This is a genomic window from Rhodococcus sp. NPDC077669, assembly GCF_040686915.1.
GTDB lineage: Bacteria > Actinomycetota > Actinomycetes > Mycobacteriales > Mycobacteriaceae > Rhodococcoides > Rhodococcoides fascians.
Window position 1 is genome coordinate 115,343 of the sequence record NZ_JBFBMD010000004.1, and the last position, 113,459, is coordinate 228,801.

At 65.4% G+C, this 113,459-nt stretch carries 77 protein-coding genes, 1 pseudogene and 2 riboswitches (1 of these 80 cut by a window edge); of the genes and pseudogenes, 36 read left to right on the top strand and 42 right to left on the bottom strand.

What is annotated here, in order from left to right:
- The 6 genes and pseudogenes from AB0P23_RS06855 to AB0P23_RS06880 form a co-directional block, all read left to right on the top strand.
- A pseudogene (locus tag AB0P23_RS06855) lies at positions 1-997 on the top strand (hypothetical protein) (it extends 101 nt beyond the left edge of the window).
- 223 nt (positions 998-1,220) lie between these two features.
- A riboswitch (ZMP/ZTP riboswitch) is annotated at positions 1,221-1,308 on the top strand.
- A gap of 15 nt (positions 1,309-1,323) precedes the next feature.
- On the top strand, positions 1,324-2,541 hold the full coding sequence (locus tag AB0P23_RS06860) for a benzoate/H(+) symporter BenE family transporter (protein ID WP_052061588.1): 1,218 nt from the start codon (positions 1,324-1,326) through the stop codon (positions 2,539-2,541).
- A 113-nt stretch (positions 2,542-2,654) separates the two neighbouring features.
- Positions 2,655-2,999, top strand: coding sequence for a nuclear transport factor 2 family protein (locus AB0P23_RS06865; RefSeq protein WP_032370559.1), 345 nt, complete (start codon positions 2,655-2,657; stop codon positions 2,997-2,999).
- A complete protein-coding gene (locus tag AB0P23_RS06870; protein ID WP_206497554.1) occupies positions 2,996-3,835 on the top strand; it encodes an SDR family NAD(P)-dependent oxidoreductase in 840 nt (279 codons plus the stop codon). The genes AB0P23_RS06865 and AB0P23_RS06870 overlap by 4 nt, the downstream gene beginning before the upstream one ends.
- A 139-nt stretch (positions 3,836-3,974) precedes the next feature.
- Positions 3,975-4,421 carry a VOC family protein gene (locus AB0P23_RS06875; RefSeq protein ID WP_032370557.1) on the top strand — a complete coding sequence of 149 codons (447 nt, stop codon included), beginning with the start codon at positions 3,975-3,977 and terminating at the stop codon, positions 4,419-4,421.
- A gap of 444 nt (positions 4,422-4,865) precedes the next feature.
- Positions 4,866-6,464: a TPM domain-containing protein gene (locus tag AB0P23_RS06880; protein ID WP_363797112.1), complete on the top strand. Its 1,599-nt coding sequence runs from the start codon at positions 4,866-4,868 to the stop codon at positions 6,462-6,464.
- A gap of 51 nt (positions 6,465-6,515) precedes the next feature.
- On the opposite strand, the gene AB0P23_RS06885 is transcribed toward AB0P23_RS06880, so the two are convergent.
- The 4 genes from AB0P23_RS06885 to AB0P23_RS06900 all read right to left on the bottom strand — a co-directional run bounded on the left by AB0P23_RS06885 (position 6,516) and on the right by AB0P23_RS06900 (position 9,434).
- Entirely contained in the window at positions 6,516-8,153 is a 1,638-nt protein-coding gene (locus AB0P23_RS06885; RefSeq protein ID WP_363797114.1) for a cation:proton antiporter family protein, read from the bottom strand.
- 203 nt (positions 8,154-8,356) lie between these two features.
- The gene (locus AB0P23_RS06890; RefSeq protein ID WP_027497122.1) at positions 8,357-8,812 is read right to left on the bottom strand and encodes a TerB family tellurite resistance protein; all 456 of its coding nucleotides are present in this window, start codon (positions 8,810-8,812) and stop codon (positions 8,357-8,359) included.
- Positions 8,813-8,954: 142 nt separating this feature from the next.
- On the bottom strand, positions 8,955-9,287 hold the full coding sequence (locus tag AB0P23_RS06895; protein ID WP_027497121.1) for a hypothetical protein: 333 nt from the start codon (positions 9,285-9,287) through the stop codon (positions 8,955-8,957).
- Between the two features lie 6 nt (positions 9,288-9,293).
- Positions 9,294-9,434: a hypothetical protein gene (locus AB0P23_RS06900; protein ID WP_155288453.1), complete on the bottom strand. Its 141-nt coding sequence runs from the start codon at positions 9,432-9,434 to the stop codon at positions 9,294-9,296.
- 30 nt (positions 9,435-9,464) lie between these two features.
- Between AB0P23_RS06900 and AB0P23_RS06905 the strand changes: the two genes are divergently transcribed.
- The 3 genes from AB0P23_RS06905 (at position 9,465) to pabB (ending at position 12,560) form a co-directional block, all read left to right on the top strand.
- Positions 9,465-9,803: an RNA polymerase-binding protein RbpA gene (locus AB0P23_RS06905; protein ID WP_027497120.1), complete on the top strand. Its 339-nt coding sequence runs from the start codon at positions 9,465-9,467 to the stop codon at positions 9,801-9,803.
- A 275-nt stretch (positions 9,804-10,078) separates the two neighbouring features.
- A complete protein-coding gene (locus AB0P23_RS06910) occupies positions 10,079-10,474 on the top strand; it encodes a chorismate mutase family protein (RefSeq protein ID WP_027497119.1) in 396 nt (131 codons plus the stop codon).
- Between the two features lie 10 nt (positions 10,475-10,484).
- Positions 10,485-12,560: an aminodeoxychorismate synthase component I gene (gene pabB / locus AB0P23_RS06915; RefSeq protein ID WP_032372412.1), complete on the top strand. Its 2,076-nt coding sequence runs from the start codon at positions 10,485-10,487 to the stop codon at positions 12,558-12,560.
- 54 nt (positions 12,561-12,614) lie between these two features.
- Here the strand turns inward: pabB and AB0P23_RS06920 are convergent, their stop codons facing one another.
- From AB0P23_RS06920 to AB0P23_RS06950, 7 genes are all read right to left on the bottom strand, one after another.
- Positions 12,615-13,211, bottom strand: a complete 597-nt coding sequence (locus tag AB0P23_RS06920; protein ID WP_032365824.1) for a hypothetical protein — start codon at positions 13,209-13,211, stop codon at positions 12,615-12,617.
- A 99-nt stretch (positions 13,212-13,310) separates the two neighbouring features.
- The gene (locus AB0P23_RS06925) at positions 13,311-40,064 is read right to left on the bottom strand and encodes a non-ribosomal peptide synthase/polyketide synthase (RefSeq protein WP_363797117.1); all 26,754 of its coding nucleotides are present in this window, start codon (positions 40,062-40,064) and stop codon (positions 13,311-13,313) included.
- A 636-nt stretch (positions 40,065-40,700) separates the two neighbouring features.
- Positions 40,701-42,278 carry an apolipoprotein N-acyltransferase gene (gene lnt, locus AB0P23_RS06930; RefSeq protein WP_206497549.1) on the bottom strand — a complete coding sequence of 526 codons (1,578 nt, stop codon included), beginning with the start codon at positions 42,276-42,278 and terminating at the stop codon, positions 40,701-40,703.
- The gene (locus AB0P23_RS06935; protein ID WP_032400741.1) at positions 42,268-43,863 is read right to left on the bottom strand and encodes an amidohydrolase; all 1,596 of its coding nucleotides are present in this window, start codon (positions 43,861-43,863) and stop codon (positions 42,268-42,270) included. The genes lnt and AB0P23_RS06935 overlap by 11 nt, the downstream gene beginning before the upstream one ends.
- 17 nt (positions 43,864-43,880) lie before the next feature.
- Positions 43,881-44,417: an FxsA family protein gene (locus AB0P23_RS06940; protein WP_032400742.1), complete on the bottom strand. Its 537-nt coding sequence runs from the start codon at positions 44,415-44,417 to the stop codon at positions 43,881-43,883.
- Positions 44,418-44,498: 81 nt separating this feature from the next.
- Positions 44,499-45,155, bottom strand: coding sequence for a response regulator transcription factor (locus AB0P23_RS06945; RefSeq protein ID WP_027497113.1), 657 nt, complete (start codon positions 45,153-45,155; stop codon positions 44,499-44,501).
- A gap of 16 nt (positions 45,156-45,171) precedes the next feature.
- Positions 45,172-46,332, bottom strand: a complete 1,161-nt coding sequence (locus AB0P23_RS06950) for a sensor histidine kinase (RefSeq protein WP_032400743.1) — start codon at positions 46,330-46,332, stop codon at positions 45,172-45,174.
- A gap of 17 nt (positions 46,333-46,349) precedes the next feature.
- On the opposite strand from AB0P23_RS06950, the gene AB0P23_RS06955 reads away from it, so the two are divergent.
- From AB0P23_RS06955 to AB0P23_RS06965, 3 genes are read left to right on the top strand one after another with little or no spacing between them, the layout of a single operon-like run.
- Positions 46,350-47,117 (top strand): TSUP family transporter, encoded by a 768-nt coding sequence (locus tag AB0P23_RS06955; RefSeq protein WP_032370548.1) that lies wholly within the window; start codon positions 46,350-46,352, stop codon positions 47,115-47,117.
- A gap of 10 nt (positions 47,118-47,127) precedes the next feature.
- Positions 47,128-48,654, top strand: a complete 1,527-nt coding sequence (locus tag AB0P23_RS06960; RefSeq protein ID WP_032382028.1) for a TldD/PmbA family protein — start codon at positions 47,128-47,130, stop codon at positions 48,652-48,654.
- Positions 48,651-50,012, top strand: coding sequence for a metallopeptidase TldD-related protein (locus tag AB0P23_RS06965; protein ID WP_032372417.1), 1,362 nt, complete (start codon positions 48,651-48,653; stop codon positions 50,010-50,012). Before AB0P23_RS06960 ends, AB0P23_RS06965 begins: the two co-directional genes overlap by 4 nt.
- Before the next feature lie 39 nt (positions 50,013-50,051).
- Here the strand turns inward: AB0P23_RS06965 and AB0P23_RS06970 are convergent, their stop codons facing one another.
- The 3 genes from AB0P23_RS06970 to cobN all read right to left on the bottom strand — a co-directional run bounded on the left by AB0P23_RS06970 (position 50,052) and on the right by cobN (position 54,570).
- Complete coding sequence (locus AB0P23_RS06970; protein ID WP_027497108.1) at positions 50,052-50,477, bottom strand: VOC family protein; 426 nt, start codon at positions 50,475-50,477, stop codon at positions 50,052-50,054.
- An 88-nt stretch (positions 50,478-50,565) separates the two neighbouring features.
- Entirely contained in the window at positions 50,566-50,946 is a 381-nt protein-coding gene (locus tag AB0P23_RS06975; RefSeq protein ID WP_027497107.1) for a PPOX class F420-dependent oxidoreductase, read from the bottom strand.
- Between the two features lie 18 nt (positions 50,947-50,964).
- Complete coding sequence (gene cobN / locus AB0P23_RS06980; RefSeq protein ID WP_032372418.1) at positions 50,965-54,570, bottom strand: cobaltochelatase subunit CobN; 3,606 nt, start codon at positions 54,568-54,570, stop codon at positions 50,965-50,967.
- A gap of 67 nt (positions 54,571-54,637) precedes the next feature.
- Positions 54,638-54,769, bottom strand: a riboswitch (cobalamin riboswitch).
- Between the two features lie 82 nt (positions 54,770-54,851).
- On the opposite strand from cobN, the gene cobG reads away from it, so the two are divergent.
- The 3 genes from cobG to AB0P23_RS06995 are packed head-to-tail and all read left to right on the top strand — an operon-like array spanning position 54,852 to position 58,153.
- Complete coding sequence (gene cobG / locus AB0P23_RS06985) at positions 54,852-55,982, top strand: precorrin-3B synthase (RefSeq protein WP_045841901.1); 1,131 nt, start codon at positions 54,852-54,854, stop codon at positions 55,980-55,982.
- Positions 55,983-56,036: 54 nt separating this feature from the next.
- Positions 56,037-56,663, top strand: coding sequence for a precorrin-8X methylmutase (locus tag AB0P23_RS06990; RefSeq protein WP_363797122.1), 627 nt, complete (start codon positions 56,037-56,039; stop codon positions 56,661-56,663).
- Positions 56,660-58,153, top strand: a complete 1,494-nt coding sequence (locus AB0P23_RS06995) for a precorrin-2 C(20)-methyltransferase (RefSeq protein ID WP_032372420.1) — start codon at positions 56,660-56,662, stop codon at positions 58,151-58,153. Before AB0P23_RS06990 ends, AB0P23_RS06995 begins: the two co-directional genes overlap by 4 nt.
- Here AB0P23_RS06995 and AB0P23_RS07000 read toward each other — a convergent pair.
- From AB0P23_RS07000 to AB0P23_RS07010, 3 genes are read right to left on the bottom strand one after another with little or no spacing between them, the layout of a single operon-like run.
- A complete protein-coding gene (locus tag AB0P23_RS07000; protein ID WP_206497548.1) occupies positions 58,136-58,882 on the bottom strand; it encodes a cobalt-precorrin-6A reductase in 747 nt (248 codons plus the stop codon). The two genes, AB0P23_RS06995 and AB0P23_RS07000, sit on opposite strands and share 18 nt — an antisense overlap.
- Positions 58,879-60,171: a precorrin-6y C5,15-methyltransferase (decarboxylating) subunit CbiE gene (gene cbiE, locus AB0P23_RS07005; RefSeq protein ID WP_241257591.1), complete on the bottom strand. Its 1,293-nt coding sequence runs from the start codon at positions 60,169-60,171 to the stop codon at positions 58,879-58,881. The genes AB0P23_RS07000 and cbiE overlap by 4 nt, the downstream gene beginning before the upstream one ends.
- Positions 60,144-60,902 (bottom strand): SDR family NAD(P)-dependent oxidoreductase, encoded by a 759-nt coding sequence (locus tag AB0P23_RS07010; RefSeq protein WP_206497547.1) that lies wholly within the window; start codon positions 60,900-60,902, stop codon positions 60,144-60,146. The genes cbiE and AB0P23_RS07010 overlap by 28 nt, the downstream gene beginning before the upstream one ends.
- Before the next feature lie 64 nt (positions 60,903-60,966).
- Here AB0P23_RS07010 and AB0P23_RS07015 point away from each other — a divergent pair, with 64 nt between their 5' ends.
- Entirely contained in the window at positions 60,967-61,380 is a 414-nt protein-coding gene (locus AB0P23_RS07015; RefSeq protein WP_032365855.1) for a TIGR03618 family F420-dependent PPOX class oxidoreductase, read from the top strand.
- Here AB0P23_RS07015 and AB0P23_RS07020 read toward each other — a convergent pair.
- Both AB0P23_RS07020 and AB0P23_RS07025 read right to left on the bottom strand, forming a co-directional pair.
- Positions 61,377-61,910 carry a nucleotidyltransferase family protein gene (locus tag AB0P23_RS07020; protein ID WP_230595113.1) on the bottom strand — a complete coding sequence of 178 codons (534 nt, stop codon included), beginning with the start codon at positions 61,908-61,910 and terminating at the stop codon, positions 61,377-61,379. The genes AB0P23_RS07015 and AB0P23_RS07020 overlap by 4 nt on opposite strands.
- A 50-nt stretch (positions 61,911-61,960) precedes the next feature.
- Positions 61,961-63,091: a Xaa-Pro peptidase family protein gene (locus tag AB0P23_RS07025; RefSeq protein WP_032372424.1), complete on the bottom strand. Its 1,131-nt coding sequence runs from the start codon at positions 63,089-63,091 to the stop codon at positions 61,961-61,963.
- Positions 63,092-63,118: 27 nt separating this feature from the next.
- Here AB0P23_RS07025 and AB0P23_RS07030 point away from each other — a divergent pair, with 27 nt between their 5' ends.
- Positions 63,119-64,096, top strand: a complete 978-nt coding sequence (locus AB0P23_RS07030) for a 5'-3' exonuclease (protein ID WP_032400843.1) — start codon at positions 63,119-63,121, stop codon at positions 64,094-64,096.
- Positions 64,097-64,102: 6 nt separating this feature from the next.
- On the opposite strand, the gene AB0P23_RS07035 is transcribed toward AB0P23_RS07030, so the two are convergent.
- The 7 genes from AB0P23_RS07035 to pafA all read right to left on the bottom strand — a co-directional run bounded on the left by AB0P23_RS07035 (position 64,103) and on the right by pafA (position 72,889).
- The gene (locus AB0P23_RS07035; RefSeq protein ID WP_363797126.1) at positions 64,103-65,095 is read right to left on the bottom strand and encodes a DUF4333 domain-containing protein; all 993 of its coding nucleotides are present in this window, start codon (positions 65,093-65,095) and stop codon (positions 64,103-64,105) included.
- Positions 65,096-65,217: 122 nt separating this feature from the next.
- The gene (locus AB0P23_RS07040) at positions 65,218-67,992 is read right to left on the bottom strand and encodes a DEAD/DEAH box helicase (protein WP_051365148.1); all 2,775 of its coding nucleotides are present in this window, start codon (positions 67,990-67,992) and stop codon (positions 65,218-65,220) included.
- Between the two features lie 27 nt (positions 67,993-68,019).
- Positions 68,020-68,991, bottom strand: coding sequence for a twin-arginine translocase subunit TatC (tatC, locus tag AB0P23_RS07045; RefSeq protein WP_027497094.1), 972 nt, complete (start codon positions 68,989-68,991; stop codon positions 68,020-68,022).
- A 109-nt stretch (positions 68,992-69,100) separates the two neighbouring features.
- The gene (gene tatA / locus AB0P23_RS07050; protein ID WP_027497093.1) at positions 69,101-69,367 is read right to left on the bottom strand and encodes a Sec-independent protein translocase subunit TatA; all 267 of its coding nucleotides are present in this window, start codon (positions 69,365-69,367) and stop codon (positions 69,101-69,103) included.
- An 85-nt stretch (positions 69,368-69,452) separates the two neighbouring features.
- Complete coding sequence (locus AB0P23_RS07055; RefSeq protein WP_032372425.1) at positions 69,453-70,448, bottom strand: YafY family protein; 996 nt, start codon at positions 70,446-70,448, stop codon at positions 69,453-69,455.
- Complete coding sequence (locus tag AB0P23_RS07060; RefSeq protein WP_032372426.1) at positions 70,445-71,437, bottom strand: YafY family protein; 993 nt, start codon at positions 71,435-71,437, stop codon at positions 70,445-70,447. Before AB0P23_RS07060 ends, AB0P23_RS07055 begins: the two co-directional genes overlap by 4 nt.
- A 93-nt stretch (positions 71,438-71,530) precedes the next feature.
- Positions 71,531-72,889: a Pup--protein ligase gene (pafA, locus tag AB0P23_RS07065; protein ID WP_174557245.1), complete on the bottom strand. Its 1,359-nt coding sequence runs from the start codon at positions 72,887-72,889 to the stop codon at positions 71,531-71,533.
- Positions 72,890-72,965: 76 nt separating this feature from the next.
- On the opposite strand from pafA, the gene AB0P23_RS07070 reads away from it, so the two are divergent.
- Complete coding sequence (locus tag AB0P23_RS07070; RefSeq protein ID WP_032391417.1) at positions 72,966-74,435, top strand: bifunctional phosphatase PAP2/diacylglycerol kinase family protein; 1,470 nt, start codon at positions 72,966-72,968, stop codon at positions 74,433-74,435.
- A gap of 37 nt (positions 74,436-74,472) precedes the next feature.
- On the opposite strand, the gene prcA is transcribed toward AB0P23_RS07070, so the two are convergent.
- From prcA to arc, 5 genes are all read right to left on the bottom strand, one after another.
- Positions 74,473-75,246 carry a proteasome subunit alpha gene (prcA, locus tag AB0P23_RS07075; RefSeq protein ID WP_027497088.1) on the bottom strand — a complete coding sequence of 258 codons (774 nt, stop codon included), beginning with the start codon at positions 75,244-75,246 and terminating at the stop codon, positions 74,473-74,475.
- Positions 75,243-76,184: a proteasome subunit beta gene (gene prcB, locus AB0P23_RS07080; protein WP_027497087.1), complete on the bottom strand. Its 942-nt coding sequence runs from the start codon at positions 76,182-76,184 to the stop codon at positions 75,243-75,245. The genes prcA and prcB overlap by 4 nt, the downstream gene beginning before the upstream one ends.
- Positions 76,181-76,375 (bottom strand): ubiquitin-like protein Pup, encoded by a 195-nt coding sequence (locus AB0P23_RS07085; protein WP_027497086.1) that lies wholly within the window; start codon positions 76,373-76,375, stop codon positions 76,181-76,183. The genes prcB and AB0P23_RS07085 overlap by 4 nt, the downstream gene beginning before the upstream one ends.
- Positions 76,376-76,570: 195 nt before the next feature.
- Positions 76,571-78,070: a depupylase/deamidase Dop gene (gene dop, locus AB0P23_RS07090; protein ID WP_027497085.1), complete on the bottom strand. Its 1,500-nt coding sequence runs from the start codon at positions 78,068-78,070 to the stop codon at positions 76,571-76,573.
- 81 nt (positions 78,071-78,151) lie between these two features.
- Entirely contained in the window at positions 78,152-79,915 is a 1,764-nt protein-coding gene (gene arc / locus AB0P23_RS07095) for a proteasome ATPase (protein WP_032365854.1), read from the bottom strand.
- 184 nt (positions 79,916-80,099) lie between these two features.
- Here arc and AB0P23_RS07100 point away from each other — a divergent pair, with 184 nt between their 5' ends.
- Positions 80,100-80,585 (top strand): hypothetical protein, encoded by a 486-nt coding sequence (locus AB0P23_RS07100; protein WP_032365805.1) that lies wholly within the window; start codon positions 80,100-80,102, stop codon positions 80,583-80,585.
- A gap of 22 nt (positions 80,586-80,607) precedes the next feature.
- Here AB0P23_RS07100 and AB0P23_RS07105 read toward each other — a convergent pair whose 3' ends face one another.
- A complete protein-coding gene (locus AB0P23_RS07105; RefSeq protein WP_268987767.1) occupies positions 80,608-81,657 on the bottom strand; it encodes a tRNA (adenine-N1)-methyltransferase in 1,050 nt (349 codons plus the stop codon).
- A gap of 225 nt (positions 81,658-81,882) precedes the next feature.
- On the opposite strand from AB0P23_RS07105, the gene AB0P23_RS07110 reads away from it, so the two are divergent.
- Together AB0P23_RS07110 and AB0P23_RS07115 are read left to right on the top strand one after the other, a co-directional pair.
- Complete coding sequence (locus AB0P23_RS07110; RefSeq protein ID WP_045841904.1) at positions 81,883-82,689, top strand: RecB family exonuclease; 807 nt, start codon at positions 81,883-81,885, stop codon at positions 82,687-82,689.
- A 53-nt stretch (positions 82,690-82,742) separates the two neighbouring features.
- On the top strand, positions 82,743-83,498 hold the full coding sequence (locus AB0P23_RS07115) for a thioesterase family protein (protein WP_230591947.1): 756 nt from the start codon (positions 82,743-82,745) through the stop codon (positions 83,496-83,498).
- Positions 83,499-83,531: 33 nt separating this feature from the next.
- Here the strand turns inward: AB0P23_RS07115 and hisG are convergent, their stop codons facing one another.
- From hisG to metH, 4 genes are read right to left on the bottom strand one after another with little or no spacing between them, the layout of a single operon-like run.
- A complete protein-coding gene (gene hisG / locus AB0P23_RS07120) occupies positions 83,532-84,383 on the bottom strand; it encodes an ATP phosphoribosyltransferase (RefSeq protein WP_032372777.1) in 852 nt (283 codons plus the stop codon).
- A gap of 48 nt (positions 84,384-84,431) precedes the next feature.
- Positions 84,432-84,713: a phosphoribosyl-ATP diphosphatase gene (locus tag AB0P23_RS07125; protein WP_197077479.1), complete on the bottom strand. Its 282-nt coding sequence runs from the start codon at positions 84,711-84,713 to the stop codon at positions 84,432-84,434.
- Between the two features lie 41 nt (positions 84,714-84,754).
- On the bottom strand, positions 84,755-85,423 hold the full coding sequence (locus AB0P23_RS07130; protein ID WP_032365803.1) for an HAD family phosphatase: 669 nt from the start codon (positions 85,421-85,423) through the stop codon (positions 84,755-84,757).
- Entirely contained in the window at positions 85,416-88,985 is a 3,570-nt protein-coding gene (gene metH, locus AB0P23_RS07135; RefSeq protein WP_032365802.1) for a methionine synthase, read from the bottom strand. Before metH ends, AB0P23_RS07130 begins: the two co-directional genes overlap by 8 nt.
- A 104-nt stretch (positions 88,986-89,089) precedes the next feature.
- Here metH and AB0P23_RS07140 point away from each other — a divergent pair, with 104 nt between their 5' ends.
- The 8 genes from AB0P23_RS07140 (at position 89,090) to AB0P23_RS07175 (ending at position 101,831) form a co-directional block, all read left to right on the top strand.
- Positions 89,090-90,070: a PAC2 family protein gene (locus tag AB0P23_RS07140; protein ID WP_230073645.1), complete on the top strand. Its 981-nt coding sequence runs from the start codon at positions 89,090-89,092 to the stop codon at positions 90,068-90,070.
- A gap of 101 nt (positions 90,071-90,171) precedes the next feature.
- Positions 90,172-90,519, top strand: a complete 348-nt coding sequence (locus AB0P23_RS07145) for a hypothetical protein (RefSeq protein WP_032365800.1) — start codon at positions 90,172-90,174, stop codon at positions 90,517-90,519.
- Complete coding sequence (nirB, locus tag AB0P23_RS07150) at positions 90,519-93,008, top strand: nitrite reductase large subunit NirB (RefSeq protein ID WP_032365799.1); 2,490 nt, start codon at positions 90,519-90,521, stop codon at positions 93,006-93,008. The genes AB0P23_RS07145 and nirB overlap by 1 nt, the downstream gene beginning before the upstream one ends.
- Positions 93,005-93,304 carry a Rieske 2Fe-2S domain-containing protein gene (locus AB0P23_RS07155; protein ID WP_032400754.1) on the top strand — a complete coding sequence of 100 codons (300 nt, stop codon included), beginning with the start codon at positions 93,005-93,007 and terminating at the stop codon, positions 93,302-93,304. Before nirB ends, AB0P23_RS07155 begins: the two co-directional genes overlap by 4 nt.
- Before the next feature lie 222 nt (positions 93,305-93,526).
- Positions 93,527-95,002, top strand: coding sequence for a TIGR02677 family protein (locus AB0P23_RS07160; RefSeq protein WP_308051208.1), 1,476 nt, complete (start codon positions 93,527-93,529; stop codon positions 95,000-95,002).
- Positions 94,999-96,414 carry a DUF2398 family protein gene (locus tag AB0P23_RS07165; RefSeq protein WP_032370531.1) on the top strand — a complete coding sequence of 472 codons (1,416 nt, stop codon included), beginning with the start codon at positions 94,999-95,001 and terminating at the stop codon, positions 96,412-96,414. The genes AB0P23_RS07160 and AB0P23_RS07165 overlap by 4 nt, the downstream gene beginning before the upstream one ends.
- A 4-nt stretch (positions 96,415-96,418) precedes the next feature.
- A complete protein-coding gene (locus AB0P23_RS07170; RefSeq protein ID WP_032400756.1) occupies positions 96,419-100,603 on the top strand; it encodes a TIGR02680 family protein in 4,185 nt (1,394 codons plus the stop codon).
- Positions 100,593-101,831, top strand: coding sequence for a DUF2399 domain-containing protein (locus tag AB0P23_RS07175; RefSeq protein WP_363797134.1), 1,239 nt, complete (start codon positions 100,593-100,595; stop codon positions 101,829-101,831). Before AB0P23_RS07170 ends, AB0P23_RS07175 begins: the two co-directional genes overlap by 11 nt.
- Here the strand turns inward: AB0P23_RS07175 and mshC are convergent.
- From mshC to AB0P23_RS07200, 5 genes are all read right to left on the bottom strand, one after another.
- Positions 101,828-103,069: a cysteine--1-D-myo-inosityl 2-amino-2-deoxy-alpha-D-glucopyranoside ligase gene (mshC, locus tag AB0P23_RS07180; protein WP_206497544.1), complete on the bottom strand. Its 1,242-nt coding sequence runs from the start codon at positions 103,067-103,069 to the stop codon at positions 101,828-101,830. The two genes, AB0P23_RS07175 and mshC, sit on opposite strands and share 4 nt — an antisense overlap.
- 24 nt (positions 103,070-103,093) lie before the next feature.
- Positions 103,094-103,867 (bottom strand): SCO1664 family protein, encoded by a 774-nt coding sequence (locus AB0P23_RS07185; RefSeq protein WP_169879440.1) that lies wholly within the window; start codon positions 103,865-103,867, stop codon positions 103,094-103,096.
- A gap of 35 nt (positions 103,868-103,902) precedes the next feature.
- Positions 103,903-104,493 carry a DUF3090 domain-containing protein gene (locus tag AB0P23_RS07190; RefSeq protein WP_027497067.1) on the bottom strand — a complete coding sequence of 197 codons (591 nt, stop codon included), beginning with the start codon at positions 104,491-104,493 and terminating at the stop codon, positions 103,903-103,905.
- Between the two features lie 135 nt (positions 104,494-104,628).
- Positions 104,629-105,348, bottom strand: coding sequence for a histidine phosphatase family protein (locus AB0P23_RS07195; RefSeq protein WP_027497066.1), 720 nt, complete (start codon positions 105,346-105,348; stop codon positions 104,629-104,631).
- A 25-nt stretch (positions 105,349-105,373) separates the two neighbouring features.
- Complete coding sequence (locus AB0P23_RS07200) at positions 105,374-106,213, bottom strand: undecaprenyl-diphosphate phosphatase (RefSeq protein ID WP_206497543.1); 840 nt, start codon at positions 106,211-106,213, stop codon at positions 105,374-105,376.
- Between the two features lie 202 nt (positions 106,214-106,415).
- On the opposite strand from AB0P23_RS07200, the gene AB0P23_RS07205 reads away from it, so the two are divergent.
- The 4 genes from AB0P23_RS07205 to AB0P23_RS07220 are packed head-to-tail and all read left to right on the top strand — an operon-like array spanning position 106,416 to position 110,360.
- On the top strand, positions 106,416-107,348 hold the full coding sequence (locus tag AB0P23_RS07205; protein ID WP_032365792.1) for an aldo/keto reductase: 933 nt from the start codon (positions 106,416-106,418) through the stop codon (positions 107,346-107,348).
- Positions 107,349-107,404: 56 nt separating this feature from the next.
- Positions 107,405-108,418: an ABC transporter substrate-binding protein gene (locus tag AB0P23_RS07210; protein WP_206497542.1), complete on the top strand. Its 1,014-nt coding sequence runs from the start codon at positions 107,405-107,407 to the stop codon at positions 108,416-108,418.
- Complete coding sequence (locus tag AB0P23_RS07215; RefSeq protein ID WP_205024473.1) at positions 108,415-109,482, top strand: iron ABC transporter permease; 1,068 nt, start codon at positions 108,415-108,417, stop codon at positions 109,480-109,482. Before AB0P23_RS07210 ends, AB0P23_RS07215 begins: the two co-directional genes overlap by 4 nt.
- A complete protein-coding gene (locus AB0P23_RS07220) occupies positions 109,479-110,360 on the top strand; it encodes a heme ABC transporter ATP-binding protein (protein ID WP_206497541.1) in 882 nt (293 codons plus the stop codon). The genes AB0P23_RS07215 and AB0P23_RS07220 overlap by 4 nt, the downstream gene beginning before the upstream one ends.
- Here the strand turns inward: AB0P23_RS07220 and AB0P23_RS07225 are convergent.
- Positions 110,335-110,868, bottom strand: a complete 534-nt coding sequence (locus AB0P23_RS07225; protein ID WP_241257590.1) for a hypothetical protein — start codon at positions 110,866-110,868, stop codon at positions 110,335-110,337. The two genes, AB0P23_RS07220 and AB0P23_RS07225, sit on opposite strands and share 26 nt — an antisense overlap.
- Here AB0P23_RS07225 and AB0P23_RS07230 point away from each other — a divergent pair.
- The 3 genes from AB0P23_RS07230 (at position 110,867) to AB0P23_RS07240 (ending at position 113,362) form a co-directional block, all read left to right on the top strand.
- Positions 110,867-111,892 carry a hypothetical protein gene (locus tag AB0P23_RS07230; protein ID WP_206497540.1) on the top strand — a complete coding sequence of 342 codons (1,026 nt, stop codon included), beginning with the start codon at positions 110,867-110,869 and terminating at the stop codon, positions 111,890-111,892. The genes AB0P23_RS07225 and AB0P23_RS07230 overlap by 2 nt on opposite strands.
- 81 nt (positions 111,893-111,973) lie before the next feature.
- Positions 111,974-112,213 (top strand): DUF5703 family protein, encoded by a 240-nt coding sequence (locus tag AB0P23_RS07235; protein WP_027497059.1) that lies wholly within the window; start codon positions 111,974-111,976, stop codon positions 112,211-112,213.
- Between the two features lie 78 nt (positions 112,214-112,291).
- Entirely contained in the window at positions 112,292-113,362 is a 1,071-nt protein-coding gene (locus AB0P23_RS07240; protein ID WP_206497597.1) for a quinone-dependent dihydroorotate dehydrogenase, read from the top strand.
- Positions 113,363-113,459 lie beyond the last annotated feature (97 nt).

Sequence of the window (113,459 nt, forward strand, 5' to 3'; positions counted from 1 at the left end):
ACACCGGGTGGCTGCGCACCTACCGCAACACTTTTGAAGCAGAGACCACCGCGAGCGCAGATGGACGTCGCGAGTACGCAGTAAGCCGTACCTCTCTGGAGAGCAAGCGGACTTGGCGGACGTTATCGACGCTGTCGATCCGTCTTTGGAAGACGCAGAAATCGTCGTGTACCTCACCGATCTGCCACGGCGAGAAGACACCATGCCGGTGGTGGCCGACGTCAGCGCCGAACGATTATTCGCACTCATCTCCGTTGCAGCGGTGGGTGGTGTGCGTATCGAGGACCGCGTCCGCACGGTGACCGAACTGGCAATCGCCTGTGCCGTGGGTGAACCGGAACTAGCCCCACCCGGCGCACAATCGCGGTTTCCCAGCGAGAACATCGAGGGCGGAACACGCTTCTTCGCACCGTCGGGACTTCGACGGTTGCGGCTGTTGTCGGGGATGGTGCGGGCGAACCGGCCGTGGCGGCTCGTGACAGGGCTGTCGAAAGTGCTGGTCGGAGGGTTTGCCACCGGAGCGTTCGCGCTGGCTACCAGCACGATTTGGTTGTTCGCCGACACAATGGGCCCATGGCGAATGTGCGCGGCGACGATTCTCTCCATTGCGGCGATGGTTCTGTGGCTGATTCTCGATCACGAATTGTGGGAGCGGCCGAAATCAGCCGAAGAGCGAGACAGATCTGTGCTGTACAACGCAGCGACAGCCGTGACGTTGGTGATCGGCGTTGTCGTCCTCCACATAGCCCTGTTCTGCATGCTGCTGGGGACCGCGTGTCTCACACTTCCTCCGGGACTGCTGTCCAGCACCCTCGGACACGCGGTCGGCTTTTCCGATTACCTCAGTCTCGCTTGGCTACTCGCGTCCATTGCGACCATCGGTGGGGCGCTCGGTTCGGGCCTCGAAGACGATCGCGTAGTCACCGAAGCCGCATACGGTGTGCGGCAGAGGCAACGGATCGAAGAGACGCAGGCACGCTCGAACGACCCGGAATGACACTGCGACCGATAGAACCGTGGCCCTCTTCGGCGGCGGCACGGATTTCGTCGGCCGACCATCGAGGACTGCCCGGGTTCGCAACGCGCACAGTCTTTTCGATACCGGGTGAAAGCATCAATGGCACCCAAGATGGTTCGGGTGGTGCGCGTCGGGTTGCTCCATGGGATGAAGCGGTCACGGTTGTTCCGGTACCGATGGTCCGTAGTTTCGGTCTACCCTGTGGTCGGGCCGTGACTGGCGCTGTGGATGGATCACCATCGGGAAGCGGCCTCGTCTGTTGACGTCTGCCGCGCGCCTGGGCTCCCACCGAGCCGAGGAGAACCATGAGCCACACCCCACCGCGTGATACCGCCGATTCTGATGCACGTAAGACGGGTGGACTGGCGCCACCGATCACGGCAGGCGTGGTCTCGGCCTTGGTCGGGTTCACCAGTTCGTTCGTGATAGTCCTGAGCGGCCTGACAGCGGTAGGAGCGAACCACGAGCAGGCCGCCAGCGGCCTGCTCGCTGTCAGCGTCGTCATGGGTCTGGCCTGCATCGTCCTTTCCTGGCAGACTCGGCTGCCGATCACCGCCGCCTGGTCCACCCCCGGCGCGGCCCTGCTCGCGACCACCGGCACCGTCGATGGCGGTTGGCCCGCCGCGGTGGGGGCGTTCCTTGTCACGGGGGTGCTGATCGTCCTCACCGGTTTGGTACCCCAGCTCGCGGCGCTGGTCACCCGCATCCCCACCTCGCTTGCCCAAGCAATGCTCGCCGGGGTCCTCCTGCAGCTCTGTCTCGGCCCGGTCACCGGGTTGGCTGTGAACCCGATCGCTGTCGCCCCGGTTGTCCTGACTTGGCTTGTTGCACTTCGGTTCTCGCCCCGTTGGGCCGCGCCCCTCGCCTTGCTTGCCGCCGCAGTCGTCATCGGGATCACGGTGGCGGCCGGCGAAACCACGGTGGGCCCGGCGGACCTCGTACCTCGGGTCCATTTGACTTCGCCGACGTTCACTGTCGCGGGTGTCGTCGGGATCGCACTTCCGCTGTACCTCGTGACCATGGCTTCACAGAACGTCCCGGGTGTAGCGGTCATGGCCGGTCTCGGCTACCAGGTTCCGTGGCGGCGATCGATGCTCGTGACCGGCGCAGGCACCCTGCTCGGCGCGACCGCCGGCGGGCATGCGATCAACCTGGCTGCAATCAGCGCCGCCCTGGCTGCCGGGCCGGACGCGGGTGTGGACCGCACTCGCCGATGGATTGCAAGTCTGACTGCGGGAATCGTCCTGATGTTGCTCGGCGTGGCGTCGGCGTCGTTCGGCACACTCGTTGCACTTGCCCCCGTCGGTGTCATTGCCGCGGTCGCCGGACTAGCCCTACTCGGGACACTCGCCGCGTCGTTGACCGCCGCGTTCGCTGATCCGGTAGAGCGAATCCCCGTCGTCATCACTTTTGTGACCGCCGCGTCCGGCACAGTCATCGTCGGTGTCAGCGCTGCCTTCTGGGCGCTCCTGGCCGGGCTGGCTGCACGCTTGCTGCTGGGCAAGCCACGGTCCGCCGCTTGACGTCCTCGGTAACAGCGTGAGTCGACGGGGAGCCGGGGCGAGTGCCGGGCACAGATACCGGTGTGCCGATTCGGTATTGACCTTCCCCCTAGGGGAGGCATCACCGTGGTGTCATGATCACAGAATGGGATGGACTCCCGGACAACGTGAAGAAGTTCATGACCGCACTCGATGTCCGACAGGGCGCTCGCGCGATCACCGTGTTCACCGCAGATGCCGTCGTGACCGACGAGGGCCACGACCACTCGGGCCGAGACGAGATCGAGGCCTGGCTGACCGCCTCGGTCAATGAGAGTGAGTACACCTACACATCGGAGTTCACGGGAGCGACCGCGACCGGCACGACCGTCGACGTCACGCAGCACCTGGAAGGCAATTTTCCCGGGGGAGTCGCCGACCTGCACTACCGTTTCACTCTGGACGGCGCGCTGATCAACCGGTTGGTGATCGAGCCATGAGCAAGCGATGGTTCATCACCGGTGGCACCCCAGGCGGCTTCGGCATGGCGTACGCCGAGGTGGCGCTGGAGGCGGGGGAGCGCGTGGTACTCACGGCGCGGCGTCCAGGGGAACTGGCGTCGTGGGCCGATCAGTACGGTGACCGCGTTCTCGTCGTGCCTGTGGATGTCACGGACGCGGCACAGGTACTGCAGGCGGTACGAACGGCCGAAGAGCATTTCGGCGGTATCGACGTGCTGGTCAACAACGCCGGTCGCGGCTGGTACGGATCGATCGAGGGAATGGACGAAGCCTCGATCCGGGCAATGTTCGAGCTGAATTTCTTTGCAGTACTGTCCGTTACGCGAGCCGTGCTACCAGGAATGCGCACCCGCAGAAGTGGGTGGATCGTCAACGTATCCTCAGTGGCCGGACTTCTGGCGGCGGTCGGATTCGGCTACTACAGCGCTACGAAATACGCGATCGAAGCCGTCACAGACGCTCTGCGCCAGGAGGTTGCCGAGCACGGCATCTCCGTGTTGGCGGTCGAACCAGGGGCTTTCCGCACCAACGCCTACGCTGGATTCGCCGACGAGCCTGTCGCGGAAGCGATTCCGGATTACCACGACATGCTGGAACAGGTTCGTGCCGATTTCGTCGACATGAACGGGGTGCAGCCGGGCGATCCGTATCGTGGTGCCCGTGCGGTGATCCAAGCGATGGCTCAGGACCCGCCGCCACGCCGACTGATCCTCGGCAACAGCGGGTACGACGCCGTGATCGGTGCGCTGGAACAAAACTTGGGCGACATCCGGTCGAACGAAAGGCTGTCTCGGAGCGCGGATTTTCCGGAGTAACCGAGTTGGTGGAGCTCGCTGATTCTGCCGCGGCTGCACGAGGGGACCGGTGAGATCCAGCGGTTGATCGTCGGAGGCGGACTGATGAGAGCCGAACAGAAGCGCAATTCGTGAAACATGCCAGGCGTAGGCTCCTGGCATGTCGTTCAGAATCCTTCGCTCCGACCACGTCGGCTTCGCCGTCGGTTCCCTCGATGACGCCCTTCGGTTCTGGATCGATGGTCTCGGCGCGGTCCTCGAACGTACCGGTGAGATGGGTGGAGAGTTTCTGGGAGAGGTCACCGGAGCGCACGGGGCTACAGTCCGGATGGCGGTGGTATCCGTTGCGGGTCAGACGATCGAACTGCTGGAATATCGCAACGTCCAGGGAGAGCAGGGATCCTCTCGACCACACGATCCTGGTTTCGCGCATCTTGCCTTCGAGGTCGACAACATCGACGCGGTCCTGACGCGAATCGCGAACTTCGGGTGGACGGCGCAGGGAACTCCTCAACCTATTGCCGGCGGGGCAAAGGTGGGCACCCGCGTGATGTACGCGGTGGGTCCACACGGAGAGACGATCGAATTCATGGAGCCGCCGCAGTGACAACCGATTACCCAGGTCGATCGAACGTTCAGGACAGTACCTGACATAATGTTGATTATCGGCAAACTGTCGACCTGCAGTTCGCTGGGATCAACTCGTAGTTCGCTGCATTCCAACAACTTTCCTCGACGCAGTCGATTCGGCTGAAGCTCTTCGTTGTCCGAAGTCTGCGTCGACGCGACGCGTCCCGGTGGTATCGAAATGCCTGCGGGGAAATGTGGCGGGTTTTCCGGTCAACAGCTGTCGCAGCCGGCCCGCTGACTGCCCGCTGTCATGGGATCGGCGCACTGCGGACCGGACGGCACCCTCTCCCTCTCTGCTCCTTCCTCCCCGTTGTTTCGTCACTGTGACGAAACAACGGGGAGGAAGGCAGTCTGGATATCCACTGCCGCGTCGGTCGAATGTGCTGGCTACAGCATACGAACTCTGGTTAGAGTTCGTTCGATGGACGCCTTTCTCGAGACATCCCGTCGCCGGAACTTCCACCGCCGAGTTGCTGCAGCCGTACTGATGGCCCTCATTGCATCGTTCGGCCTCGTTGGCTGCTCCGACGATCCGTCCGGCGGAGACGCCGGCTTCGAGGGTTTGACCTCGGGTCAGCGTGTCTACGACCGAACGGGTTTTTCCCTGAATCCGGCGCAGACCGCGGACATCCAACGTCAGTTGGAGAACTTGAAGTCCGACACCGGTGCGGACGTGATCGCGTACGTGCGTGAGCTCGACGCGGACCCCGACGACACGTTGGATCAAGTAGAAGACCTGCAGCAGAGATGGGTGTCCCTGACGGGCGTCGACCAGGACACTGCAGGCGCAATACTGATCAACCGGGAGCCTGGAAAGATCGACGAGGCTCGCGCGGGCATCTTCGTCGGCTCCACGTACGACGACGGTAACGTTCCGCGGGACGAACAAGAGGCCATCATCGAGGACACACTGATTCCGCCGCTGCGAGATGGAGATGTCGCAGGAAGCCTGACCGCGGGCATAGATCGCCTGGCGTCCGACATTCGCACCGGTCCGCCGGTGACTGCCTTGGACAGATTCGCCGACGGTCCGGGCTCGACCTGGCTGCCGTGGGCCGGTTCGGTGATCGCGCTTCTCGGGCTGCTTCTGGTGGGAACGGTGTTTCGGGCCCGAGCGAAACCGACTGTCTCCCAACAATATCCGACGACCGTTCGACCGGACCAGGCCACCGATGCAGCGTACGCGACCGCCCTGGTGCACCGCAGCGCGCAGCCCAGCGGCGTACCGGGGACCGTACTGGCGCTTGCCACCGCCGATGCGCTCACCTTCGAGCAGGACAAGAAACCGGGAAAGGTCGACAAAGGGACAGTCAAGATCAGGCTTGTCGACCGAACCCGTGCCCGCGGCGAGGTTCAACAGGCGGTCTGGTCGATGCTCGCCGAACGAGCCGAGGACGATGTCGTACCCGGCGACGAGTTGAAGAAGATCGCTCGAGGCCCCGGTGCAACCAAAGAACTCGTGGAGAAAACACTGCGGGACAGCGGATTCGTCGCCGACGGCTCAGGTCGACGCCGGACAGCGTTGGCCGGTCTGGGCGTACTCGGCGGCGCTCTCGCGATCGGAGGAATTGCCGTGGCGACGTCGGGTGCACCGACGATGTGGCTCGCGGTGGTGTTGTCGGGCCTTCTCTTCGTTGCAGGACTGTGGACGGCGATCGCCTACTCACGCTTCTCGGTCGCGGGCCTGGACGCCTCTCGCCCCTGGGAGGCGTACCGCGACGGACTGAAGCAGGCCGCCAAGGACAACGACGAGTCGGTCGATCTGAACGTAGCCCTGCCGGACATCGTTGCGTTCGGTTTGGCCCCGTTCTTTCGGAAACGACTCGAGGCCGCAACCGACCCCGGGAGTGACACGCCGCTACGAGCCTTCACATCACCCGCGGATGCCGACTATGCGGCGGGTGTCCCGGTGGTCCTCCCCTGGTCTGCGTTCTCCGGTGTGTTCGTCTCCAGCAGTAGCGGATCCGTTGCGTCCGGTGGAGGTGCAGGTGGAGGAGGCGGAGCGGCAGGCAGTACCTGACGACTCCCCCATACGTTTCCGGCGACCGCCTCCATCACTCGCACCGCCGGCCTATCCGGTGTTGTCCGGTGTACGCGGCTCGTCGGGCTCGGAGTCGGTGCGATCGTCGATGTATTCCGGGGTCGAATGCCCCACTTGGTCGGCCAGTTCCAATCCCGCGCCGGCGTAGACGTTGAAGGCGATATCGACGCCCTGGTCTTTTGCCCACTGCACCTCGTCGTCGTACCGTGCGACCGCCGCCACTGTTCCGCCGAAGCCGGACTCTCGCAGACACGCCAGTGCAGTGACGTTCGCACCGTGCCGCGGCATGGCGAGCACCGCGATCCGGACGGAATCCGATCTGCGTAGTCGGTGCCAGAAGTCGAGGTCGGTGGCATCGCCCTCGATGACACGCAGTCCCTGCTCGGCCAGTCGACGGATGCGCGGGCCGTCGTAGTCGACTCCGACGACGTGCAATCGGTAGTGCTCGTTCAGTCGCTGGTAGGCCGCGAACCCCACACGCCCCATGCCGATGACGACGACTTCGGCGTCGCCGGCATCACCGGGCCGTTCCTCGGGGTGGAGGCTCTGCTCGTCCTGGACGGGCAGCCGGCTCGCCATCTTCTCGACCATCAGGTGGCCGCGGCCATTGACCAGCGCGGACACGACGAAACTCAGAGCCACCGCGATCGACATCTCGACCAGCCACGTGGGTTCCAGCAGCCCGGTCGTCACTCCGACGGAGACGACGATCAGACCGAACTCCGAGTAGTTCATCAGACTCAGTCCTGCGAGCAGGGCCGTTCGATACCGAAGTTTCATCGCGGCGAACAGCGCTACGTAGAGCACGGATTTGAGCGGCAGAACGAGCATCATCAGCAGAGCGACAACGAGACTGGGCACATCGGGTAATCCGGACAGACCTATCGAGACGAAGAAGCCCACCAACAGAAGTTCCTTGAGGTGGAACAGAGACCGTGCCAGTTCCGACGACGCGGAATGCGAAGCCAACAGGACACCGATGATCAAGGCACCGAGGTCACCTTTGAGGCCCAGCGTCGAGAACAGTGCGTACCCCGGAACCAGCGCCATCACGATGCCGAACAACGACTGCATCTCGCCGTGCCCCAGCCCGCTCCAGATTCTCCGAAGAATTCGCGTGAGCGGCCACAGCAGGACGAGGGTGAAGGCCCATGGGCTGGGCAGAGTGCCGCTCGTGACCGTCAGGAAGACGACGGCAACGATGTCCTGCATGACGAGGACGCCGATGGCGACCCGGCCGTAGAGCGCATGCGACTCCCCCCGCTCCTCGAGTACCTTGACGACGAACACGGTGCTGGAGAACGACATGGCGAAGGCCAGGAGTGCGATGGTCGTCAGGCTTTGCCCGGACAGCATGGCGAGGCCGGCCACGGCGGCCAACCACAACACCGTGGTTCCGAGCGCGACACTGATCGCAAGATGGACCGACGTGGTGAGCCAGACCTCGCGGCGCAACAGAATGCGGAGGTCGAGCTTGAGGCCGATGGCGAACAACAGCAGCGTGACCCCCAAGTCGGCGAGCAGGTCCAGCTGCGGCACCTCACCGACATCGAGAGCGTTGATGACGAACCCAGCCGCCAGAAAGCCGACCAACGGAGGAAGTCGCACCGCCATCGCGAGTCCGCCGAGCCCGAATGCGATGACGAGATAAATCGCGGCAACAGTCATGCTCGGTCTCCTCGGTCACGGATCGATCGGTCCGCTGCCGCGTCGACGACGTCTTTGCACCCAGCCGGAACGAGCAAAGTAACCCGCGGAGTAGGAAATTGCAGGACAGATGGAATCCAGGGACGACAACGGCGACCGACGACGTCGAAGCGTCGTCGGTCGCCGCAGACCTCACACGGTCTCGATGCCCACGTCGGAGCGGGTCAGAGCTCGAACTCGGCCGGGTCGATTCCCACTGCGAAGCATGCGTTGCGAACGGCGGCCTTTTCGTGGTCGTCGAAATGCCCGTCGGCACCGCCGATGATGATGCCGATCTGGATCACGGCACGGGCCTGGTCCGGCTTGGACTTCAACTTGCCGATCGTCGCGGTGGCCTCGACCTTTCCGAAGTCGAAGTCACCCTGCAGCTTGTCGCAGTACCAGTCGAACTTCTGGCGGAGCTCATCGGACTCGAAGACGCGGAGGGCTTCGTTTCCGGCGATCAGCGCTGCCGTCTTCTGCCGCTCGGCCGGATCGATCGTGCCGTCCGCGGCGGCGATGAGAGCGCACATCGCCATGCTGCCGTTGGCGAACTCCTTGTTCTTGAACTGGCTGGTCTTGGTTTGCAGCTGCCCGTTCAATTCCTGTGCTTTGGACTTGAGTTGATCCCAGAACGCCATGGAGCTCCTCTGTGTGTCTTTGCGTCCGCGCAAGACGCGCGTGCGTCGCCCATTGTCCACGGAGTCGGTGAACAACGACGGGAGCGATGTCGTCGACCGTCGCGCCGCACGAAGGACGACCAGCGAGGAGCCCCGGAAATACTCAGCGCAGCCGCTCGGCATCGTGTGCTTTCGCCACGAGCTCGATGCACAGGCGCTGCAGTTCGTCGGCGGCGGCACCTTCTGCCACTGCGGTGCTGACGTCCTCGGCCGCGCAGCGCAGTTCGAATGCGCGATCCGCAACGGCCGATGCTTCTTCGGCGGTCAGCACGACGGCGTCGACGGGAATGGACGTCCCCTTGACCGCACTGCGCTGCTCGTACGCGCGTTGTCTGCACGATTGTCGGCAGTACCGTCGTTTGCGGCCGGTGCCGACATCGTCGATGGGACGTCCGCACCACTCGCACGTCTGGTTGCGACGGGTTTTCACGGACATGGTCGCTCAGCCTACTTTGCCGGCGAGGTAAGATGCCTTGATCTGCGCGGGCGAGCCGGGAACGAACGGACGCTCGACGACGTTGTAGATCAGTGGGTGGACGACGAAGCTCGGCCGCGCCGAAACCGGCCGGTGGAATCGGCGCACATACCTACTATCGATGGAGAGGACTTCACTATGGCAGATCGTGTACTTCGAGGTAGTCGACTGGGAGCCGTCAGCTACGAGACCGATCGTGATCACGATTTGGCACCCCGCCGCGTGGCTCGCTATCGCTGCGACAACGGTGAGGAATTCGACGTCCCGTTCGCCGACGACGCCGAGATTCCCGGTACGTGGGCGTGCCGTAACGGACTCGAGGGTTCTCTGATCGAGGGCACCGCGCCCGAGGCGAAGAAGGTCAAGCCTCCCCGTACCCACTGGGACATGCTCCTCGAGCGCCGTTCGGTGGATGAACTGGAAGAGTTGCTGAAGGAGCGCCTCGATCTGCTGAAGGTCAAGCGACGCGGAGCCTGATCCCCTGAGCGATGCACCGCCCGATTGGAAACAATCCGGCGGTGCATTTTTTCGATGGGTTGGAAACTCGGAGATTTTTTTCGGGTGACTTGTGTGATTATTGTCGTTCAGCGTCCGTTTTTTTCGAGTTTGAGTGGCGCGAAAACGGCTCGGGATGACACCATTGAACATCGCATGTAGTCGGTTACCGAGTTTGTGATGATCGCGGTAACAAATGTCGGCTGCGACCGATAATCATCAGCACCGTAGTCGTCGAAAACAGGGGGCATCAACTCGTGAGCCAGGGTTCCGATCAGTGTCTGCACGACGATCCGCGGACGGCGGCGTCCGACTCGGAATCGGACGGACGCGTTGCGGTCGGCGAACAGAAGTTGGCGGAACTGCGCCGCGAATTGGACGGTATCGACGAGGTCTTGCGCGCAGCCGTACGCGACCGAATCGATGTGTGTGTACGGGTGGCCCACGTCAAACGCGAATTCGGTATTCCCATGATGCAGCCGGGCCGGGTGGGCGTGGTGACCGAACGGGCTCGTGAGTTCGCGTCCGCGAACGGATTGTCGCCCGACTTTCTCGAAGAGTTGTACAAGTCGATGATTGCCGAGGCGTGTCGCGTCGAGGATCTCATCATCGATTCTCCGGGGCCAGAATCTGGCTTCGAGGGCGAACGATAGAGGTACGTCGATGACGATCAGAACCCTCCTTGTGGACAATTACGACTCGTTCACCTACAACCTGTACAGCCTCCTCGCCGAGGTCAACGGCCGACCACCGACCGTGGTCAAGAACGACGTCGCGTGGTCTTCCCTCGACTTCGCCGCGTTCGACAACGTCGTGATCTCGCCCGGTCCCGGCCGCCCGGACGTCGAGCAGGACTTCGGTATCAGTGGTCGAGTGATAAGCGAATCCGGTCTCCCGATTCTGGGTGTCTGCCTCGGCCATCAGGGGATGTGCCACCTCTTCGGGGGCGAGGTCGATCTGGCCCCCGCACCGATGCACGGCCGCATCACCGACATCACGCACACCGGGGTGGATCTGTTCGAGGGGATTCCCTCGCCGTATTCCGTGGTGCGCTACCACTCTCTGGTCGTCACCCGGACTCCCGCCGACTTCGAGGAAGTCGCCTGGACCCCGGACGGTCTGGTGATGGCGGTTCGTCATCACAGCAAGCCGTTGTGGGGAGTGCAGTTCCACCCCGAGTCGATCAGCACCGAATACGGGCGTGAGCTGCTGGCGAATTTCCGCGATCTGACGCTAGCGCGGTCGAGCGCAGCGAACGCAGCGGGGACCCACGATTCGATGTTCACCATCGAAACCCGCACTATCGACAGCGATTTCGACTCCGAGCGCGTGTTCCAGACGCTGTTCGCGCACGACACCAAGAGTTTCTGGCTGGACGGAAGCGCCGCACTCGAGCCCGAGTGCCGATTCACCGTCATGGGCGATTGCTCCGGGCCGCACGCCGAATACGTGACGTACTCGGTAGCCGAGACGATGGTGACCGTCGAGGGCTCCGACGGCACGAAAGAACACATCCACTCGACGTTCTTCGACTACATCGACGCCCAACTACGTCGCCGAGCTACTCCCCCGCGGCACGATCTTCCCTTTGCATTCGGACTGGGCTACGTCGGCTACCTCGGGTACGAACTCAAGGCCGATACGGGCGGGCAGCTGGTGCACACCTCGGCGACCCCCGACGCCTCGATGGTGTTCTCCGATCGGGCATTGGTGTTCGACCACGAGGCCGGCACCCTGTACTTGATGGGGTTGGCCGATACCCCCGGGGATCCGGTCCTCGCGCAGTGGTTCGACTCGGTCACCGCAACGCTGAGTGGACTGTCCGAGAAGGCGCAGACCGTGAGCGCGCCCAGCGGGATACCTGCATCCGGTGCTCCGTTGCTCGGCGCAGAGCTGTCCCTCGAGCCACGGCTGAGGCACGATCGCACGCATTACCTCGACCTCATCTCTCAGTGCCTCGCCGAAATCCGTTCCGGTGAAACCTACGAGGTCTGCCTGACGAACACTGCCACCGTGGCCGGTTCCATCGACCCCGCGGCGACGTACTCCTACATGCGGGAAATCAATCCCACCCCGTACAGTGCCTTCTTGAATTTTCCCGACGTCTCGGTCCTGAGCGCCTCCCCCGAGCGATTCCTGCGTATCGACGCCGACCGCATCGTGGAGTCCAAGCCCATCAAGGGAACTCGGCCGCGCGGGGCCACCCCCGAAGAGGACAACGCACTCAAGGCCGACCTCGTCGCGAACGAGAAGGACAAGGCCGAGAATCTGATGATCGTCGATTTGGTGCGCAACGACCTGGCTCAGGTGTGCGTTCCTGGTTCGGTACACGTGCCGAAGCTGTTCGACGTCGAAACCTATGCTCCCGTGCACCAATTGGTCTCCACGGTTCGTGGCCGGCTGCGTGACGACGCGTCGGCTGCCGACTGCATCAGAGCGGCGTTCCCCGGCGGCTCGATGACCGGCGCTCCGAAGATTCGCACGATGGCAATCATCGACAAGCTCGAAGATGGGCCGCGCGGAGTGTATTCCGGTGCCATCGGCTACTTCTCGATCACGGGTACGGCAGATTTCTCGATCGTCATTCGCACGATCGTGGCGACCGAGCACGAGGTCACGTACGGCGTTGGAGGCGCGATCGTCGCGCTCTCGGACCCCGACGAGGAGTTCGAGGAGACGATGGTCAAAGCGGTGTCGATGCGTCGAGCCCTCACTGGCCGGACAGCGAACAGCGGGTAGAGCGCACGCGCTCTACCCGCTGTTCCACATCCCTCGGCCAGTGGCCGTCGTGCTCTACGCAGTGGTGAAGTACTCGAACACCGCAGGCTGAGCTTCGGGGTTGGCGTTGTTGATTCCGATGACCGTGCCGGCGACCGTACCGATCACGGTTCCGATGATGCAGCCCGAGATGAAGTTCGGGAAGATCGAGACGCAGCCGATGGCGAAGCCGAGGCCTGCACCGATGGCCGTGCCGACGCCGCCGCCGTTGTTCCAACCGATGGCGAGCTGGTTGACCATGTTGTCGAAGGCCTGCTGCTTGGTCTTCGCGCCGGCGACCTCAGCGACAGGAACGGTCTGCGGGGTGAGAGTGAGTTCCCGACCTTCGGCACCGATCAGGGGCGCAATGGAGTAGACGGTTCCATTGATGGAGTACTCCAGTGGGATCGACGCCACCGTGGAGCCGGCCTGGTCGACGATCGACACCGTCTCGCTCGTCGCATCGACGCGGAAGAGACCGGCGTCGAGGATGGTCTTGACGGTTCCATCCGGGTTGACCGACGTCTGGTAGTTCATCGACTCCGACGTCGGATCCGCTACGGCCTGGCCTGCGCCGGTGGCTACGGCTGCGGTCAACGCCACCGCGACCGTTGCTGTTCTGATCAGTTTCACTGTGTCCCCTGGTAGTAGTGATTCGCATTCGACCACTCGAGTATCGAAAGCCGATGGTATTCGAGCGAGTGCTCTTTCACGGAAGAACACTCGCAAACGTTATGGATATGTATTGCCCAGATGTGCGTCGACAACCGGACCGATCACCGAGACAGCATCGGGATTGGTCATTTCGTTGTGGAAAACGTCCACACCGTGGATGACGATATCTCCTGACACGTACGGTCGCCATTCCTGTGGTGACCGAACAATTCCGTCACGCGCGCCTTTCGTTGCAGAAAAGAACAAAACATTTCCGTCGAACACGTCCGGGATGAACTCGGCCATGATTCGTGTCGAGTTCTCGAATCCTGCATTGATTCTGCGCAAATGATCCGCCGTGACACCGGTGGTCTGCCCCAGGGATTCGTCGAGCAGTTCGACACCACGTTCGTAGGTCAACGGCTCGGACGACGCCTGAGCAGTCAGATCCAGCCCCAGACCCGCGAGCAGGTTCTCGACGCTCAGCTCACCGTCGGCCGTCTCGTCATGGCCGTCGACGTAGCTGTCCAGCAACGCGAGAGTCTGCACTTCGCTGCCGGTGCTGCGTAGTTCCACGGCGATCGCATGGGCGAGCGAACCACCGAGCGACCACCCGAGCAGGTGGTACGGACCGACCGGCTGGACAGCCCGAATCTCGTCGGCGTACCGGTGCGCGAGGTCTCGAATCGAGCCGAACGGCGTGCCTTCCACGATGCTGGGCAACTGCAGGCCGTACACGGGACGGTCGTCACCGATCTGGGACACCAGGCCCGCATATCCCCACGACAACCCGATTCCGGGATGGACGCAGAACAGCGGTTCCTTGGAACCTGTGCTGCGCAGTGGGATGACAACTCCGAACACCGAATCCAGTTGTGCACCGGACGAATCGACGTCCGACGCGACCCGAGCCGCGAGCCCTGCCGGGGTCGGATCGACGAACAACGCCTGCAGCGGGACGCGAACTCCGACCGCGTTCTCGATGGCCGGGCCGATCTTGGTTGCCACCAGCGACGTGCCACCGAGCTCGAAGAAGTTGTCGTCCATACCGACTCGTTCGACACCCAACACCTCGGCGAACGCGTCGGCGATGGCTGCTTCGAGATCGGTACTCGGTGCCCGATACGGCGTCGTCGACACCGTCAGTTCCGGCACCGGGAGCGCGCGTCGATCCAGCTTGCCCACCGGAGTGAGTGGGATGTCGGCGAGTTCGATGATCGTCGACGGGACCATGTGGCGCGGAAGAACGGTCGCGACACTGTCGCGCAATGCCTCGACGTCCACCGATGCACCCTCTGCCGGCAGGACGTAGGACACGAGAACCGTGTCTCCCGACGCCGCATTGTGACCGATGGTCGCCGCGAAGCCGACCTCGTCGTGATCGGTGAGCGCGGAGTCGATCTCGCCGAGCTCGATACGGAATCCGCGGACCTTGACCTGGAAGTCGCTGCGTCCGACGAACTCGAGCACACCGGTACTCCCCCAGCGCACGACGTCACCGGTTCGGTACATCCGCTCACCGGCGGTACCGAACGGGTCTGCGACGAAGCGTTCGGACGTGAGCCCGAACCGTCGCAGGTATCCGCGTGCCGTACCGGGGCCTGCGATGTACAGCTCGCCCGACACCCCGGCCGGGACCGGCCGCAGACGTGCGTCGAGCACGAGGAACCGGAATCCGGTACCCGGCCGGCCGACGTCCACCGTGCCGCCTGGCATCAACGGACCGCCGACACTCGCTTGAATGGTCGTCTCGGTCGGACCGTAGCCGTTGAACATCTTGCGGCCCGGTGCCCACTTCGCCACCAGCTCCGGAGTGCAGGCCTCGCCGCCGACGGCGAGGACGCGGACCGTGCCCAAACGCGTCTCGTCGATCGAGGACAACGCCGCCGGAGTCAGGAACGCGTGTGTGACATGTTCCGATTCGAGCAGGTCGGCCAGTTCGCTGCCACCGAACGTTCCCGGCGGCACGATCACGACGGTGGCACCGACGCCGAACGCCATCGTGAGCTCGTACACGGAGGCGTCGAAACTAGGCGAGGCGATGTGCGACACCCGCGAATCTCGGGTGGGACGGAATCGATCGATCACCTCGGCCTGCAGGTTGGCCAGGCCCCGGTGCCGCACTGCGACGCCCTTCGGGCGACCGGTCGAACCCGAGGTGTAGATCAGGTACGCCGGGTGGTCGAGGTGCAGCGTCGCGGTGCGCTCGGCATCGGTGACTGCGGCCACGGGATAGCGAGAGAGCTCCGATGACGTCTCGGGATCGTCCAGGACGAGCCACGGCACGGTGTCGGGCAGTGACTGCCGACTGTCGACGTCGGTCAATCCCATTGCCGCACGCGAATCTTCGAGCATGTGCGCAATGCGGTCGGCCGGGTAGTTCGGGTCGACCGGCAGGAATGCCGCACCGGTCTTGGCGACCGCCCACACCGACAGAACCGACTCGATGGACCGAGGCAGTGCCAAGGCGACGAACGTTTCCGGTCCGACGCCGTAGTCGATGAGCATTCGCGCGATTCGGTTCGACCAACTGTCGAGGTCGGCGTAGGACAGGCTCACGCCCCGATACGTGACGGCGACCGCGTACGGGTCGAGCGCCACCGAGGCGGCGAGCATTTCCGGCCACGTTCGCAACGCGACGTCGGCGGACCCGCGAGCCGGTGCCAGAGCCTGCTTCTCGTCGGCACCGAGAATGTCGATATCCCCCACCGCGGTGAGTCGATCGGTACCGACGGCGTCGAGTACGCGAACCAGTCGCGCCGCGATCGCATCGACGGTGGACGCGTCGAACAGCGAGGTGGCGTAATCGAACGCTGCCTCGAATCCGGTCGGTCGCCCGTCGTCGTCGAAGGTCTCGGACACCAGGAGTTGCAGATCCTGCTTGGCCACGGGAACGTCGAAGTCGAAGCCCTCCACGCGCAGATCCGGTAGCTCGAGGGACGCCTTCTCGTTGTTCTGGAACGACAACGCCACCTGCGACAGCGGTGCATACGCCGTCGATCGCGTGGGATTGAGCACCTCGACAATGCGCTCGAACGGCATCTCGGTGTGATCGAAGGCGTCGAGGTCGTGTGCTTTCACCTGCGCGAGCAGATCCACGAACGAGGTGGAGTCGTCGATCCGGCTGCGCAACACCAAGGTGTTGACGAACATGCCGACGAGATCATCCAGTGCCGCGTCGCCGCGCCCTGCCACCGGAGTGGTGATCGCGATGTCGTCGGTACCGCTCAGGCGCGCCAGCACCACCGCGAACGCGGCGTGCAACACCATGAACATACTGACGTTCTGCTCGCGGGTGATCTCGACGAGTGCCCGATGGATCTCGGCGTCGACGGTGAAGCGAACCCGGCCACCCCGGAAATCCTGCGTGGTGGGCCGCGGGCGATCGGTGGGCAACGGCAGCAGATCGGGTAGACCTGCGAGCGCCGTTGACCAGTACTCGAGCTGGGCCGCGGCCACGCTCGACTCGTCCTTCTCGTCGCCGAGCAACGAACGCTGCCACAGCGTGTAGTCGGCGTACTGCACCGGCAAGGGCTCCCAGCCCGGCGCTGCTCCCGTGGTGCGCGCCGAGTACGCGAGCACCACGTCTCGTGCCAGCGGTGCCATCGAGGCTCCGTCGGCCGCGATGTGATGCACCACCATCGCCAGCACGAAGACGGGCTCGGCATCGGTATTGGCACCCACGACGTGGAACAGCTCGACGTGCACCGGAATCTCGGTGGTCACGTCGAATCCACGACCTGCCAGGTGCGCCACCCGGTCGGTCAGCACACCGGCATCGATCGATTCCGGCTCGACCACCGGAGCCACCTCGACGGCCGGATGTACGAGCTGGACCGGGAAGTCCGGTCCGTCCGGGAACGTCGTCCGCAGCGATTCGTGCCGCTCGAGGACGTCGACGACTGCCGCGGCGAGGGCCGCAGTATCGAGCTGCCCGGTCAACTTGACGACCAGTGGCACGTTGTACGCCGCCGAGGTGGTGTCGAACTGGTTGATGAACCACATGCGTTGCTGTGCGAGAGACAGCGGGATGTGATCAGGACGTTGTGTCGCAACGAGATTCGGACGCTGCGTCCGTGTGGACGTTGCGCCGACCGCGCTCGCCAATCCGGCGACGGTCGGCATCTCGAAGATCGTGCGCACGCCGATCGTGGTGCCGAGTTCGGCGTTGACGCGGGCGATGACGCGCGTGGCGCTGAGCGAGTCTCCACCGAGCTCGAAGAAGCTGTCGTCGGCACCGACCCGATCGACGTCGAGAATCTCGGCGAACACGGCGGCCACGGTGAGCTCGGCCGGCGTGCTCGGCTCGCGGTACGACGTCGCCGACCCGAACTCGGGCACCGGCAACGCGGACCGATCGAGTTTTCCGACCGGTGTGAGCGGAATGGCGTCGAGCACGACGATGGCTGCGGGAACCATGTGCGACGGCAACATGGCGGCCAGGTGGTCACGCAGGACACCGGTATCGAACGCGTCCGCCGCGCCCTCGGTGGTTCGTACGTACGACACCAGGACGGTCGCTCCCGACGGGCCCGGAGTGCCGAAGGTCGCGGCGAAGTCCACGGACGGATGCGATGCGAGTGCCGCGTCGATCTCGCCGAGTTCGATGCGGAAGCCGCGAACCTTGACCTGCGAATCACTTCGACCGACGTATTCGATCGTCAGATCGGGCGACCACCGCACCACGTCTCCGGTGCGGTACATCCGCGCGCCGGGTGCGCCGAACGGGTCGGCGACGAATCGCTCCGCCGTCAGGCCCAATCGATCGTGGTAACCGCGGGCGAGTCCGACACCCGCGAGATAGAGCTCACCTGCGACGCCGACAGGAACGGGCTGCAGCCGTGAATCGAGCACCACCTCGTACACGCCGCGAACAGGACCACCGATCGAGACGGTGTCACCTGCAGTCATCGGCGTGCTGATGTTGGACATGATCGTGGCCTCGGTCGGACCGTAACCGTTGTAGAGATTCCGGCCCGGTGCCCACTTCGCGACCAACTCGGCCGGTACGGCCTCTCCGCCGACGACGACGTCGGCGAACGTGCCGAGCCCGCTCGGGTCGACCGACGCCAGAGCCGACGGGGTGATGAAGCCGTGGGTGACCGACTCCGCTGCCAACAGTGCCGCGAGTTCGTCGCCGCCGTACACGGTGGGCGGCACGATGATCATCGTCGCGCCGACGCCGAAGGCGAGTAGGTACTCGAGCACGGATGCATCGAAGCTCGGGGACGAGACGTGCAGTGTGCGTGAGTCTTTGGTGATTCGGTATCGCTCGCGCTGCTCGGTTGCGAAGTTGTCGAGACCGGAGTGCGTGACGACGACACCCTTGGGCACACCCGTCGAACCCGAGGTGTAGATGGTGTACGCCGCGCTTTCGAAGGCGATGCGTCCGTTCCGCTCGGTGGCGCCGATCGGCTCGTCGCTGACTGCGTTCGGGCCGTCCGTCGCCAGATCGTCGAGGACGATCCAGGGGACGGTCGACGGCAGGTCGTCGAGATGGGCGCGGGTGGTGACGCCGAACGTTGCTCCGGAGTCGGCCAACATGTGCTCGATGCGATCGGCCGGGTAGTTGGGATCCACCGGTACGAATGCCGCGCCGGATTTTGCGACGGCCCAGACCGTCAGCACCGATTCGATCGATCGTGCGATGCCGAGTGCCACGAAGGTCTCGGTGCGCACGCCGTGGCCCAGCAGAATTCGAGCGAGTCGGTTGGACCGACGGTCCAACTCCCGGTACGTCATTTCGCCGTCGGTGCTGCGCAGTGCGATAGCGTCCGGGTTCACCGCGGCAGCGTCGGAGAAGATCTCCGGCAGCAGCCGGGCCGAGCGTCCATCGGGTCCGAACACCGGTGCCAGCGAGGCGAACTCGGCGTCACCGAGGAGTCGCAGCCGTCCCAGTGGCTGCTGTTCGTCCTCGAGCACGGCGTCGAGGACACGCTCGACGCGATCGACGATGGCGTGCACGGCATCGACGTCGAACAGTTCCGGCAGGTACTTAGCCTTCAGGTTCAGGCGTTCGTCGACCGACGAGACCAGAGTCAGCGGGTAGTGCGCTGCATCGGTTCCGAGAATGTCGGTGACCTGCATACCGGCGAAATCGGTTGCCGCAGAAGCGCCGGCCCGGTCGACGGGGTACGACTCGAACACCGTCAAGGTGTCGAAAGCCACGCCTGCACCCGCTGCGCGTTGGATATCGGTCAGGCCGAGGTAGTGGTGATCCAACAGCGATGCCTGCTCGGCCTGAACCCGATCGACCAGTGCACCCAGCGTTTCGCTCCGGTCGAGCGTGACACGGACGGGCAGGGTGTTGATGAACAGCCCGATCATGCCCTCGATACCCGGAACCTCCGGCGGACGACCCGACACCGTCGCACCGAACACGACGTCCTCGCGTCCGGTGAGGGTGGCCAGCACTACGCCCCATGCGGTCTGGACGAGGGTGTTGAGGGTCGATCCACGGCGAGCAGCGAAGTCACGCAGTGCCGCGGTGGTCTCGACCGACAACGACCGCTCGGTCTCCTGCGACACGGTGGACAGTTGCCGGCCACGATCGTCGGTGACCAACAGCGTGGGTTCTTCCACGCCGGCCATGGCACTGACCCATTGCGCGGTGGAGATCGCCACGTCGCGTTGGCGCATCCAGGCCAGGTAGTCCCGGTAGGCAGGAATGCGCGGCAGCATCGAGTCGTCGGACTCGGTGACGTAGAGCGTGATGAGTTCCTTGACGACCAGCGGCGTCGACCATCCGTCCAACAGGATGTGGTGGTTGGTCAGCAGCAGACGCCAGTGATCGTCGGCCAGGGTGATGAGCGTGAACCGCAGCAGCGGTGCCCGGTCCATCTCGAAGCGCACCGCACGGTCGGCCTCGAGAACTGCCTCGAGGGCCACCTCGACATCGGGCTCCCCCCGAAGGTCGATCTCGGACCACGGAACAGTGACCGAACTCTGCACGATCTGCAGTGACTCGCCGTTGCTGTTGTGTACGAACGCTGCTCGCAGGTTGGGATGGCGAGAGACCAGTTTGTCGACGGCAGCATGCATCCGCGTCGCATCGACAGTCCCCCGGAGCTCGAGCCCCAGCTGAACCATGTACGCGTCGACACCCGAACCGGCACTGCCGATCTCGCCGGCCAGGCGAGCGTGGAACAGCAAGCCGGCCTGCAGAGGCGACAACGACCACACGTCGTCGAGATTCGGGAACTGCTCTTCCAGAGCATCGATGGATGTCTGATCGATGTCGACCAGCTCGAGATCCGACGGCGTGAAGCCGCCCGCACCGTCGGCCGAGGCGTGCTCGGTGATCGAGGTGAGGGCCTGCGTCCACAGTTCGATCAACCTGCCGACCTCGTCGGCGTCGAGAACGCCCGCGGGGAAGGCGAACGTCGCGTCGAGCTGCGGGCCGTCGGGGGTCGAGGTGGTGACAGCGTTGATGTCCAGCGCCGCAGGCACCGGCATGTCCGGATTCTGCGCGTCGCCGAGCTCTGCGTCGGCCACCGGGATCCAACCCACGTCGTCCATGCCTTCGGTGGATCCGGTGGAGAACCGGCCGAGGTAGTTGAAGCTGACCTGTGGTGCGGCGAAGCCGGACAGAGCCTCGGCTGTAGCGGAATCGAGGTACCGCAGCATGCCGTAGCCGATGCCGTGATCGGGGATCTCGAGCAGCTGTTCCTTGATGGTCTTGACCAGGGCACCGGCCGACGCGCCGCCCGCCAGAGCGTCGGCGACGTCGAGCGACCCGAGATCGAGACGCACGGGGAAGATGGTGGTGAACCAGCCGACGGTCCGACCGAGATCGGCACCGGGCACCACCGCGTCCTCGCGGCCGTGGCCCTCGAGAGTCACGAGAGCGTCCCGCACCGCATCGCCGCGTTCGCGACGCCACGCCGTCAGGGCCAGAGCCAAACCGGCCAGCAGGCCGTCGTTGACGCTGCCGCGGAACACGTCCGGGACAGTGGTCAACAGGCGCTCGGTCACCTCGACCGGCAGGGACGTGCGGACACGCTGCACGGTGGCGTCGACGTCGATTCTCTTGTCGAGCGGGCGAGAACCGATTGTCGGGTCGGCTCCGTCGAGGATCCGACGCCACAGTCCGAGCTCGTCGGTTCGGGCGGCCGTGACCTCGGTGAGTCCGGTGGACCACCGACGCATCGAGGTACCGATCGGAGCCAGTTCAGGCTCCTGGCCGGCGACGATCCGACTCCATGCCGTGGCGAGGTCGGGAACCAGAATGCGCCAGGACACGCCGTCGATCACGAGGTGGTGGGCGACCACGAGCAGTCGACCCGAGCCATTGGGGCTCTGGAACCACACCATCTGCACCATGACGCCGTCGGCCGGAACCAGACGATCGGCAGCGGCGTCGAGCTCGGCCGCGGCAACGACGGAGAATTCGGGGCCGTCGACGGATTCGACCGAGACCGCGTGAAGGACGCTCGCAGCCGAGACTGTTCCGACCGGAGACACTTCCTCGTGCCACTCCCCGTCCGCGTCCTGGTAGAGGCGCGCACGCAGCATGTCGTGACGATCGAGCACCGCTGCCACCGTGCGTTCGAGCGTCTCGCGCTCGATGCCGACCGGAAGCTGAAGCAGCGCTGTTTGTGTGTAACGGCCGAATTCGGTGCTGCGGTCCAACATCCACCGCACGACCGGGGTGAGCGGCATCGGGCCGACTCCCCCACCGTCGAGTTCTTCGAGCACCACGGCGTCGCCGCCGAGAACAGCGACCTCCGCGAGAGCGGCCACGGTCTTGCGCTCGAAGATGTCGCGGGGAGCCAGCACCAGCCCGGCGGCCTTGGCGCGCGAGACCAACTGGATCGACATGATGCTGTCGCCGCCGAGTGCGAAGAACGAATCGTCGACGCCGACGGTATCGAGCCCGAGAACGTCCGCGAACAGACCGGCCAGGATTGATTCGACTTCGGTTGCGGGCAAACGACTTTCGGTGACGTTTGCCGAGAAGTCCGGTGCCGGGAGTGCACGGCGATCGAGTTTGCCGTTGGCGGTCAGCGGCAGCTCGTCCAGGACGATCAACGCTGCGGGCACCATGTACGAGGTCAACGAGTTGCCCACGAAGTCGAGAACGGCCGCATGGTCGAGTGCGCGACCGGCCTCGGTCACGACGTAGCCGATCAGGCGATCACCGAAACCGTCGTCGCGGACGGCGACCACGGAAGCCGCTACCCCGTCGAATGCCAGTAGCGCGCTTTCGATTTCGCCCAGTTCGATACGGAAGCCGTGCAACTGGACCTGCATGTCGCTTCGACCCAGGTATTCGAGAGCCCCATCGCGATTCCACCTGGCGGTGTCACCGGTGCGATACATACGCGCACCAGCATCGCCGGAGGGGTCGGCAACGAAACGTGTTGCGGACAGCCCTGCTCGGCCGAGGTATCCGCGAGAGAGCTGTGCCCCGGACACGTACATCTCCCCGACGACGCCGGGCGGAACAGGATTGAGGCGGGTGTCGAGAACGGCGACACGCAGTGCCGGGATCGCCTGGCCGATGACGCTGGCCGAAGCGGACGCCGCGAACTGCTCGGTCAGAGCTAGGTGGCTCACGTGGACCGTCGTCTCGGTGATGCCGTACATGTTGACCAGGGTCGGCGAGGTCTCCTCGTGCCGTGCGTACCAGCGACCGAGCTGCCCGAGATCGAGTGCTTCTCCACCGAAGATGACGTACCGCAGCGACAGTGCGTCCGATCCGTCGGCGGATCCACCGGCCGCGGTTGCCACACGATCGGCTTCGGCGAACTGGTAGAACGCCGTCGGCGTCTGGTTGAGAACCGTGACCTTCTCGCGAATCAGCAACTCACGGAACAGTTCCGGCGAGCGTGCGGTGTAGTAGTCGACGACCACGAGAGTGCCGCCGTGCAGCAGTGGTCCCCACAGTTCCCACACCGAGAAGTCGAACGCGTAGGAGTGGAACATGGTCCACACGTCGCGGTCGTCGAAGTGGAACAGATCCGTGGTGTTCGCGAACAGCGTCGCCACGTTACGGTGCGCGATCTGCACACCCTTGGGACGTCCGGTACTACCCGAGGTGTAGATGACGTAGGCGATCGAATCGGCATCGGTGGTGCAGATGCGGTCGGCGTCGGTCAGCGGGGCTCCGGACACGCTTGCCAGCTCGGCGACCGCTTCGGGTGCATCGAGCAGCAGCATCTCGACATCGGAAGCAGGCACCGATGCACTGTCGGCGACGGTGGAGATCACACAGACCGGTGACGCGTCGTCGAGCATGAAGGCGAGCCGGTCGGCCGGATAGCCGACGTCGATCGGGAGGTAGCCGCCGCCGGATTTGACGACCGCCAGCAGAGCAATGATCAGCTCCTCGGTGCGCGGCATCGCAACCGCCACCAGGGACTCCGACGTCACACCCCGAGCCACGAGGATTCGCGCAAGTCGGTTCGAGCGGTCGTCCAGCTCGGCGTAGGTCAGCGAGCGATCGCCGAACACGACTGCCTGTGCTTCGGGGAACTGCGCAGCGGCAGCGGCGAAGCGGTCGGCCAGTGTCGCATCGGTCGCCGTGTGGCCGTCGTGGTTCCACTGCCGGGCCATGGCGTCGAATTCACCCGGCAACAGGATGTCGATGTCGCCGACAGCACGATCGGGATCGGTGGTCACGCCGGCGAGGACGGCACCGAATCGAGTCGAGAACTCGTCCACGGAGATCTCGTCGAACAGGTCGACCGCATAGGTGATCGCAGCGGTCATACCCGCCGGAGCACCGGAGTCGTCGAACCGTTCCGCGACGGTCAGCTGGAGGTCGAACTTCGCGACGTGGGCGTCGATGTCGACGGCCTCGACGGTGAGTTCGGGTAGCTCCAGTGCCGCCGAGGTGTTGTTCTGGAATTCGAGCAGTACCTGGAACAACGGCGAGTGATCGGTGGAACGGGCCGGATCGAGGACGTCGACGAGACGCTCGAACGGCACGTCGGTGTTGTCGAACGCCGCCAGGTCCGCGGCACGGGTCCGGCGGAGCAGCTCGGTGAACGAGAGATCGGGCGCTACCTCGGTGCGCAGAACCAAAGTCCCGACGAACATGCCGACCAAATCGTCGAGCGCCGCGTCGCCACGCCCGGCGATGGGCGTGCCGACTGCGATGTCCTCGGTCCCGCTGAGGCGAGCCATGAGGATCGACCATGCTGCATGCATGGCCATGAACACGGTCGCGTCGTTCGCGCGGGCGAGGTCCACCAGGCCGGCGTGGACGTCTGGCTCGATCTCGAACCGAACACTGTTGCCGCGCATCGACTGCCGTGCCGGGCGAGGATGGTCGAGCGGAAGCGGCAGCAGCTCGGGTAGATCCGCGAGAGTGGACTTCCAGAACTCGAGCTGCTGTGCTGCTACCGAGCTCGGGTCGGACTCGTCGCCGAGAACCGAGCGTTGCCACATCGCGAAATCGGCGTACTGAACGTCGAGTGGTGCCCACATCGGAGCTACTCCCGACACGCGAGATCCGTATGCCACCATGACGTCTCGGGCCAGCGGTGCCATGGACGCGCCGTCGGCGGCAATGTGATGCACGATGATCGACAGCACGAAATCCTCGGGTGCCGTTCGGTACAGAACGGCCCGGAAGGGCAGGTCCTTCGACACGTCGAATCCGCGGGCGGCAGCGGACGAGATCGCGGTGACGATCTCGGTGGCATCGACGTCGACGACGTGCAGATGGGTCGTCGCCGCGTCGGTGCCGAGAATGTGCTGCTCGGGCCGATCGCCGTGCGAGGGGAACACGGTGCGCAGCGACTCGTGCCGCGCCAGCACGTCACCGATCGCAGCGTTCATTGCCTCGATGTCGAGACGGCCTGTCAATCGAACCGCGAGCGGGATGTTGTAGGCGGCCGAGTCGACGTCGAACTGGTTGATGAACCACATTCTCTGCTGAGCCATCGACAACGGAATCGAGCTCGGGCGAGGCTTCGCAGCGAGCGCCGGACGGCGCGCGGCACCGGCCGGGTTGCTGTGCACTCGCACCGCCAACGACTCGACCGTCGGTGCCTCGAACAACGCACGAACGCTGACAGCGGTGTCGAGGGCTGCATTCACCCGAGCGGTGAGGCGGGTGGCGCTCAGCGAGTCTCCACCGAGATCGAAGAAGCTCGAGTCGATGCCGACGCTGCCCACGCCGAGAACCTCGCCGAAGATGTCGGCGATGATTCGCTCGGTCTCGTTGCGAGGAGCGCGCGAGTCGCTGCCGAGGTGCAGATCCGGGGCGGGCAGCGCCTGTCGATCGAGCTTGCCCGCGGGCGTGAGCGGGATCGACTCCAGGGCAACGAACGCCGTCGGAATCATGTGTGTCGGAAGCGAACTCGACGCCCGAGTGCGCAGCGTCGTCACATCGATTTCGTGGCCGGGCCGCGGAAGAACGTAGGCGACCAGGATCGTGTTTCCGGCAGGTCCGTCGACACCGATCGTCGTAGCGAATTCGACTGTCGGATCATCGGTCAGCACCGCGTCGATCTCGCCGAGCTCGATACGGAAACCGCGCACCTTGACCTGGAAGTCACTGCGTCCGACGTACTCGAGGGTGCCCGACTCGGTCCACCGCACGACGTCGCCGGTTCGGTACATACGCTCGCCGGGCTCGCCGAACGGGTTCGCGACGAACCGCTCTGCCGTCAGACCGAATCGCGAATGGTAGCCACGCGCCAGGGCGGGGCCGGCGAGGTAGAGCTCTCCTGCGACACCGACCGGTACCGGATGCAGACGCGAATCCAGCACTACTTCGCCGAAACCGATTGTCGGCGAGCCGATATCGATGGGCGAGCCCACGTGCAGCTGGTCACTGACGGAGGAGAAGATGGTGGCCTCCGTGGGGCCGTACGCATTGAACATGCGCCGGCCCGGTGCCCACCGTGCGACGAGCTCGGGCGGACACACGTCGCCACCGGTTGCAACGACGCTCAGTTCGGTCAGACCGTCGGGGTCCACCGAGGCGAGGGCCGCGGGAGTCACGAACGCATGCGTGACGTGCTGCTGCGCCAGGAGCTCGCCGAGCTCCACGCCGCCGTACACGGAGGTGGGTGCGATCACCATCGTGGCGGCACCCGAGATCACCATGGCCAGCTCGAGAATGGATGCATCGAAGCTCGGTGACGCGAACGCGAGAACCCGAGCGTTCGGAGTCACCTCGAAGCGAGACCGTTCTTCCTCGGCCAGGTTGGCCAGGCCGCGATGAGTGACGGTGACGCCTTTGGGAACTCCGGTGGAGCCGGAGGTGTAGATCAAGTACGCGACCTGGTCGATGTGTACCGGTCGAGTGCGGTCGGAGTCGAGAACCGGTGCGGTCGAACGGTTCGCGAGATCGCGGCGAGTGTCGTCGCGGTCGAGGACGGACCACGTAGCCGAGCCCAGACCCTCGACGGCACCGACGTGTTCGGTCGACGTGACGCCGATGGACGCGCCGGAGTCGACCAGCATGTGCTCGACTCGATCACGGGGGTAACTCGGATCGATCGGCAGGAAGGCCGCACCGGTCTTGGCCACGGCCCAGATTGCGAGAACCGATTCGATGGAGCGCGGCAAAGCAAGTGCCACAACGGTTTCCGGACCTGCTCCGCGGGCGATCAACGCACGTGACAGCGCACACGACCGAGTGTCCAATTCGGTGTAGGTCAGTGTCCGACCTGCGCTCCACACTGCCGTACCACCGGGGTTGCGGGCAGCAGCATCGGTGAGGATGTCCGGCAGGAGGCGCTCGGTCGTGGAAGCGGGACCACGTACCGGGGCCAGCCTGTTCGATTCCTCCGAGGACAGCAGCGACAGCGATGCGACCCGTTGGTCGGTGTCGGTCGCGATCGCCTCGAGAACACGCACGATTCGATCGACGGTGGCGACGACGACACTGTGCTCGAACAGCTCGGGCAGGTACTTGGCTTCGATGTGCAATCGGTCGTCGACCATCGCGACCAGGGTCAGCGGATACTGGGCGGTGTCGCTGCCGTCGTGCACGTCGTGCACCCGCATGCCGGCGAGATCGGTCTCGGCCGACAGACCCGCGCGGTCCATCGGATACGACTCGAACACGGTGAGCGTGTCGAACGCGACCGCGGGACCGACGGCACGCTGGATATCGGTCAGGCCCAGGTAGTGGTGATCGAGCAGCGAAGCCTGTTCGGCCTGCACCCGATCGAGGTACTGGCCGAGTGTCTCGGCTGGATCCAGCACGATGCGCACCGGCAGCGTGTTGATGAACAGACCGACCATGGACTCGATATCCGAGACCTCCGGCGGACGTCCCGAGACGGTGGCACCGAACACTACGTCCGTGCGACCGGTCAACGTGCCCAGCACCATCGCCCACGAAGCCTGCACCATCGAGTTCATCGTGATGCCGCGTGCCCGGGCGAGACTGCGCAGTCGTTCGGTCTGCTCGATGTCCAGGGAAACCAACGCGCGGCCGGCCAATGTCGACTCCTGGCGACGGCTCTCGACCGGCGTCAGCAGGGTGGGTTCGGCGAGACCCGCGAGGGCTTCCGTCCATGCCGCACGAGCTGCCGAGTGATCACGCCGCGACAACCACGACAGGTAGTCGCGGTACGCAGGTACGCGCGGAAGAACGGCGTCGTCGCCGTCCACGACGTAGAGCGTGAGCAGGTCCTTGAGGAGCAGCGGCGTCGACCATCCGTCGAGCAGGATGTGGTGGTTGGTCATCACCAGACGCCACTCGCCCGGGGCCAGCGTCACGAGCATGAAGCGCAGCAACGGCGCCTGTGCCATGTTGAATCGCGTTGCGCGGTCGTCGTGTTCGATTCGCTCGAGCTCGGCTGCGCGATCGTCGACGCTCAGCGACGACAGGTCGACCGAGGTCCACGGCACATCGACGTCGTGATGCACGATCTGGATGGATTCGCCGTCGTTGTTGTGCACGAACGCCGTGCGCAGGTTCGCGTGGCGCCGCAGTAGGGCCTGGGCAGCGCGGCGGAAGCGAGCCTCGTCGACGTCCCCGCGGAGGTCCAGCACCAGCTGGACGATGTAGGCATCGACGGACTGATCCGACAGTTCGGCATGGAAGAGCAAACCGGCCTGCAGAGGCGTCATCGACCAGATGTCGTCGAGAGTCGGGTACACCCGCTCGAGATCGTCGATGGACTTCTGGTCGAGGCTCACCAGATCGAGATCGGACGGGGTGAACCCGCCGGTCCCCGGCCGCTGAGCGAGCTGCGTCAGCGCGGTGAGAGCCTGCTTCCACAACTGGGCGAGTTCGGTGACCTCGTCGGCATCGAGCACGCCCGTCGGGAATGCGAAGGTCGCCTCCAACCGAGGTCCGGTCGGTGTCGCCGTGGTGACCGCGTTGATGTCGAGCGCAGCGGCGACCGGCAGGTCCTCGTCCTGAGAATCGCCGACGCCGGAGTCGTCGACCGGCAGCCACCCGTGTCCGCGGAGCTCGTCCGGAACGTCGGTGCTGTATCGACCGAGGTAGTTGAAACTGACCTGGGGTGCCGGGAAGTCACGCAGTGTCGCACCGGCCTCCTCGTCCAGGTAGCGGAGCATGCCGTACCCGATGCCGTGATCGGCAACGGCGAGCAGCTGCTCCTTGACGGACTTGACCAGCGCTGCGGCCGCGTCCCCTCCGGCGAGAGCGTCGTCGAGGTCGATCCCGTCGAGGGTCAGTCGAAGTGGGTAGATGGTGGTGAACCAACCGATGGTGCGGCTGAGATCGGCTCCCGGAACCACATGGTCCTCACGGCCGTGGCCCTCGAGAGAGATCAGTGCGTCGGACACGACGACACCGCGGTTTCGTCGCCACACGGCTGTCGCCAGAGCCAGAGCGGCCAGCAGACCGTCGTTGACGCTGCCGTGGAACGCCTCGGGCAGAGCCGTCAACAGGCCCTCGGTGACATCGGTCGACAGAGTGACCTCGACCTTGTCCACCGTTCCATAGACGTCGATCTCGCGGTCGAGTGCGCGTGAACCGATGAGCGGATCGGGATCGGCGAGCGCGTCCCGCCATACTGCGAGCTCGTCCGAACGCGTTGCGGTGACCTCACGCAGGCCGTGCGCCCAACGACGCATCGAGGTACCGACCGGGGCCAGTTCCGGTGTGCTGCCGCCGATGATCTGAGCCCACGCCGACGCGAGGTCGGGCACGAGAATTCGCCACGAGACGCCGTCGATCACGAGGTGGTGCGCGACGACGAGCAGTCGGCTGCCTTCGGAGCCGGCGTCGAACCAGACCATCTGAATCATGACACCGGCATCGGGTGCCAGACGATCCACTGCTGCAGCGGCTTCCGACCTGGCCTGATCCGAGAACTCCGGTCCCCGAACACTGTTCGACTCCACCCGGCGGACGACGGACTGCGCCGTCACGGAACCGATCGGGAGCACCTCCATCGACGGCTCTCCGGTACGGTGCAGAACTGCACGGAGCATGTCGTGGTGATCGAGGACGGTCTGAACGGTTGCTTCGAGAACGTCGAGCTCGATATCGGACGGCAGTGTCAGCACGGCAGTCTGTGTGTGCTTGTCGAGTACCGACGTGCGGTCGAGCATCCAGTGCACGATCGGGGTGAGCGGGACGTCTCCGACGCCGCCGCCGGGCAGCTCGTCCAGCACGAGCGGAACGGTCCCGTCGCCGGCCGCGACGACCTCGGCCAGTGCGGCAACGGTCTTGTGCTCGAACACATCTCGCGGGGACAGAGCCAGCCCTGCCGCTTTCGCGCGGGAGACGAGCTGAATCGACATGATGCTGTCTCCGCCGAGCGCGAAGAAGGAGTCGTCGACTCCGACGCGATCGAGGCGAAGCACCTCGGCGAACAAACCGGCAAGCGTCTTCTCGACGGCATTGTCGGCGTCGCGTCCCGAGGTGACCTGAGCGGACCAGTCGGGTTCGGGGAGGGCTTTGCGGTCGAGTTTGCCGGCCGGAGTCAACGGGATCGACTCCAACATCACGAACGCCGAGGGCACCATGTGCGCAGGCAGCACCGACGCCGCATGATCACGCAGCACACCGGCATCGAACGACGCACCGGCCACCGGCAACACATACGACACCAACACCGTCGACCCCGCCGCGGACTCACGCCCGACAGTGACCACGAAATCGACACCCGACACCGACGCCAACACCGAATCGATCTCACCCAACTCGATGCGAAAACCACGCACCTTCACCTGAAAATCGCTGCGCCCCACATACTCCAACGCACCCGAGGCATTCCACCGCACCACATCACCGGTGCGATACATCCGCGAACCCGCACCACCGAACGGATTGGCCACGAACCGCTCCGCCGACAACCCCGACCGCGCGTGATACCCACGAGCCAACGCCGGACCCGCCAGATACAACTCACCCACCACACCCACGGGCACCGGATTCAACCGCGCATCCAACACCACCTCCGCGAAACCGATCGTCGGCGAACCGATATCGACCGACTCCCCCACCACCAACGCCGACGAAATCGACGAGAAGATCGTCGCCTCCGTCGGACCGTACGCATTGAACATCCGCCGACCCGGCGCCCACCGCGCCACCAACTCCGGAGCACACACATCACCACCGGTGACCACGACCTCCACCGAATCCAACCCCACCGGATCCACCGACGCCAACGCCGCCGGAGTCACGAACGCATGCGTGACCCGCTCCTCAGCGAGCAACGACGCCAACTCCACCCCACCGAACACCATCGCCGGCGCAATCACCATCGTCGCCCCACCCGAGAACGCCAACACGAACTCGAGAATCGACGCATCGAAACTCGGCGACGCGAACGCCAACACCCGAGACGACGGCCCCACACCGAACCGAACCCGCTCCTCGGCAGCCAAGTTCCCCACACCACGATGAGTGACCACCACACCCTTGGGCACACCCGTGGACCCCGAGGTATAGATCAGATACGCCGCATCATCGAGACGCAACACACCCGAACGCTCGGCATCCAACACCGGAGCAGGCGAAGCGAACGCCAGATCCGCCACCACATCGGCATCGTCGAGCACCACCCACGACACCCCACCCACACCCGCAACCGCATCCAGATGCGCACCCAACGTCACACCCACCACAGCACCGGAATCGACCAACATGTGCTCGATCCGATCCACCGGATAATTCGGATCCACCGGCAAGAACGCACCACCGGCCTTCGCCACCGCCCACACCGCCACCACGGACTCCACCGACCGCGACAACGCCAACGCCACGAACGACCCCGGACCCACACCACACGACATCAACACCCGCGCCACACGCGACGACGCCGCATCCAACTCCCCATACGAAAGCACCCGCGAACCCGACACCACCGCAACACCACCGACACCAGCAACACCGACCGCACCAGCCAACAACTCCGGCAACACCACACCCGCAACAGAACGCGGACCACGAACCGGAGCCAACGCTGAGTACTCGTCGCTCGAGAGGATGTCGATGTCGCCGACGCGAACGGACGGCGTGGCCGTCACAGCGTCGAGGATCCGCACCAGACGATCGGACATGACACGCACGGTGTCGGCATCGAAAAGTTCTGTGGCGTAACGGAAGCTGGCTTCGATGCCGACCGGGTTCCCGGAAGCGTCGAACTCCTCGGAGACCGTGAGCTGCAGGTCGAAGTTGGAGATGTCGTTGGGCAGTTCGATGCCCTCGATCGACAGCCCGGGCAAGGTCACCGTCGGTCGATCGGTGTGCTGGAACTCGAGCATCACCTGGAACAACGGGGCGTGAGCGGTGGACCTGGCGGGGTCGACTGCGTCGACGACCCGCTCGAACGGCACGTCCGCGTGGGTGAAGGCCGCCAGGTCGACGGTGCGCACATCGGCCAACAGATCCTCGAACGGAGTCGACCCGGGCACCTGGGTGCGGAGGACGAGCGTGTTGACGAACATGCCGACGAGCTCGTCGAGTGCGGCATCGCCTCGACCGGAGATCGGTGTGCCGACCGAAATGTCCTCGGTACCGGACAGCCGTGCCAGCAGCACGGCCAGAGCGGCGTGCACGATCATGAACGAGCTCGAATTGTGCTGCGCAGCAACGGCGACGAGCCGAGCATGCACTGCGGGGTCGATCGCGAACGAGACGGTGTCGCCGCGCAAGGACGCCACTGCCGGACGCGGACGATCGGTCGGCAACGGCAGCACTTCCGGGCTACCCGCCAACGCGTCGACCCAGTACGTCACCTGCTTCGCCATCAGGGAGTCGGGATCGGATTCCTCGCCGAGGAAACGGCGCTGCCACAGCGCGTAGTCGGCGTACTGCACCGGCAATGGTTCCTGGCTCGGCGCATGACCTGCAGCGCGGGCGCTGTACGCCACCATCAGGTCGCGGGCGAGCGGCGCGCTGGAGAAGCCGTCGGACGAGATGTGATGGACCACCATGACGAGTACGTGTTCGTTCTCGTCCTGACGGATCAGGCGGACGCGCAACGGAACATCGGCCACGACGTCGAAGCCGGCACCGGCGACGGCGCCGATGAGCTCGGCGACCTGCCGGTCGTCCTCTGCGGGAACCGGAGTCAGGTCCGGAACGGCCGATGCCACGTCGAGGACGGACTGCACGGGGCCGTCGTCGGTGAGCGGGAACATCGTTCGAAGAGACTCGTGGCGTGTGAGCACGTCCGCTATGGCCGAGCGCATCGCGTCGACGTCGAGGATGCCGCTCAGGCGCATCGCGAACGCGACGTTGTAGGCAGCCGACTCGGTGTCGTACTGATTGATGAACCACATCCGCTGCTGTGCCAGCGACAGCGGCACCACTGCGGGTCGTTCCTGTGGCACCAACCGAGGCGTCGGTGCGGAGTCCTGTGTGCTGACGTCGATGCCCGCGGACAGCGATCGAACAGTCGGTGAATCGAACAGATCTCGGATGCCGATGTCGGTTCCGAGGGCGGCATTGACGCGTGCGACGAGGCGCATCGCGATCAGCGAGTTGCCGCCGATCTCGAAGAAGCTCGAGGTCGCGCTGACCTGTGCGACGCCGAGCAGATCCGCGAAGACGCCCGCGACGATCTCTTCGACCGGATTCTCCGGTCCGACGAATTCGGACGCAGCAACGGTGAACTCGGGGGCCGGCAGTGCCTTTCGGTCGAGCTTGCCGCTGGCATTGAGAGGAAGTGAGTCGAGTACGACCACATGCGAGGGCACCATGTACCCCGGCAGCCGGCGTCCGGCTTCGGCGATCACCTCGGCCGAGTCGACCGCGTGACCGGACGCGGAGACCACGTAGGCCACCAACGTCTCGCCGGTGTTCGGATCCTTGTGCACCAGAGCGATTGCCTGGGCGACGGACTCCGAGCGCAACAGTACCGCTTCGATCTCGGGAAGCTCGATACGCAGACCACGCAGCTTCACCTGGAAGTCGGTACGGCCGATGTACTCGAGTTCGCCGTCGGCGCGCCAACGAACCAGGTCGCCGGTGCGGTAGAGACGTTCACCCGGCTCGCCGAACGGATCGGCGACGAAGCGATCGGCGGTGAGATCGCCGCGGCCGACATAGCCGCGAGCGAGCTGAACTCCGGCCAGGTACAGCTCCCCGGGAGCACCGATGGGGGCCGGTCGAAGCGACGCGTCGAGCACGTACAGACGGGTGTTCCAGACCGGCGAACCGATGGGAATGGACACGCCGTCGTGGCCGGTGACGTGGTAGTAGCTGACGTCGACGGCGGCCTCGGTAGGACCGTAGAGGTTGTGCAGCTCGGCCTGGGAGAACTGCGCGAACTGCGCGGCGGTGGCGGGCGGAAGTGCTTCGCCACTGCAGAAGACGAGCCGTAGTGACACACAGTCCGCAGCCCGAGCTCCGGCTGCGAACACCGCGAGCATCGACGGCACGAAGTGCGCGGTGGTGATGTGTTCGGCCGCGATGATCTTCGACAGGTACACCGGGTCGCGATGGCCGTCGGGCTCCGCCACGACGAGCTTGGCACCGACCTGTAGGGGCCAGAAGAACTCCCACACCGATACGTCGAACGTGGCCGGGGTCTTCTGCAACACCGTGTCGGCGGGCGCGAGGTGGTACTCGTCCTGCATCCACAGCAGTCGGTTCACGATGGCCGAGTGCGTGACGGCGACGCCCTTGGGTCGGCCGGTGGAGCCGGAGGTGTAGATCACGTAGGCGGTGTTGGCTCCGTGCAGGCTTCCGAGGCGGTCCTGGTCGGTGATCGAGGAGCGGTCGCGATCGGAGACGTCGAGAAGATCCACCGCGAGAACGGGAGTGGCGACCGCGATGTCGATCCAATCGCGGCTCGTGGTGAGAATGCACACCGGCTGAGCGCTCGACAGCACGTAGGACGATCGCTCGACCGGGTGATCGGGGTCGATCGGTACATAGGCACCGCCGGCCTTGACGATCGCGTACATGCCCACTAGCAGATCGATCGAACGTCGGATCGCGAGCCCGACGTGGGACTCGGGCCCCACGCCCAGTGAAATGAGATGCCGTGCAAGCTGATTGGCGCGCTCGTCCAGCTCCAGGTAGGTGATGTGCTCGTCCTCGAAGACGAGGGCGGTCGAGTACGGACTGCGCAGCACCTGACGGTCGAACAGACTGCTCAGAGTCATGTCGACGGCCCCGGTGTGGAGCTGCCGGTGGACCGGATCCTCGATGAGACGTGCGGTGTCGTTCCACTCGAACAGTACGAGTTCTCGTTCGGCCGGGGACAGAATGTCGATGTCGCCGGTACGAATGTCCGTCGAGCTGCCGATGGTCGCGACGATCCTCAGGAACCGGTCGACGAAACGGTCGATGGTCTCGGGATCGAACAGATCCGTTGCGTACGTGAACGACGCCGACAGGGCGCCGGACTCGTCGACCGGTTCCTGGTCGACGCGAAGCTGCAGGTCGAATTTCGCAGTGTCGGTACCGATTTCCTCGAACTCGACGACGAGTTCGGGTAGCTCGAGCACTGCGGTGGCGTTGTTCTGGAATTCGAGGAGCACCTGGAACAGGGGTGAATGATCGGTCGACCTGGCGGGATCGAGTACGTCCACGAGCCGCTCGAACGGAATGTCGGTGTTGTCGAAGGCCGCGAGGTCGGAGCTACGAGCGCCGGCGAGCAGTTCGGCGAAGCTGGCCTGTGGCTCGACCTGCGTGCGAAGAACGAGGGTTCCGACGAACATTCCGACGAGATCGTCGAGTGCTGCGTCCCCTCGGCCGGCGATCGGGGTGCCGATGGCGATGTCCTGGGTGCCGCTCAGGCGCGCGAGGAGCACGGCCAGAGCGGAGTGCACCACCATGAACAGAGTCGACTCGTGTTCGGCAGCAACCGAAGACAGGCGAGCTGCGACATCGGCCGGAATGGTGAACGGTGTGACGCTGCCGCGCATCGACTGACGGGTGGGGCGTGGTCGGTCGAGCGGCATCGGTAGTACGTCGGGAAGGTCGGTCAGCGCGGACTTCCAGAATTCGATCTGGCGTGCTGCCACGGACGTGGGGTCGTTCTCGTCGCCGAGCACGTCGTGCTGCCACAGCGCGAAGTCTGCGTACTGCACCGGCAGTGGCGCCCACGTCGGCTGCGAACCCGCGGATCGAGCACTGTAGGCGACCATGACGTCGCGGGCGAGCGGTGCCATCGAGGCACCGTCGGCAGCGATGTGATGGACCACGATCGAGAGCACGAAGCTCTCCGGGCCGGTGCGGTACAGAACCGCCCGGAAAGGGAGATCGACGGTGACGTCGAATCCCGTTGTGGCGGAGATACGTACGAGCGCGTCGACGGCATCGGCAGCCACGTCGACGACGCGGAGCGGAAGGTTCGGTCCGGTGACGTTCTCGGGCGGAAGTATCACCTGATTCGGCAGGTCGCCCACTGTGGGGAACACCGTGCGCAGCGACTCGTGTCGAGTCAGCACGTCGCCGACGGCAGCGGACATCGCATCGACGTCCAGCCGGCCCGACAGGCGAACGAGAAGAGGAATGTTGTACGCAGGCGAGGATGCATCGAACTGATTGATGAACCACATACGTTGCTGCGCCAGCGACAGCGGAACGGACTCCGGCCGATCGGCGGGAACCAGTGCCGGGCGACGGTGCAGCGATGCGCCCGTCGACTCCGCACGGTCGGCGAGGGTGCGAACCGTCGATGCCTCGAACAGATCGAGGACCCGCAGATCCGTACCCAGAGCTGCGTTGACGCGGGCGATCAAACGTGTTGCGACAAGGGAGTTTCCGCCGAGATCGAAGAAGCTGTCGGTGACGCCGACACGATCGAGCTCCAGTACGTCGCAGAACACGGCAGCCACAGCCGCCTCGTACTCGGTTTCCGGCGACTCCGTGGTGCTCTGCGAACCCAGCTCGGGTTCGGGGAGGGCTTTGCGGTCGAGTTTGCCGGCCGGAGTCAACGGGATCGACTCCAACATCACGAACGCCGAGGGCACCATGTGCGCAGGCAGCACCGACGCCGCATGATCACGCAGCACACCGGCATCGAACGACGCACCGGCCACCGGCAACACATACGACACCAACACCGTCGACCCCGCCGCGGACTCACGCCCGACAGTGACCACGAAATCGACACCCGACACCGACGCCAACACCGAATCGATCTCACCCAACTCGATGCGAAAACCACGCACCTTCACCTGAAAATCGCTGCGCCCCACATACTCCAACGCACCCGAGGCATTCCACCGCACCACATCACCGGTGCGATACATCCGCGAACCCGCACCACCGAACGGATTGGCCACGAACCGCTCCGCCGACCACCCCGACCCCGCGAGATACCCCCGAGCCAACGCCGGACCCGCCAGATACAACTCACCCACCACACCCACGGGCACCGGATTCAACCGCGCATCCAACACCACCTCCGCGAAACCGATCGTCGGCGAACCGATATCGACCGACTCCCCCACCACCAACGCCGACGAAATCGACGAGAAGATCGTCGCCTCCGTCGGACCGTACGCATTGAACATCCGCCGACCCGGCGCCCACCGCGCCACCAACTCCGGAGCACACACATCACCACCGGTGACCACGACCTCCACCGAATCCAACCCCACCGGATCCACCGACGCCAACGCCGCCGGAGTCACGAACGCATGCGTGACCCGCTCCTCAGCGAGCAACGACGCCAACTCCACCCCACCGAACACCATCGCCGGCGCAATCACCATCGTCGCCCCACCCGAGAACGCCAACACGAACTCGAGAATCGACGCATCGAAACTCGGCGACGCGAACGCCAACACCCGAGACGACGGCCCCACACCGAACCGAACCCGCTCCTCGGCAGCCAAGTTCCCCACACCACGATGAGTGACCACCACACCCTTGGGCACACCCGTGGACCCCGAGGTATAGATCAGATACGCCGCATCATCGAGACGCAACACACCCGAACGCTCGGCATCCAACACCGGAGCAGGCGAAGCGAACGCCAGATCCGCCACCACATCGGCATCGTCGAGCACCACCCACGACACCCCACCCACACCCGCAACCGCATCCAGATGCGCACCCAACGTCACACCCACCACAGCACCGGAATCGACCAACATGTGCTCGATCCGATCCACCGGATAATTCGGATCCACCGGCAAGAACGCACCACCGGCCTTCGCCACCGCCCACACCGCCACCACGGACTCCACCGACCGCGACAACGCCAACGCCACGAACGACCCCGGACCCACACCACACGACATCAACACCCGCGCCACACGCGACGACGCCGCATCCAACTCCCCATACGAAAGCACCCGCGAACCCGACACCACCGCAACACCACCGACACCAGCAACACCGACCGCACCAGCCAACAACTCCGGCAACACCACACCCGCAACAGAACGCGGACCACGAACCGGAGCGAGACGCGCACGTTCGGCGGCAGAGAGCAACTCCACGTCACCGACGGCACGCTGTGGGTCATTCGTCAGTGCGTCGACGATGCGCACCAGACGACGACCGATCTGAGCAACACTGCCGGCATCGAACAGTTCTGTGGCGTAATCGATGACGACATGCGGAGATTCGGACTCGTGAACCGTGACGACGAGATCGAAATCTATTCCGTCGCGCGGAAGCGGAGACTCCCCGAAGCGGAGCGCGACCTGGGCGAGGGGGTTGTGCGAGCCGGTTTCGGCCGAGCCGAGTGCTCGGGCTATCTCTGCGAAGGTGGCATCGGCGTGGGCCGACGCATCGACGAACTCTGCCGCGGTGGTGCCGACGAAGTCCGAGAACGACTGACGGCCGTCGGGGCGGGTGCGCAGAACAACCGTCTCGCCGCGGCCGGAGGGTACTGCGATCGAGACGTCGTCGGTGGATGCGAGACGCGAAAGAAGAACGGCCACAGCGGATTCGAGCACGACGAACGGGGTGGTCGAGCTGTCGTCGGCGAGCCGGCTCACGGCATCCCACGCTGCGGACCCCAGGGCAACCTCGTGCGATGCACGAACATGCCCGATGCGCGAAGGCCGGGGGCGGTCGGTCGGCAGCGCGAGCAGGTCCGGTGCATCGGCCAGTCGATCGACCCAGTGGGCTACGTGCGCCGCAGCGCGTCGGCGGCGGCGACCTTCGAGGGCGCTGTCCGGATGAACTTGCAGGACGGGCACGTCCGGGCCGGAGGCGATGAATTCGGTGACCATGTCGACGAAACTGGAGTGATGCGTCGTCAGGTCGTTGTCGTCGTAGCGGTTGGGGTTTGCCCGGAAATCGACGAACGTTCTTGCAGGAGTACCACTCTGGTAAACGTTGACGAGGAGGTCCTCGACCGGGCCGGACGTGACGATGTTGAATTCGCCGACGATCGAGCCGAGCTGAATCTGCTGATGGAACAGCATCATGTTGACCATCGGGCCGGCGAGTTGTTTGTCGCTTCCCGTGGCTGCCAACTCGCGCCGGATGTCTTCGATGCTGAACCTCTGGTGCCGCAACGCACCCATCAGCTCGAGCTGTACCTGCTGTACGAGTTCACCGACGGTGGCCTTCTCGGAGACGCGCATCGGAATGGGTGCGACGTTGACCAACATTCCGCCGGATCGACGGAGGAGGGCCGTGGTGCGCGCGGACACGGGGATGTTGACCAGGACGTCTTCTCGCCCGGTCATGCGCGAGAGGTAACAGCCGAATGCAGCGATGAACACCGCGGCGGCCGTCCCGCCCTTCGTCGAGTCCGACGCTTCGAGTTCGGTGACGACGTCATCGGGCAGTGCGACACTGCGCAGCTTGCTGGCCGCGATGGTACGACCGGGTGTGTTGGACAGCGTGGCACCGTCGTGGATGCCCGCGGCCCTCGATGTCCAGTACTCCTTGTCCGTCTCGAAACGAGTGGACGTCCGGTACTCCTGATCGAGGTCGTACAGTCGCCGAAGTTCGGCTGCCTTGTTCGGCTCGGGTTCGACATTCTCGACCGCTGCGGTGTAGAGCGCAGCGGTGCGCTGGACCAGTGTCATGGCACCGTAGCCGTCGAGGGCGACGTGGTGGATCTTGCTGTACCAGAGGTTGCGTTCGTCCTCGACCTGAAGAATCCAGCTGTCGACGAGCGGATCGTTCTCCATGTCGACCGGCTTGACGTAGTTCTCGTCTATCCACGCCAGCGCCGACGCCATCGGATCGTCTTCGCCGCGAAGATCCAGGTAGTGCACCGACTGAACTATGCCGTGGTCGACCGTCTGAACCGGCTCCCCGTCGATCTGGGCCAGGCGCAGGTAGGCAGACTGGAACTCGTGGCCGGCGCGGGCCGACGCCTCCTGGAGAACCGCTATGTCGAGTGGTCCGCGCAGATCGACGTATTGGGCGATACAGACAGCGACGTCAGGCGCGAGTTGTTGCGCAAACCACATTCCGCGCTGCGCCGAGGACAGCGGGAAGGAATTGTCGAACCCTGTTCCGGTCGGCGGGACCTGAGAGCCACCGGTGGTCACTGCGCGCATTCACTTGCCTTTCGGCGGGACGGAGGCACCGGCAAAAGCCGACGTCGAACCCGTGGAATCGGAGCCTTCGGCCTGGTGAGAGATCTCCGGCCGCGGCGGCGTCTGCGCGCGATTGAGCAATTCTGGCGTCCGTTCTGGTCTGCGTTCGTATCGGTCCACACACACTCGATGGCGGTTGTGGGGCTGTTTGGATTCGTCGCCTGGAGCTTGTCGGATTGAAACAGGGAAGAACCCCGTTTTCACCGGGCGGGCTGCATCGCGGGAACCTCACGCGAAGTAGAGCCGATCGACGGTGTCCGTGAACTCAGGAACACGGTTCCCCCTCCCTGTCAGGCGCTCGATCCGGACGCGGCATCGATGCCGATTGTTCGCTCCCCTGACATCGTGACCGAGGCGGCGTTCGGGGGCACGACGGCGGCCGCATCCTGGACCTCCAACACCTCCAGCGGCTTACAAAGATACAACATCGGCGAAGTTCTTTTGTGCGGTAGTCCTAGTGGGCATCGATTGTTCGGGGAAGCTTGTTACAAGATCGCTTGTGTGCGCCACCCGACCGCCGTTTTTACATCGAACGAATGATTGTGATTCGGACCGTCGATGCGCCGAATACCGACCCGAACGAACTTGACGACTGTTTCATTCCCGAAGCCGTCGACGTCGGACGCCGACGAGCGTCGCGATCAACCCCAATGCCGCGGCCAGAATCAGCGCCAGCTCCGCGCCGAAACCGATGCGTGTTGCCGGTGTGAGCGAGCTCCGCAGTTCGACCGTCGATACCAGTACATCCGGCTCGAAGAGCGGGGTTTGCTGCAGGACGTTCCCCTCGGGTCCGACTACGGCACTGACGCCGCTCGTCGCGGCAACCACGACGGTGCGTCCGTGTTCGACGGCTCGCACCCGCGACATCGCCAGCTGTTGATACGTCATTTCGGTATCGCCGAACGTGGCGTTGTTGGTGGGGATCGCGATGAATTGCGCACCCGAACGAACGGACTCGTCGAGGGCCCGATCGAATGCGACTTCGTAACACGTGGCTATTCCGGCCGCTATTCCTGCAGCGTGTACGACACCGTTTCCATTTCCAGGAACGAAATAGCCCGCTCGATCGGCGTATTCCGAAAACAGCCGAAAAAAACTTCGGTACGGCAAGTATTCACCGAAGGGCTGAATGATCTTCTTGTCGTGCCGCTCCCCTGGTCCGTCGGCACCGTTCCACGCGATGACGGAATTGGTGTTCGTGTTGTTCGCGTTGACCAGGACGGTGCCCACAAGAATCGGGGCACCGACGGCAACCGACGCCTGCGTGATGAGCGTCGCAGCGTCGGAGTTGCGCAGCGGGTCGATATCCGATGCGTTCTCCGGCCACACGACGAGATCCGGCGCGGGTTGCCTGCCCGCGTCGACATCGGCGGCCAGCGCCATCGTCTCGCGCACATGGTTGTCCAGTACCGCGCGTCGCTGCGCGTTGAAGTCCAGCCCCAGGCGAGGAACACTGCCCTGAATGGCAGCGATCGTCGCCGTGCGATCGCCGTCCCCGGTGTCGTTCGTGTGCAGAGTCGGGATCAGCGACACCGCAGCGATCGATGCGATCGCCGTGGTCACGACCGGTCCGACGAGCGATCGGGCGGTGACGCGACGCGTGAGTGTCAGCACCAGCGCGGCCAGTCCGGTACCGGTGAGCGCGACCCCGAAACTGAGCAGCGGTGCGCCTCCGATGCTCGCCAACGGAAGCAACCAGCCCTCGGGTTGTCCGAACGCCAGCCGGCCCCACGGAAACCCTCCGAAAGGAACGCTCGACCGAAGCCACTCGGCGGCGCTCCACATCAGGGCCATCGACAGCGGCCACCACGCGCTCCGCGCAACCAGCACGGCCGTCATACCGAACAGACCGAGGAACACCGATTCGGCTGCGGCCAGCGCGAGCCACGGCACCGGGCCGACGTAGACGCCGATCCACGGGAGCAGAGGAACGAAGAAGGCGAGGCCGGCCACGTAGCCGTATCCGAATCCGCCTTTCAGCGACACCGATCGGCGGCCGCCGAACCCCGTCAGAACCAGTGCCAGTACTGCGATGCCGATGGGTGCCAGAAACCAGAGCGTTCGCGGCGGAAAACTGGCGAAGACGAGCGCGCCGGCAACGGCAGCCAGGACGGTCGACAGCGCAGGTCCGTACAGCCGGGTCAGTCGCGCGGTCGAGGGGTTCTCACTGCTCATGAACGACCCGTCCACGGTGCACCGTCATCGAGCAGCGGGGACCGACGGACGACGCCTCGAGGCTGGGCAGCGGTGCCACGCCCGCACGGGGGTCGGTCGACCACCGTTGAACGCTGTCCTTCGGTGCTCGCACGACGAGCTCGTCCACGTCCCACACCGCAAAGGACGCGGGGGCTCCCGGCACCAGTGTTCCGGCCAAACCGTCGCGCACTCCCCCCGCCCGCCATGCACCGCGCGTCGCAGCCGAGAACGCAGCACGGGGCGACACCGAGCTCCCCGGAGTGCGGTGGTTCGCCGCAGCGCGGACCGTCGCCCACGGATCGAGGGACGTCACCGGCGCATCGGAGCCGAACGCCAGCGAGACTCCCGCAGACGCCAGGCGTGCGAACGGATGGAGTTCGGCAGCGCGCTCGGCACCCAGACGCGCGGCGTAGAGGCCGTCGGCTCCGCCCCACGCCGCGTCGAACGCCGGCTGCATGCTGGCGATGACGCCCCACGACGCCAACAGGTCGGCTTGCTGCGCGGACACCATTGCCACGTGCTCGAGCCGGTGTCCGCAGGACGCGACGGCGGGTGTGCCCAGATCGGCGACCACCCGGCCGAATGCAGTGACGGCGGCCGACACAGCGGCGTCGCCGATGACGTGGAAGCCGGCCTGAATTCCGGCCGTCGTGCAGGCGGCGATGTGTGCAGCTATGGCGTCGACATCTGCGTACGACACACCGGTTCCGGGACCATCGGCGTACGGCGAGCTCAACCATGCGGTGTGCGACCCGAGGGATCCGTCGACGAAGATATCGCCTGCCAATCCGTGGGCACCGGTCTCTTCGAGCAACTCACGGGCGCGTTCGGCGGTATCTGCCAGCTCGCCCCAGTAGCCGCGTATTTCGACGCCGTGCTCGGTGTTCATGAGTTCGCGGAAATCGTCGATGCCCGACACCACCGGTCCCGCACATTCGTGAACCGCGACGATCCCGTGCGCCGCGGCGTCGTCCAGCGCAGCAGCCCTTGCTCGGCGTCGGGTGTCGGCGGTGAGCAGCGAGCGAGCGGTCTGCCGAGCACGATGGTGCGCGTCTGCGGTCAGTGGAGACTGTTCGGAGTAGCCGGAAGTGGCGTCGGCAGCGGACGCGGCGAACCGCAACCGGGTGGATACGGCGGCAGAATGCGAGTCGACTCGGGTGAGGTACACCGCTCGTCCGGGAGCAGCCGCATCGAGTTCGGCGGTGGTGGGAGGACGTTGTTCGGACCAGGTCGACTCGTCCCAACCGTGACCCCAGAGCAGTTCGTCTTCCGAGGATGCCGCATGTTCTCGCACCATGCGCAGGCACTCTTCGATCGACGTGGACCGGCTCAGGTCCAGGCCGATCAGCGACAGTCCGAGGTCGGTCACGTGAACGTGCGTGTCCACGAACGCCGGAGCAACGAAAGAACCGGCCAGATCGGTGATGGGAACGCCGGGGTGCAAGGCTCTTCCGGTGCGATCCTCACCGATCCAGCTGATGATTCCGTCGGTCACGGCCATGGCGGTGGCATCGGGAGCCGAAGGACTGTAGATCCGTCCGCCGCAGAACAATTCGGTGGTCACGAGCGACCAGTCTGCCCCTACCGGTGGGGCTTGGGGAAATCCCCGGCAGCGGGATCGACGCGGCCCGGGTCGATCACCTCACCCTCGAGAACGAGCGACGGCCCGGTGGTTCGTGGTCCGCGATTCTCGTCGGCCGTACGGTCGTCGAGTACCTCACCGTCGATGACCGTGGGGCGCATGCGCCGAGTGGACGCCGCGACTCGGGGCAGCCACCGCGCGGCCGCCCACAGCACGGCAGGCCGGAGCAGCCAGCGAGTCGGTGGGATCAACAGCAACAGGCCTACCACCGTGGTCACCAGGCCGGGCACGAACATGGCCACCGACCCTGCAGCGAAGAGTGCGCCGTCGGCCACGGCTCCCTCGGCCGAGCGTTCACCCTGCGATGCGCGTCGCAGGCCGTCCAGTACCCGCCGGCCTTGCGAACGGACCAGCAACGAACCGACCAACGATCCGGCGATGAGCAGCACCACGGTCCACAGCACACCGAGTGCACTGCCCACAGCGACCAGGGCTGCAACCTCGACCACGACGTAGAGCACGAACAGAGCGAGCATGACGGTCCTTTCTTCGCTTGGTCCGTACAACGTCCGGCACAGTCGTTTTTCTCCCGATGCGTCCTGTTTGCCTGGAGATTCTCAGGATCCGGGTCTGACGAGGCCGGATTCGTAGGCGAGTACGACGGCTTGCACTCGGTCACGTACTCCCAGTTTGGTCAGTATTCGGCCGATGTGGGTCTTGATGGTCGCCTCGGACAGGTGCAACACCGTCGCGATCTCGGCATTGGACAGCCCGGTTGCCAGGTGCGCCATGACCTCTCGCTCACGCCCGGTCAGGCCGTCCAGTACCGATGGGTCGACGGCCGGCTCGGTGCGCTCGACGAACCGCGACAACAGCCTCTTCGTGACTTTCGGTGATACGACGGCGTCACCCGCAGCCACGCTCCGAATCGCGGATACCAGATCCTCGGGCGGTGTGTCCTTGAGCAGAAATCCACTGGCTCCTGCCCTGAGCGCACCGAGTACGTGCTCGTCGAGATCGAACGTCGTCATGACCAGAACCCTGGTGTCCGATCCCGATTCGGTGATCGCTCGAGTGGCGGAGACCCCGTCGATCCCGGGCATGCGGACGTCCATCAAGACCACGGCGGGCGCCAACCGTGCCACGGCTTCGATGGCACCGGAGCCGTCGGACGCTTCACCGATCACCTCGATGTCGTCCTGGGCTTCGAGCACCATGTTCAGGCCCATTCGCATCAGTTCCTGGTCGTCCACGACGACAACGGTGATCGGCACCGACACAACCTAACGCCTACTCGATCGGCAGTCTCGCCCGCACGAGCCAGGAGCCCTGGGGTGTTCGACCGACCTGCAACGTGCCCTGCAACACCGCGACTCGCTCCCGCATCCCCACCAGTCCGTGTCCTCCGCCACGGGTCGGTGGCGCCGCACTGCCGGTGCCGTTGTCGGAGATCTCGACGGTGACGGTGTCTGCTTCGCGTGCGACCCGCACGACGGCTCGTGGGGCATGGCCGGCGTGCCGAAGAACGTTCGTCAGCGATTCCTGGACGAGTCGGTGTACGCCGAGACTGATCGCCGGACTGATGTCGTCGAGATTGCCCGTCTGTTCCAACTCGACGTTCAGGCCCGCTCGACTCATCATTTCCACGACGCGGGCCAGACCGGCCGTGCCGTACTCGGGCATGTCGTCCGCGTCGGGGGTCGTTCGCAGCAGTGCGACCGTTCTACGCAGTTCGGCCAGCGCCTGCCGGCCCGTCGCCGAGATGTTGGCCACCGCCTGCTCGGCACGTTCGGGGTTGCGCCGGATGGCATACGACGCCCCGTCGGCCTGGACCACCATCACGCTCACCCCGTGGGCGACGACATCGTGCAGCTCGCGCGCGATGCGTGTTCTTTCCATGAGCACGGCCTCCTCGGCGCGGCGATCCCGGTCGTACTCGGCCACGATCAGTCGGGCCTCCATCGCCTCGTCGTATGCGCGTCGGGCACCGAGGAATTCGGCAGCGACCCACGACAGTGCGTACAGCAGAGCGCTGAACAGCAGCGTCGTGAACAACGGCTGGTGGAAGAGCAACAACGACGACACCGAGTAGGCGGCCACACCGGCGGCGTAGACGGCCCCCTGTGCGCGGCCGACGTAGGCCACCAGGGTGTAGAGCATGATCGGCAACGCCAGTGCGGCCGGATGGCCGTTGGAGGTATCCCCGACCATGGCTCCCCACACGTCGGCGACGAACGTCGACACGAGCGCCACGGCCGCCACGGACCTGGGGAACCGACGCCGCCACGCGACGGGAACGGTCAGGACCACCGAGAAGGCCAGAAACAACGGCCCGTTCAGGCCGTCGGCCGAACTCACGAAAACGAGAATCTCGATGACGAAAAGCCCACTGGCGAGCAGTGCGTCGGCCACGAACGGTTGGCCACGGAGCCACAGGCTGAATCGACGCATGTGATTGAGTTTGCCGTATGACTGTCGCGGACTGGGGATTGTTGATGGCCGCCGCGACGGCAGCAGGATGGGTCGACGCCGTGGTCGGCGGCGGCGGTCTCATTCTGTTGCCGGCGATCTTGCTCGTGGCACCGCAACTGACACAGCAGGCAGCCCTCGCGACCAACAAGGCGACCGCAGTCTTCGGAACAGTCGCCGCCGTCGTCACGTTCGCCCGCAAGGTCTCGCTCGACTGGAAGGTGCTCGTTCCTGCCGGCGCGATCGCGGCGACGACCTCGGCGGCGGGCGCTGCCGCGGTGTCGTTGATCGACCGCGACCTCTTCGTGCCGATCATCATGGTCGTGCTGGTCGGCGTTGCGGTACTGGTGACCTGCCGACCGACCATCGGTCGTACCGCGGCACCGTCGCCCCCGACCCATCGCAAAGTTCTGATCGTGATCGGTCTCGCCGCAGCCGGCATCGGGTTCTACGACGGCATTCTCGGACCCGGCACCGGCACCTTCCTCATCATCGTCTTCGCGACGATGCTGGGCACCGAATTCGTCCGCAGCGCCGCGATGGCAAAGGTGATCAACGTCGGCTCCAATGTCGGTGCGCTGACCTACTTCGCATTCACCGGCAGTGTGTACTGGCAACTCGGTGCTGCGATGGCCGCCTGCAATGTCGTCGGTGCGGTACTCGGTTCGAGGACGGCGGTCGCCAGGGGTGCAGGCTTCGTCAGGATCGTGTTGCTCGTCGTCGTGATCGGCATGGTCCTACGCCTCGGCTGGCAACAATTCGGCTAGCGTCACAGTCGTGACGACACCATCGGACCGGTCGGTCGACGCCGATTTCCTCGCCCTCCCCCTGCGAGAACTTGCCGACGCGGCCCTGAGCGCGGCGCGCACGGCCGGAGCCTCGCATGCGGACTTCCGGGTGCAGCGGCTGACGACCCAGTCGATTTCACTGCGCGACGGCTCGGTGCAATCCGCCGTCGACGCGGGGGAAATCGGGTTGGCGGTGCGCGTGGTCGTCGACGGCACCTGGGGTTTCGCCTCTCACGCCGAGCTGAGTACCGACGCGGCTGCCACCACGGCGCGGCGTGCGGCCGAGGTGGCGACGGCGTTACGCGTGCTCAACCGCGAACGGGTCGAACTCGCGCCCGAACCGGTGTACTCGGACGCGGTCTGGGTCTCGCAGTACGAGATCGACCCGTTCGACGTTCCCACCACCGACAAAGTGGCGCTGCTGGCCGAGTACTCGGCCAGGTTGTCCGCCTCCGACGGCGTCGACCACGTCACGGCGTCGGTGCTGCAGGTCAAGGAACAGTCGTTCTATGCCGATTCGGCGGGCAGCTCGATCACTCAGCAACGGGTACGACTACACCCTCAGTTCGAGGCCACTGCCGTGGACCGAGCGGCCGGTGCGTTCGATTCGATGCGGACATTGGCACCGCCGGTCGGACGCGGCTGGGAATACCTCGGTGAACACAGCACGTGGGACTGGGCGGACGAACTCGCGCGCATCCCGGAGTGGCTGGCCGAGAAGGTCAAGGCCCCGTCGGTGGTGGCAGGTCCGACGGATCTCGTCATCGATCCCACCAACCTGTGGCTCACCATCCACGAATCCATCGGACACGCAACGGAATACGACCGAGCGATCGGGTACGAGGCCGCCTACGCCGGGACGTCCTTCGCCACACCCGATCAGCTCGGAACCTTGCGTTACGGCTCACCCATCATGCACGTCACCGCAGACCGGACCGAGGTGAACGGTCTCGCCAGTATCGGCTACGACGACGACGGCGTGGCCGCGCAGAAGTGGGATCTGGTTCGCGACGGAACACTCGTCGGCTACCAACTCGATCGGGTCTTCGCCCCGAGGCTCGGACTGGAACGGTCCAACGGATGCTCCTACGCCGACTCCGCACATCACGTTCCGATCCAACGCATGGCGAACGTGTCGTTGCAGCCCGATCCCGACACCGACCGGTCGACCGAGGAGGTCATCGCCGCGGTCGAGGACGGTATCTACGTGGTCGGCGACAAATCGTGGTCGATCGATATGCAGCGGTACAACTTCCAGTTCACCGGACAACGCTTCTACCGGATTCGAAACGGTGTGCTCGACGGCCAGGTGCGCGACGTCGCCTATCAAGCGACGACGACGGATTTCTGGGGTTCGATGGAACTGCTCGGAGGTCGCTCCACCTGGAAACTCGGTGGGGCATTCAACTGCGGCAAGGCCCAACCCGGTCAGGTCGCCGCGGTCAGTCACGGTTGCCCGGTCGCACTGTTCCGCGGGGTCAACGTCCTCAACACCCGATCGGAGGCAGGTCGATGATCGAGCCGCAGCAGGTGATCGAACGTGCGTTGGCGTGTGCGAACGTCGACGACACCGTCGTCCTCGTCACCGACTCCAGCGACGCGACGCTTCGGTGGGCGGGCAATTCGATGACCACGAACGGCGTCTCCACTTCGAGGCAGTGGGTGGTGGTGTCCATCGTCCGGAACGGGGACGTGGCGCGGGTGGGTTCGGTGTCGTCCACCAGTGTCGATCCGAGCGAGATCGCGGACGTCGTGCGTGCCAGTGAAGCAGCGGCCCGCGCCGCCGAGCCTGCGGACGACGCGATGCCGCTGCTGACCCCCGATTCCGAGCCGGACGGCTGGGATCGACACGCGCAGGCCACGTCGATCGACGTGTTCGGTTCGCTGGCAACGGAACTGAACGTCGGATTCGACGGCCGAGACACGTTGTACGGATTCGCCGAGCATCGCGTCGACAACGTGTGGCTCGGAACCTCGACCGGAGTGCGACGCACGTTCACACAGCCGACCGGGTCGATCGAAGTCAACGGAAAGCGGTCCGGGGCGAGTGCCTGGGTGGGAAAAGGTACAGCCGATTTTCGCGACGTGTCGGCGGCATCGATGCTCGGAGAATTGTCCACCAGGCTGGGCTGGGCGCAGAACACCGTGGAGCGTCCCGCCGGTCGGTACGACACGGTGTTGCCGCCCTCCGCCGTGGCCGATCTGATGATCTACCTGATGTGGACCATGGAGGGGCGCGGGGCCCAGGAGGGGCGCACCGCACTCTCGCGGGCCGGTGGCACCCGAGTCGGCGAGAAGCTCACCGAGCTGCCGCTGACGCTGCACTCCGACCCGCGCGAGCCCGGTCTCGGGTACGCGCCGTTCGTCGCGGCGGGCTCCTCCAGTGATGCGGTGTCGGTGTTCGACAACGGTCTCGGCATCGACCGGGTCGATTGGATCCGGGACGGCGCGATCGCAGCACTGGCCTATACACGCGCCGGAGCCCGGAAGTTCGAGGTACCCGTTGCCGTCCCCGGGGAGAATCTGATCCTCACCGGCGGCAGCGACACCGGGATCGACGCGATGGTCGCGTCGACCGAGCGCGGGCTGTTACTGACGACACTGTGGTACATCCGAGAGGTCGATCCGACCTCGTTGCTGCTCACGGGTCTCACCCGCGACGGTGTCTACGCCATCGAGGACGGCCGGATCATCGGAGCCGTCAACAACTTCCGGTTCAACGAGAGTCCTCTGGATCTGTTGCGACGTGTCACCGAGGCCGGACGGACCGAGGCGACACTGCCGCGCGAGTGGAAGGACTGGTTCACTCGCACGGCAATGCCGCCGCTGCGCATTCCGGACTTTCACATGTCCTCGGTCAGCGCCGCGCAATAGGGTCTGCGGGGTCGTTCCCGCAGGCCCTGCGTCCGACCGTTACTTGTCGGGTCCGGACAACTCGAGAGCGATGTTGTCGGGGTCGCGGAACTCCACGATGGACAGTCCGGGCCCTGCGTCCTTGATGCCCTCGTGCGCGATGCCGAGCTCATCGAGCGTCTTGACTGCATCCTCGAGCGCGGCACGGGTATCGACGGTGAAGCTGAGGTGGTCCAGCCCACAACGATCTTCGGCGAAGGTGTCGTCGCTCGGCGCGACCGGGCGCAGACCGAGCAAACCCCCGCCGAACTTGTAGATCACGCCGCCGAAGAGGAACCACAGGGCTTTCTTGGTCTCCTCGTCCGCGTCGGGATCCCAGGCGTAGGCCACCTCGAAGCCGAACACCGAGTCGTAGAACGATCGGGATCGGTCGATGTCACTGACGGTGAGTCGGACATGGTTGTAATCGGTCACTGCAATAGGCACGTGGTGCTCCGTTCCGGCAGCAGGGGAAGCCGCCTCATGAAGCATTCGGAACTGCGCATACCAACGATGGTGTCGTCGTGCAGACCGGTTACGCGGGAGTGATCGCGAGCCCGACCGAGCCGCTCTTGCCCCTTCGAAGAACGCTGCCCTTCACGGTGAGCCAGCCCAGGATGCCGTACTTCGACACTATCGCCGCGCGCGCTTTCTCGGTGCCGGCTGCATCGAGGATCTCGGCTGTCGCGTCGACCGCGTCGCCCTGGGGTTTGCCGCGCATGTCGCACGGTGCGAGCAGAACCTTCGAGTTACGGCGAATGCGCTTGACCTTCCACGAATCCGACACCGTCCACACGAGCAGACGATCACCGTCGAGCGCACCCCAGAGCGGGGTCGGTACGGCGGTGCCGTCCTTCTTGAACGTCGTCAGCAGTACGTACTTGCCCTTGGCAATGTCCTCGAAGGTGGCAGTCATACCGAGAAGGGTACGTCGCTACTCCCCCTCGAGCTCACCTTCGGTTTCCAGGTACACCTGGCGCAAGCCGTCGAGAACCTGCTTGTCCGGCTCGGCCCACATCTTGCGCTCCGCGGCCTCGAGCAGTCGTTCGGCAATACCGTGCAGTGCCCAGGGATTGGACTGTTGCATGAACTTCTGGTTCTGCTCGTCGAGCACATAGGTCTCGGCCAACTTCTCGTACATCCAGTCCTGCACCACATCGGTGGTGGCGTCGTAACCGAACAGGTAGTCCACGGTCGCCGCCATCTCGAACGCACCCTTGTAGCCGTGCCTGCGCATGGCTTCGAGCCACCGAGGGTTGACGACCCGAGCGCGGAAGACGCGGGCGGTTTCTTCCGAGAGTGTGCGCGTGCGAACCGATTCCGGCCGCGTGCTGTCACCGATGTATGCCTCGGGCGACTTTCCGGTCAGCGCGCGCACCGTCGCGACCATGCCTCCGTGGTACTGGAAGTAGTCGTCGGAATCGGCGATGTCGTGCTCACGTGTATCGGTGTTCTTGGCGGCCACGGCAATACGCTTGTACGCAGTGCGCATGTCGTCCGACGCGGGTACTCCGTCGAGTCCGCGGCCGTAGGCGAAGCCGCCCCAGGTGGTGTACACCTGAGCGAGGTCGTCGTCGCTGCGCCACGTCTTGCTGTCGATCAGCTGAAGCAACCCGGCGCCGTACGTTCCTGGCTTCGACCCGAAAATGCGTGTCGTAGAACGTCGTTCGTCACCGTGTTCGGCCAGATCGGCCTGCGCGTGTGCACGGACGTAGTTCTGCTCGGGCTCCTCGTCCAACGCAGCCACCATCCGAACCGCGTCGTCGAGAAGGGCGAGCACGTGCGGAAACGCGTCACGGAAGAATCCACTGATCCGAACCGTCACATCGATGCGAGGGCGGCCGAGCTCGTCGAGGTCGATCACCTCGAGGCGCGTCACCCGGCGCGAGGCCTCGTCCCACACCGGGGAGACTCCGAGCAGAGCGAACACCTCGGCGATGTCGTCGCCCGAGGTGCGCATGGCCGAGGTGCCCCACACCGAGAGACCGACGGATTTCGGCCACTCGCCGTGATCCTGGCGGTAGCGTGCGAGCAGGGATTCTGCCATCGCCTGACCGGTCTCCCACGCCAGTTTCGACGGCACGGCCTTCGGGTCGACCGAGTAGAAATTGCGGCCGGTAGGAAGCACGTTGATCAGGCCGCGCAGCGGTGAACCGCTCGGACCCGCCGCGATGAACCCGCCGTCGAGAGCGTGCAACACCTGCTCGATCTCGCGGGAAGTTCCGCGTAGACGCGGTACCACCTCGGCGGCGGCGAACCTCAGAATCTCTGCGACCACGTCACCGTGTTCGCCCGCAACCCGCTCGGCCTCGGCCGGTTTCCACTGCGTCGCTTGCATTGCCGCGACCAGTCCGTGCGCGACGGCCTCGATGCTGTCGACGCGCGTGCGTTCCTCGTCGCCGTCCTCGCTGAGCCCGAGAGCTTCGCGTAGACCGGGCACCGTCTGCTCGCCGCCCCACATCTGCCGAGCGCGCAGCATCGCCAGCACCAACTCGACCTCGGCATCGCCGACGGGCTCCTGGCCCAGGATGTGCAGCCCGTCGCGGATCTGCACGTCCTTGATCTCGCACAGCCATCCGTCGACGTGCAGCAGCATGTCGTCGAACACTTCCTCGTCGGGACGCTCGTCGAGTCCGAGGTCCTTGTGCATCTGTGCCGCGGTCATCAGTGTCCAGATCTGCTGGCGAATGGCCGGTAGCTTGGCCGGATCGAGAGCCGAAATGTTCGCGTGTTCGTCCAGCAGCTGTTCGAGCCGAGAGATGTCTCCGTAGCTCTCCGCTCGCGCCATCGGCGGGATGAGGTGATCGACGAGAGTGGCGTGGGCTCGCCGCTTGGCCTGTGTGCCCTCCCCCGGATCGTTGACCAGGAAGGGATAGATCAGCGGCAAGTCGCCCAATGCAGCGTCGGTGCCGCAGGAGGCGGACATGCCGAGGGTCTTGCCGGGGAGCCATTCCAGGTTTCCGTGCTTACCGAGATGAACCATCGCGTCGGCCCCGAAGCCGCCGTCCTCGCGGGCTGCGGAGATCCACCGGTAGGCGGCCAAATAGTGATGGCTCGGCGGCAGATCCGGGTCGTGATAGATCGCAACGGGCTTCTCACCGAATCCGCGCGGCGGCTGAACCATGATGACCACATTGCCGAATTGCATTGCTGCGATGACGATCTCACCGTCGGGATCAGCGGAACGATCGACGTAGAGATCACCCGGTGCCGGTCCCCAATGTTCGATCACACCCTCGCGAAGGTCGTCGGGAAGCTGCTCGAACCAGGTTCGATACCGGGCCGCCGAAATACGAATGGGATTGCCCTCGAGCTGGGCGTCGGTGAGCCAGTTGGGGTCCTGACCGCCACGGGCGATCAGGGCGTGGATCAGTGCGTCGCCGTCTCGGGCCGCCAGACCGGGCACCGAATCCGGGCCCTCGAGCGGTCCGAGGTCGTAGCCTGCCTCACGCATGTCCGACATCAACGCGATCGCGCTGGCGGGAGTGTCGAGGCCGACGGCATTGCCGATGCGGGCATGTTTGGTGGGATACGCCGAGAACATCAGGGCGATTCGGCGGTCGGCGGCCGGGATGTGTCGGAGCCGCGCATGGCGGACGGCGATGCCGGCAACGCGTGCTGCTCGCTCGTGGTCCGGAACGTAGGTGGTCAGGCCGTCGTCGTCGATCTCCTTGAACGAGAACGGAACCGTGATGAGGCGGCCGTCGAATTCCGGGACCGCGACCTGCGTGGCCACGTCGAGTGGGGAGAGTCCGTCGTCGTTCTCGGACCACGTCGCGCGGGAACTCGTCAGGCACAGACCCTGCAGGATCGGAACGTCGAGGGCGGCGAGTTCGGCGACATCCCAGGCTTCGTCGTCGCCGCCTGCCGAAGCACCGGCGGGTTTGGTGCCGCCTGCAGCCAGCACGGTCACGATCAAGGCATCCGCCGACTTCAGCGTCTCCAGCAAGTCGGCTTCCGCCGTGCGCAGTGACGCACAGTAGATCGGCAGTGCGTTCGCCCCGGCGTTCTCGACTGCGGCGGCGAGGGCATCGATGTAGGTGGTATTTCCGGCGAGATGCTGAGCGCGGTAGTACAGAATCGCCACGGTCGGGCCGTCGGAGTGCTGGGCGGAGTTCCGCTCGAGGTGGCCCCACGTCGGCAGGTGTCGAGGTGCGTCGAAACCGTGACCGGTGAGCAGCACTGTGTCGGACAGAAAGTTGTACAGCTGCCGCAGATTGCCCGAGCCGCCCTCGGCCAGATAGTTGTGCGCTTGGGCGGCGACGTTGGCGGGCACCGTGGAGATCTCCATCAGATCCGCATCCGGGGCCTGCTCGCCGCCCAGCACGACCACGGGCAAACCGGTGGCCAGGACGGCCTCGATTCCCGACTCCCACGAGCGACGCGATCCGAGAATGCGGACGATGATCAGCTCGGCCGATTCGGCCATCGACGGGATGTCTTCCGCCAGCAGGCGGGACGGGTTGCCCCACGTGAAATCGGCCCCACTGGCGCGGGCACTGAGCAGATCGGTGTCCGATGTGGACAGCAACAGAAACACGGGTAACGCCCTCCTCGGGGTTTCGCGCCCCTGGATCGGTGAATCGTCCGAGCTCGTCGGTGAGAGGGTCCGACTCCCGCCCCGTCCCGAAGGCACGATCCTCGAGAACAGGTCCCATGAACCATTCCCGACGGGCTGCTCTCGACGAACTACAGGGCGGTCACGGTGGCGCGACCGTACCGGGATTTCACCGGTTTCCTCTCGGCCGGAGCCGTGAACATCGAATGCTACCGGTGCCGGGACGAGATCGGGCCACCCGTGGCACTTGTAGCCTGGTGAACATGAGTTCGCCCAGTAGGTCCGTGCCCGACGGCTGCCCCGGAGCTCTGTCGACGCACCGAGCGGCGGACGGTCCGTTGGCCAGAATCCGGCTCCCGGGCGGCCTCGTGCTGCCGGAGCAGATGCAGGTCCTGGCCGAGGCCGCGGCCGAGCTCGGTGACGGCTCGCTCGAACTCACGTCGAGGGGCAACATCCAGGTTCGTGCGGTCTCGGACCCGGACGAGCTCGCGAACAGGTTGGCCGCGGCCGGGTTGCTGCCGTCTCCGACGCACGAGCGCGTGCGCAACATCCTCGCCTCGCCGCTGTCGGGCCGGGTCGGCGGACTCACCGACGTCCGCAGTCTCGTCGGCGAGCTCGACGCTGCCGTGTGCGCTCGCCCCGAGCTCGCCGAACTACCCGGCCGAACATTGTTCGCCCTGGACGACGGCCGTGGGGATCTGTGCGGACTCGAACCCGACTTCGGGGTGTACGCCCAGGCCGACGGGTCGTTTGCAGTGCTGTTGGCAGGACGCGACAGCGGTGTACGCGTCGACCGCGAGCACGTGGTCTCGACTCTGCTCGACTGCGCGGATGCCTTCGTCCGGTTGCGCCACAAGGAATGGCGACTGGCGGAACTGGACGGCGGTGCCGCGCGCATCGTCGACGTGCTCGGGTTGCAGGCCGGACCGGTACTGGCCATGCCCGCGCCGGTCGAGGTGCCACCGATCGGCTGGCTCGATCAGGACGACGGCCACGTTGCGCTCGGCGCAGGTCTGGCCAACGGCGTCCTCGGCGCGCGGTTGGCCGAATTCCTCGCGGCCGTCGATCGTCCGCTGATCGTGACGCCGTGGCGATCGCTGATCGTGGGTGATCTGGACGAGGAACCGGCCGAACAGGTCGTTCGAGTTCTCGCACCCATGGGCCTGATCTTCGACGCCGCGTCACCGTGGATCCGAGTCAGTGCCTGTACCGGATCGCCCGGCTGCGAGAAGTCCCTCGCCGACGTCCGAGCCGACCTCGCGGCCGCGGTCGACGCGCGGATGACGCCACGGGACGAGCGGCAGCATTGGTCCGGTTGCGAGCGTCGATGCGGCCGACCCAAAGGCGAGGTGACCGACGTCATTGCGACGGGAATCGGCTACCAGGTGTCCTGAGCACCTGGAGACCGGCTTCCGGCTGAGGGGTCCCTCTCCCCTATCGTGACACGCATGCACGACTACATCCGTGACGGCGCGGAGATCTACCGCCAGTCTTTCGCAACCATCCGTGCCGAAGCGGATCTGTCTCGGTTCACCCCGGACGTCGCCCAGGTCGTCGTGCGCATGATTCACGCTGTCGGTGAGATCGACCTGACCGAGACGATCGGCTTCACGCCCGACGTGGTGGAGTCCGCCCGAACTGCTCTGCGCGCAGGGGCACCCGTGTTGTGCGACGCCAACATGGTTGCCGCCGGTATCACTCGTCGCCGTCTGCCGGCCGACAACGAGGTGCTGTGCACCCTGTCCGATCCTCGGGTACCGGATTTGGCTCGGAGTATGGGCACCACGAGAACCGCTGCAGCGCTGGAGTTGTGGGGTGACAAGCTGGGCGGTGCCGTCGTCGCGATCGGAAACGCGCCGACCGCCCTGTTCCACCTCATGGAAATGCTCGCGGCCGGGGCTCCGAAGCCCGCAGCCATCGTCGGCGGCCCGGTCGGATTCATCGGCGCGACGGAGTCGAAGGAAGATCTGATCGCCGCCGAACTCGGCGTGGAGTATCTGGTCGTCCGGGGCAGACGCGGTGGCAGCCCCATCACCGTCGCCGCGGTCAATGCCATTGCGAGCGAACAAGAATGAGCTCCAGCGGAAAGTTGTGGGGAGTGGGCGTCGGCCCGGGCGACCCGGAGTTGTTGACCGTCAAGGCCGCTCGCGTGATCGGCGAGGCCGACGTCGTCGCCTTCCACAGTGCTCGGCACGGTCGCAGCATCTCGCGCGCCCTCGCGGCCGGTTACATGCGCGACGGGCAGATCGAGGAACACCTGGTGTATCCGGTGACCACGGAGGCGACGGCTCATCCCGGTGGGTATCAGGGGGCCATCGACGAGTTCTACGAGTCCGCTGCCGCACGGCTCGCCGCTCATCTCGACGCCGGCCGATCGGTTGTGCTTCTGGCCGAGGGCGATCCACTGTTCTACAGCTCGTACATGCACATGCACAAACGCCTGGCACACCGGTTCGAGGTCGAGGTGGTTCCCGGCGTGACCTCGGTGAGTGCTGCATCGGCCGCCCTGGCGACTCCACTGGTGGAGCGCGACGAGGTTTTCACCGTCCTCCCCGGCACCTTGCCGGTGAACGAGCTCACTCGCCGACTCCGCGGCACCGACGCCGCGGTCATCATGAAACTCGGTCGAACCTATCCGACCGTGCTCGATGCACTGGAACGATCCGGCAGGCTCGACGAAGCGCGGTACGTCGAGCGGGCCAGTACAGCCGAGCAACGCGTCCTCGATGCCGCCGACGCGGACAACGTGCCGTACTTCTCGATGATCGTCGTGCCGAGTCCGTCGAATCGAACCGAACTTCCCACCAGTACGGGCGAAGTGGTCGTGGTCGGTCTCGGTCCGGGCGACGACGTGTGGACGACGGACGAAGTGCGAGCCGAACTCGCGGCAGCAACCGATCTGGTCGGATACATCACCTACATCGATCGAGTTCCTCAGCGACCCGGCCAGATTCGGCATGCGAGCGACAACAAGGTCGAATCCGAGCGCGCGGCATTCGCCCTCGACCTCGCCAAACAGGGTCGCCGCGTCGCTGTGGTGTCCTCGGGTGATCCGGGTGTGTTCGCGATGGCGACAGCGGTCATCGAGGTTGCAGCCGAACAGCAGTGGAGTTCGGTACCGGTACGCGTGGTCCCGGGAATGACGGCAGCCAATGCTGTTGCCAGCCGCGTCGGCGCGCCGCTCGGGCACGATTACGCCGTCATCTCCCTCTCCGACCGCCTCAAGCCCTGGGACGTGGTGGCCCGACGGCTCTCGGCAGTGGCCGAAGCCGACATGGCGATCGCGATCTACAACCCCGCCTCGAAGACTCGCACCTGGCAGGTCGCGGCCATGAAAGATGTTCTGCTCGAACATCGTTCACCGGAGACGCCGGTGGTGATCGGGCGCGCGGTAGGCAGTGCGCAGGAATCGGTGCGCACCGTGACCCTCGGCGAACTCGATCCCGAGTCGATCGATATGCGATGCCTGCTCATTGTCGGCTCCTCGATGACGACGGTGGTGGAGACCGGAAGCGGTCCGAGAGTGTTCACGTCGCGGCGCTACCCGTCAGGGAGTGACGCGTAGGCGTTCGATCAACCACCGAGCGGCGGCATCGACCTCGTCGACCGTCGACGCCGAGGTGTCGGCGGTGGGTCGCGAGATCATCAGCACGGGAATCAAGGCCGATCGCGCCGCGTCGACCTTGGCGCGGGTCATCGTGCCGCCGCTGTTCTTGGTGACCAGCACGTCTATCCGGTTGTCGGCGAGCATTGCCGACTCGTGCGCGAGGTCGAACGGCCCGCGGCCCAGTTCCAGGGTGGCGCGAGGGGGAACGGCACCGGTCGGTGGATCTATCGAACGAATCAGGAACCACGCATCGGCGACTCCGGCGAAATGGTGAACGCCCTGCCTGCCGATGGTGAGGAACACCCGACTACCCGGTTCTATCGATGCGGCCGCCTCGGGGAGGGATGCCACGGTGGTCCAACGGTCGTCCGTCGACGCGATCCACGGCGGCCGGGTCAGCACGAGATGAGCGACACCGGTTGTCCGAGCAGCGAAGTCGGCATGCGCGGTGATGGTGGCGGCAAACGGATGCGTTGCGTCGACCAGTGCGTCGACGGCGTTGTCTCGAATCCACTGTGCCAATGCGTCGGCACCGCCGAAACCGCCGATCCTGGTATGGCCCGACACCGGCGCCGGCTCGGCGACGCGCCCGGCCAGCGAGGTGATCAACTCGATCCCGGGCACGCCGGCCACGGCGGCCGCGAGTTGCCTGGATTCGGACGTGCCGCCCAGGAGTAGGACCTTCACTGCTCGTCCGCATCCGCCCCGTCGGGCGCACCCCAGGGTTTCGTCACGCACCACTGGGTGACCGGCAGTTGTGGTCGCCAGGTGGTGAAGGAGCCCAACGGCTCACCCCGGTAGATCTGGAACCGGCGCAGCCTGCCGCCGTATCGTGCAGCTGCCGAGAGCAGCAGTGAATCCGATTCTGCGGTCACCGAATTGGCGACCAATCGGCCACCCGGACGCACGGCCGCCCAGCACCGCTCGATCATGTCCGGCTCGGTCGCCCCGCCGCCGACGAACACCGCGTCCGGAACGCCTGCACTGCCGGGGACCTCGTCGAAAGCTCCGGGCGCAGTGCCGAGCACGGCCAACCCGGGCACCCCGAGCCGTTGTGCGTTGGTTGTGATCTGGTGTCGACGATCCGCAGACGACTCGAATGTCACTGCACGACACGATGGATCGGTGCGCATCCATTCGATGGCGATCGTCCCCGAGCCCCCGCCGACGTCCCACAGGACCTCGCCGGGTCCGGGCGCCAACGCACACAGCGTCAGTGCGCGCACTTCCTGCTTGGTCATCTGACCGTCGCCGGTGTACTGCGAATCGGGCAGGCCCGGAACGCGAGTGAGTCTGGTGGCGCCTCGATCTCGAACGCATTCGAGCGCGACGACGTTGAGCGGGTCGGCGTCGGCGAACGTCGATTCCGTCGCCGTCCCCCGGGTGACTCGTTCGGCCGGGCCGCCGAGTTGTTCGAGCACACTCACCGTGCTGGCACCGAAACCGTTGTCACGCAGGAGCGCACACACGTCACCCGGTGTCGAGCTGCCTCGGCTCAGTACGAGAAGTCGACGACCGTGGCCCAGTTCCGGGAGGACGGTCTCGACCGGGCTGTTCACCAGCGACACCGTCGTGGTGTGCGCGAGCGACCAGCCCAGACGCGCACAGGCGAGCGAGACCGACGACGGTGCGGGATACACCCTCAGACGTTCGGCGCCGAATTCGCGAGCCAGGCTCACACCGATACCGTGAAACATCGGGTCGCCACTGGCCAGCACACACACGGTCCGGCCGTCACAGGAGTCGATCATCGGCCGCAGGCTCGGTAGCAACGGACTGGGCCACGCCCGAGCGTCGGCGCACCTGTCCACCACGCCGGCAAGCTGCCTCGCCGACCCGAAGACGACATCTGCCTGCTCGACCACGACACGTGCGACAGCAGACAGTCCGTCCCAACCGTCCGCGCCGATTCCCACCACTGCGATGGGGTGAGGGTCGGGCTCCGCCATCAGCGCGGCATCCTGCGCCACAGCCATTGCGGAAGCAGTCGCATCGCGAAGAACACCGGGCGAAGAGTGCCGGGGATCCACACCGTCGACTTCCGGCTGCGCAGCGCAGCCACCACCGCGGCGGCCACCTGATCGGGTGTGCTGGACATCGGTGCCGGGTCCATGCCCTCGGTCATCGAACCGATGACGAACCCTGGGCGCGCGAGCAACAGATGGACGCCGGTGCCGTGCAGGGAATCGCTCAGTCCGCTGGCGAAGCCGTCCAGACCCGCTTTGGCCGAGCCGTAGACGTAGTTGGCCCGCCTCACCCGGATACCCGCGACGGACGAGAAGACCACCAGATCGCCGCTCTTCTGCGCCCGCAGTACCTTCGCGGCGTGGGTGAGGACGGAAGCCTGGGCCAGGAAGTCGGTCGTGATCACCTCCAGCGCATGCCCGGCGTCGTCCTCGGCGCGCGTCTGATCCCCCAGAATCCCGAACGCCAACACCACGATCCCGATGGGCCCGTGCCGTTCCACGACGGAGCGCAGGATTTCCTCGTGGGTGGCCATGGCGTTCGCGTCGAACTCGACCGCATCGACGGTCGTCGCGCCTGCCTGCAGCACACGTGACCGTTGCGTCGCCAGGTCGGAACTGCGCCGAGCGGCCAGTACGACGGTTCGTCCCGGTGCCAGCCGAGTGGCGACCTCGAGACCGATCTCGCTTCGGCCGCCGAGCAACAACAACGTTCCCGAGGCGGGTTCAGATCGTCTGCTCACGCCGAACAGTCTCTCCGATCGAGCCCCGCTCGTGGCAGTCGGGGCACGTCACTACAGTCGAGTCATGGCCGCTACCCCCGCTGACGCGACTGCCCTCACCGACGAGGCGATCGAATTCCTCACCGAACGGCACCTCGCCACGCTGACGACGTTGCGTCCGGACGGCACGCCCCATGTCGTCGCCGTCGGGTTCACCTACGACGCGGACGCCCACGTCGCCCGTGTCATCACCAACAACGTGTCGCAGAAGGCGATCAACGCCGGCCGCGGTGCCTACGCCGCCGTCACCCAGATCGACGGTGCCCGCTGGCTGACGTTGGAGGGTCCGGCCACCGTTCGTGACGACCACGAGTCGGTCGCCGATGCGGAGAACCGCTATGCCCGACGCTATCGAGTGCCGCGGGAGAATCCGACCCGCGTCGTCGTCGAGATAGCGGTGCGGCGGGTACTGGGCAGCCGCTCGCTGCTGCGACGCTAGTCGTCCGTCGGCCAGGGTAGAACGGTCAGGTTCGGCCATTCGGTGGTCCACCGCGCGGCCTTCGCCTCGTAGACGTGCCGCATCGGTAATCGCGGATTCGGCCGGACGATCCCGGCGAACAGGTCTTCGAAGCCGTGTGGGGCATAGACGCGGTCCATACCGTGGGAGTCCACGGTGATTCCGAAACAGCACGTGGTCGACACGAAGTGGTCGATGGCATCCTCGGAGCTTCGGTACGAAGCCAACGTCGCTCCGAAATGCTGCTCGTACCACAGGTGTACACGCGCTTGATTACGCACTTCGACGTCGACCCCGAGGTCGGCGAACACGTCGGCCGCGGTCTCGATCACGTCGTTCTCGGCGGCGTACGACAGATCCGTGTCGTCGAAGTAGAAAAAGTCGTAGTCGCGAATTCCGGCCCCGAGATCTCGGTCGGCGAGGTGATTCCACACGGTTTGGAACAGACCGCCCGCCGTCAGGTACCAACCCGAGAGCCCGAGCTGCGGCGCACGCCGAAGTACCTCGGCCACAATCGGATTCGTCCTGACGACGGAGACGAACTCTACTTGGCGGCCGTCGGTCACACCGGCAGCACGGCGAGACCGTGGGGGCGGAGATTGACCGATTCGCACCCGTTCGCCGTCACGACGACGATGTCCTCGATCCTGGCACCCCACTGCCCACGGAAATAGATGCCCGGTTCGATGCTGAACGCCATTCCCTCGGTGAGAGTGATGTCGTTGCCCGCCACGATGTACGGCTCCTCGTGCACCGACAGGCCGATACCGTGTCCGGTGCGGTGCAGGAACGCCTCTCCCAGACCGGCTTCGACCAACACCTCGCGTGCGGCTGCGTCGATGGACTCCGCGCTGACTCCCGGCGACACAGCGTCGACTGCGGCCTGCTGAGCTCGCTCCAGTACCGCGTACCGGGTAGCGACCTCGGCCGAAGGCTCGCCGAGACTGTAGGTGCGAGTGGAGTCCGAGTTGTATCCCGGCGCAACGGGTCCACCGATGTCGACGACGACCACGTCGCCGGCCTCGACGACACGATCGGAGACCTCGTGGTGCGGATCGGCACCGTGCGGACCGGAGCCGACAATGATGAATTCCGGTGCGGTATGGCCTTCCTCGACGATCGCCGTCGCGATGTCTGCCGCGATCTGGGCTTCGGTTCGGCCCACTCGGAGCCACTCGCCCATCCGGGCGTGAACCCGGTCGATGGCATGACCGGCTCGACGCAGAGCATCGATCTCGGCGTCGTCCTTGATCATCCGCAGCTGGCGCAGAACGTCTGTCGCCAGTACCGGCACGGTCCCGAAAATCGTTGCCAGCGGCACGAAGTGCAGGGCGGGCATTGCGTCGGCGACAGCGGTCTTGCTGCCGGCCGGGACGGCCGCAGCCACGAGCGCGTACGGATCGACGCCGTCGACCCAATCGACGAGCGTCAGTGACAGGTCCCCGGCGGCGGAGTCACCCAGCGCGGCGAGTTCGAGCCGCGGCACGACGATGCTGGGAGTGCTGCCGTCGGCCGGCACCACCAACGCGATGAGACGCTCGAACGAGCTGGCCGTGGACCCGATCAGATACTGCAGATCCGGGCCCGGAGTGATCAGCAGGGCGTCCAAGCCTGCGTCCGACGTCAGGCGGGCCGCGCGCGCGAGCCTGGAGGCGTAGACATCGCTGGGAAAACGAGAAGAATCGACACTCATACCTTCAGGCTAGTGCCGTACGGCAAGATGAGCCCCATGACCACCCCCGGAAAGTCGCCGTTGCTGCTCCTCGACGGCGCGAGCCTGTGGTTCAGGGCCTACTACGCTCTGCCCGAGTCGATTACGGCGCCCGACGGCCGTCCCGTCAATGCCGTGCGAGGTTTCCTCGACATGATCTCGGCCCTGATCACGCGAACCGAACCGAGCCGATTGGCTGTATGCCTCGACCTCGACTGGCGTCCACAGTTCCGAGTGGACCTCGTTCCCTCGTACAAGGCTCACCGGGTTGCCGACGCCGCGCCGGATGTGGCCGAGAGCGAAGAGGTTCCCGAGACCCTGACGCCACAGGTGGACATGATCATGGACGTCCTGGCGGCGTTGGGAATTGCCACCGCGGGGGCCGCCGGCCTCGAGGCCGACGACGTGCTCGGAACCTTGGCTGCACAGGAACGACGCGATCCCGTCGTCGTGGTCAGCGGCGACCGAGATCTGTTGCAGGTGGCGGCGGACGAACCGAACGAGGTACGGGTGCTGTACGTGGGTCGAGGCTTGGCCAAGGCAGAACTCTTCGGCCCGGTCGAGGTGGCCGAGCGGTACGGCGTCCCGTTGCACCGCGCGGGAGCGGCCTACGCGGAATTGGCGCTTCTGCGCGGCGATGCGTCGGACGGGCTACCGGGTGTCAAGGGTGTCGGTGAGAAGACGGCCTCCACACTCATGCTGCAGTACGAGTCCGTCGCGGCCCTGCGTGCGGCGGCACTCGATCCGGAGTCGGACATGGCCAAGGGAATTCGGGCGAAGCTGGCCAACGCCAGCGACTACCTCGATGCGGCACTCCCAGTGGTGCGGGTCGTCACCGATGCCGACGTCGTCCTGTCGAGGTCGGACGAGATTCCGGCGGAACCGGCAGATCTCGAGGCACTCGACACGCTCGCGGAGACCCTGGGAATCAGAAACGCCGTGGACCGCCTCGTCTCGGCGATGGCGGCCACGGCGTCGCAGAATTGACCGGGGCTATTTCGTGAGTGAGACCTCGTAGTCGGCGTCGTCGTTGAGGAACGTCAACGTCACCTTCTTGAACGCCCCGTCGACCGTCAGCGTGCAATCGACGCTGGTGCCGGCCTTGACTTCGATGTTCTGCGGGCACGACACCCCCGAGACGTTCGTGGCACCGTAGGACTCGGTCAACACCGTGCGAATACCGTCCTGAGCAGCCGTCGTATCGAGGGTGGTCGTGCGCCCGAACGCGAAGTACAGCACTGCCGCGACCACGGCCACGACGGCGATGACGGAGCCCGCGATGATCAGCGGCTTCTTGGACTGCGCGCCACTGCGACCGGGACCTGGCTGCTGGCCCGGGAACTGGCCCGGATACTGCAGTCCGGGATAGTGCTGACCGGGATACTGCTGATTCGGATTCTGCCCGCCCGCGAAGGGAGGCTGCTGACCGTACTGGCCGGCACCGTACTGCCCACTGCCACCGAATTGTTGTGGTGCGTAGGGGTTTTGGTAGGCGGCGTCACCGGCAGGCTGCTGTCCGGTCCCCGGATACGGTGCCCCGTACGGCTGTCCCGCCGGGTATTGCGCGGTCGGATTCTGTGCGGTGGGATTCTGTGCGGTCGGATTCTGCGGGTTGTAGCCCTGCGGGTACTGCCCCTGCGGACCCTGAACCTGAGGATTCTGACCCTGCTGCGGGTAGGGCCCGGCCGGATACGCGCCCTGGGGGTATTGCCCCTGGGGATACGCGCCCTGAGGGTATTGCCCCGGGGGAGTTTGCCCCTGGGGAGACTGGCCGTACGCGCCTCCGGAAGGTTCGCCGTACTGCGTGGTCGGGGTGCCGGTGGGCGGCGCGTACTGTCCCCACGCCGACGGAGTCGGAGTCTGCGATTCGGATGTCGCCGCAGCTTCGCCGGTGGAAGCTTCCTGCCCGTCCTTCGCGGCACCGTCCTGGTCCGGCGTTCGTGACCAACTGTTGTCGGGGTCGGTCGGACCGTATGGGCCGCTCATCTCGCCTCCACTGAAATCTCGAATCCGTCGGGGGTACAGTATCCCGCTTGTCGCTGCGTCCGCTGTACCGACCCGGCAGTCCGGTTTCGGCCCGTCACGCAGCGCCGGTCACGCAGCATCGGTCACGCGGCATCGACGGCCACCACTCCTTGTCGCAGCGCGGCGACGGCACGGGCGGCGGTTCGCGACAGCTCGGGTTCGGGAGCGGCGAGCCGGACCTGGTCGAGCAGGTCGATGACCTGCCGACACCATCGGACGAAGTCGCCACCGGACAGCGCCTTGCCGTTGTCGCCTGCCGCGACCAGTGCGTCGACGAGCGAATGGTCGGAAGCCCACTTGTAGATCGCTTTCACGAAGCCCATGTCCGGCTCTCTGGTCGGTGGCAGTTTGTGCCGAACCTCGTCGGCCCGCAGCTCGTGCCACACCCGCACGGTCTCGGTCAACGCGTGCCTGATGGGTCCGGTCGGGCCGTGTGGGGTGATGTCTCCCTCGGAGCGGGACTCGTAGACCACGGCCGAGACCACTGCGGCCAACTCTGCGGCCGACAATCCCTGCCACAGTCCGCCTCGCAGGCATTCCGCGACCAGAAGATCGGATTCGGAATAGATCCGGCTCAATCGCGCACCGTCGTCGGTCACCTTGGGATCCTTGCCCGGGGTCACGTAACCGCGGTCCGCCAGCAAAGCCAGAATGCGGTCGAACGTTCGGGCCAACGAGTTCGTCGTGGCGGACACCTTCTGCCGCATCGACTCGGTCTCCCGGGCCAGCCGGTTGTAGCGTTCGCCGGTTCGAGAGAGTTCCTCACGATCCGGCCGGCTGTGCACCGGATGTGAGCGGATGGCCCGACGCAGGGTTGCCAACTCCTTGTCGTCGGCGGCGGTCGACTTTCGTCCCACTCGATCGGAGGGCTGGGATATGCCGCGGGTGACCAACGCCGCCGCCAGATCCCGACGGGTCTTGGCGGTGCGGTGATCGACGAACCGTGGCAATCGCATGGAGCCGAGAGGTGTTGCCGGCGTAGGGAAATCGGCAGCGGACAGACGACCGGCCCATTTGTCCTCGGTCAGCACGAGCGGCCGCGGATCGCCGCGATCGTCGTCCGGTTCGAGTACCACCGCCAGTCCGCTGCGCCGTCCGGACGGCACCGAGATCACGTCGCCGCGGCGCAACGCACGCAACGAGTCGACGGCTTTGTCCCGCCGATCGGACCTGTTCTGACGCTCGAGGGTCTTCTCTCGATCCTTCAGACGCTCGCGCAGTCGCGCGTACTCGAAGTACTCCCCGTCGGGGCCACCGAGCGTTGCGCCGAGCGCCTCCAACGTCTTCATGTTCTTCTCGATACCGCGGACCATGCCGACGACGGACCGGTCGGCCTGGAACTGAGCGAAGGACCGTTCGAGCAACTGCCGTGAATCCGCTGCCCCGAACTGTTCGATCAGATTGATCGACATGTTGTAGGCGGGCGCGAAAGAGCTCCGGAGGGGAAACGTTCGCGTCGACGCGAGTCCGGCCACCTCGGTCGGTTCGGTACCGGGCTGCCACAACACCACCGCGTGACCCTCGACGTCGATGCCGCGTCGCCCGGCCCGGCCGGTCAGCTGGGTGTACTCCCCCGGTGTCAGCTCCGCGTGCGTCTCACCGTTGAATTTGACCAGCTTTTCGAGCACCACGGTTCGGGCAGGCATGTTGATTCCGAGAGCCAGAGTTTCGGTGGCGAACACCGCTCTGACCAATCCCTTGACGAACAGCTCCTCGACGGTGTGGCGGAAGACCGGCAGCATTCCGGCGTGGTGCGCGGCGAAACCGCGTTCGAGCGCATCTCGCCATTCCCAGAAGCCGAGCACCTCCAGATCCTCGCGTGGGAGTTCGGAGGTGTGCTTCTCGACGATGTACCTGATCTCCTCGGCCTGCTCCGGCGTCGTCAGAACCAGCCGCGAACGCATGCACTGAGTCAGGGCCCCGTCGCAGCCTGCACGACTGAAGATGAACGTGATGGCCGGGAGCAGACCTTCCTCGTCCAGCTTGGCAATCACGTCGGGACGAGCCAGCGGACGGTTTGCACCTCCGCCTCCCTGGTGGCCGCCGCGTCCGCCGCCCCCGCTTCGACCTCCGCGTCCTCGACTGTGCGGTGCGTGCCACCGATCCATGGAGTCCAGCGACTGACGCTGCTTGACGTGCCGCACCAGGTCTCGGTCCACGACGACCTTCTGGTGGCCGTCCGGTGACTGTGCTCGGGTGTCGAAGAGATCGAACAACCGACGGCCCACCATGATGTGCTGCGAGAGCGGAACGGGACGGTTCTCGTCCACGACGACCGAGGTGTCGCCGCGAACGGTACTCATCCACGCGCCGAACTCCTCGGCGTTGCTGACCGTTGCGGACAGGCTCACCAGACGCACGTCGTCGGACAGGTGCAGGATCACTTCTTCCCAGACCGCACCTCGGAACCGATCCGCCAGGTAGTGCACCTCGTCCATCACCACGTGCGAGAGCCCGCGCAGTGCGTCGGAGGATGCGTAGAGCATGTTGCGGAGCACCTCGGTCGTCATGATGACGATGGGTGCATCCGGATTGATGGACGAATCACCGGTCAACAGACCGACCGTCTCGCGTCCGTATCGCGCAGTCAACTCTGCGAACTTCTGATTGCTCAGCGCCTTGATGGGGGTGGTGTAGAAGCATTTGCGACCGGCAGCGAGGGCCAGGTGCACCGCGAACTCGCCGATCACCGTCTTGCCCGCACCGGTCGGGGCGCAGACCAACACCCCGTGACCGTTCTCCAACGCAGTGCACGCATCCACCTGGAAGCGGTCCAACGGAAAGCTCAACTCCGCGGAAAATCGTTGCAGTTCAGTGGGTTCTGGCCTGGACCGGGTGTCGACAACAGCCTCGCTCATGGTCGCGCCCCGACGCTGGGACTCACATCAGATCGTGTCGTCGTACTGGGCCTGTGTTCGGGTCGCAGTGCCGATACCGCCCACCGGCGGTGTCGGTGCGACAGCGTGTGGGGCCTGGATAGAACTTGCGCCTTCGATGCGTGTTGCTTCGTCATCTGACACATCACCCCATTCGTCTCTTCTCTTGCGCAACTTACGCTTGTCGTGAATCCGCGCAATCTGCACTGCCATCTCGAAGAGCACCGTCAGAGCCAACGCCAAGGCCAGCATCGAGAAGGGATCCTGTCCGGGCGTCGCGATCGCCGCGAACACGAACAGTCCGAAGATCAACCCGCGACGCCACGCCTTCAGGCGTTCGTAGGTGAGAACACCGACGAAGTTCAACCCGACGACCAGCAGCGGTATTTCGAAGCTGACACCGAAGATGATCAGAAGATTGATCAGAAAACCGAAGTACTGATCGCCGCTCAGTGCCGTGATCTGGACGTTGTCGCCGATCGACAGCAGAAAGTGCAAGCCCTTGGCGACGACGAAGTAGGCCAGAATCGCTCCGGTCACGAACAGCGCAGCGGCACCGGTGACGAAGGAGACTGCGTAACGGCGTTCGTTGGCGTACAGGCCGGGAGTGATGAACGCCCAGATCTGGTACAGCCAGATGGGGCAGGCGAGCACGACGCCTGCGGTGAACGCCACCTTGAAGCGCAACAGGAACTGGTCGAACGGGCCGGTGGCGAGCAGGCGGCACTGATCGTCGTTGCTCAGATCCGCACGCAGGCTCGGGTCCAGGGTGCAGTACGGGCCTCGGAGCAGATCGCCCAGGCTTTCGACGCCGAAGATCGTGTGTGAGTACCAGAAGAATCCGAATGCAGTGGTCACCGCGATGGCCAGCAGCGACCAGAGCAGCCGGGTTCGCAGCTCGTACAGGTGATCGACCAACGACATCGTGCCGTCGGGATTGACTCGACGCTTACTGCGCCGTGGATCGAACGGAATGCGCATGGTGTTCTACGGTCAGCCTTCTTCGGTCGGCAGGCGGCACGAGGCCGTCACCGACAGCAGTGAACCTTCGGTGCCGACGCGGCACCGAAGGTGTGCTGAGCGGCGTCGCTCAGGCAGACTTCGCGTCGTGCTGGGGTGTGGTCTCGGTCTGCGCCACGGGTGCCGGGGAGGGCAGCTGAGCGGGTGCGGCCGGCTGCTGTGCAGTCGCGGTATCGGTGTCGGATTTGCCGTCGTTCTGCATCTCCTTGACCTCGCTCTTGAAGATGCGCAACGAGCGTCCGAGTCCACGCGCAGCCTCGGGCAGCTTCTTGGAACCGAACAGAATGATGACGACCACCGCAACGATGGCCCAGTGCCAGGGACTGGTGAATCCCATGTGAACCTCCTGAGATCAGATGAATCGAGCGTACCCGACGGCGGGCGGTGCGCTCGGCAACGGAGCGCACCGCTTCACCTCACGTTCATGTTGCGACGCCGCCGCCGGTGTCGGTGGCGTCGAGCTCCGCGTAGGCAATCAGGGCGGATCGCGCGCGATCGCGGACGGAATTCACCAAGGATTCAGGTCCCAGTACTGTTACGCCACCGCCGAACCCGAGGGTCAACCGGGTCATCCACTGCAGCGTCGCGAAACGCATGGTCACCTCGATGGACCCGTCCGAATCGGCGGCTACCTGCGTCATCGGGTAGTAGTCCAGAATCCAGGTGAACGCAGGTGAGACGCGTAACCGCGCTTGGGACAGAGAGGGGTCGTCGTTGAAGATCTCGAACGCGTCCTCGTCCTGCACCGATTCCGGCGGAGACGACGGTTCGTCGAGTTCGGTGGCCGAATCGATGCGATCGAATCTGAACAGCCGAACGCCCTCGGCACCGCGACACCATGCCTGCAGATAGCTGTTGTCGTCGACCACCACGGTCCTGATCGGATCGACGATGCGCTCGGTGAGCACGTCTCGCGACGCCGAGTAGTAGGTGAGTTCGAGTGCGTGCCGGGCTCGGAGCGCAGACCGTACGGTGCTCGACACCGGACCCTCCTCCGCGTCGGCCGTGTCGTGGTCGGACGAGAGCGGCACGTTCGCCGCCGCCGACCCGGCCGCGGTCTCGATCTTCGCGATCGCCCGCTGAGCGGCCGACGGATCGACCATCCCCGGCATCGAGGTCAACGACCGAAGTGCGACCAACAGTGCGGTGGCCTCGGTGGACGTCAACCGCAGCGGCCGGTCGATCCCGGCGGAGAAAGTGACGTCGATGCTCTCCTCCGAGAACGACAGATCGATGAGGTCACCCGGTCCGTATCCGGGCAGACCGCACATCCAGAGCTGATTGAGATCGGCCATCAGCGTCGCGGTGGTCACGCCCAGTTCCCGAGCGGCCTCCTCGGCGCTCAACCCCGGATTGGCCATGAAGAAGGGCACCATGTTGAGCAGGCGGGCCAACCGCACCGACAGACGCGCGCTCATCGTTCGTTCTCCAGTTCGGCTGCAGTCTGCAATGTCGAGATGACATCGGCCCTCAGCTCTGGCGGGGCCAACACCATCGCGTCGGGACCGTGACCGGCGATGAGCCGCGAAATCCAATCCCAGGACCGTACCGGAACCTCGACGACAGTTCCGGTACGCGACCCCACCGTCTGCTCCCCCACCACGGTGCCCATCCTCCGCAGCTCCGTCGCCCGACCGTCCTGGAGCCACACTCGCGCGGTACCCGACACCGAGGACGTGCCCGCGACGCGGCGGACGATGTCCTGAAGATCGATACCGTCGGGCTTGCGGACACTCTGAGGTGATCCGAAGGCTTTGACGTCGTCGCCGATCCGGGACAGTCGGAAGGTTCGGGTGTCGTCTCGGTCCACGTCGTGTCCAACGAGGTACCACCGTCCCCGGAACGTCACAACGCCCCACGGCTGGACGGTTCGGGTGACGAACGGCTCGGTCAACGAGGGTCGATGTTCGAACCGCACCGACTTACCCTCGTCGATCGCCGCGAGCAGGGCGCCCAGTGCGGGCTCGGACCCGCGGGTTCGGGCCGGAACGGCCGTGACGGCAGCGGCCGACTCGTTCTGGTCGACCTGAATACCTGCGGCGCGCAGTTTCAGCAGCGCACTCTGGGCCGCGGAGGTCAGTTCCGGTGATTCCCACAGTTTGACGGCCACCGCGACCGCAGCCGATTCCTCGCTGGTGAGATCGATGTCCGGCAGCTCGTAGGCATCTCGGTTGATGCGATAACCCTCGACACCACCGAACCGCGTAGCGATGCCGGTCTCGAGGGGCACCCCGAGATCGCGCAGTTCGTTCTTGTCACGCTCGAACATCCTGCTGAACGCTTCGAGGCTCGTCGAGTCGTCGTACCCGGCAACGCTCTCGCGGATCCACTCCGCGGTCAGGAACTGACGCGTCGACAACAGACAGATGACCAGGTTCATCAGGCGTTCGACTTTGGTGGTGGCCACGACAGTCGAGCCTAGTTGTTCACCGCCCGCCGGAGCTGTAGCGACCCGAGTTGCCTGGATCGCTACCCGACCTCCAGCCGAGTCGCGTCCGGACTACATCGATGCGATGAGTCGCTCGACGCGCTCGTCGACCGAACGGAACGGGTCCTTGCACAACACCGTTCGCTGCGCCTGATCGTTGAGTTTCAGGTGTACCCAGTCGACGGTGAAGTCGCGTCCGGCTTCCTGGGCCGCGGTGATGAACTCACCGCGCAGCTTCGCGCGTGTCGTCTGCGGCGGCAGATTCACCGCTTCGTCGATCTGCTCGTCCTCGGTGACTCGCTTGACCAGACCCTTGCGCTGCAGCACGTCGAACACTCCCCGTCCACGCTTGATGTCGTGGTACGCAAGATCGAGCTGAGCGATCTTGGGATCGGAAAGTTCCATCGAGTAGCGGTCCTGATACCGCTCGAACAGCTTGCGTTTGATGACCCAGTCGATTTCGGTGTCCACCTTGGCGAAGTCCTGCGACTCGATGGCATCGAGTGTGCGTCCCCACAGGTCCACCACCTGGGTCACCTGAGCATTGGGCTCCCGCGTCTGGAGATGCTCGACGGCCCGGGAGTAGTACTCACGCTGGATTTCGAGTGCACTGGCCTGGCGGCCACCGGCGAGGCGGACCGGCCTGCGACCGGTCAGATCGTGGCTGACCTCGCGAATGGCTCGAATCGGATTGTCCAGCGCGAAGTCTCGGAACGAGACGCCTGCCTCGATCATCTCGAGTACGAGTGCGGCCGTCCCCACCTTGAGCATGGTCGAGGTCTCGGCCATGTTGGAATCGCCGACGATGACGTGGAGCCGGCGATACTTCTCGGCATCGGCGTGCGGTTCGTCGCGGGTGTTGATGATCGGCCGCGAACGAGTGGTGGCCGACGACACGCCTTCCCAGATGTGCTCGGCGCGCTGCGAGAGGCAGAACGTCGCGGCCTTGGGTGTCTGCAGCACCTTGCCTGCGCCACAGATCAATTGGCGGGTGACCAGGAACGGTAGGAGTACATCCGAGATGCGCGAGAATTCGCCCGCTCGCTGGACGAGGAAATTCTCGTGGCAACCGTAGGAGTTGCCCGCCGAATCGGTGTTGTTCTTGAACAGGTATATGTCTCCGCCGATGCCCTCCTCGGCGAGACGCTGCTCGGCGTCGATCAGCAAATCCTCGAGTACTCGCTCGCCTGCGCGATCATGGGTGACCAATTGCAGCAGGCTGTCGCATTCGGCAGTGGCGTACTCGGGATGCGAACCGACGTCGAGATAGAGGCGAGCGCCGTTGCGGAGGAACACATTCGAGCTGCGGCCCCACGAGACCACGCGACGGAAGAGGTAGCGGGCCACCTCGTCCGGACTCAGGCGTCGGTGTCCGTGAAAGGTACATGTGACACCGAACTCGGTCTCGATGCCCATAATTCGTCGCTGCACACTTCGACACTACAACGCAAGCCACCGATGGATGTGTCGGAGCGCCTCGATGGCGTCCATGCCTAGGCTGGGCCCTATGACTTCCACGCCAACGTCTGTTGCGGCCTCGGTTCACGCGTGGGACCTGTCCCTGGTTTCACGAAGCGCGGCATTGCGCTCGAGCAGGGCGGATGCAGGGCTCCGCGCGTTGAGCACGGCCGCCGATCACAGTCGCCTGTGGCTCGGAGCTGCCGCACTTCTCGGCGCGGCCGGTGGCTCGGCCCGACGCGGCGGCGTGCGGGGGCTGATCGCCGTGGCGGGTGCGAGCGCCGTGGCGAACGGTCTGCTCAAGCCGGTGTTCCCGAGGTCGAGGCCGGATACCGAGCTGGTTCCCGTACTGCGCCGGGTGCTCGCCCCGCCGGTGTCCTCGTCGTTTCCCTCCGGTCACTCGGCGTCCGCGGCCGCCTTCGTCACCGCGGTCGCCATCGAATCACCGAAGGCAGGATTGCTGTTGGCTCCGGTCGCCGCAGCAGTCTGCTATTCCCGGGTTCACGTCGGCGTCCACTGGCCCACCGATGTCGTCGCCGGAGCGGCGCTCGGTTCGGCGGTCGCGCTGTCGACCCGCCGCTGGTGGGCCGTGCGTTCGGCGAAGCCCGCCGATCTCGGCTCGCCGGTCGAGGTCGAGGCACTGCCGGGCGGACGGGGACTGTTGGTGCTGGTCAATCCCGGATCCGGTGACGGTTCGGAGGCGGTACCGGACGCCATCCGTCGCGAGCTCCCCGACGCCGACCTCTTCGTACCCGATCCCGAGAGGGACTTCAACGAGCAACTGGAAGAGAGAATTCGGAACACGACGCCGCGTGCTCTCGGAGTGTGTGGAGGCGACGGCACGGTCGTCAGCGTCGCCGCCTCGGCCGCCCGTAACGGCCTGCCACTCGCCGCGTTTCCGGGTGGCACTCTCAACCACTTCGCTCGCGACACCGGTCTGACCGCAGTCGAGGACACCGCCGCCGCCGTCGAGGCGGGCACCGCCGAACTGGTCGATATCGCCGAGGTGGACGTCGACGGCCGCAGTGTGTCGTTCGTCAACACCGCGACGTTCGGGGGTTACCCCGACTCGGTGCGGTTACGGCAGAAGCTGCAGAAGCGAATCGGTAAGTGGCCGGCCGCTGCGGTTGCGATGACACGAGTGCTCGCGGCTGCAGAGCCACTGAACATTCGACTCGACGGGGTGCCGCACTCGGTGTGGATGCTCTTCGTCGGCAACGGTACCTACGATCCGATCGATCAAGTTCCCATGTCGCGCAGCAGCATTCATACCGGCACCCTCGATGTTCGCTTTCTCCCGTCGGAACCCAAGGCATCGAGAACACGACTGCTGTGGGCGACGATCACAGGAACGCTCGGCTCGTCGCCTGCCTACGTGCGCAGTGTGGCGCAACGCTTGACCGTCGAGGTGGACGGTGCCCCGGTTGCCCTCGCGGCTGACGGCGAGGTCGTCGGAGACGGCACGACATTCCAGTTCAGCAGCGACAAGAACGGCCTCGTGCTCTACCGGAAGCGATAGAGCACGAGGCCGTCGACCTCGATCCGAAGTGTGGGGACTACTGCGGAGTCTCCGGCTCCGAGGAGCCGTCGCCGGTCGCGGACGGTGCCGATGCGGGCAACATATCCGCCAGAGCAGCTCCGGCGATACGCCGGAACGCTCGACGCGGTCGCCCCTGATCCAGGACGGCCACCTCCAGGGCCGACACCTCGAGAACCTTCTTCTCGGGCTCGGCACCGGCAGTCGCAGGCGACGTCGGACCGGCGGTGAGCGCGTCGACGGCGATACGAACTGCGTCCGCCAACCCGAGGCCGGACCGGTACGTATCCTTCAGCGCGGCCACGATGGGCTCGGTGGTACCGCCCATGACGACGAAATCCTGTTCGTCGACGATGGAGCCGTCGTACGTGATGCGGTACAGCTGCGTGGCCATCGGCTCGTCCTGATGGGACACCTCGGCGACGCAGATCTCGACCTCGTACGGCTTGAGCTGCTCGGTGAAGATGGTGCCCAGTGCCTGGGCGTAGGTCTTCGCCAACGACCGGCCGGTGACATCGCGTCGATCGTAGGTGTATCCCTTGATGTCTGCGTGCTGGATGCCGGCCTTGCGTAGGTTCTCGAACTCGTTGTACTTGCCGACGGCAGCGAAACCGATGCGGTCGTAGAGCTCACTGACCTTGTGCAGCGCGGTCGAGCGATTCTCGGCGACGAACAGGACCCCGTCGGCATACGCCAGCACGATGACGCTGCGGCCGCGGCCGATTCCCTTGCGCGCCAATTCCGAACGATCGCGCATGATCTGTTCGGCAGATGCGTAATACGGCATCGTCATAGCGCGCTACCCCCTTCGCTGACTTCCTGGCCTGCTCGGGTGTGGTGGTCCGTGCCGCCGGTGTGTGCTGCGCTCTCGGTTCGTTCTGCCAGAACCGATCGGGCCGCAGCCGATATGCGATCGTGCGCGACGTCGTCCGCACCGACGCTCGTGATGGCAACTGCCGTCGGGTAGATGCCGCGGGTGACATCGGGACCACCGGTGGCCGAGTCGTCGTCGGCGGCGTCGTACAGCGACTCGACTGCAGCCCGAAGCGCCTCGTCCTCGGACATTCCGGGGCGGTACAACTTCTTGAGCGCGGATTTGGCGAACAACGAGCCCGAACCCACTGCGTGATAGCCCGACCGCTCCTCGTAACGCCCGCCGACCACGTCGTACGACACGATGCGTCCGGCTCTGTCGGGATCGGAGATGTCGATGTCGAATCCGACCAGCAACGGCACCGCAGCCAGTCCCTGCATCGCCGCACCCAGATTGCTCCGAACCATCGACGACAACTTGTTGGCCTTGCCGTTGAAGGTGAGCGGCACGCCCTCGATCTTCTCGTAGTGCTCGAGTTCGACAGCGAACAGACGAACCAATTCGATTGCGATACCCGCAGTTCCGGCAATGCCCGCAGCGGAGTACTCGTCGGTGACGTAGACCTTCTGCATGTCACGGTTGGCGATCAGATTGCCCTGAGTGGCGCGCCGATCACCGGCGATCAGCACCCCGCCCGCGTAGGTGAGGGCGACGATCGTCGTACCGTGCGGAGCGATGCCGGACTTGTCGGTGGTGCCGTTGGCGGCGTGGGACGCCAGGTCCGCGGCGAGGCCGCTCTCCGGCAGCAGGTGCGGGGCGTGCTGACGGAGGTAGTCGGAGAAGGACGAGCTACTGGACCCCAGCGGAATCGCCGGTCCGTCGCCTGCCGACCGTGGGTCCGAACGATCCACCGTCACTGGCCGCCCTTCTGAACGTAGGCGCGGACGAAGTCCTCGGCATTCTCCTCGAGAACGTCGTCGATCTCGTCGAGAAGATCGTCGGTCTCCTCGGCCAACTTCTCGCGCCGTTCCTGGCCACCGGCCCCCGTGTCGCCTGGGACCTCGTCGTCGCCGCCGCCGCCCGAGCGCCGTGTCTGCTCCTGAGCCATAGTCGCCGACCTCCTCTGTGTATCGAGAAAACAGATCTACTGCACGGTCGCCGGGTCATCCGAGGCGCACCGGCGTGGATGTGCAAGTGCTACCGAACGTTCCGCCGAAAGTGCACGGACCTTTACCCTACCGACAGTCCGACCTCGCCGGTTGGCAAGACACCGCCGAACGACCCATTCGAATGCCCTGGACGATCAGGTGGTGAGCTGGTCGACCAGTTCCGCTGCACTGTCCACGGACTCCAGCAGGGCACCGACGTGGGATTTCGTTCCCCGCAACGGCTCGAGCGTCGGAATCCGTACCAACGAATCGCCACCGAGATCGAAGATGACCGAGTCCCAGCTCGCCGCGGCGATGTCGGCACCGAATTTGCGCAGGCATTCGCCGCGGAAGTAGGCCCTCGTGTCGTCGGGCGGTGTGCCGACCGCATCGAGAACTTGCTGCTCGGTGACGAGACGATCCATCGAACCGCGGGCGACCAACCTGTTGTAGAGCCCCTTGTCGAGGCGAACATCGGAATACTGCAGGTCCACCAGGTGCAGCCGCGGAGCGGACCAGCCGAGGCCCTCACGCTGTCGGAACCCTTCGAGCAGTCGCAATTTCGCCGGCCAGTCCAGCAGATGCGCGCACTCCATGGGATCGCGCTCGAGCAGGTCCAGCACCATCGCCCACTTGTCGAGCACGTCCAGTGCTCGTGCGTCGTCGCTGCCCTCGGCAGCCACGAACTTCGCCGCCCGCTGGTGGTAGATCCGCTGCAGCGCAAGGCCCGTCAGTTCGCGGCCGTCGGCGAGTGCCACGGCCTTGCGCAGGGTGGGATCGTGGCTGATCTGATGGACAGCCGTGACCGGCCTGGCCAGCTGCAGATCCGACAGGTCGACGCCCGCCTCGATGAGGTCGAGCACGAGGGCCGTGGTTCCCACCTTGAGGTAGGTCGACATCTCCGCCAGGTTGGCGTCGCCGATGATGCAGTGCAGACGTCGGTACTTGTCTGCGTCTGCGTGCGGTTCGTCCCTGGTGTTGATGATGCCGCGCTTGAGGGTGGTCTCCAGTCCGACCTCCACCTCGATGTAGTCCGCTCGCTGCGAGAGCTGGAACCCGGCCTCGTCGCCCGACTGGCCGATACCGACTCGCCCGGAGCCGGTGATGACTTGCCTGGAGGCGAAGAACGGCGAGAGCCCCGCGATCACCGCCGAGAACGGTGTCTCACGCGACATCAGATAGTTCTCGTGCGTGCCGTACGACGCGCCCTTGCCGTCGACGTTGTTCTTGTACAGCTGCAGGCGCGGAGCCCCTGGGACGCTCGACGCGTGCCGTGCGGCCGCTTCCATGACGCGTTCGCCTGCCTTGTCCCAGATCACCGCGTCCAGTGGGTCCCGCACCTCCGGGGCCGAGTACTCGGGGTGCGCGTGATCGACGTACAGGCGGGCACCGTTGGTGAGAATCATGTTCGCCGCACCGATTTCGTCGGCATCGATGACCGGAGCCGGTCCGCTGAACCGTCCGAGATCGAAGCCTCGTGCATCGCGCAGCGGTGATTCCACCTCGTAGTCCCAGCGGGTGCGCTTGGCGCGGGGCACTCCTGCGGCTGCCGCGTACGCCAACACCGCCTGGGTGGACGTCAGGATCGGGTTGGCGGTGGGTTCGGTCGGTGAAGAAATGCCGTACTCGACCTCGATACCGATGATGCGCTGCATAAGTCGAGCCTAGACGGCCGACGGATGCAGTTCGGGGCGCGCCCTGTGCGGACGCGCCCCGAAAACTGCCCAGCGGTGGATCTACAGGTACTGACCGGTATTGGCCTCGGTGTCGATCGCCCGGCTCGCGCTGGCGTTCTTGCCGGTGACCAACGTGCGAATGTAGACGATTCGCTCGCCCTTCTTGCCCGAGATCCGAGCCCAGTCGTCCGGATTCGTGGTGTTCGGCAGATCTTCGTTCTCCGCGAACTCGTCGACGATGGAATCGAAAAGGTGCTGAATCCGCAGTCCGGCGTTTCCGGTTTCGAGAACCGACTTGATGGCGTACTTCTTTGCCCGGTCGACGATGTTCTGGATCATGGCCCCGGAGTTGAAGTCCTTGAAATACAGAACTTCCTTGTCCCCGTTGGCGTAGGTGACCTCGAGGAACCGATTGTCGTCACTCTCGGCGTACATGCGCTCGACGACGCGATCGATCATGCCCCGGATGCACGCCGCGCGATCGCCGCCGAACTCGGCGACGTCGTCGGCGTTGACCGGAAGCGAATCGGTCAGGTACTTCGAGAAGATGTCCTGTGCCGATTCGGCGTCGGGACGCTCGATCTTGATCTTCACGTCGAGTCGGCCGGGTCGCAGGATCGCCGGGTCGATCATGTCCTCGCGATTGGACGCACCGATCACGATGACGTTCTCTAGGCCTTCGACACCGTCGATCTCGGCGAGCAGCTGCGGAACGACCGTCGTCTCCACGTCGGACGAGACGCCGGAGCCGCGGGTACGGAAGATCGAGTCCATCTCGTCGAAGAACACGATGACCGGGGTGCCCTCGGACGCCTTCTCTCGTGCCCGCTGAAAGATCATGCGGATGTGACGCTCGGTCTCACCGACGAACTTGTTGAGCAGCTCGGGGCCCTTGATGTTGAGGAAGAACGACTTCGCCTCCCGCGCATCCTGGCCACGTGCCTCGGCGATCTTCTTGGCCAGCGAGTTGGCAACGGCCTTGGCGATCAACGTCTTTCCACACCCGGGAGGGCCGTACAGCAGCACGCCCTTCGGCGGACGCAGTGAGTACTCTCGGAACAGATCCTTGTGCAGGAACGGCAGCTCTACGGCGTCCCGAATCTGCTCGATCTGTCGACCGAGACCGCCGATGTCCTCGTATCCGACGTCCGGAACCTCCTCGAGAACGAGATCCTCCACCTCGGCCTTGGGAACGCGCTCGAACGCGTAGCCGGCCTTGGTGTCGACCAGCAGCGAATCCCCGGGACGGAGCTTCCGTGACGGCTCGTCCGGGTCGACCGGTCCGTCGTCGTTGACCATGTCGATCAACGGTTTGGCCAGCCAGACCACCCGTTCCTCGTCGGCATGTCCGACGACGAGAGCGCGCGATCCATCCCCCAGAAGCTCTCGGAGAGTGCTGATCTCGCCGACCTGATCGAAGGTGCACGCCTCGACGATGGTCAACGCCTCGTTCAACCGCACGGTCTGTCCCGGAGCGAGCGTGTCGGCCTCGATGTTGGGTGAGCACGTCAGTCGCATCTTCCGACCGGACGTGAACACGTCGACTGTGCCGTCCTCGAACACGCTCAGCAGGACGCCGTATCCGCTCGGCGGTTGACCGAGACGGTCCACCTCCTCGCGCAGCGCGATGAGCTGTTGTCGGGCCTCCTTGAGAGTGTCGAGCAACTTCGTGTTGCGCAGCGACAAGGAATCGACCCGGCCCTCGAGCTCGCGTACCTGCTCGGGGGACTCCCCCAGTTGGCGCCGTAGCGACGCGACTTCGGCTCGCACGGCGTCCAGTTCGGCTCTGGCCGCGGCCACATCCGGATTGTCTGTTGAGCTCATGAGCGACTCCTCCCAGTGACGATCTATCAACGCTACCGGCAGCGGCGCGGAGATGCGGACCGACACCTCGAACGGGGTCGGCATCCACTCTGCTCGGCGGCCTCGAAAGGCCATCCCAGTTCATGTTAGCCTCACCTGACCAATCGATCGACAGACGACGGAATCAGGGGCCTCACCAGTGAAAATGCGTATTCTCTCGGCAAGCGTCGCAGTAGCCGCGGTGGCTCTGGTGGGTGCAGGATGCAGTTCGAGCGATGAATCCGATCACGCCGATCACAATTCCGCGTCGACCAGCGACTCCATGCCGACGACCACCGCCGGGCCGGCTGTCACAGCACCTACCGTCGCCGAATTGCAGACCTCGCTGCAGCAGCTGGTCGCACCGGACGTGGACGCAGCGACCAAGGCTGCGGCAGTGGAGAACGGTCAGGCGCGCCTGACGAACCTGGAGACGATGACCGCCGCACTGGCGAACTACGGAGCGATCACCTTCGAGGTGTCGGAACCGACCGTCGCCGGTGAGACGTCCACCGCGGACGTCGCCATCGCCACTCCACGCGGGACCGCGGCTCCGGCACCGCAGACCTGGGTGCTGATCGATGGCACCTGGAAGCTGTCGGACGCCAGCACGTGCCAGATCCTGGCCATGGGCCAGGCACCCTGCGTCTGAGTCGGCAGCCGAGCCTGCAGCGTCAGCCCTTACCGGAACGACGCTGCGGTTTCGGGGTCACGGTGCCCTCGGCGAGGCGTCGAACGCTGACGAGGAATGCCGTGTGTCCCTGCATGCGGTGCTCGGGGCGAACCGCGAGACCCACCACGTGCCAGCCGCGAACCATCGACTCCCACGATCGAGGTTCGGTCCAGCACTCCTGTGCGCGTAGCGCCTCGACGACCTTGGACAGCTGCGTCACCGTGGCCACGTAGACCAGCAGCACCCCACCGGGGACGAGGGCCTTGGACACCGCGGGCAACGCGTCCCACGGCGCGAGCATGTCCAGGACCACCCGATCGACCTGCTCACCCGGACGATCGACACCGAACTGGTCGACGTCTGCCACGGTCAGGTGCCAGTTCGACGGGCGCTCGCCGAAGAACGTCTCGACGTTCTTCACGGCATAGTCGGCGTGGTCCTGCCGGATCTCGTAGGAGATGACCGTTCCTGCTGTACCGACTGCACGCAGCAGTGAGCACGTCAGAGCGCCGGATCCTGCACCGGCCTCGAGCACCCGTGCGCCGGGGAACATGTCACCCTCGTGCACGATCTGCGCCGCGTCCTTGGGGTAGATCACCTGGGCACCGCGGGGCATCGAGAGCACGTAGTCGGTCAGCAGCGGCCGCAGCGCGAGGTAGGGGGTGCCGTTGACGGAGGTGACGACGCTGCCCTCGTCGGCACCGAGCAGTTTGTCGTGAGTGATGCCGCCGCGGTGAGTATGGAATTCCTTACCGGCTTCCAGTACCACCGTGTAGTGACGACCCTTGCCGTCGGTGAGCTGAACTCGATCGCCCACTCGAAACGGCCCACTGCGGGCGGGACCGGTCTCCGCCGGTGCGTCTGCAGCTGTGGCGTCGGCAGCTGGAGTGGCCTCCGCGCCGGACGTGACATTCGGGTCGAGTTCGATCTCGTCGGTCGTGGCAGTGACCACGTCGTCCGCACTGGGCAGCGATGCGTCGACCGTGGCGTCGAACGCGGCGTCGGCCTCGAATCCGTCGGTCGACGCGGATGTGGAATCACCGGAGGACACAGCGGACCTGCTTTCGTTGCGATGTGACGCTCGGCCTCGATCGGCGGGCGTCGGGGGACGACTCGACGTGCCAGACTACGGCCTTCACCGAAGATGTCGGACCAGCGGCATAGTCTCGCAGTCGTGAGTATTTCCGTGTCGAGCCCCATCGACTTACCTCTTCTCGATGTCGGTGACAGCGCCGACGTACCGCGTTCGAGGTCCGGCAACCGCAGTACCCCGGCTCTGTCTCCTTCTCGCGCAGGTGATTTCAAGCAGTGCCCACTGTTGTATCGCTTCCGTGCCGTGGACCGGCTTCCCGAGGTCTCCACCGAGGCACAGGTGAAGGGAACTGTGGTGCATGCCGCACTCGAGGCCCTGTACGCACTCCCTGCCCGCGATCGAGTGCCCACCACTGCGCGCGACCTGGTGGACCCGGCCTGGGATCGGGTCGTGGCCGAGTCACCCGACATCGCGTCGCTGGTTCCGGCGGACGACCGTCCGGCGTTTCTCGACCGGGCTCGTGCCCTGGTGGACGGGTACTACGAACTCGAAGATCCCACGCACTTCGATCCCGAGTCCTGCGAACAGCGCGTCGAGATCGCGTTGGACGACGGAACGCCGCTGCGCGGATTCATCGACCGGATCGACGTCGCACCCAACGGAATGATTCGCGTCGTCGATTACAAGACCGGACGTGCGCCGCGTGAGTTCACCGAATCCAAGGCTCTGTTCCAGATGAAATTCTATGCGCTGATGATCATGCGCATGCGCGGAGTCGTTCCCGCGCAACTGAAGTTGATGTACCTCGCCGACAAGCAGGAGCTGACATACGCACCGGACGAGGGTGAGCTGCTGCGCTTCGAGCGCATGCTCTCGGCCATCTGGAAGGCGATTCTGGCGGCCGGTGAGACCGGCGACTTCCGCGCCAAGAAAGGCGCACTGTGCAAGTGGTGCGATCACCGGGCACTGTGCCCCGAGTTCGGCGGCACTCCCCCGCCGTACCCCGGTTGGCCGCAGGCGGCTGCGGAGCAGGAGGAGACGGAGCTGTGACGAGTCCGGACGCCTTCTTCGTTCCTGCCGGTGTCGACGACGACGGTTACGAGATCGTCACCGCGACCGAGCACACCGTCAGCCTGTGGGCACCGACGATGCAGCACGGCGCTCCGCCGTCCGCGTTGTTGGTCCGCGCACTCGAGCGGGTCGACGCCAGACCCGATACTCGAATCAGCCGGGTGGTCGTCGACATTCTCGGACCTGTTCCGGTGTCGGACATCACGATTCGCGCATGGACGGCGCGGCCGGGCGCTAATGTCGAACTCGTCGTCGCCGAACTGTGGGCTCGAGGATCAGCGGGGCCGGCGCGAGCGGTGGCGCGGGGCAGCGCATGGCGTATGCGTACCGAGCCCACCGACGACGTCGTGCACGTGGGAGATTCGGTGATGCGACCGGTGAGCGCCGGCGTCGACAGCACCTTCGGCGGACTCTGGACCTCCGGATACCTCGACGCGGTCGAGTTCAAGTTTCTCACCGAGCTCGGCGCAGCGGGGCCCGGTGAAGTGTGGGCGAAGCCGACTCCCGTTCTGGTGCAGGGTGAGTCGATGACGCCACTGGAACGGCTGTTCTCGATTGCCGACATCGCCAACGGTGTGGGTGCGAAATTGCCGATCGAGCAGTGGACGTTCCTGAACACCGATCTGACGGTGCACGTCTTCCGCGAACCCCAGGGTGACTGGATCGGAGTGTCGGCCGAGACGTCGACGGGTCCGGACGGCATCGCCATGTGCGCAGGCACCCTCAGTGACGAACTGGGGCCGGTCGGGCGCATCGCGCAAACAGTGCTGGTTCGCCGACGCGCGTGATCGTGGCGGAACGACGGGCGTTCCGCCACGCACTCAGAACGCTCGGCAGGACCTGATGTCGGAGGCGAGAATGGCTTTCGCGCCCAGTTCCGCGAGCTCGTCCATCACGTTGTTGTGGACCTTGCGAGAGACCATGGCGCGCACGGCAACCCAGTTGTCGTCGACCATCGGTGCGAGCGTAGGTGATTCGATGCCGGGGGTGATCTTGACGGCTTCGTCGAGGATCGACTTGGGGCAGTCGTAATCGAGCATCAGGTACTGCTGGGCGAAGACGACGCCCTGTACGCGAGCGATCAACTGCTTGCGTGCGGAGTCGGTGCCCGGCGTGCCTGCGCGCTCGATGAGAACACCCTCGGAATCGCACAAAGATTCGCCGAACGCGACGAGATTGTTCTGACGCAGTGAGCGACCCGACTCGACCACGTCCGCGATGGCGTCGGCGACACCGAGTTGAATGGAAATCTCCACGGCCCCGTCGAGACGGATCACCGTGGCCTCCAAGCCGCGCTCGGCCAGGTCCTTACGCACGAGATTGGGGTACGAGGTGGCGATGCGCAGTCCGCCCAAGTCCTCGGGTGCCCATTCCTTGCCCGCGGGTGCCGCGTAGCGGAACGTCGACCGGCCGAATCCGAGCGCCAGGCGCTCTTCGACCGCTGCCCCGGAATCGAGAGCCAGGTCTCGTCCGGTGATGCCCAGATCGAGCTGGCCCGACCCGACGTAGATGGCAATGTCCTTGGGACGGAGAAAGAAGAATTCGACCCCGTTGGCCGGGTCGAGGACGGTCAGATCCTTGGAGTCGCTCCGACGCCGGTAGCCGGCCTCGCTGAGGATCTCGGCGGCGGATTCGGACAACGCGCCCTTGTTGGGTACGGCTACACGCAGCATGGAGTTTTCCTTCATCGGTGAGTTCACAGGAGACGTTCGGGCCTTGCCTCACAGATGTCGGTAGACGTCCTCGAGCTCGATTCCCCTACCCACCATCATGACCTGAACCCAGTACAGCAGCTGCGAAATTTCTTCGGCGAGTGCAGCGTCGCTCTCGTGTTCGGCGGCGATCCACACCTCGCCGGCCTCTTCGAGGACCTTCTTTCCCTGGAAATGAACACCTGCGTCCAACGCAGCGACGGTGCCCGAGCCCTCGGGGCGGGTCTTCGCGCGGTCGGTGAGCTCGGCGAACAGGGAATCGAAAGTCTTCACGGATTCGTATTCTTTCACGTCGGTATCCAGCGGAATCAATTCGGTCGAGATTCGAGGAGTCAGGCCGCCCAGGCCCGCCGGACGTCGTCGGCGGTCAGTCCGACCAGACCGTCGCGGATGGTGTATCCCGGCGCTGCCGGAACAGCCACCTCAGACGGGACGACCAGTACCGGGCAGCCTGCAGTATGTGCGGACAGGGAACCTGTCGGAGAATCCTCCACTGCAAGGCAGGCACCGACGTCGACGCCGAGCAGCGCGGCACCCCGCAGGTACGGCGCCGGGTGCGGTTTCCCGAACTCGACCTCGTCGCCGCTGACGGTGATGTCGAAGTAGTCGCGCCCGAGTGTCTCCAGTGCACGCTCGACGAGCCCACGTTCGGTGTTGGTGACCAATCCGGTCGCCAGGCCCATGTCGCGTACGAGTGCAAGAGCATCCTTGGCACCGGGCCGCCACGGAATACCTTCGGCGAACATGTCGCCGACGCGCGTGGTCAACCACTCGCGGCCCTCGGCCAGGTTGTCGTCGGTGACCGCAACCGATGCATTGGCCAGCACTTTGCGCAAGGCGTCTCGCATCGAATTGCCGAGGGTGCTCTCGCGTACTTCCGCGCTGAGTTCGGTTCCCAGTGTGCGGGAGTACTCACCGATGGCCACGTCCCAGATCTTCTCCGAGTCGAGCAGGGTGCCGTCCATGTCCCACAGGACACCGTGCAGGTGGGTTCTAGACATTGAAGTACTTGGCCTCCGGGTGGTGAAGTACGAACGCATCGGTCGACTGTTCGGGGTGCAGCTGCAGTTCCTCGGAGAGCTTGACGCCGATTCGCTCGGGTTCGAGGAGTGCGGCGAGCTTGATCCGGTCCTCGAGATCGGGGCATGCCCCGTAGCCGAACGAGTAACGAGCTCCGCGGTATTCGAGTTTGAAGTACCCCTCGGCCTCGGTGGGATCCTCCGCGGCGACCGATTTGCCGTCGGACAGTTTCAGTTCCTCGCGCACTCGGCGATGCCAGTATTCGGCGAGAGCCTCGGTCAGCTGAACTCCGATCCCGTGCACCTCGAGGTAGTCGCGGTACGCGTCGGCTGCGAACAATTCGTTCGCGAAGTCCGCGATGGGCTGCCCCATGGTGACCAGGTTCATCGGCAGCACGTCGACTTGCCCGGATTCCCTTGCCGCAGTGCGTGATCGGACGAAGTCCGCGATGCAGAGGAAGCGGTCGCGGTGCTGACGCGGGAACGTGAACCGAAAGCGTTCGGGCGCATCGGGTTCGGGCTCGGTGAGCACGACGACGTCGTCGCCCTCCGAAACGGCCGGGAAGTATCCGTACACCAATGCGGCGTGCGCGAGAATGCCGTCCGTACTGAGCCGATCCAGCCAATACCGAAGGCGCGGTTTGCCTTCCGACTCCACCAGATCCTCGTAGGTCGCGCCCTCGCCCTTGCGGGCTCCTCGCAGCCCCCACTGCCCCAGGAACAGGGCACGTTCGTCGAGCAGGCCCGAGTAGTCGGCGAGGGACACGCCTCGGACGATGCGGGTGCCCCAGAACGGCGGTACCGGAATGTCGATGTCCGCGGCGACGTCGGATCGCTCGGGTACCACGACCGGAGCCTCGGCGGCCTTGCGCTTCTCCGCGATGCGCTTCGACCGTTCGTGGCGCTCTTTGCGTTCGGCAGCCTTGGCTTTCGCGGCGAGCGCCTCGGGGCTGTCGGGGGCCGGACCGCCGCCGCGCTTGGTGGTCATGATGGTGTCCATCAAACGCAGGCCTTCGAACGCGTCCCGCGCATAGTGCACGTCGCCTTCGTACACGTCCTGCAGATCGTTCTCGACGTACGACCGCGTCAAAGCAGCGCCGCCGAGGAGCACCGGAAATTGCTCCGCCACGCCGCGGGAGTTGAGCTCGATCAGGTTGTCCTTCATGACCACCGTCGACTTCACCAGCAACCCGGACATGCCGATCACGTCTGCGCGTTTGTCCAACGCGGCTTCGAGAATGGTCGAAATCGGCTGCTTGATACCGAGATTGACCACCTCGTAGCCGTTGTTGCTCAGGATGATGTCGACGAGGTTCTTGCCGATGTCGTGCACATCGCCCTTGACGGTACCGAGCACGATTCGACCCTTGCCGTCGTCGTCGGTGGCCTCCATGTGTGGCTCCAAGTACGCCACGGCAGCCTTCATCACCTCGGCGGACGCGAGCACGAACGGCAACTGCATCTGGCCGGAACCGAACAGCTCGCCGACGGTCTTCATGCCCGACAGCAACGTCTCGTTGATGATCTCGAGAGGCGGCTTCTCGGCCATCGCGGCGTCCAGATCTGTGTCGAGGCCGTTGCGTTCGCCGTCGACGATGCGGCGTTCGAGCCGCTCGAACAACGGCAGCCGACCCAGTTCCTCGGCGCGCGATTCCCGGGCCGATGCTGCCGAGACGCCCTCGAACAGCTGCATGAGCTTCTGCAACGGGTCGTAGCCTTCACGGCGGCGGTCGTACACCAGATCCAGAGCGGTCTCGCGTTGCTCGTCGGGAATCTTGTTCATCGGCAGGATCTTCGACGCGTGCACGATGGCGGTGTCGAGGCCGGCCTGGGTGCACTCGTGCAGAAAGACCGAGTTGAGCACCTGCCGGGCAGCAGGATTGAGGCCGAACGAGATGTTCGACAACCCGAGGGTGGTGTGCACCTTCGGATACTTCTCCTTGAGCTGCCGGATCGCCTCGATGGTCTCGATGCCGTCGCGTCGAACCTCTTCCTGGCCGGTGGAGATCGGGAAGGTGAGGGTGTCGACGATGATGTCCTCGTGGCGCAGGCCCCAGTTCTCGGTGATGTCGGTGATCAGGCGATCGGCGACACGCACCTTCCATTCGGCAGTACGCGCCTGCCCCTCCTCGTCGATGGTCAGAGCGACGACGGCGGCACCGTGTTCCTTGACCAGACGCATGATCTTCTGGAACCGCGAGTCGGGCCCGTCGCCGTCCTCGTAGTTGACCGAGTTGACGGCGCTACGTCCGCCGAGGTGCTCGAGGCCGGCCTCGAGCACGGCCGGTTCGGTGGAGTCGAGCATGATCGGCAGCGTCGACGCAGTCGCCAATCTGCTGGCGAGTGCGGCCATGTCGGCGGCACCGTCGCGGCCGACGTAGTCGACGTTGAGGTCCAACATGTGCGCGCCGTCGCGGGTCTGATCCTTGGCGATGTCGAGGCACTTCTCGTAGTCCTCGGCGAGCATCGCGTCACGAAATGCCTTGGAGCCGTTGGAGTTGGTGCGCTCACCGATCATCAGGATGCTGGCGTCCTGCTCGAACGGCACGGCGGTGTAGAGCGAGGAGACGCCTGGCTCCGGGGCCGGCTGCCGTTCCAGCTTCGTCGCCCCGTGCACCATGTCGGCAACCTGACGAATGTGCTCGGGGGTGGTGCCGCAGCATCCGCCGACGAGTGCCAGCCCGTACTCGCGGACGAAACCGCTCAGAGCGTCGGCCAATTCGGGGGCGGTCAGTGGGTATTCGGCACCCTTCGCGCCCAACGTCGGCAGTCCGGCATTGGGCATCACCGATACCGGAAGACGGGAATGCTTGGACAGGTGGCGCAGGTGTTCGCTCATCTCGGCGGGGCCGGTGGCGCAGTTCAGTCCGATCATGTCGATGCCCAGCGGTTCGAGCGCGGTGAGGGCTGCACCGATCTCGCTGCCGACCAGCATTGCGCCCGTCGTCTCGACCGTCACATGGGTGATGATCGGGATTCGGACGCCGAGCTTGTCCATGGCGTGCTGGCTACCGATGATCGCGGCCTTGACCTGCAGTAGGTCCTGGCACGTCTCGACCAGAATGGCGTCGGCACCGCCGTCGATCATTCCGAGCGCAGCCTCCGTATACGCATCGCGCAGCCGTGCGAACGGGGCGTGGCCGAGTGTGGGGAGCTTGGTTCCGGGGCCCATGGAACCCAGGACGTACCGATCCATCCCGTCGCGGCCGGGTCCCATTTCGTCCGCAGTCTCGCGGGCGAGCCGGGTGCCTTTCTCGGCCAACTCGCGGATTCGATCCTCGATGTCGTAATCGGCCAGGTTGGGCAGGTTGCATCCGAACGTGTTCGTTTCCACGGCGTCTGCGCCGGCCGCGAAGTACTCGCGATGAATCTCGCGCAGCACGTCGGGCCTGGTGTGGTTCAGAATCTCGTTGCATCCCTCGAGGCCGAGAAAGTCGTCGAGAGTGAGGTCGGCGTCCTGGAGCATCGTGCCCATTGCTCCGTCGCCGATGACAACGCGACGTGAAATCGCATCGAGCAGACCGGGCTTGTGTTGATCGGGCATCACTACAGAGTAGTGGGCACCACGGTTACCTCGAGTCGTAGGCTGTCGTGGTGAGTCCCCGAAACCTCGATGATCAGTCCCCGCCCGACGACGGTACCGACAAAATGGACAAATCAGGTGCCGACGCGGACATCCCCTTGGACGCCGCGCTGATCGAGGCCGTGCAGGATGCTGTGGCGAACGCCACAGACGCCGACGCCGACTACGACGAGGACGATCTGAACGACGACATTCCCGAGCTGCGCTCCCCCATACTGGTCGCCGCTTTTGAGGGCTGGAACGACGCAGGCGATGCGGCGAGCGGCGCGGTCGAACATCTGGAGCTGATCTGGGACGCCAGCCCACTGGCCGAGCTGGACTCCGAGGACTACTACGACTACCAGGTCAATCGGCCGACCGTTCGTCAGGTCGACGGGGTCACCCGCGAGATCGAGTGGCCGTCGACTCGATTGTCGGTGTGTTCACCGCCCGGCAGCGACCGTGACGTGGTCCTGTTGCGCGGTATCGAGCCCAACATGCGGTGGCGCAGCTTCTGCGACGACCTGCTCGAGTTCGTCGAGCAGCTGGGCGTCGAAACTGTCGTCATTCTCGGCGCGCTGCTGGCGGACACCCCGCACACCAGGCCCGTCCCGGTCACCGGCACTGCCTACAGCACCGAGTCGGCCGAACAGTTCAACCTCGAGCAGACCCGCTACGAGGGGCCCACCGGTATCACCGGCGTTCTGCAGGACGAATGTGTCAAGGCAGGTGTGCCGGCCGTGTCGTTCTGGGCTGCTGTCCCCCATTACGTGTCGCAGCCACCGAATCCGAAGGCCACCGTGGCGTTGCTGCAGCGGGTCGAAGACGTACTCGACATCGAGGTGCCGCTCGGAGAGCTGCCCACGCAGGCCGAGGAGTGGGAGGAGGCGGTCAACGAGATGACCAAAGAGGACGAGGAGATCAGCGAATACGTGCGCAGCCTCGAGGAGCGTGGTGACGCCGAGGTGGACATGTCCGATGCGATCGCCAAGATCGACGGCGACGCCATCGCCGCCGAGTTCGAGAAGTACCTCCGGCGGCGCGGCCCGGGCAACTTCGGGCTCTGACCCGAACGCACACGAGGAGCCGGGAGCCGGTGAGGTCTTTCTGATGCCGACGTAACGTCACCGCAGCGGTGGCGTCACCCCGACACCGGAGCCTCGTGGGTATGGCCAGCACACCGCGATTTCTGCAAGGCGTCTTCTCCTTCACCGGCAACGGTCTGGACAAGCCCGAGTTGATCGATCCCAGCCTGAGTTTCGTCGTCCCCGAGGGGGTGACGGCTCAGCCGCTGTACTTCCGGGGCGGTAATTCGAGCGATGAACTGGTGGTCGTGACCTTGCTGCGCGACGGCAGCCCGATGCGTATGTTCCCGATGGGGGCCAAGAGCGGCGTCAACATTCCGTTGCGGGTCGTCGAGGACGTCGATCCCGATACCGTGCTCGAGCTGGTGATCGCGGCCCCCGCCGGAACCAACGGAGAGGTCGTCGTCGACTTCGGTCTGGTGCTGGTCTGATGACTGCGGGAAGACAGCGATTGCTGGTGATCGGCAACGGAATGGCCGGTGCCCGGACGGTCGAACAGATCCTCGAGCGAGACGGCAGCTCGCTGTTCGAGATCACGATGATCGGCGACGAACCGTACGGCAATTACAACCGCATCATGCTCTCCCACGTGCTGTCCGGTGAGGCCACCGTCGACGACGAGGATCTCGTTCTCAACCCCATGAGTTGGTACAGCGAGAACGGCGTGACGTTGCACGTGGGCGATCGAGCGGTGTCGCTCGACCGGTTCTCCAAAACAGTTGTCTGCGAAAGCGGTCGGTCCGTCGACTACGACGTACTGATCATTGCCACCGGTAGCAACACGTTCTTCCCGAACATGGACGGTCTGCGCGAGTCCGACGGCAGACTGGCACGTGGGGTGTTCGGATTCCGCACGATCGCCGACACCAACGGCATGTTGCAGATGGCGCAGTCGCGCGACGACGTGTCGGCGGTGGTGATCGGCGGCGGACTGCTCGGTCTCGAAGCAGCGTACGGACTGCGGACGCAGGGGCTGGACGTGAACGTGGTGCACTCCCCCGGGCACCTGATGAACCAGCAGCTCGACGAGCGCGGTGGACGGGTGTTGCGCAACAAGATCGAGTCGCTCGGCGTCGGTGTCCACACCTCGAAGAGAACCACCTCGGTGTTGCGGTCGGACGACGGTACCGTCATCGGCGTCGGTTTCAACGACGGCACCTCGCTGGACGCCGACATGGTCGTCGTGACCGCCGGAATTCGGCCCAGTGTCGATTTCGCCCGCGCCGGCGGCCTGGTCATCGAACGCGGAATCGTCGTCGACGACCAATTACGTTGCGAGGACGAGGGTTCCATCTATGCCGTCGGCGAATGCTGTCAGCACCGCGGTGAGGTGTACGGCCTCGTCGCGCCCCTCTGGGAGCAGGCCGCTGTCCTGGCCGATGTACTCACCGGTGCCGATCCCGCTGCCGCGTATCACGGTTCGCGTCTGACGACCAAGCTCAAGGTGGCCGGCGTCGACGTCGCGTCGATGGGGATCACCGCGCCCGAGCGCGACGACGACGAATTCGTTCAGTTCTACGAACCACGCAGTGGCACGTACAAATCGGTCATCGTGCGGAACAACAAGCTCGTCGGCGCCACTCTGCTGGGCGACATCTCCAAGGCCAACTTTCTCACCCAGGCGTTCGACGAGAAGGTGCCGCTGCCCGACGAGCGCATCAGCATGCTCTTCGACATGGGAACGCCCTCTGCGGCAACAGGAGCCGCGGAGCTGGCAGACGACGTTCAGGTGTGCAACTGCAACGGCGTCACCAAGGGCGCCATCGTGGCCTGCGTGCACGCCGGTGCCAAGAATCTGAGCGATGTGACCGCGAAGACCCGAGCAGGCAAGGGATGTGGGTCCTGCAAGGGGTTGGTGAAAGACATCATCGCGTGCGCATCCGGTGGCGCGGTCGAAGCGGACCCCACCGCAGACCGGTACGTGCCGTGTATCCCGATGACGAAGCCGGAACTGATCGAAGCAATCAGATCGCGGGACCTCCGGGCAGTCTCGCAGGTGTTCACGGCGCTTGCGACCGACGGCGTCGAGGACGCCGCCGCCAAGATGCCGCTGGCGTCACTGCTGCGCACCGTCTGGGGTCCGGATTGGGTGGACGAGCGCGGCGCACTGTTCATCAACGACCGGGTGCACGCCAACATTCAGCGGGACGGCACGTTCTCGGTGGTACCGCAGATGAAGGGTGGCGTCACTACCCCGGATCAACTGCGCAAGATCGCCGACGTCGCCGACAAGTACAACGTGCCGCTGGTCAAGGTCACCGGCGGACAGCGCATCGACCTCCTCGGGATCAAGAAGGAAGACCTACCCAAGGTGTGGGGCGATCTGGACATGCCCTCCGGCTTCGCCTACGGCAAGAGCATGCGCACGGTGAAAACCTGTGTGGGCAGCGACTTCTGCCGCTTCGGTCTCGGCGACTCGACGGCTCTCGGCATCGCGCTCGAAGAGCGGTTCCAAGGCTTGGAGACTCCCGCGAAACTCAAACTCGCGGTCGCCGGCTGCCCGCGCAACTGCTCGGAGGCGCTGTGCAAGGACTTCGGCGTGGTCTCGGTCGGCGAGGACAGGTGGGAGATCTACGTCGGCGGCGCGGCCGGGGCTCACATCCGCAAGGGAGATCTGTTGGCCACCGTGACGGGAGCCGAGGAGGTGATGACAGTGGCAGGCAGATTCATCCAGCACTATCGGGAGAACGCGCAGTGGCTCGAACGGACGTACGCCTGGGTTCCGCGCGTCGGCTTGGAGGAACTGCAGAGCGTTCTGATCGACGACCGTGACGGCATCGTCGCCGGACTCGACGAGCGACTGCAAACATCGGTCGACGGCTACGTGGACCCATGGCAGGACCGCACGGCACCCAAATCGCCTGCGCAGTTCGCACCCTCGCTGCCACTGCTCCCGCTGCCACAGGTGCCGGTCCGATGAGCGTCCCGGTGGGAGCGTTGGAAGACCTGACTCCCGGCGAGGGACGGGCCTACGTCGTGGATGGCAAACAGGTCGCGGTGTTCCTGCTAAGTGACGGCTCGGTGCGGGCGATGGACGCCGTCTGTCCGCACCGGGGCGGACCACTGGCCGACGGCCAGATCGACGGGTCCGTAGTCGTCTGCCCACTTCATCAATACGCCTTCTCTCTCGACGACGGCACCTGCCCGAGCGGCATCGACCCGGTGCGCACCTACCCCGCGGCCGTGGTGGACGGAAAAGTGATCGTGGAGCTGTAACCGGCACGGTCGAACAATTGGCACTCCTACCCCCCGGGTCATTCCGCAGGCTCCCCTCCTCCCACCAGGGTCATTCCGCAGGCTCCACTCCTCCCACCAGGGTCATTCCGCAGGCTCCACTCCTCCCACCAGGGTCATTCCGCAGGCTCCACTCCTACCCCCTACCCTGTTCCAGTGACCGAATCAGGCGAGGACGCACGGCTGGGTGCCGCGAATGCGTTCGTGGAGGAAGACCGTCTCGGTCTCTTCTCGTTCGCCGTCGCCGAGAAAAGATCCGAATACCTGGCAGTACTGCGGGCGTTCGACACCGCTCGCGCGAACTACGTGGTGTTGCTGCACTCGGGCGAGGTCGCCGATCTCATCGCTCGTAGCCCCGGGCGTCACGACGCGCTGACCACACTGGACATCGCACCCCTGCTCGATCAACTCCACACCTGGGGTCTGCTCGAACGCAGCTACGACGGCACCCGCGCCGCGACCCTCGCCGAATACCGCAACCGGCACTTCGTCTACCAGTTCGGTCAGGCCGGCTACAAGGCCTACCGCGCGGTCGAGGACGTGCTCGGTGCGCGCCTGGACGACGCCTCGCTGTCCCGGCTGGTGCTGCCCGAGCTGCTGGCCGACATGCACGAGCTGGCCGAGGCGAACCGTCAGGCCGACGGCGACCGCATCTACCGCAAGCTCAGCAGACTCGATTCGACGTTGTCGGAGATGGCGACCCGCGCCGCCCACTTCTATCTGGTGCTGGGCGACCTGGTGCGCACCACCGAGATCACGCCCGAATCGTTCTTGGCGCACAAGGATGCACTGCTCACGCACATGCGTGAGTTCAGCTCCGATCTCACCCGCTATGCCCCCAAGTTGGCGGAAGCGATCGCACTCGTCGAGAGCACCGGCATCGAGGAACTCGTCGACCGTGCCGCGATCAGCGACGAACGAGTCTTTCTCTCCGTCGACGAACGGCGAGCGGACTGGACCGACCGATGGGCCGGGTTGTCGCACTGGTTCGTCGCGGCCGAATCCGAGCTCAGCGAATCCGAGCGCCTCCGCGAGGGCACGATGAGCGCGATCGCTGCTGTGCTGTCACTGCTGCGGCGCGTCACCGAAACTCGGAAGGGCGGTGTGAGTCGCGAGAGCCAACTGCGTCACCTCGCCGGCTGGTTCGCTGCTGCTCCCACCGAGGACAGCGCACATGCTCTGTTTCACGCCGTGTTCGGCCTCGGCCGACCCCGGCACCTGTCGATGGTCCATCCCGACGCCGACATCATCCCCATGTCCCGATCATGGTGGGAGGCACCGCCGGTCGAGATCTCGCGCACGCTGGCCGAGACCGGACGCACTCCGACTCCCGGCGTTCCAGGGCGGGTACAGCGCAACGACGGCGGCATCAGACGACTGCGCGAGCAGCAACTCGAGTCGCAGCGATCACGCAGTGCCGCGGCGCAGTCGCTCGCCTCGGCCGGAATCCACGACCGCATTCTGAACGAGCAGGAAACCGAAGTGTTGCTGAGCCTGCTCAACGCCGCGTTGACTGCCCGGGTACGCGTGAGCGGACGCACCTCGGACTCGTCCGGATCGGACAGTGGCGTGCGCCTGACGCTGAGCGACAGCGACCGTTCGACGATCGTGCGCACCAGCCGTGGCCGATTGCATCTGGACCGCCTCGCCCTCGACGTCAGTGAGGTGGCCCGCCGGTGAGAGCACGTGAAATCTCCTCGCTCGCTCTGGATTCCTACCAGCGGGCTGCCCGAGTCGCGTTGTCCAACCACCTGGTCACCGCGACGTACCCCGATCGAATCGCGTTACCGCTGCTGCGCAGGTGGGCAACCGAACTGCGTGAGGATCTCCTGGAGCTGTTCGGCTACCGCTTCGAGGTCACCGAGACGACCGCGCGTCTGTTCCCCGTGATCGATCGTCTCGACGACAGTCAACCCGCGCGAACGCCGTCCGAGCGGGTGTTCGACCGCCGCAGGTACGCGTATCTGGCGCTGGCGCTTGCCGCGCTCGGTCGGGCCGGAAACCAGATCACTCTGTCCGAACTCGCCGATCACGTGGCGACGGAGTCGAGTCAGGTGGACGGCGTCGAACTCACGACCGACCGCGCGAGCGACCGAGACGCATTCGTCGACGCGATCGGATGGCTGGCCACGCGTGGTGCGATCTCGCTGGCCGACGGCGACGCCACGGGCTGGGCGAACAATCCGACGGCCGGTGAGGCCCTGTACGACATCGACCGATCGGTGGTCGTCGCGATGTTTCGGCCGCCGCGTGCCGTGCAGCACCTGCGTTCGATTCGTGGCCTGCTGGCCGGCTCGGATGCCCCGATCGATCCCGAGGATTCCGATCTCGGACACATCGAGTCCGGGCGTGAGGCAGACCCGAAGGAAACGCTGCGTGCGGTACGCCGAGCGTTGGTCGAACACCCCGTCGTCTATCTCGACGATCTCGACGGAGACGCACGCACCGCCCTGACCGCCTCGCGCACCGTCGCCGACGTCGAGTTGCTCACCGGTCTCGTTGCCGAGCGTCGCGCCGAGGGCGTGGCCCTCATCGACACCTCGGGACGGTTGTCCGACCACCGCTTTCCCAGCACCGGAACGATCGCTCAGGTGGCGTTGCTCATCGCGGGAGAAATCTCCGATCGGGTCGTGGATCCCGACGCTCCGGCGCTCACAACGCATCCGCTACCTGCGAGCGACCTACTCGTCGAACAGCTGGACGACGCGATCCCCGGCGGCGGAATCTTCGGCGACCTGGCCGATTTCGGATTTCCCGCCGATCCGACGACGGTCGAGAACTCGGCTGAGCGCACACAGTACCCGCTGATCGAGGACAGTTGGCTGGTCTCGGTCGTCGACGATCTCGTGGACCGATTCGGTCGCACGTTCGCGGCGCAGTGGCAGACCGACCGGGATGGTCTGCGCATACGAGCGATCGCGCTGTTGCATCGACTTCGGTTGATACACAGCGTGTCCGGCGGCGTGCTGGTACTGCCGGTGATCGCTCGGTACCGAGACGTGATGGTCAGCGTGCGTGACCGAGCCCCGCAGGACTCGCTGTTCGGCACCGAACAAGCCCCCAGTACCGATCCATCCGAAGTAGAGGCTTGAGCAGATGACCGCACACTCGAATCGCTTTCGGCCCACGCGCGCCGGAATCGTCAACCTGTGGGACTACCGGGATCAGGAGTTCTCCTTCGCCGACGGTCGATTGGTACTGCGCGGACCCAACGGATCCGGCAAGACCAAAGCGCTCGAAGTGCTGTTTCCCTTCGTCCTCGACGGCCGGATCGAACCGCGCCGGCTCAATCCGTTCGCCGGTGAAGAACGAACGATGAAGTCCAACCTGCTCTACCGAGGGCAGGAAAGCGCGCACTCGTACGTGTGGATGGAGTTCGGCCGCGGCTCGCGCGAGGACCCCGAATCGGTGACGGTCGGAATCGGTATGCGGGCGAGCCGTCACAACGACAAGGTGACCCGCTGGTACTTCGTGGCCGACGGCCGAGTGGGCGTCGACTTCTCGTTGTTGGGCTCCGACGACCGGCCGCTCACGAAGAAGCAGTTGGCCGAACAACTCGGCAGCGATGCACTGACCGATCGTCCGGTCGACTACCGCGCCGCGATCGATGCCCGGATGTTCGGGCTCGGCGCGCAACGGTACGACCAGTTGATCAATTTGATTCTGACACTTCGCCGTCCGCAGTTGGCCAAGAATCTCGATCCGAAAGGGTTGTCCCAGGCGCTGACCGACGGTCTGCGTCCCCTCGACGAGCAACTGGTGCTCGAGGCAGCACGTTCCTTCAGCGACATGGAGGAAGTCGGACGCGCGCTGGAGGGACTGGCCCAAGCCGATCAGGCGGCCAGGAACTTCGTGTCGGTCTACTCCAAATACCTTTGCGTACAAACCCGTTCGGACGTCGAACAAGTCTCGCGTCGGCTCGAAGCCGTGACGCACGCGACCACCGCACACTTCGCCGCCGCCGCCCTGAAGGACCGGCGTCTGCTGGAACGGGCGGCCGCAGAGACTCGATTCGACGAGGCCGAGCGTGCGCTCGATCAGGCCGTCGCGGACCGGGAGACCCTGCAGCGCTCGAGCGCGTACGAGGGCAAGCAGCAACTGGACGATCTCGCCGAATCCGCTGCGAAGCTGGAGGTCTCGACGGCGCAGCAGGCCGATCGCGCACGCAAAGCGCAAGCAGAACTGGAGCAGCGCACGGCCGAGGCGGCCCGGGCGGATTCGGCACTCCGGGACTCCGTTGCCGGAGTGACTCGCGCAGAGGACGAGCTGCAGACTGCGGCCGAGGACGCGGGCATCGTGTGGACACCGCTGCCCGGCACGGCGCGCAGTGATCAGATCAGTACCGCGCTTCGTGGGCACGCCGAGGAACGGGACGGCGACGTACGTGCAGTGCGTGAGGCGCTGGCCACCGTCGAGAAGGCGTCGACGGAACGCGCTCGCGCGGAGAAGGCCGCAACGAAGGCGCGCGAGTTGCTCGAAGCAGCCGCGGCTGCCGTCACCGAGGCCGAGGCGACGGTGGACCTGGAGAAGGCGCAGTTCGCTTCGGGCCTGCGGGCCTGGTGGTCGAGCAACTCGTCGCTCTACTCCTCCGCGGGCATCACCTCCGCTGTGTTCGAGGCCCTCGACGCAGCCCTGGCAGGCATCGGCGACGACGACGCCCCGAGCCTGGAATCCGTGCTCGCCGAGCAGACCTCGGACGGTATCGACGCGATTCGCGCCCGGCAGGCACAGGCACGCGTCGACGTGGCCGCGCGCGAGGCCGAGGTGAAGGCGCTGCGGGGCGAACTGTCCCTGGTACGAGCCGAACACGACGATGCCCCACCACCGTTCGCAGCGCGCACCGACAGCCGAGCAGATCTCCCGGGCGCACCGCTGTGGCAACTGGTTCGGTTTGCCGATGCGGTCTCCTCTGCCGACGCGGCGGGGATCGAATCCGCACTGCAGGCCGCGAACCTGCTCGACGGGTGGATCCACCCGACCGCAGACTCCCCCGTCGACGCGACGTCGGAGCAATATCTGTCGCCGCTACCGGTGGCCGCGAGGCCGACCGGGTCGACGCTCGCGTCCGTGCTGGAACCCGAGCCCGGTACTGCCGTCCAGGAATCGCGAATTCTCGATGTACTGAATTCGATTGCATTGCAGCAGGATCGAAACGACCCCTCGGACAGTTCTGTCTCGATAGGCGTCGACGGTCGGTACTGGCAGGGAGTGCAGCAGGGTCGCCACGCAAAACCGGATGCCGAGTACATCGGTGCCACGGCGCGGGCGCGTCGGCGAGAGCAGCGCATCGCCGAGCTCGGTGCTGCGATCGATTCCGCGACAGCCGAACTCGCGACCGCGACCGCCGCCGAGCTGGCGGCACGCGAGCTGGTGCAGGCGTTGAACGCGGCCGCCAAGCAGCTCCCCCGAGTCTCGGCCATCGTGAAGGCGCAACGTGCCGTCACGGCAGCCGCAGGCGCGCTGCGCACCTCGAAAGATGCGTCTGCAGCGGCAGACAGAGAATTCGACCAGGCGATCGCCGACCTGTCCGCGAAAGAGAAACAACTGCGCTCCGTCGCCGTGGCCCATCGCACCCCATACCTGGGCCGCGATGTCGATGCCCTCGCCGCAGCGATTCGCCATTTCGAGCATCAGGGCGCAGCGGTCATCCGTAAACGCAGCGACCACGCACGCGAGACCGAGCGGGCGCGCGAGGCCACCAACCGCCTCGAGGAGGCCACCGGACTGGCCGAGGAACTCGCCGAGGAAGCCGCGATAGCCGACGAGAGCTATCGGCAACAGCTGCAGCGTCTGGAATTGCTGAGCGAGAAACTCGGTGCCACGGCCGAACAGATCAACACCGATCTCGACAACGCGCGCGATCGCATCGAGAAGTGCCGAGCCGAGCAGCGAGCAGCCCGAAAGGCGGACAAGGAAGCCGGCGAGGCGATCGGCAAGGCCGAGGGTGCATGCAACACGGCGCTCGAGAGCCTGCGCGCCGCCGTGACCGAGACCCTGGGTGATGCCGTCCGACTGGCACCGTACGCCCGCAAGGATCTGCTGCACATCCTCGGCGTGCACGAGACGTACACGTGGCCGGCCAGCGACTCGGCGTGGCTGACGGTCGAACAGATCCTGTATCGGGTTCAGCAGGCCGCCGGCCCCGACGACGACGTCCCGGTACTTCCACCGGTGGTGCTCGCGCTGCATTCGGCTCTCGACACGGCGACGGCGTCGGTGAAAGTGAGCGACTCGAGCCGGAAGTCGACACGAACGGCGCTGACGAGCGCACTGCAGGAGTTCGACTCGCAACTGGCCGCTTCCGGTCAGGACTACCGCCTGCAGTGGGACGCACCGGACGGGTTGACGGTGGTACGCGTGCAGGACGAGCAGGGCTATTCCTCGGTCGGAGACTTCGCCGATCGCATCGGTGCGGCCCGGGCCGACCAGGAACTGCTCTTGACCGAGCAGGAACGCCGAATTCTCGAAGACGCGCTGCTGACCGGGTTGGCGCAGCAGATTCACGAGCGCACCGTCGACGCGCGTGAGCTGATCGCACAGATGTCCGCCGAGATGAAGCAACGCCGTATGTCCTCGGGCAACACGATCGGCGTGCACTGGGTGCTCGCGGACAACCTCGACGACGGTGCGCGGGCAGTGTCCAAGCTGCTCGACCGCGATGCCTCGGCGCTGAGCCAGGACGATCTGGCCGCGATGCGCGCACACTTCGCATCGGAGATCAGGATCGCTCGTGCGGCACATCCGGAACGGTCGTATCCCGAGATCCTTTCCGCGACACTGGACTATCGCCGGTGGCGGGTATTCGCGTTCACGCTCATCAGCGGCGACGGCAACGAGGATCGCCTGACCGTCGCTCGTCACAGTGCGCTCTCGGGCGGTGAGCAATCGGTGTCGCTGCATTTGCCGCTGTTCGCCGCGGCGCACGTGATGCTCTCGTCCGCCGATCCGCATTCGCCGCGGTTGCTGGCGCTGGACGAGGCGTTCGCCGGTGTCGACGACAACGGTCGTAGCGAATTGCTCGGACTGAGTGTGCAATTCGACCTGGATCTGTTCATGACCGGTTACGACCTGTGGATCACCTACGCGGACGTCCCCGGTTGCGCACACTACGATTTGGCGCACTCGACCGCCGAGAACACCGTCAGCGCAGCACTTCTGGTGTGGGAGAACGGTGAATTGTTCGCCGAACACGACGGCACCGACCTCGCAGCAGCCCTCGGATCACCGTTGACCCGCCGGGTGCCGACCCGAACGGAAGGTGGGCTGGAGTTTGGCCGGTAACAGTGAGTGGCGAGGCAGCGTCGAATTGGCGGCGCTGCTGGACGCTGCGCGAAAGAAGTTGGAGTCCAACTGGCTTCGTGTCGGCGGCAACATCACCGTCGACCTGAGTGATGCGCCGGAACTGTGGCGTCTGTGCAGTGCCATCTCGAAGTCCAACTCCAGCCTGCACTCTCGGGCACGGAGCACCCGTCTCGATCTCGAGCGGTTCGACGCGTGGTTGAGCCATCCGCTCAACGGCGGTATCGGTCTGATCGACACCCTCGCCGGTCAGGCACCGCTGCAGGACAAGAAGCGCATTGCGGCCGACAAGGCTCAGGTGCGCGCCGATGCGCTCGACCGGGCGCGTGCGGCGCTCGGCGGTGGTACCGATCGCGAGTGGATCGAGCACTGGATCGCGTCGTTGCTCAATCAGGACGGCACCCTCGGTGGCCGCGTCGCCGTCGACGCGCTCGGGGTCGCAACGCAAGTCCTGGCGCTGCTTCCGGTGGACGGGATGTCGCTCACCGAGCTGGCGGAACTGGCCACCGGTGATACCAAGGCCCTCACGGGCGGCGGTGCCGCGAAACTCGTCCTCGATGCATTGTCGTTGCGCGAGAACGTGCCTCGACCCGTCGATCCAGTGGGGATCAGAGCGCTGTGGGAAACGGCAGGAGTGTCGGTCGACGCCGTGTCGAGCCGGGTACTGGTTCTCGGCTACCGCGTCGCAGAGACGCACTCCGTGGCTCGCTGGCTCAACGAAGCAGCCGACGAGGGCGTGCCCTTTCCCGTCACCGTGGACATGCTCGCGCGCGGCCCTCTCACCAACAGCTCGTCGACCGTGTTCGTGTGCGAGAACGTCGCTGTGCTCGCGGCCGCAGCCCGCTCTCTCGGCTCGAACTGTGCCAGCTTGATCTGCACCGACGGTCAGCCCTCGGCCGCAGTGCATCGGCTGCTGGCTGCGCGCGCCCCCGGCACCACGATCGAATGGCGTGCCGATTTCGACTGGGCCGGAATGCACATGGTGACCCGCGCACTCGCCCGGTACGACGCGGTGCCGTGGCGAATGGACGTCGACTCGTACCGCCGCGCACTGGACGCGCGCAACTCGGAAGCACTGAAGGGGCATCCCACGGACACTCCGTGGGACCCGGAACTGGCTGCTGCACTGCGTGATTCGGGACGAGCGGTCATGGAAGAACGCCTGATCCCGGATCTGCTGACGGATCTACGCCTGGGGCTCGCGGACTAACGCAGCGGAACTCCGAGCAGCGCATCGACCGCATCGGCGAAAGTGCCGGGTGCGCTCGCATCCGATCCACCGCGCTCCACTGCGAAACTTGCCCACGCGTCGAGGGCGTCGAGAGCCTTGGGTGTGTCGAGGTCATCGGCCAGATGCTGACGCAGGCGGTTGACGACGTCGTCGGCCGACGCTGCGGACTCGAGCGCCGCTGCTCGACGCCACAGCGCGAGGCGGGTGTGTGCTCGCTCGAGGACCTCGTCGGACCACGGCCGATCCTGCCGGTAGTGGCCCGCGAGCAGGCCCAGCCGCACCGCGGCCGGATCGACGTTCTCTGCGCGGAGCTTCGAGACGAACACCAGGTTGCCGCGGCTCTTGGACATCTTCTCGCCGTCGAGACCGATCATTCCCGTGTGCACGTAGTGCCGGGCGAACCGAGGGTCACCGGTTGCCGCCTCGGCGTGTGCCGCCGAGAACTCGTGGTGCGGGAAGATGAGATCGCTTCCGCCGCCCTGGATGTCGAAACCGGTTCCGATGCGATTGAGTGCAATGGCAGCGCATTCGATGTGCCAGCCCGGTCGGCCGGGGCCCCACGGCGACGGCCACGACGGTTCGCCGGGACGTACCGCGCGCCACAGCAGCGCATCGAGTGAATCGCGCTTGCCCGCACGATCGGGATCTCCGCCGCGTTCGGCGAAGAACGTGTCCATGGTGGGGCGGTCATAACCGGATTCGTAGCCGAACTGCTCGGTTGCGTCGGCACGGAAGTACACGTCGGGGTACTCGGCGTCGTCGACGACGTAGGCAGCGCCGGACGCCATTAGCTTCTCCACCAGTTCGACAACTTCCTCCACCGACTCGACGGCACCGATGTAGTCGTGCGGAGGCACGACCCGCAGAGCCTCCATGTCGGCGCGGAACAGCTCGATCTCGCGCGCACCGAGATCGCGCCAATCCTCACCGTCACGATTCGCGCGCTCGAACAGCGGATCGTCGACATCGGTGACGTTCTGCACGTAGTGCACGTCGATACCCGCATCACGCCACAAGCGGTTGATCAGATCGAACGTCAGATACGTTGCCGCATGTCCCAGGTGGGTGGCGTCGTACGGGGTGATTCCGCAGACGTACATGCGAGCGGTCGAACCGGGGGTGACCGGACGGACCTGGCGATCTGCGGTATCGAACAACCGAAGCGCTGGACCCTGTCCTGGGATTGTCGGGATCTCCGGGCTGGACCAAGAATGCATGCAGCCGAGCCTATCCGAGCCCGTTCAGAAGGCGGGCCACGGTATCGGTCTGCTCGATCGAGGTTCCGGCATGACCGGGCGCGCGATCAGCTGCTGGGCCCGATCCAACACCGCAACGGTTTCGGCCAGCGTTATCTTGTCGACCAGCCGTGGAGCGATGACGGTGTCGAAGGTCTCGACGAACCGCACGACGTCGGCCATCAGAGCATCGTCGACCGCCTGGCCTGCCCACCCCCAGAGAACCGTGCGCAGCTTGTTCTCGGCGTGCAGGCAGATGCCGTGATCCACCCCGTAGACATAACCGTCGAGACCTTCGAGGGCATGCCCACCCTTGCGATCTGCATTGTTGAGAATGACGTCGAGAACCGCCATCCGCTGCAAGCGTGGATCGTCGGCATGGATCAGAGCGATCTCTTCGCCATCGCCGTCGTAGGCCTGCAACACCGGAATCCAGCCCGCCGGAACGAGATCGGGACGGCAGATGTCGACCAGGTCCACGCGGCCCTCGACCCGCTCCTCGGGAGTATCTATCCACTTCTGCACCATGCCGGGACCGAACGGACCGTCGCGCAGCACCGTGGGCGGAATCACGCCCCACCCGAGCGCCTCGGAGATCTCGTACGACGCCACCTCCCGCCCGGCGAGGGTGCCGTCGGGAAAGTCCCAGAGCGGCACCTCGCCGCGCACGGGTTTGTACACGCACCGCACTGCCGAGTCGCCGTCGCCCGCCTCGCACACGAGGGTGGCGTTGGACGCCGAAACCACCCGGCCGACGACAGTCAGCTCGCCGGTCTCCATGGTCTCGCGGCCCTCGAAGGGAGGTAGTTCGACGGTCAAGACTCGTCGACCTCTGTCACCGGACCGAAGGTGGCACCGCGGCGGTAGCCGTTCGTCCTGATGCAGACGTGTCCCTCGGGGGCGAGCGGCAGGCCGCACAGCGGGCACGGCGCTCGGCCGGCCGCCACGACCAGCTCGGACCGCGCTGCGAACTCGCGAGCCTGAACGGGTGTCAGAAACACTCGAACCGCGTCGGGGCCCTCGTCGGTGTCGTCGAGCACGACGGATTCGTCGACCTCGACCTCACTGACGGCCAACAACTCCACCACGACGGCATTGGCGTCGGCGTCCCAACCCAACCCCATCGTGCCGACCCTGAATTCGGTGTCGATCGGGGTCACCAACGGGCTGGTGTCGAGTGTCTCGGCCTCCTCGGTCGGCACATCGGTACCGAAGCGACGCTGCACCTCCTCGAGCAGCAGTCCCATTCGATCGGCCAGCACCTGTACCTGCTGCTTCTCCAACGCGACCGAGACCACTCGGGCATCGTGCACCGCCTGGAGAAAGAACGTTCGGTCACCCGGCTCACCTACGGTCCCGGCGACGAAACGATCAGGGGTGCGAAAAACGTGTATGGCGCGCGGCATTGCACCTCCTAACGACTCGAAAAGCTCCGCGAAACGAATCGCGAACTTCCATTATCGGCCACAGATCGACCGTGGACGGTATTGCTCGCCCTCCAGCCTGCCACCGATCGGGAGATCGGCGGCGAACCGGCATCTCTAGGTGCCCGCGCCGCCGCCCACCACTGCATCGGACGAGTCTGCAACGTCGGGTTTCGCGCCGGCTTCGTCGGACGTCGGCTCTTCCGCCTTCGGCACGAACACGCTCAAGTCGGATCCGGTGTCGTTGGTCCGCAACACGAACGGCCGAGTCGAGGTGTAGCGCACGACGCTGATCGACGCCGGATCGGCAACGATCCGCTGGAAAGAATCGAGATGTGCACCCATCGCATCGGACAGCACCGACTTGATCACATCCCCGTGAGAGCAGGCCACCCACAGCACATCCCGGCCGTGGTGGGCGGCCAGCCGCGCATCGTGCTCCCGTATCGCCTGGACCGCGCGTTGCTGCACCGTAGCCAAGCCTTCGCCTTCGGGGAACACCGCCGCGGACGGATGCTGCTGAACGACCTTCCACAGCGGCTCGGCCAGCAGCTCCTTGATGGTTCGACCGGTCCATTGTCCGTAGTCGACCTCGACGATCCTGTCCTCGACCATCGGAGTCAGCCCCAACCGAGTGGCCAGCGGTTCCACGGTCTGCTCGCACCGCAACAACGGAGAGCGCACGATCTCCACGACCGGGAGGACCCCCAGCCGTTCGGCAACCGCCTGTGCCTGCTCTCGGCCCCGGTCGTCGAGCTCCACCCCTTCGCTCCGACCTGCGAGCGTGCCCGCAGTGTTCGACGTCGAACGTCCATGGCGAAGCAAGATGACTGTCATTGCTCCGAGCCTAACGAGGAACGGTTCACGTAGCCGAGACAACCCCGCCGGCCAGCAGACCCAGAACAACGACACCGAGCACGATGCGGTAACCGACGAACCAGTACAGCGAATGGTTCGCGACGAACTTGAGCAGCCAGGCGATCGAGGCATAACCCAGGCCGAACGCGATGATCGTGGCCACCAGCAGCTGTGGTCCCGACGCGGCGAGGCCGGAGCCGACCGGCTCGAAGGCGTCGGGCAGCGAGAACAAGCCGGACGCCGTGACGGCCGGGATGGCAAGCAGGAACGAAAAGCGCACTGCAGCTTCGCGTTCGAGTCCGAGAAACAGGCCAGCGCTGGTGGTGGCTCCGGAGCGGGACACTCCGGGAATCAGCGCCAGGCATTGAGCGAGGCCCATGACGATGCCGTCCCTGGTGGTGAGTTTCTCGATCGGCCGTTCCTTACGGCCCAGCTTCTCCGCGACGGCGATGACTACGGCGAAAGCGATCAGCATGAACGCGATGAGATACAGATTGCGCGCACCGGTGCGGATCTGATCCTTGAACAACAGACCCAGAATGCCGATCGGGATGGTGGCGATGATCACGTACCACCCCATGCGGTAATCGAGACCCCGTTCTTCTTTCCTGCGCAATCCGACGAACCAGGCCTTGATGATTCTGACGATGTCGCGCCAGAAGAACAGCAGGACAGCGGCTTCGGTACCCAGCTGCGTCACCGCGGTGAACGACGCGCCGGCGTCCTCGTTCCAGAAGACCCCCGACACGATTCGCAGATGCCCGGAAGAGGAAATGGGAAGGAATTCCGTCAGTCCCTGGACTGCGCCGAGGATCATCGCCTGCAGCCACGTCATGTCGATCATGCGGCGCCCCGTCCCAGCGTCGAAGTGGACGATTCGATTGTTGCCGGCGCGTGGGCGAGTGCCCGCCCCCTGGATTCGCGATTCACGGGGACGACCGTACCCGGCGCGGCACTTGCGCACCGAGCGGCGCGGCGCACTACTGTGCACTGGCGGCAGGCCAGTACGAACCCGACGATCACAGGCAAAAGGACATTCGGCACATATGAAGCAGAGATCGGTCGGCACCAGCGGACTTCGGGTGTCGAGGCTCGGCCTCGGCACTCTCGGGTGGGGCAGCGGGACCGATGGGGACGACGCTGCGGCGCAGTTGTCGGCGTTCGCCGAGGCGGGCGGCACCTTGGTCGATACGTCTCCGGCGTACGGCGACGGTCGAGCTCAGCGAGTACTCGCGGAGTTGCTCGACGATGTGGTTCCTCGGCAGGACTTGGTGATCAGCAGTGCCGCGGGGGTCGGTTCGCGGTACGGCCGATATCACGTCGATTGCTCGAGGCGCGGACTGCTCGGTCAGTTGGACGCAACGCTGCGTGAGCTCGGTACCGACTATCTCGACCTGTGGCAGGTGGCCACGTGGGATCCGATGACCCCGGTCGACGAGGTGGCGGCGACACTCGACTACGCCGTCTCGAGTGGACGGGTTCGCTACACCGGTGCCCGCGGGTATCTGGGCTGGCAGTTGGCCACGGCTGCCGGTGCGGCCGGTATCGGACGGATCGTGTCGACGCAGGCGGAGTACTCACTGTTGGCCCGTGGGATCGAGGACGAACTGGTTCCCGCCGCCCTGCACCACGGCATCGGCATCCTCGCGGCGGTTCCCCTGGCAGGTGGTGTCCTGACGGGTAAGTACCGCAACGGGATTCCGGCCGATTCGCGCGGGGCCGACGAGCTACACGCCGACGCGGTGAATGCGTACCTGACCGACTCGGCGGTAGGTGTCGTCGATGCGGCGGTCACGGCCGCCGATGGCCTTGCCACCTCTCCCCTGGTCGTCGCACTTGCGTGGGCTCGTGATCGTCCCGGGGTGAGCAGTGCGATCGTCGGTGCCCGCGATCTGGCCCAGTTGATGGGTGCTCTGATGGCCGAGGAGCTCGAACTGCCGGCTGCCATCACGTCGGCCCTGGACGACGTCAGCGGTTGATCGCAGGTGCTGCTCGGCCTGGGGTGAGGTCAACCGAAGGTCGGGCAGGCTAACCTATGGTCGTGATCGTCAAACGCCTCGCCGCCGCGCTGCTGACGGCCGGACTGCTGGTGTCGTGTTCGGTGAACAACTCCGCGGCCCCGGACTCCGGCACGATCGGCCCCCGCACCGCCGTCGTCGACGACCCTGATCCGACGCCCATCGCTGTCGATCCGGTTGCCGAACTCCCGGTCACCGTCACCGGTTTCGACGGCGTGCCCGTCACCATTTCGGACAACAGCAGGATCGTGGCGGCCGACCAGTACGGCACCCTCGCCGAAACGGTGTTCGCGCTCGGACTCGGTGACAATCTCGTCGGGCGCGACACCTCGGCGTCGTTTCCCGCGGCAGCAGACGTACCCGACGTCACCCCTACCGGCCACTCGCTCAGTGCCGAAGGCATTCTCGCGCTGTCGCCGACGGTCGTCCTGACCGACACCAGTATCGGCCCGCGCGCTGTCCAGGATCAGATTCGGGCCGCGGGAATTCCGGTCGTCTACTTCGACCCCGCTCGAACTCTGGCCGGGGTAGCAGGACAGATCGACGCTGTTGCGGCGGCTCTCGGGGTTCCCGACGCCGGTTCCGCACTCGCGCAACGGGCAACCGAAGAGATTGCCGCCGCGACACAGAACGCGCCTCGATCCGACGCGTCGCTGAAGGTTGCGTTCTTGTACATGCGTGGTCCGGCGATCAAGATGCTCGCCGGTCCGGGTTCCGGAGCGGACGCTCTCATCGAGGCGATCGGTGCTCGGGATGCAGGGGTCGAATCGGGTCTGACCGAACAGTTCGTCCCGGTGACCAGTGAGGCACTCATCGCTGCGGCACCCGACGTGATTCTCATGATGACCAAGGGGCTGCAATCGATCGGCGGGATCGACGGGCTCGAGCAGATACCCGGTATCGCGCAGACTCCCGCCGGCCAGCAGCGTCGGGTGGTCGACATGGACGACGGCACCGTTCTCAGTTTCGGTCCGAACACCGGAAAGGTGCTGGCTGCATTGTCGAAGGCCGTCTACGAACCTGCCTCATGAGCGACGTGTCGTCTGCACGGTCGCGGTCGGGTACGACGCGAGTGGTCTCGACGTTCGTCGCGCTGGCGGTCGTGCTGATGGTGCTGGCCTTGGTGTCGGCTGTCGTCGGGCAGGTACCGACGACTCCGGCGGAAGTGTTGGGGAGTTTGACGCATCGGGTGGGCCTCGACATCGGCCCGCTGCCCGCTCACCCCAGCGGCGAGGTGACCCTCTGGCAGGTCCGGTTTCCTCGGCTGACCCTCGCGATGCTCGTCGGTGCCTGTCTGGGATGCGCGGGTGCACTGCTCCAAGGTGTGTTCGCCAACCCTCTCGCCGAACCCGGTGTCGTCGGCGTGTCGTCGGGCGCGGCTGTCGGTGCGAGCTCGGTCTTCGTCCTGGGCGGCAGCTTTGCCGGGGTCTGGACCGTTGCGCTCGCAGCCTTCGTGGGCGGACTCGTCACCACGATTGCGGTCTACTTCCTGGCTCGCAATGCCGGCCGAACCGAGGTGGTGACCCTCATCCTCACCGGAGTCGCCGTCAATGCGTTCGCGGGCGGCGTGATCGCGTTCTTCACGTTCGTCGCCAGCCCGGCCGCTCGCGACCAGATCGTCTTCTGGCAGTTGGGATCCCTTGCCGGTGCCACGTGGCAGTCGGTCGCGGTGGTCGGTCCGCTGGCCTTGGTCGGGATCGGAGCGTCGTCGATGATCGCCCGCCGACTGGACCTGCTCGCACTCGGTGAGAACGTGGCGCGCCATCTCGGCGTGAACGTCGAGCGCCTGCGTCAGTTCGCCATCGTGGTCGTCGCAGTGCTCGTCGCGTCCGGAGTGGCGTTCACCGGGATCATCCTGTTCGTGGGTCTGGTGGTACCCCACGCCATGCGCATGGTGCTCGGTCCGGCGCACCGGGTACTCATCCCTGCCAGCGCACTCGCGGGAGGCGTGGTCCTCCTCGGGGCCGATCTCGTCACGCGGACGCTCGTGGCGAACGTCGACCTTCCGCTCGGGATGGTGACCTCGTTGGCGGGCGCACCGTTCTTCTTCTGGCTGCTGCGCCGCACCCGGGCTCGTCAGGGCGGCTGGGCATGATCGGGAAGTTCGGTGGACACCGTTCCGACATTCCTGCCGACCCGACACCGGGTTCACGCACCCTGGTCGCCGTGGGGGTCGGCGCACACCGCGGTGACCGGGCCGTTCTGAACAACGTGCATCTCGAGGTCGTCGTCGGAGAGATTCTGGCTCTCGTGGGCCCGAACGGGGCGGGTAAGTCCACGTTGCTGTCGGTCCTGTCCGGAGACACCGAGCCCAGTTCCGGATCGGTACTGCTCGGCGAGAGACCACTGTCCCGCTTCCGGCCGGTCGACCTCGCGCGACGACGCGCCGTGCTCCCGCAACAGCACGCGATCGGGTTCGCATTCACCGCCGAGCAGATCGTGCGGATGGGCCGAGCTCCGTGGACCGGAACGTCGGCGGTACGCGAGGACGACGCGCAGGTGGCCGCCGCCATGGCCGCCTGCGACGTGTCCGAATTCGCCGGACGTCCGTTCGGTTCCCTATCCGGCGGTGAGCAGTCCCGAGTCGCGTTGGCCCGTGTCATGGCACAGCGCACCGCCACGATCATGCTCGACGAACCCACCGCGGCGCTCGATGTGGGACACCAGGAGTCGGTGATGGCCGTGGTGCGTTCACTGGCCGCGTCCGGTCGTGCCGTGGTTGTCGTACTGCACGATTTGGGTCTTGCTGCGGCCTACGCCGATCGGGTCGCGATTCTCGACGCAGGCGAGCTGGTGGCTACGGGACCGCCCCGGGAGGTTCTCACCGCCGAGCGGCTCGGCCGGATCTACCGACACCCGGTCGATGTCTTCGACCACCCCGTCACCGGTGAGCAACTGGTGATCCCGAAGCGGGGGGCTGGAGTGAAGCCTGCGGAACGACCAGGGTTCAGAAACCCTCCAGCGCAGAGTTGACGCGATTGAAGAAGGCCCGGACTGCCGTGTCTCGCAGTGACACATCCGACAGCTGCTGAGCGTGAGCGACTGCGTCACGAACCACCCCGATGATGCTGCGTTCGTCGGTCAGATCGATCTCGGTGACCGAGTGCTCGGCGACGGCGTCCACTTCGGTTCGATCCGGCACGGCCGTCACGACATCGGCCCGATAGATCTTCACGTAGAGCGTGCTGCGCTGCACTCTGAACGCGAACGCGCGTCCGTCGTCTGTTCTGCCGAAGCCGTTGGCGTGCGTACCCGCATTCACTTCCTCGACCACGAAGTGCGTTCCTTCGGATCCCACATCCGCTCCCATGTCGTGCTCGTTCACGAATTCGATGCCGATCGAACACGCTACCGTCTCCGCGCCCCCGACGAACGGCACCGAGTCCCGGGCTGTCGATTTCGCCGAGTTCGACGCGCGCTGGTACAGATGTGGCAGCGCCTTACCAGGGGCAGTCACCACAGGAAGTAGGTTCGGTTCCATGCGAACACCGTCGGCACGTACGGCCAGGACGGCAGTGGCGTCCGCGCTCGCCGTCGTCACACTCGTCGGTTTGGGTGGCTGCTCGAGCGAGGACGAGAACGCCGACGAGATCTCCGTCGAGCCGCAGCCGCCTGCCTTGTCCCCCGCGACTGCAGTGGCTCCGGCCGGAGTCGTCCGCGCCTTCGCTCCCGTGGACGCACTGACTTTCGATTCTGCAACGCGCACTCTGGTTGCTTTGACCGACGCGTCGACCACCGTGAGCCTGGTGGACGGGGAGGCGTCGAGCGAGCCCCGCGTGGTGGATCTGGGCGGATCCGCTGCAGAGCTGGTCGCCGGACGCGACTCGAGTGTCTTGGTTCCGATGGACGGAGTTCTCTCGCGAATCACCGTGGCAGACGCTCAGCGCACCGATACTCCGGTCGACGGCCGGACTCTGTCGGCTGCCGATCTACCCGACGGCACCACGGCGGTGGGTGACGCCACCGGGCGTATCCGCATTCTCGACGCCGCCGGAAAGGTGACGAGCACGGTCTCAGGACCGGGCGTGACCTCGGCCGACGCGTTGGCCAGCACACCGGACGGTGTCTCGGTACTCGATCGCCGCCAGACCTCGATCACCGATCTGAACCTCGACGACGACACCCTCGGTGTGGCCCTGCGCGCGGGCGAAGGCGCCGCAGAGATGACCAGCGACGAGTACGGACGACTTCTGGTCACCGACTCGACCGGCACCGAGCTGCTGGTCTTCACCTCGCACGATCTGCTGATGCGGCAACGGTTTCCGGTCGGGTCCGCGCCCTGGGCGATCGCCTACGATGAACAATCCGGTATTGCATGGGTCACCTTGCCGGCTCGCAACGAGGTGGTCGGGTACACACTCGACACCGGAATTCCGGTCGAGGCGCAACGGTTGCCCACTGTGCGACAGCCGAACTCGGTTGCCGTCGACGCGGATACCGGCGATCTGTACGTGGGATCGGCGACCGGGGACGGGCTGCAGCGCATCCCCGCCGCGGGCCGTTGACCTGCTGAATCGGCAGGAGACGGTACCCGCAGGAACGACCCTCGAGAATGGTGGAGGCACGTGAACGCACACGAGAATTCGATGCCGGGCCGAGCGAAGATGCCCGTCGGGTGGGAGGTGTCCCCGTCCGACGACTGGGAGTACGTCCCTCTCCGGTTGCCACCGGACGTCACTCGCGTGACCGCATCGATGCGGCTCGCGATTCAGGCCGAATTCGGCGGCTGGGAGCTGTCTCGGGTACGTCTGTACACCGACGGAAGTCGCCGCGTGTTGCTCAAGCGCAAGAAGACCGCACATCATGTGCCGGAGCCCGGAATCTGACCGGCTCGACGGCAGCACCGATCGACTCCGAACAACGACCCTGAAGTACCGACCTGAAAGAAGACCGTGGGAGACCGTCTGTACCGCGTCCTGTTGCGCCTGATGTTCCTCGTATCACCGGAGAGGATTCATCACCTCGCGTTCGGTGTTCTCAGGGCTGTTGCGGCGCTTCCTCCGCTTCGTAAGCTGGCAAGTGCACTGTTCGTCGTCGACGATCCGCGGTTGCGTTCGACGGCGTTCGGCATCGAATTTCCGGCCCCCCTCGGGCTTGCCGCCGGGTTCGACAAGAACGCCGATGGTATCGATGCGTGGGCCCCGCTGGGGTTCGGGTTCGCCGAGATCGGCACCGTGACTGCGCAGGGTCAACCCGGCAATCCGACGCCTCGGCTGTTCCGGCTGCCTCTCGACCGCGCGATCATCAATCGCATGGGCTTCAACAACCACGGTGCGCAGTACGCGGCCGCGAAACTGCGTTCGCGCAGAACACGGATTCCCATCGGTGCGAACATCGGCAAGACGAAGATCGTCGAGCCGGCGGACGCCGCCGCCGATTACACCACCAGCGCCCGGTTGCTGGGGCCCCTGGCAGATTTTGTCGTCGTCAACGTCAGCTCCCCCAACACGCCGGGTCTACGAGATCTGCAGGCCGTCGAATCGTTGCGGCCGATTCTGGTTGCCGTGCAGTCGGTGGTGTCGGTGCCGGTTCTAGTCAAGATTGCGCCGGACCTGTCCGACGAGGACATCGACGCCGTCGCTGATCTGGCTGTCGAACTCGGCCTCGACGGCATCGTGGCGACCAACACGACTGTCTCTCGCGACGGACTCCGTACCGACGCGGAGGCGGTCGCGGCCATCGGTGCAGGCGGGCTGTCCGGTGCTCCACTGCAGGCTCGCTCGCTGGACGTCATTCGGCGCCTCTACCGCCGGGTCGGGACGCAGCTGACGCTGATCTCGGTGGGAGGAATCGAAACGGAAGAGCAGGCCTGGGAACGTATCGTTGCCGGTGCGTCCCTGGTGCAGGGATACACCGGGTTCATCTACGGCGGACCGCTGTGGATCAGGAACATCAACCGTGGTCTGCTGTCCCGACTCGAGCAGCACGGATTCGCTCGTCTGGCCGACGCAGTGGGTTCGGAGAACAAAATCTGACCGCCCCTCGTCGTGGGGGGGGGGGGGGGGGGTGGGGTTCGGGAACCACCCCCACGAGAGACCAACCACAGCGCGAGGGGTGGAGGGGGGAACCGCC

What these genes read in the sequence shown, in the direction of transcription:
- AB0P23_RS06860 (WP_052061588.1), top strand. Translation starts at nt 1,324, where the DNA reads ATGAGCCACACCCCACCGCGTGATACCGCCGATTCTGATGCACGTAAG.
- AB0P23_RS06865 (WP_032370559.1), top strand. Translation starts at nt 2,655, where the DNA reads ATGATCACAGAATGGGATGGACTCCCGGACAACGTGAAGAAGTTCATG.
- AB0P23_RS06870 (WP_206497554.1), top strand. Translation starts at nt 2,996, where the DNA reads ATGAGCAAGCGATGGTTCATCACCGGTGGCACCCCAGGCGGCTTCGGC.
- AB0P23_RS06875 (WP_032370557.1), top strand. Translation starts at nt 3,975, where the DNA reads ATGTCGTTCAGAATCCTTCGCTCCGACCACGTCGGCTTCGCCGTCGGT.
- AB0P23_RS06880 (WP_363797112.1), top strand. Translation starts at nt 4,866, where the DNA reads ATGGACGCCTTTCTCGAGACATCCCGTCGCCGGAACTTCCACCGCCGA.
- AB0P23_RS06885 (WP_363797114.1), bottom strand. Translation starts at nt 8,153, where the DNA reads ATGACTGTTGCCGCGATTTATCTCGTCATCGCATTCGGGCTCGGCGGA.
- AB0P23_RS06890 (WP_027497122.1), bottom strand. Translation starts at nt 8,812, where the DNA reads ATGGCGTTCTGGGATCAACTCAAGTCCAAAGCACAGGAATTGAACGGG.
- AB0P23_RS06895 (WP_027497121.1), bottom strand. Translation starts at nt 9,287, where the DNA reads ATGTCCGTGAAAACCCGTCGCAACCAGACGTGCGAGTGGTGCGGACGT.
- AB0P23_RS06905 (WP_027497120.1), top strand. Translation starts at nt 9,465, where the DNA reads ATGGCAGATCGTGTACTTCGAGGTAGTCGACTGGGAGCCGTCAGCTAC.
- pabB (WP_032372412.1), top strand. Translation starts at nt 10,485, where the DNA reads ATGACGATCAGAACCCTCCTTGTGGACAATTACGACTCGTTCACCTAC.
- AB0P23_RS06925 (WP_363797117.1), bottom strand. Translation starts at nt 40,064, where the DNA reads ATGCGCGCAGTGACCACCGGTGGCTCTCAGGTCCCGCCGACCGGAACA.
- lnt (WP_206497549.1), bottom strand. Translation starts at nt 42,278, where the DNA reads ATGAGCAGTGAGAACCCCTCGACCGCGCGACTGACCCGGCTGTACGGA.
- AB0P23_RS06940 (WP_032400742.1), bottom strand. Translation starts at nt 44,417, where the DNA reads ATGCTCGCTCTGTTCGTGCTCTACGTCGTGGTCGAGGTTGCAGCCCTG.
- AB0P23_RS06950 (WP_032400743.1), bottom strand. Translation starts at nt 46,332, where the DNA reads ATGCGTCGATTCAGCCTGTGGCTCCGTGGCCAACCGTTCGTGGCCGAC.
- AB0P23_RS06955 (WP_032370548.1), top strand. Translation starts at nt 46,350, where the DNA reads ATGACTGTCGCGGACTGGGGATTGTTGATGGCCGCCGCGACGGCAGCA.
- AB0P23_RS06965 (WP_032372417.1), top strand. Translation starts at nt 48,651, where the DNA reads ATGATCGAGCCGCAGCAGGTGATCGAACGTGCGTTGGCGTGTGCGAAC.
- AB0P23_RS06975 (WP_027497107.1), bottom strand. Translation starts at nt 50,946, where the DNA reads ATGACTGCCACCTTCGAGGACATTGCCAAGGGCAAGTACGTACTGCTG.
- cobG (WP_045841901.1), top strand. Translation starts at nt 54,852, where the DNA reads ATGAGTTCGCCCAGTAGGTCCGTGCCCGACGGCTGCCCCGGAGCTCTG.
- AB0P23_RS06990 (WP_363797122.1), top strand. Translation starts at nt 56,037, where the DNA reads ATGCACGACTACATCCGTGACGGCGCGGAGATCTACCGCCAGTCTTTC.
- AB0P23_RS06995 (WP_032372420.1), top strand. Translation starts at nt 56,660, where the DNA reads ATGAGCTCCAGCGGAAAGTTGTGGGGAGTGGGCGTCGGCCCGGGCGAC.
- cbiE (WP_241257591.1), bottom strand. Translation starts at nt 60,171, where the DNA reads ATGGCTGTGGCGCAGGATGCCGCGCTGATGGCGGAGCCCGACCCTCAC.
- AB0P23_RS07015 (WP_032365855.1), top strand. Translation starts at nt 60,967, where the DNA reads ATGGCCGCTACCCCCGCTGACGCGACTGCCCTCACCGACGAGGCGATC.
- AB0P23_RS07025 (WP_032372424.1), bottom strand. Translation starts at nt 63,091, where the DNA reads ATGAGTGTCGATTCTTCTCGTTTTCCCAGCGATGTCTACGCCTCCAGG.
- AB0P23_RS07030 (WP_032400843.1), top strand. Translation starts at nt 63,119, where the DNA reads ATGAGCCCCATGACCACCCCCGGAAAGTCGCCGTTGCTGCTCCTCGAC.
- AB0P23_RS07035 (WP_363797126.1), bottom strand. Translation starts at nt 65,095, where the DNA reads ATGAGCGGCCCATACGGTCCGACCGACCCCGACAACAGTTGGTCACGA.
- AB0P23_RS07040 (WP_051365148.1), bottom strand. Translation starts at nt 67,992, where the DNA reads ATGAGCGAGGCTGTTGTCGACACCCGGTCCAGGCCAGAACCCACTGAA.
- tatC (WP_027497094.1), bottom strand. Translation starts at nt 68,991, where the DNA reads ATGCGCATTCCGTTCGATCCACGGCGCAGTAAGCGTCGAGTCAATCCC.
- tatA (WP_027497093.1), bottom strand. Translation starts at nt 69,367, where the DNA reads ATGGGATTCACCAGTCCCTGGCACTGGGCCATCGTTGCGGTGGTCGTC.
- AB0P23_RS07055 (WP_032372425.1), bottom strand. Translation starts at nt 70,448, where the DNA reads ATGAGCGCGCGTCTGTCGGTGCGGTTGGCCCGCCTGCTCAACATGGTG.
- AB0P23_RS07070 (WP_032391417.1), top strand. Translation starts at nt 72,966, where the DNA reads ATGACTTCCACGCCAACGTCTGTTGCGGCCTCGGTTCACGCGTGGGAC.
- prcA (WP_027497088.1), bottom strand. Translation starts at nt 75,246, where the DNA reads ATGACGATGCCGTATTACGCATCTGCCGAACAGATCATGCGCGATCGT.
- AB0P23_RS07085 (WP_027497086.1), bottom strand. Translation starts at nt 76,375, where the DNA reads ATGGCTCAGGAGCAGACACGGCGCTCGGGCGGCGGCGGCGACGACGAG.
- dop (WP_027497085.1), bottom strand. Translation starts at nt 78,070, where the DNA reads ATGCAGCGCATCATCGGTATCGAGGTCGAGTACGGCATTTCTTCACCG.
- arc (WP_032365854.1), bottom strand. Translation starts at nt 79,915, where the DNA reads ATGAGCTCAACAGACAATCCGGATGTGGCCGCGGCCAGAGCCGAACTG.
- AB0P23_RS07100 (WP_032365805.1), top strand. Translation starts at nt 80,100, where the DNA reads ATGCGTATTCTCTCGGCAAGCGTCGCAGTAGCCGCGGTGGCTCTGGTG.
- hisG (WP_032372777.1), bottom strand. Translation starts at nt 84,383, where the DNA reads ATGCTGCGTGTAGCCGTACCCAACAAGGGCGCGTTGTCCGAATCCGCC.
- AB0P23_RS07130 (WP_032365803.1), bottom strand. Translation starts at nt 85,423, where the DNA reads ATGTCTAGAACCCACCTGCACGGTGTCCTGTGGGACATGGACGGCACC.
- metH (WP_032365802.1), bottom strand. Translation starts at nt 88,985, where the DNA reads ATGCCCGATCAACACAAGCCCGGTCTGCTCGATGCGATTTCACGTCGC.
- AB0P23_RS07140 (WP_230073645.1), top strand. Translation starts at nt 89,090, where the DNA reads ATGGACAAATCAGGTGCCGACGCGGACATCCCCTTGGACGCCGCGCTG.
- AB0P23_RS07145 (WP_032365800.1), top strand. Translation starts at nt 90,172, where the DNA reads ATGGCCAGCACACCGCGATTTCTGCAAGGCGTCTTCTCCTTCACCGGC.
- nirB (WP_032365799.1), top strand. Translation starts at nt 90,519, where the DNA reads ATGACTGCGGGAAGACAGCGATTGCTGGTGATCGGCAACGGAATGGCC.
- AB0P23_RS07155 (WP_032400754.1), top strand. Translation starts at nt 93,005, where the DNA reads ATGAGCGTCCCGGTGGGAGCGTTGGAAGACCTGACTCCCGGCGAGGGA.
- AB0P23_RS07170 (WP_032400756.1), top strand. Translation starts at nt 96,419, where the DNA reads ATGACCGCACACTCGAATCGCTTTCGGCCCACGCGCGCCGGAATCGTC.
- mshC (WP_206497544.1), bottom strand. Translation starts at nt 103,069, where the DNA reads ATGCATTCTTGGTCCAGCCCGGAGATCCCGACAATCCCAGGACAGGGT.
- AB0P23_RS07185 (WP_169879440.1), bottom strand. Translation starts at nt 103,867, where the DNA reads ATGGAGACCGGCGAGCTGACTGTCGTCGGCCGGGTGGTTTCGGCGTCC.
- AB0P23_RS07190 (WP_027497067.1), bottom strand. Translation starts at nt 104,493, where the DNA reads ATGCCGCGCGCCATACACGTTTTTCGCACCCCTGATCGTTTCGTCGCC.
- AB0P23_RS07195 (WP_027497066.1), bottom strand. Translation starts at nt 105,348, where the DNA reads ATGACAGTCATCTTGCTTCGCCATGGACGTTCGACGTCGAACACTGCG.
- AB0P23_RS07200 (WP_206497543.1), bottom strand. Translation starts at nt 106,213, where the DNA reads ATGATCGACATGACGTGGCTGCAGGCGATGATCCTCGGCGCAGTCCAG.
- AB0P23_RS07205 (WP_032365792.1), top strand. Translation starts at nt 106,416, where the DNA reads ATGAAGCAGAGATCGGTCGGCACCAGCGGACTTCGGGTGTCGAGGCTC.
- AB0P23_RS07210 (WP_206497542.1), top strand. Translation starts at nt 107,405, where the DNA reads ATGGTCGTGATCGTCAAACGCCTCGCCGCCGCGCTGCTGACGGCCGGA.
- AB0P23_RS07215 (WP_205024473.1), top strand. Translation starts at nt 108,415, where the DNA reads ATGAGCGACGTGTCGTCTGCACGGTCGCGGTCGGGTACGACGCGAGTG.
- AB0P23_RS07220 (WP_206497541.1), top strand. Translation starts at nt 109,479, where the DNA reads ATGATCGGGAAGTTCGGTGGACACCGTTCCGACATTCCTGCCGACCCG.
- AB0P23_RS07230 (WP_206497540.1), top strand. Translation starts at nt 110,867, where the DNA reads ATGCGAACACCGTCGGCACGTACGGCCAGGACGGCAGTGGCGTCCGCG.
- AB0P23_RS07225 (WP_241257590.1), bottom strand. Translation starts at nt 110,868, where the DNA reads ATGGAACCGAACCTACTTCCTGTGGTGACTGCCCCTGGTAAGGCGCTG.
- AB0P23_RS07235 (WP_027497059.1), top strand. Translation starts at nt 111,974, where the DNA reads ATGCCGGGCCGAGCGAAGATGCCCGTCGGGTGGGAGGTGTCCCCGTCC.